Genomic DNA, 103,511 nt, shown 5'->3' on the forward strand with positions numbered 1-103,511 from the left:
TTGGTGAGCTTGGATCATCTTTCGCAGCTGGGTTTACAACGTCATTTGCACCGATTACAAGTACAACGTCAGTTGCTGGGAAGTCAGAGTTGATTTCATCCATTTCTAAAATGTCTTCATACGCAACATCAGCTTCAGCTAGCAATACGTTCATGTGACCAGGCATACGACCAGCAACTGGGTGAATCGCAAAACGTACTTTTACACCTTGCTCTTTTAAGATTTCACACAGCTCTTTTACCGCATTTTGTGCACGGCCTTGCGCCATACCGTAACCTGGTACAATCACAACGCTGTCAGCATTTGACATCAAGAAGCCAGCATCATCCGCAGAACCTGAACGATAGTTACGTTGAACTTGCTCGCCTTTATCAGCAGCAACTGCAGCGCCACCCATCGCACCACCAAACAATACGTTGATGATCGAACGGTTCATTGCTTTACACATAATGTAAGACAGAATCGCACCAGAAGAACCTACAAGTGAACCCGCAACGATCAACATGTTGTTTTCAAGTGTGAAACCAATACCTGCTGCAGCCCAACCAGAGAATGAGTTCAAGAGTGATACCACAACTGGCATATCACCACCACCTACTGGTGCAATCCACATCCAACCAAATGCAAGTGCAAATAGTGTCATTACGTAGAACGCAGTTAAGCTATCAGTCGCGAAGTAGATACCACCAAATACAAGCATTGCAATAAATAATGCAGCTTGAACAGGTTTTACCCATGCGCCAGAGATTGTTTTAGCCCATTTTTTCGCAGCCAATTTACCGTAAGCAAATACTGATGCAGTAAAGGTAATTGCACCAATGAAACAACCTACAAATAATTCAAAACGATAAGTACTACTAAAACCAACAAAAGCTGAGTGACCTTGTGCCACCATCGCCTCGTTCACCAATCCAAGTTGTTCTGCATCGTATTGACCGAAGTGTGCAGCTTTTAATACGGTTGCAATTGCAATCAATACTGCAGCCAAACCAACCAATGAGTGCATCAAGGCAACCATTTCTGGCATTTGCGTCATAGGAACTGCACGTGCTTTAGCGATACCAATTACCGCACCAGCAGCCATTGCAACACCAATCATCCAAACCACTGGACCTTCAGCAACGAAGAAAGTTGTCAATACGGCGATTGCCATCGCAACCATCCCGTAGCGACTACCTGCAATTGCAGTCTTAGGACCAGACAAACCACGTAAAGTTAGGATAAAGAGGACAGCACCTACTAGGTAGAACCAATCCGCATAATCTCGAATAAATTCCATCGCTTAGCCCTCTTTTTTCTTTTGCTTTGGTTTAAACATTTCCAGCATACGAGCTGTTACAGCGAAACCACCAAAAATGTTAATGCTTGCAAGGAATACAGCGATTGCACCTAAAATGCTAATCGGGTTAATGGTCTGAAAATCTACAGAACCTTCAACACCTAAGAAAGGCAAGCCAACTGTTTGAATCATTGCACCAACAACAATAATTGAAGACAAAGCATTCGTTACAGCCATAAGTGGTGTATGTAACGCAGGCGTTACTCCCCAAACAACGTAATAACCTACGAAGATGGCAAGGACGAAAATTGTAATCGTTTCAACCATGAGAAATCTCCTTAACCACGCTTGAGCAGTACTTGACCGCCATGTGTCACGAGTAACGCTTTTTGGATTTCATCTTCTTGATTGATCGCAAAGCCTTTTTCTTTTTCGAACAATGTTTCAAGGAAGTTGAATACGTTACGTGCATACAATGCAGATGCCTCTGTAGCAACTGTGCCTGGAATGTTTGGAATACCCAAAATTTTCACACCATTTGCAGTAACAACAGTTTCGCCTTCTTTAGAACCTTCAACGTTACCACCAGTTTCAACAGCCATATCTAAGATGACAGAACCTGGTTTCATTTTGGCAACAGTTTCAGCTTTGATCAGACGCGGCGCATTACGACCTGGAATCAATGCAGTCGTGATTACGATGTCAGCATTTGATACAGCTTTATCTACAATCGCAGCTTGATCTTTGATGTATTGCTCACCAGGCTGCCAACCATATCCGCTTTTCGCAGCTTCAGCAGCACGTTGTTTTTCTTCATCGGACATTGGTACGTCTAACCACTTACCGCCTAAAGATTCAACTTGCTCTTTTGCTGTTGGACGTAAGTCTGTTGCTTCTACAACAGCACCTAAACGTTTTGCAGTCGCAATTGCTTGAAGACCTGCAACACCAACACCCATGATTACAACACGTGCAGGTTTTACAGTCCCCGCAGCAGTCATTAACATTGGGAACATGCGCTGATATTCAGCCGCTGCCAACAATACAGATTTATAACCTGCCAAGTTTGCTTGAGAAGAAAGTACATCCATATTTTGTGCACGTGAAAGTGTACGTGGAAGTAATTCCAAAGCAAAAGCAGACACTTGCTGTGTAGCAAACTGATCTAATTCTGGATTGCGGTAAGGGTCAAACATTGCTACTACAGTGGTATTAGCCGCAAGTTTTTGAATTTCGTCACCTTTCGGAGCACGTACCTTCAAAATAATTTGGCTACCTGTATATGCATCGTCCGTAATGGTTGCGCCAACTTGTTCATAAGCACTGTCAATATAGGCTGCTTTAACACCAGCACCACGTTCAATGACAACACTATGACCTGCGTTAATCAACTTCTTAACTGTCTCTGGTGTAGCAGCTACACGACTTTCACCTGCGACAGTTTCGGTTGGGATTCCGATCTGCATGAGCGTTCCTCAAGCTAGTTTTTCTTAAGTAAACATCGCGACTCGCAATGTTTCCCCCAGGAGTATTCTTTGTAGAGATTTTGGATTTTAATGGAACTTTTTTAAAATTCCACCCAATATTTATTTAATAAATACCTATATTTTGAACTGATGATTCACATTCGAATTTAAAACTTGTATGCTCAGCACGTTTGACTTTTGATAAAGCAAATGCTGATTGAGATAAGTTTTTTATTCGAATCACTTGTCTTCAAGTCAATAAAGCGGGCTTACATTACGCATGTTTTAAAACATGATCACCTACCAAACTCTATAGTATTTATTCGCCTCTTTCCTTTTAAGCTCACCATCAGAGCACCAAATGCACATGATTGATATATCAATATGATGATTTACAAGCTTTACAAATTGAGGACTTGATTTGGCATCATAATCATGCAATTTCGTAGTGGGATTGGCTTATTTGAACTTTTATTGGTCTTTTCGGCGACTTGTTTTACTGATTTTTCACTGTACGTAAATTTATAACTATTGAAAACTCAATTATTTTCTCTGTATTTAGGTTTAATCTTTCCAACAGACCCTCAAAATGCAGCAAAAAGAAATGTAAAAAACCAATTCAGCATTTTTTCGAGTGATATTTATGACGGTTTTGCCAGACAATTTGATCTTATTGCACAATATTAGTGCGTTTATTCAACAGATCCTCTGTCTGCTCAGTCTTTTTGATTCAATAAAAATAAAATTTCCTGAAAATGAGCACCCATTGCTTGCTCTGCTAAGCAATCATCTGGATTTCGCAATGGACATTGTTCCAAAGACAAGCAACCACAACCAATACATTGATCTAACTGCTGGCGTAATTGCAATAACATCATAATTTGCTGATCAAGCTGTCCTTGCCATTGTTGTGACATGGTCTGCCAGTCCTTTTTACTTGCGATCTGTTGCTTAGGTAAGGTCGCAAACGTCTCTTTGATTTGTTTTAAGCTAATTCCAACTTGCTGCGCTGCTTTAATAATTGCAACCCGTCGTAACATTGCCCGTTGATAGCGACGCTGATTTCCAGTCGTTCTCAGCCCCCAAATCAATTCTTTTTCTTCATAAAAGCGAATCGTCGGGACACTCACACCACTCCGTTTCGCCAACTCCCCAATACTGAGCCAAGTTTGTAATTGTTGTGATTTCAAAATTTACTTGACCTCTAGTTAACTTGAGCTTTGATACTAGCATAACTTCGTTATCTTTCATGGAATCTCGTTATGAATCTTATCAATTCACCTGTCTTTAAAATGATCAATCCAAGCGAGCTATACGATCCAGTCAGCAATGGGTATAGCCATGTCACCGTTATTCAACCGAATATGCGTACCATCCATATTGCAGGACAAGGCGGTGAGAATAAAAATGGTGAACTTTCACAAGATTTTGACCAACAGGTACAACAAGTCTTTTATAATATTCAATACGCTTTAGCATCGGCACAAGCCCAACTTCAAGATATTGCTGTTTTGCGTGTCCTCGTTGTCAATCATGATGAGGAAAAACTTCAAAGCTTTACACAAATCATGCAACGCTTATGGAAAGATCAGCCATATCCTGTTTGCACCCTTATCCCTGTGCCATGTTTAGCATTGAAAGATATGCTGATCGAAGTCGAAGCAACAGCATATACGGTATAACCAGATAGAGAGAGTCATGTCTGCACCTCAAGATATTAGTCAAAATAAGGTCCTGCTATGGTTTATGGCGACTGCATGTGGTTTATGTGCCGGTGCTAACTATTATAGTCAACCTCTCATTCATTCCATTCAACAATATTTTGCAGTGACGGAGGGGCAGGCTGCCCTTACCGTTACCTTTGCGCAAGTGTCTTATGCTTTAGGTCTGCTTTTTATTGTGCCTATGGGCGATGTCGTCAATAAAACCAAATTTATTCCCCTGTTAATGTGTTTATGTGCGCTCGGTTTATTCGTAAGTGCCTTTTCGGTCAATTTACCGATGCTGTGGGTCGGCACCATTATGGCAGGCATGTTCTCAGTTGCGGCACAAATCCTGATTCCACTGGCGACCATGACAGTCAACCCTGAAAAAACAGGAGAAGTGGTCGGATTTTTAATGAGCGGGTTATTGGTTGGGATTTTACTATCGACCAGTTTGGCAGGTTTATTTTCCAATTTATTCCACTGGAAAATGATTTACGTTGTCAGTGGGATATTAATGCTTATCCTTGCGTATGCGTTAAAAAGCCGCTTGCCTTATGTCATGCGTATGCAGATGAACTATGGCCAAATTTTTACCTCAATGGCCCAGCTACTCAAGCAAGAAAAACGATTGGTATTTCGTGCCCTGTCTGGTGGTTTTGCTTTTGCCTCAGTCAGTATTCTATTTTCAACCATTGCTTTATTGCTTACGGCTGCACATCAGCTTCCAGACCTTATGATTGGTATGGTCGGTTTGGTCGGCATTTTTGGAGCATTATCCACACAATATATTGGTAAATATGCAGATCAAGGCTATACCAAACAATTGACATGGATGGGTTGTGCTTTATTTATCATTAGCTGGATCTGTTTCTATTTCGGACAGATTTATTTATTAAGCTATATCCTCGGTTTTGCGTTGATTCAATTGGCCTTAGCTCTTGTACATACGAGTAACCAGAGCATTATTTTCCGTTTACGTCCTGATGCCAAGTCTCGGATTAATGCCATCTATATGACTGCCTATTTTACTGGGGGCGCATGTGGTTCAGCTTTGGGGATTTTTTCGTGGAAGCACGGCGGATGGAGCATGACATGTTTGGTTGGAATTTGTTTAGTCTTTGCCTGTATGTTATTTAGTTTTTTGGATAATCGTGTTTCCTCTCAAAGCATTAAGACATAAAGTAGTAAGCCAAGAAGAATCATTATTCTTCTTGGCTGAATATTTTAGAGGATTAAGTTTTTCGGTTTTATTGGCGCAATATCTTCGCGTGCTGCAATAAACTCAGGGCGAGGTTGAATACCTCCGAGGGGTTGTTGCAGTTGATTGTCGATACTATTGTAGACAAAGAAGATATTACTTCGTGAAAACGGCGTAATATTACTGTTTGAACCATGCATCAAATTACAATCAAAAAACACCACACTACCTGCACGCCCCGTACAAGAATGTATGCCACCCATATCTGCTAAATAACGCAACAAGCTTCCATCTGGAACGCCGTATTCTTGCTTTTTCAGCGATTTTTTATAATGCTCATCAGGCGTTTCACCTTGACAAGAAATATAATGTTGATGGGATCCTGGAATCACTAACAAAGGCCCATTATGCTCATTGTTGTCTGTTAACAAAATCGAGCAACTGAGCGCACGCATTCTCGGCATACCATCTTCACTATGCCAAGTTTCAAAATCAGAATGCCAAAAGAATTCTTTGCCATGTAATCCTGGTTTATAGTTAATGCGCGATTGGTGTATATACACTTCACTGCCCAATAATGATCGTGCAATATTTAAAACACGCTCATCTGAAACCAAATTTTTAAATACTTCATTGAGTCGGTGGACGTTAAAAATCGAACGGACTTCCTGACTTTCACGCTCAATAATTGCCTCTGGTCGTTGCTGCATCGCATATGCATGACGCATTTGATGCAGCTCATCCAGCAAATATTTGACCTCATCTGCACCAAACAGATCATCTATTTGCAAAAAACCATTGGTAGCATAATCTTGCTTTTGTTGTGCTGTCGCCCCTTCGACCAGAATCGAATCATAAACAACGGGATCTGCACGAGAAATAATGGCTGCAGCATCACTTCTCCGTGTCAGATAAGGATTGCTCATTTGCATAGTTAAGCCTCCGCCTCCGTCTGCTTCAGCATTTGTGCAGGTGTTGCATAAACGCCATCTTTGTCGTGTACCTCATTTCCCACCAATGCGGGGTTAAAGGTGCACACTAAAACTAAATCAGTTTTAGCACGCAGATAATGATTGTCATTTTTATCAAGAGCATAGAGTGTTCCAGGTGTAATTTTATACACCTCACCTGATGGAATCAGTTCAACCTCACCTTCACCTTTGACGCAATACACAGCTTCTAAATGGTTTTTATACCAAATATGCGTTTCCGTACCTGCAAAAATGGTCGTTTCATGCATCGAGAAGCCCATACCATCATCTTGCAATAATAAGCGGCGACTTGCCCAAGTTTCTGTTTGCACATCACGCTCAGTATTTAAGATATCTTGTAGTTGACGGACGATCATGAAACAACTCCCTGTACTTTTGCATTGGGTTGGGTTTTATTTTGAGATAAATGGGTAGACGAATAGACTCGAACAACATGTTCAATTGCTTGTTCAAGCAGATCTATTCCTTGTTCTAAAGTTTGATTTTCAATGGTTAATGGCGGGAGTAATTTCACCACCTCTCCCCGACTGCCAGAAGTTTCAATCACAAGCCCCAGTTGGAATGCATGTGTGGTGACTTCATCTGCCCAATCAGGATTTTTAAAGGCAAGTCCCTGCATCAGCCCACGACCACGATGAGTCAATTCTGCAGCAGGAAACTTTTGCACCATCGCTTGTAAACGGCGGCTGACTAAAGCTGATTTTTCTGCGAGTTCAGTCTGGAATTTTTGATCAGCCCAGAAGTGTTGGATTGCCTTGGTCGCCGTCACAAATGCGAGATTATGTCCACGGAACGTACCATTGTGTTGTCCCGGTCGCCAAATATCCAATTCTGGCTTAAACAACACCAAAGACATCGGTAAACCAAAACCAGATAAAGACTTTGATAGAGTCACGATATCGGGATTAATCTCGGCAGTTTCAAAACTAAAGAAATGCCCCGAACGACCACAACCTGCCTGAATGTCATCTACAATTAATAAAATTTTATGTTGCTTACACAGTGCAGAAAGACGCTTTAACCAATCAATACTTGCTGTGTTTAAGCCACCTTCGCCTTGTACACACTCCACAATAATAGCGGCAGGTAAATCAACCCCACTACTTCGATCCGTCAACAATTGATTGAGCATATCAATTGTATCTACATCTGGACCAAAATAGCCTGCATAGGCAGCATGGTGAACATTTCCTAGAGCAACGCCAGCCGCTTCACGGAATTTTTGATTACCTGTGAGTGCAAGCGCCCCCAAACTCACCCCATGAAAACCATTGGTAAACGCAATAATATTATGACGTTTAGTCACATTCCGCGCTAACTTAATTGCCGCTTCCACGGCATTGGTTCCAGTGGGACCAGTAAATTGCAACTTATAATTCAGACGTCTTGGTTTCAAAATATATTGTTCAAAGGTTTCAATAAATGCCTTCTTTGCAGAAGTTGCCATATCCAAACCATGAACAATCCCGTCTTGCACTAGATAATCAATTGCAGCCTGCTTCAACACAGGATGATTATGCCCATAGTTTAATGTGCCTGCCCCTGCAAGAAAGTCGATATAAGCTTGATCCTTTTCATCCACTAACACTGCATTTTTCGCAGTTTTAAATACGGTTGGAAAAGAATGGATATAGCCGCGGACTTCAGACTCCAATCGACTGAAAATATTCATGAATAACTCCAAGTAGTTAAAAATTTAAAAGACTTAAAAAGTCGCTCAATCCCATTTCCAAAAACCAATGGTATACAGATCTTCTGGCTCGTGTTGGATATCAAAAGGTTCAGGCTGAATTGGTTGTAGTGCTTGTTTTGATAAGAAAGGGCTGACTTTGCAATCAACTTCAAAACGTTCAGCGAAACTGCGGAAAAGATTTTGAGAGGCTTTATTACTTGGAGAAATTGTTGTTTTTAAAAATTCTAATTGTCTGGATGCTAAACATTGTTCTTTGACTTGATCAAGGAGTAAGGAGCCTATTCCTTTTCCTTGCTCACTGGGCGATACCGCGATCTGCCACAAGAAATACGTATTAGGATCTTCTGGACAAACATAGCCTGTCACTGCACCACAGATTTGATCTTTATGATCATAGGCAACAAAACAGGTATCGGTATGATGCTCGGCAAGTAATGCGTATGCATACAATGAATTGAGATCCAAAGATGGACAGGACTGAATCAACGCATGTACTTCACGTACATCTTGGGGTTGAAAGTTACGAACTCGACACTGATTCAGTTGATGAATAATTGATGATTTGGTCAAACGAATTGACTGTCTTGATAAAGCTTCCACGCTATCTCCTTTTGTATTTCCATACTCGGCATACTCAAGTTAGTAGTGGCATCAGAATCATGAGACATTAGTCATTGAATCACAATCAAATTTATAATCTTTAATTACCTTTAAAAAATTTTGAACTGACTTTAATTGGGTACTTTTGCCTCAAGCAACTGGGCAAACTGCTCTAATGAAATCACAAGACGTTGCCGCTCATCATCCGTTAAAGCTTGTAAAGCCAGTGAAAAACCTTCAGGTAACGCAGATGGTGATTGATCTAAGAGTTGTTCGCCTTTTGAAGTTAAGCTCACATGTACATGGCGACGGTCTTGTGTATCTCGCATTCGCAATACCAAGCCCTTTTCTTCTAGACGATCAACAATTCCAACAACTGTACTTGGACTCACAAAAATGGCTTTACCGATCGTAGACATACTACATGGACCCATTTTTGCGATGGTCATAAGGGCAACTAATTGCGGCGTTGTAATCTGGTGAAGTTGTGACAACCGTTTGGAGTATAACTCCACACATTGTTCAATCCGCCGAACACTTTGTAAAACACGAACAGCATCATCCATCTTAATCACGCACAAAAAAAGCTAAACACACTATTGTAGTACGTTGTACATGATGTTGTCTGTATTTTCAGAAAAACATTCGTGTTCTATCAATTACACTTAATCATTACTCCAAATACATTTGATCTCTGATACCTTGAGTAGAAATCATTATAGGTAGTGAATATTTCTTCTTCAAATCAATTGATATCAAATAGTTTCAATAAGAACTATTTTATTAAGAATTGACTCATAAAATACCTATTAATCAAACAATTAAAAATCGTGTAATTTTATGTAAAACTTATAAAATAGTAATGGCCGATATTTATGAACAAATATCGACCATTCTTAGCTTTATCACCCCATTGTGATTTACTCGCTTATCGACAAACAACATCAATTTTTTAATCTAAAGCGCACCTGATCAAATACGATTTAATCCTCTTAAAATTTTAAAGCAGCATACATAAAAAGTGATTTTTCATACATTTTTTAGCTTATTTAAATACCTCAATGAACACTTCAAATTGAGCGTTGATTAACTCGCTTAGACAACTCTTCCGCCGTCTCTTTCCGCTCAGAATAACGATCTGTGAAATACTTACTTTGTCCACGTGTGAGCAAGGTGAATTTAAACAACTCTTCCATCACATCGACGATACGATCATAGTAAGACGAAGCTTTCATGCGACCATCCTCATCAAACTCTAAAAATGCTTTAGGAATCGAAGACTGATTTGGAATGGTGATCATCCGCATCCAACGCCCCAAAATACGCATTTGATTAACGCTATTAAAGGACTGCGAACCACCACTTACTTGCATCAATGCCAAGGTTTTACCTTGAGTCGCACGAATCGCCCCACCCGCAAGCGGAATCCAATCAATTTGTGATTTAAAAATTGAACTCATCGAACCATGACGTTCAGGCGAACACCACACCATCCCCTCAGACCATGCCAGTAACTCATGCAACTCTTTGACCTTTGGATGCTCCATATCGGCATCTTCAGGCAAAGGTAAACCTTTAGGATGGAAAATTTTTACCTCAGCACCCAAATATTGCAAAATACGACCCGCTTCCATCACTGCCAAACGGCTATAAGAGCGCTCACGATTTGAACCATATAACAATAAAATACGTGGTGGATGATCCAGCTCTACTGCCTGAATCTGTTTAAATTCAGGCTTAGCTAACAATTCAATTTCGATATTTGGGACATCAACATCAAATTCGTTCATTGGGAAAATACTTCTTTTTTAGCCATAGTGAAACACTGACCAGTGCAATTAATACAGGCACCTCAACCAATGGACCAATCACTGTCGTAAACGCCACAGGAGATGCTAAACCAAACGTTGCAATCGCCACAGCCAATGCCAACTCAAAATTATTACCCGCCGCTGTAAATGAGATTGCAGTAGTCCGAGGATAATTATTCCCCATCGCTTTACTCATAAAGAAACTGATAAAGAACATCACGACAAAATAAATCGTCAATGGAATTGCAATGCGAATCACATCTAAAGGTAAGCTCACCACATCACTACCTTTGAGACTAAACATCGCCACAATGGTGAACAATAATGCAAGCAAACTTAAAGGGCTGATCTTGGGCAAGAAAGTATTTTGATACCAATCTAACCCTCTCGATTTAACCAGAATCAATCGTGTCAAAAAGCCAAGTAAAAATGGAATGCCAAGATAAACCAACACGGCATGGGTAATCGTCCAGAAGTCAACATCAATGACCTGCCCTGCAATCCCAAAATAAGGTGGTAAAACAGTTAAAAATAACCATGCATAAGTACTGAAAAATAAGATCTGGAAAATACTATTGAACGCGACCAAAGCCGCAACATATTGATTATCACCGCAAGCAAGTCCATTCCAAACCAATACCATTGCAATACAGCGTGCTAGTCCAATCAGGATCAAACCAGTCATATACTCTGGGTAGCTATGCAAAAAAATGATCGCCAGTAAAAACATGAGGATCGGTGCAATCAACCAATTCTGTACCAAAGATAAAACCAAGGTTTTTTTATCTTTAAATACTTCTGGCAAGGTTGCATAATCTACTTTAGCCAAGGGCGGATACATCATCAAAATCAATCCAATCGCAATTGGGATATTGACGGAATCCACACTCATTTGGTTCAAACCGACAGAAACTTGTGGAAAAAATACACCGATCGCTACCCCAAGCCCCATCGCTAGAAAAATCCACAGGGTAAGGTTACGATCTAAAAAGGACAATCCTGATTTAGCCATGTTCGATCCAGTTAGTCGATGTGTGAGATTTGATTAATCGCAGCAATTTTTTCTGGGCGTGTCATATGGGTAAAATCATGTGCAAATAGCGCATCAAGACGGCGATTAATATGATTAACCGTCTCTTGGAAAGCTTTGAGCTTTTCATCTTTAGGCAGTTCTAAATGCGAAGGATCCGCCAAGCCCCAATGTGCCTTGATTGCACCGCCTAGATAAAGCGGACATGCTTCTTGTGCCGCCGAATCACAAACCGTAATCACCACGTCAGGTTGATATTGCTCACAATCATCGATGGTCTTACTCCAAAGTCCATCCGTTTCAAGCCCTAAACTTTGTAAGGTTTCAATGGTCAGTGGATGCACTTGTCCTGAAGGTTTACTGCCCGCACTATAAGCTTTCCACCCCACTGGCGCACGATGATTGAAAAGCACTTCTGACAAAATGCTACGGCAGCTGTTCCCTGTACATAAAAAAAGAAATTTCATAATGTTTTACTCACAATAACTTTGTGTTGATAGTGTCGCTAATGTTGAAAGGCTGTTCATTTGCGTAGTACTTAATATTTTTAGAATGTCATGGCACCAATCAGGCAATTGCGGATTAATACTGTAATACACCCATTGGCTCTGTCGTCTGTCTTGCAATAACCCAGAAGAACGTAATAAAGCTAAATGTCTAGAAATTTTGGGTTGGCTCAGTTGTAATTTTTCAGTGAGATCACAAACACACAGTTCTTTATTTTCGACGACTAAAGTGACGATATTGAGACGAGTTTCGTCCGATAAACATTTAAAAAAATTGACTTGATCCATATCTACCTCCAACTCTATATTTGAATATGCAGATAATCACATATAAAGACTAAATATTTAATTCACTCTTTGCCCATTTTCATCAATAACTTGCTCACCATCTTCTTTGGTAAAAGCGCCTTTTTGTGACAACGGTAAAATATCTAAAACCACTTCAGATGGGCGGCTTAAGCGCGTACCCAATGCCGTCACAACAAAAGGACGATTAATCAAAATCGGATGTTCAAGCATAAAATTAATGAGCTCATTATCGCTCCAATCCTCACGTTCAAGTGCCAAATCACGATATGGATCGACATTTTTACGAATTGCGTCCCTTACAGATAAACCAGCATCAGCGATAAGCTGAATCAACTTATCTCGTGTAGGTGGTGTTACCAGATATTCAATTACCGTTGGTTCAATCCCTGTATTGCGGATCAAAGCCAAAGTATTTCTAGACGTCCCACAAGCAGGGTTATGGTAAATCGTTACATCTAAAGAAGCCGTCATTTGGATTCATCCAAGGTTTACATTCTCATATATTTATATACGAATTAGCATATATATACAATATGTACGACTTTTATTTTTATGTTAATATTGCGCGCAATTGACCCATTGATCATTCAGCAAGATCAAGCATTTTCGACCTCTTCACCCAACCCAATGTATTGTATTCAGCCCATACAGATATGAGCAATGTATTCCTTTCCTTAATACAATCCGATTGGCTATTTAATATTGAAACACAGGTATGATTTTTAATGACGCTTAAGCAAACCGTTGAAACCATTGAAGGCCCTCGAATCAGCGTAGCACCAATGATGGATTGGACAACAAAATAAAATTTAACAAAAACTATCAATAACTTAAGAAATAAAAAAAACTCCTAGGTGTAAATAAGGTGTAAAAAATGATAATTAACATCTTATAAGAAATTCTTATAGCGCTCCCTTATTATTTACATCTAATGTTAAGATACAATCATACTATTCCATCATTATCATCTTTTAATGGGCAAATTTAGCTCCTCTCAAATGTTCGACTGTAGTAGATGAAATATATGAACGCTGATTTCCAACAACAAAATGAAATTTTACCTCGTGGTGCTATTTACACACGTTCAGAAGTTGTAAGTTTCATATTAGATTTAGTTGGCTACACAGATGATCGTGCTTTATACCAAATGAGCGTATTAGAACCATCTTTTGGCGATGGAGACTTTCTTAAAATTGTAGTAAAGCGACTTGTTAAATCTTGGAAAAAATCAAAAAAAAATAATAAGTTAGATTTCAATGAACTTATTAATTCAATTCGTGCAATAGAAATTGATAAGAATACTTTCGAATCCACTCGTTTTAAGTTAATAGAGCAACTAAAGAGTGAAAGTTTTACGGCTAACCAAGCGATTCAATTAGTTGATAGTTGGCTAATAAATGAAGATTTTCTTTTAACACCAATAAATCAATCATTCGACTTTGTTGTTGGAAATCCTCCTTATGTTCGTCAAGAATTGATTAAAAATGATTTATTAGCTAAATATCGCTCTATATACAAAACAATATATGATCGTGCTGATATTTATGTTCCTTTTATAGAACGTTCACTATCTCTTCTTTCTAATTCAGGAGAACTGGGCTTTATCTGTGCAGATCGCTGGATGAAAAATAAATATGGATCTCAACTTAGAAAGTTCATATCTGATAATTATCATTTAAAAATTTACATAGATATGATGGATACAGATGCCTTCCATACAGAAGTGATAGCCTATCCAGCAATCACTATTATTAAGAAAGGTTCTGGAAAATTTACACGTATAGCTCATCAACCAGAGATTTCAGAAAAAGTATTAGCAGAACTATCTCACTTACTATTATCTGAAAATCTTTTACGAGATTGTACGTTCGTCAAAGAGTTAGCCGGTATTGTAAATGGGCATGAACCATGGCTATTAGAATCAAAAGATCAAACAGCTCTTATACGCCGTATTGAAAATGAATTTCCACTATTAGAGGATGCTGAGTGTAAGGTAGGCATTGGAGTAGCTACTGGTGCTGATAAAATCTTTATTAGTAAGGATGACGAGATAGATATAGAATCAGATAGAAAAATTCCTTTAGCTACCACAAAGGACATTATTTCTGGTGAAATGCGTTGGCAGAAACAGGTCGTAATCAATCCATTTGAAGAATCTGGAGAGTTAGTCGATCTTGATAAATATCCTAAACTAAAAAAATATTTAGAATCTAATAAAGAAATCATTAGTGCTCGCCATTGCGCTAAGAAGAACCCATTAAATTGGTATCGTACAATTGATCGTATAACCCCCTCATTATTATCAAAGAAAAAATTATTAATTCCTGATATAAAAGGACAAGCTCACATAGTTTATGAAGATGGAAATTTTTATCCACATCATAATCTATACTTTGTGACCTCTCAGAACTGGGATTTACATGCATTACAAGCCGTACTAATGTCCTCGGTTACACGATTATTTATCGGTATGTATTCAACAAAAATGAAAGGTGGTTTCCTTAGATTTCAAGCTCAATACCTGAGAAGAATACGTTTACCACTTTGGGAAAATGTATGTGAAACCTTACGCACTGAACTCATTCACGCTGCGAAAAATAGGGATCTTTCCGCATGCAATCAAGCGACTTTTAAACTTTATAAATTGAGCACTGAAGAACGCTCTATATTAGGGGAGGATGAGAATTAAATGACTCTAAATTTAGTAAATTATGAAAAAAAAGCTGAGGATGCTGTCAAATTATTTTGGGGAAACCGTGCAGCCGCAAAGCTAAAACAAATTAATACTGGTAAAGCTGATCAAGGAGAACGTGCTGGTGTTACAGCAGGAAAAAATATGGATGGATTCTTAGAACTAATCCTTGAGGTAATTCAACAAAATGGCCTAGGACATGCTGAAATCTATCAAAATAAGGCAATGCTAACGTTACCTGGATATTTTCGCCCTACGAAATTATGGGATCTATTAGTTCTTTATAAAGGAGAACTAATTGCTGCTATTGAATTAAAAAGCCAAGTTGGTCCATCCTTTGGTAATAATTTTAATAATCGTACTGAAGAAGCACTAGGTACAGCACACGATTTATGGACAGCTTATAGAGAGGGTGCATTTGGAAAACAATCTAGACCATTCGTTGGATGGTTAATGATGGTAGAAGATGCTCCAGAATCGCGCAGACCAGTTAAAGATAGATCTCCCCATTTCCCCATTTTTGAGGAATTTAAAAATGCCTCTTACCTCCAACGTTACGATGTTCTATGCCAACGTTTAGTACAAGAACAACTTTATACAAATGCCACAATTTTAGCTTCAGAAAGATCTGCAGATGTTGATGGAAAATATTCTGAATTATCAAGTTTGACAGGCTTAAAAACATTTATAACTTCATTAGCTGGTCATATCGCAACTGCTGCTGCACGATTAAATTGAGAAAAAAATGAATTTACTTAATATTAAGAATTCTGAATACCATATAGGATCTGAATGGAGAAGATGGGATCTTCATATTCATACACCTGAAAGCCAACTAGGTTCTTCATTTATTGGAACCACATGGGAACAATATCTAGATGCTTTAGAAACTAAGACTAAAGAGTTCGATATAGCAGTCATTGGAATAACTGACTATATGACAATTGATGGCTACAAAAAAATCTATGAAGCTCTTAACGATACAACCGCCCCTAGATTAAGTTCAGTAAAATTTGTTTTACCAAATATTGAGTTTCGTGCACAGCCATCAACAAGTGATGGGAAAGCGTTAAACATCCACTTACTGATAAATCCAGGAGATTCAGACCACATTAATAAAATAGAACGTGCTCTTAGAAATTTAAAAGTTACCTATAACTCGACACAATATGGTTGCTATAAAGACGACTTAATCTCTTTCGCAAAAGCTCAAAATCCTAGTATTCAGGAACAATTAGCTTATAAGTTTGGGATAGAACAATTCAAGCCCTCTTATACTGACATTCTGAATTGGATTGATAATGATGCATGGCTTAAAAAAAATTCCTTAATAGGTATTGCAAATGGAAAAGATGGAATCAGTGGTTTACCAGCGGATGGGTTCTCTTCTGTTAGAGATGAATTAATAAGACAATCTCATTTCATATTTTCTGGGAATCCTAATGATAGAAAATATTATTTAGGTCAAAAAAATGGTACTAATTCTCAAGAAATTATAAGAATGTATAAAAGCTTAAAACCATGTTTACATGGTTCTGATGCACACACAAAAGATGATCTATTTAGACCTGATCATGATAGATTCTGTTGGATTAAAGCAGACCCCACTTTTGAAGGACTCAAACAAGTACTATGGGAGCCTGATTCAAGAGTAAAAATAAGTAATATACGACCTCAACCCTCTAATTTAAGTAAAATAATTACCAAAATTAAAATTGATAATCACAACGGTTGGTTCTCTCAAGAAATATTAAACCTCAATTCTGGTCTCATTTCTGTGATAGGCGAAAAAGGAGCTGGAAAAACAGCAATTGCTGATCTTATTGCGTTTGCTGGCGGTGTTCCATTAGATACTAAATCGCAAGCTTCGTTTATTAATAAAGGTAAACGTCATTTATCTGATGTAAAAATCGAGCTTACTTGGGGGAATGGTGAAGTATCGACTGGTATACTTCCCAATAATGCACCATCACTTCCTAAACCTTTAGTCCGTTATTTATCTCAAGATTTTGTAGAAAGACTTTGTTCTAATGATCATCAAGGGAATGAATTACAAAAAGCAATTGAAGAGGTAGTTTTCAACCATCTAGATGAAGATCTAAAAGAAGATTACTCCTCATTCGAAGAGCTTCGCTCTGCAAGAGAAGCAGCATCACAATCTAGACAGAATGAATTCCGTGGTCGAATTGTTGCATTAAATAGAGAAATTGAACGATTACATTTTACTGTTATCCAAAAAACTGAAAAGCAGTTAACGTTAGAATCAATTAAAAAGCAAATTATCGATTTCAAATCTCAATTACCAGCATTAACTCAAACTGCAGATGAGGCAATATTAAAGTTATTAGAAAAGGAACAACTCAATTTAAAAGAGCAAGAATTATGTTTATCTAAACTGAATCGCTCAAAACGATATATTGATGAACTTTTAAAAACCTATAAAAACTTAAAAGAAAAGACAGATCATCAAATTGACCAATTAATAGCAGGTGCACAAGAACATGAAATTATCCGAAATCTAGACTTCAAGAATCTAAAGCCTTTCTGGAATCCAAATATTGAATTTATTCTAGAACAAAACTCTATAAGAATTAATGAAGAAATTCAGAAAATTAAAGGCAATGAAATTAGCCATAACCCCACTGGAAGTACCCTCTTTGACATTCAAAAACGTATCATAGATTACCAACAAAAGTTGAGTAACGATGAAATAAATCGTAGAAGATTACTAGATCTTCAAAAACAAATTAATGATATCGAGCAAACTGAGAAAAGGTTAGAAAAAGAGATACAAGACATAGATCAGAAAATTTTACCTTCAATAACTGAGCACACTGTTGAAAGACAGCGTATTTATTTGAAATATTTTGAAGCTTTGGCTGAAGATCTCAATGGCTTAAAAGAGCTATATGCGCCTATGCAAAAACAATTAGCATCGTTTGGCACAGATATGACATTCGAACTTTCAGCTGGCTATAAAATCAATCGTCAAGAATGGGTTGATAAAATAGTTAAATTTTTCGATGGTAGAAAGCCCTATGCCTTAGTAAAAAAAGAAGAAATTGAATCTTTCATTGTTGAAAAAATTATTCCAGCCTGGGAAAGCAATGATAAAAATCAAATATCTCAAGTCCTTTCTGATTTTAATCAGAAAGTTTCACCTTTTGATTTCATGCAGAATTGTGCAGCTCCTAGCCTAAAGTTAAGTGAACTATTTGATTGGATGTTCTCTACTGATCATATTAGTACAACATATCGAATTAAGTATGCTGGATCATATCTTGAACACCTTTCTCCAGGTACAAGAGGAATAGCATTATTAGTCTTATACTTATTAATGGACGAAGATGATAGACGCCCTTTGATTATTGACCAGCCAGAAGGAAATTTAGATAACTCATCTGTATATTCTCAATTAGTTCCATATATTAGAAAGGCAAAAGAAAATCGACAGATTATTATTGTTACTCATAATCCAAACTTAGTAGTAGGCACAGATGCAGAACAAATTATTATTGCATCATCCTCCCGATCACCTAGTCAGGTTTATCCTCGTATCTCATACTATTCTGGATCTCTTGAACATAATGAATCTGATGAGACTAGCAAAGGTATTAGACAAACAGTATGTATTCTACTCGAAGGTGGAGATAAAGCGTTTAAGGATAGAGAAGGTAGATATTCCATTCTTCAGCCCATATAAGTTGAGTTACAATTAATATAAGTGAGCTATTCATTATAGCTCACTTATATTTTATAATTTAAAAACTAGATCTATTTATAAAATATTTATTAAATTAGCTTCTTAAAACTTTCTAGATTAAAGTTATCTTATACTTCAGCACACAGCAATAGAGAATTCAGATTTATGGAACTACAAGTTCATGATGTTTGTATCCACATGGATGACAAATGGGATAATATTAAGATTTACTATATAATAAAAAAAACACAAAGTGAAATTATCCTCTGTACAAATTTACTTACAGAAGAAAACCAGAGAACAATACCACTTGATGACTTTGATAAACTAAGAATATTTCCATTCTCATTTTTAAGTAATAGTAGACATACTAACTTAAGTATATATATGCAACGAGTTGGTAATTTAATTTGTGCTTTTTTAAATAAGTCTAAATCCTTAACGCTAAAAAAATTAACTGATCTACTTAATAAGTCTAAATTTTCCCTAAATGTATTAAAGAGCGAATGGATAATTCGCTGTCTGACGGCAGCAAAAATGATTATTGCCACTCCTAATAATGAAATAGTTTCTTTTAAAATTTCATCAGCATTTATTGCTATTGAAAATCAAAGAAATTTCTCTGCTTCTATTGCAACAGAATTAGAAACACTTAGTCAGAGAATTAGGTTCATTAATCAACATGGCCCTACTGTAGGAACCTATCGAGAAACTCTTCTTAAAAACACTCTTAAAAAGCATTTACCTGAACGTTATCATGTTGCAACAGGTTTTATTCATGGCGTAGAAAAACAAATAGATATATTAATTTATGATAGAATAGATTATGCACCCATTTTTCGTGAAGCAGATCTAGTAATTATCCCCCCGGAATCAGTTCGCGCAGTCATCGAGGTTAAAACAAAAATCACACTTAACAACCTTCGGTCAGCCCTAGAATTATTGAGCCTAGCTTCTTATGTAGATGATAAAAAACCTCCATTTTTCAAAGGAATATTTGCTTTTGAAAGTTCATTACGAGAAGAATCATTATATCATAAGGTTGCTGATTTTTATTCAGATCTTAATACTATGTCACAAGGTGGGCCAGGAAAACTTATTTGTTTCCCGTTCGAGCATTTAAGTTGTATTTGCGTTCATAATCAAGCTTTTGCTTATATTAGATATGATAGAAATCGAGATAATAGATTAGTTCCTTTCCTATACTCTAAGCGTAGCGCAACTGGACTTTCCAGCCAAACTAGTTTTTTTATACAAAATCTTTTAGCTCATTTAAAATTTGGCGGAGTAAAGAAAAGAAAAATCAACTACTTAAACAAGATGCTTGGTGAGGATTCAATTGATACAAGAATAAAAGATCTGCGTGAAGAGGATGATAGCTGGGGAGCATACTTTACATTTGATAATGGATATCAAGAAGAGGGTGACGATGTAATCGAAGAAATGGAAAAATTAATTCTTTCTTCTCAAGAATGGATAGATCAAGAAGAGAACTTCTAGATTAAATAACTTCAGTCTCTAATAAATAGACTTTCATTAAAAAAATAAGATTTACCTGATATTTATTAGAAGACTGATAGTGATAAAAACTAAATACCACCTAAAATTAATGTAAAATTTATAATCATTTATGAATCTCAAATTATTAAAAAACATTTTTAATTTTAGGGCAATATGAATATCCAACCAAGTTTACTCAGCTTCATTTTTGCAGGTTCCAGCAAATGGCGACTCAACTATACATTTCCTGAGCTGGTACTTGAACTGGATACCAGAACCATAAAGCTCAATACTGAACAGGTACTGGAAACGCATATCCAGAAAGGCTGGATATGGTCATCATTGACACTCAAAACCGTTGATCAAAACTTTCAGTTCAAGGGCATGTTTAACACACAGGCTGAACAGTTTCAAACTGAAATCCGCAATGATGCAGAATTCCTGAGAAATAAAAGAAACGCTGAAAAGATCAAGGAAACCTTAAAACCGTTCTTACGGGAATATCACAATTTTATCCAGCAAAATATTTACCTATCCCATCACCTCAGCAAGCTGTTTAGGTCAGATTTATCACAAAGGTCAAAAGCCCCTGTTGAACAGTTTAACAGCCTTATTCAAAGGGATATCTCTTTTGCATTTGAGCCGCCCCTACAAAACCTGTTTGAGCGATTGCAACAGTTTATTGAATTGCCAGTTGAGGCAAACTATGCCATCGATGCAAAGAATAAGCGTTTTGTTGAAAGTGAGTTAAAGGTATTTAAGCAGTTCTTTGATCAGGTGGAAAGTACGCCCCTCACCGATGAACAGCGCATTTCCTCCATCATCTTCGAGGACCGTAACCTGTTGGTTGCTGCAGCTGGTTCAGGGAAAACCTCCACAATTGTTGGAAAGGTAGGCTATGCCCTGTTAACTGGACTCTACAAACCTGAAGAGATTCTGGTTCTCGCATTCAATAAAAATGCAGGCGAGGAACTCAGTGAACGTATTAACTTTCGATTAAAAGACATTCTCGCCCAGTTTAATACCCGTGTTGAGGCACTTAATTTCCACAAGTTCGGCGTTAAGGTGATTGGTAAGGCAACTGGAAAAAGTCCATCAGTTTCCAATGATGCAGGAAAACCCCAATCCCTCCTGAATCGGATTATTCAACAACTGATTGAAACAGATCCAGACTTTCAGGCAAAATATCTTTTATTTAAAACGGCCTACCTAAGACCACCCTTGTCTCCCTTTGCATTTAAAACTCAAAGTGAATGGGAAAAGGCACACAGACGATCATTTGACAGGTTCAAGGATGGCTTTGAAACCTATCAGGGCGAAATCGTTAAGTCACATGGTGAAAAAGCCATAGCAAACTGGTTGTACAGTCAGGGGGTTCCCTACCAGTACGAAAGAAACTACGAGCATGACACAGCGAATGAACATCACCGCCAATACAGGCCTGACTTTTACCTGCCTGAAATAAACCTGTATCTGGAACACTACGCTGTAGACCAGCACGGCAAGCCACCTGCACACTTTGGACAAAAGTATCTGGATGACATGAAGTGGAAATTAGGAATCCATCAACAATATAAAACTGATTTAATCACTACCACCTTTCATGAATTTATTACAGGTTCCATTTTTAGGAAACTGGAACAGGAGCTTAAATCAAGGGGACAAGTATTCAGGCCACGTACTCTTGCCGAGATCAACTCCAAGGCACAGTCTATCTATGAATATGATGCCAATGAACTTTATGTCAGTTTTTTAAGTCACTACAAATCCAATCAGGCCAACATTGCGAGCCTATTGGCCAGACCCTCACTCAACCTGCGGGAGAGTCTTTTTTTACAGTTATTTTCCAAGGTTTACCAACAGTACGACCAGTTATTGAAAAACAGCAAGGAACATGACTTTGATGACCTGCTAATCGAGTCTGCCCAGTTAATCAATGAAAATAGATATAAGAGCCCATTCAAGCTCATTATCGTGGATGAGTTTCAGGACACTTCACAGGCCAGAGCCAGACTCATCCTTTCCCTACTGAATCAGGTGCCCGAAACAAAACTTTTTTGTGTTGGGGACGACTGGCAAGCCATATACCGATTTGCAGGTTCAGACATCAGTATTTTTACCCAATTTGAAAAGGTCTTTGGCTATACCAAACAGACACAGCTTACCCAGACATTCCGCTCCAATCAGGGTATTGCCAATGTCGCCAGTGGCTTCATCCAAAAAAATAAGTCCCAGCTTCAAAAAGTGATCAATGCCGTTGATAAAACCAGCAGCAAAGTAGTTGAGATAAACTTTCTAACAAAGACTCAGGAAATTTATGAATATCTGTTTAAAACCATTATGGAAATCAATAATGCCAATACGAGTTTAGGTAAAAAGAAATCAATTTATATTTTGGGTCGCTACAAACATCACAAACCAAATCTGGACAGCATTTTGCCCTTTCTTAGAAATTGCAGCATTGAGTTCAAAACCATCCACTCATCCAAAGGCCTACAAGCAGACTATGTGATTATTTTAGGCTTAAATACTGGCAGTAGTGCATTCCCTTCTGAAAAAGAAGATGACCCTCTTATCAACTTAGTCTTGCCACAACCAGAAACACATGCCTATGCTGAAGAACGCCGTCTGTTCTATGTTGCATTGACTCGTGCAAAAGAGAAAGTTTTTCTTATTGGTGAACGTAATTCAGTATTCCTAGAGGAAATTATCAAAGACTCAAGCATCAAGGAATTTATTCATATACCTAAAGATGAAAATACGTCCATTAACCATGATATTCCAGAAAAATGGCGATGTCCGAGATGTAATCAGGGACGTATGTGGAAAAGAACAGGACCATACGGTGACTTTATGGCTTGTAGCCGTTATTCAGAATGCGGATATACTAAAAGCTTAAAGAAGTAGTTTTGATAAAAGACTCCTCATTTAAACGAAAGAGTCTTTTTTAAATTTATGCTGCTGACAGAAACATTCCATTGGCCGCGCTTGCACCTGAAATCAAAAGCTTGCCAGCAAACATTCCACCACCTCCAGCAGACATAGCACCACCACCAACTGCGGCAAGGGAGGCATTTGTCAAGGCTGCACCATGTAATGAGCTAATTGCAATACCTGTACTCGCTTTACCTAGAAATCCCCATGCACCAAGTACGGAGGCAAAGGCAGGTGCAAGAATGTATCCAGTCACAGAACAAACTACTGTTGTAGCGACAACCTTGATAGACTTCCGATATTTGGTATAAACGGATTGACAGAAAAGTTTAAAACGATTGAAAAGATTTTTAAAAAAGTTCATATTTTGTTCCTAGTTACTCATTAATAATTAAAAGCTTACTGTTATTATTGGTTAGCTTTTCTTTAGGCAATGAAAATTATGCCTAATACATCACTATTTAAGGTTTTCATTTTTCTTTTTCAAGCCTAAAACTATAATTTTTGAGAATCTTCCTCTACATAAGGGTTTTTATAAATGAAAAAAATAAGACCAACCTAATAAAAAACTCTCTATCTTTAAGAGACAGAGAGTAATTATTCAATTCAAAGCCTGAACCGACTGCTGTAACCCTTTCTGAATGTCCTCAACATGGCTCAAGTCATGGGTTTGTTGAGACTGTTCTGATCTTGATTCATCAATGTAAAACTCCTCAACAATATCCAAGCCCTCTTCATCTCCAACTTCAAAACTGGCATTCCCATAACCCTGCCTCGCGACATGATCTAAAGCCTCCTGATAAAACCCTGATGTTTTACTTTGCTCATCGATTTGCTTAGCTGAAGTAATCGCTTCTCGCAAATTAATACCATCACGTAAAGTTAAATCCACGTAATAGATTGGAGTACGGTAGCTTTGTGTCGTGCTTTTCCCACGTAAGGTCAGTTGCAATGGCAGACATGACAGTAAATCACCAGAAGCGGCATGGTAGTAACGAAGCCGTGCTGCCAAAGTCCGGATGCTATTAAAACCTGTAGTTCTAAAGATGAATGTACCCAACTCATCTGACTCATCCAGATTCACGTAAAGTCTGCCGTAAGGCTTACACTGTCCGCCTTGAGCCAAAGGGCATAAATCAGGTGATGGGCATGGATGTTGTTCAACCCCGTTTTGTCCAAGTCGCTGACAGGTTTCACCATTACCAGTACAGATGGGTCGGCCAGTTTGTCGATCAAACAAGGTGTACTCCGCTCGTAGATTCAGTTCAGGATCATTAAAAATCATACGGACTGGAATAGTTCTGAGTTTCTGGTTTTGTGCCTTAGCACGTAACTGCTCATCTAATGGATGTTTTACCCAGCCATCTTTATTTTGAATTTGACTGGTAATCGTAAATTGGTCATCTTTTTCAGGTATACGTTTGCCATTTTTCTCGACGATCTTACCGATACTGATACGACCTAATACAGGTGGTGTGATTGCTAAACCTTTAATCATTTTATTTTCCTCTACGGTAATTTTTAACGATTGCCCCTTTGATATGTGTAAGAAGCAAATATTTTTTAAATGCATAAATTCAGCGCAGAACAGTCCATTTAGTCGTCAGTAAGTACTTCACGGTACTTGCTGGCGACGGGGGCTGTTTTGCGCTTTTTTGATGAAATGGGATTTGGAGAAGTGACGTGGAATTTCTGTAGGATTTGCTTAGGCTAATTAACTTGGCCTAATCATCATTGGTGTAAATCTGGAATCTACGTGTGCCCTGCTTGTTTTGCGGGAACTGTTCTAGAAACTCAGGATGCTGTTGTAATAAGGCTTTACTGTCTAAGCTGATCGAATCTTTCGACTTCTTCCAAGTGACTGAACCGGCCTTAAATATGGCCCGTTCTGCATCCTGCATCTTGATCTGGATCTGATGCTTCAACTGATCAAAATTGCTTTGGTATTGCTCCAGCAAATGACGTTGTTGCAATAACTGCTCAAAGCACTGATTAGCTGTGACATCCTCGGATAGATTAGAAGTACTGAGTGGAATATGAGCTGGATATAAAAGTTGTAGTGCTTTGGCTGCCGATTCAGATGCATCAACATCAGGTGGTATATCCTTCTCTACACATTCCCAGAAGTAACGCTCTGCATCCACAATGTATTTGATTACCGTCTCACTGCGCGTCACCTTAAAGATTCGGGTTTCATGGCCACAGATCAAGGCACAGATATGCGCTGCCTGTTTGCCTGTGACTGCCAGTTGATGTTGTACCTGGCATAAAACATAAAGCGGCACACCATCTCGCCATAGTTTTGCACCATACTCACCGACAGTTTTACATTCTAAGATCTGAACTTCTTCATGACCCACCACGGCATAGTCCAAATTAGCCAACATAAAGTGTTTGTCTTCGTCAGGATGCTGTAGCACTGCATTGACCCGACGGACTCTGTGATTGGTATGCATGCTGTAGTATTGCGCCACCAAAGGTTCAAGCTGCTTGCCCCAATATAAAGGTGCATAGCCTGCACTTTCGTCTTCAATGTTTTGCTGTATCCGTCCGGTCTTAATCATCCATAATTCCAGCATCGACATATAGGGATTTAGGCCACATGCGGTTGCTGCATCACTGCTACCAATGCCCTGCTTTCGGACTTCCAACCATTGTTGGTAATTCAGCTTTTTAGTGTTGGCAAGATGTTTGGCTGCGGGTAGTTGACTGGTTTTCTTTGGTGTTTTCTTGGTTCGTGTGCCCACCTCAACCTTATGCTCAGTTTCAATCTTGATGGGATAAGGCTGTAAAGGTGGATGATTTAGGGTGTTCTGAATATGAGTATGACTATGCATAGAGAATATTCCTGTATCGGTAAAATCGTAAAAGCTGAATTTTGGGCATAAAAAAAGCCACATCTGAGGATGTGGCGAAAAGGGTATTGCTTTGCTTGCTACGGTTATTACCGTAGTTTTAGATTAGGACGTTAAACTTAATTCAAACTGAATAGATGCCTTGATTTAAGCCACCATTCTTAAAGCCTGTTCAAGACCTCGTTGTTTAATAGCTGCTCCCATACCGAACCATGCAGAGTCCAGACGATGATCTGTACTCATAGCACGACGTTCATGGTCACAGAATTCGGTGATTGAGCAGAGTAATCCATACGCCGTATCTTTGGCTGAACTCAGTTCTGCCCCACGCCCATGTCCGTTAAACATAGTCATGACTTTTGACATGGCACGTCCATTCGGTTCAGTTTTATTGTCTGATCGAGATGAGTTCGCTTGATTTGACATAGCAGCATTTCGATAGAACTGAATAATACTTTCATCCTGTTCAGCGATACTTAGATTGCTATTGTTAAAGACTGCATCAAAGTAAGCGGCAGCTTCTTGCTGAGTCACCTTGCGCTGACTCAGTTGTTTCATTTCATACATGTGTTCATCCCATGCACGGACTGAAATACCGAGTTGCTGTTTCACTTTATCTGCATCAAATCGGGTGCTATGCGGAACCTTGACCACACCCGTATTCCCTTGCTGTCCACGTAAAGCGATCGCCAAAGTGTTGTTACACACTACTCTAATACTGGTGAATTGAGCCGTCGTCGCAAGCGTCCCATCACAAGCTGTAGCCAAGAGAATATAGCCATTGCTGACATCCTTGCCCTTAAGTGCTGCACTCTGTCCAGTCTTCGCCAGTGCCCAGAATTTCTTACCACCTTTGAGTACACCTGCGGTTTCCAGTTCAAAACCAGATTGTTCAGTGAGGTCTCGATAGAATTCCAGAATTTCCATCGGCTGTACTTCTTGAAAGCGTTGACTGACCACGGATAAAGGTGCATGCGTATCCGAACGGTAAAGTACACGCTGCTCCTCGAAAGGCATGATGATGCTTTGTCCCCGATGGTTCTGTGCCATGTAATTGACATCCGAAGATTCAATCCGCCAATCCATACCTGCCTGCTGTGCCCACACCTCTAAAGGTTGATTCGGTGTCAATTGATTACCCAAACCATGCCAAGGAGTTTGTCCAGTGAATGCCATTGTTTCAACTAAATGTGCCATAAGATATGTCCTTTAATTCTGCTAATAATTGTGTATTGCTCAGTATTTAGATGTGCTGATGTTTGACCGGGTTTGATCTGCTAGTACCAGAATTACTCCACCTAAGGCTGCACCTGCTACACCACCGAGCATCGCTGAAAAGCCCATCGACTTGGCAAGGTTCATGCCCAATATCGCCAAAGTTGTGGGTGCACTAGCCAGGCTGAGTTGCGGTGGTTGTGGTTCTCGAAAGCGAGGACTATACGGTTCTTCTTCTGTTTCCAAATACGACATGGTTTTTCTCCAATGTTTGAAATGACTGTTTAAAATGCTGTTGCAGACCAGATTAGGACGCTGCTTGGCATTACTTCATTTCAGTAATATGTATTTGAAATAATTTGGAATCGTATGGCTGGTTATTTTTTACTGGGTTATACAGAACATCAGGACAAATCGAATTGACCTATGAAATCGTTATGATTATGATGGGCTTGCTGACCCACATGGTCAGTCGGTTTTAGCAGACCGTTTACCCAAAGCACACTAAAAAGTCTATCTTTTTGGTGGGCGACCCTGCGTCTCCCCCTCTGCGGCGGAACGGGAGGGGGACACCTTCGGGTGTGCTGATCTTTTTGGGTATCAGTCTGCTAACCCCTTTTCGTTTCGCCACCATTATTTAGCAGTGATGTGGTGAAACTTCTTTATACCCAAAGGAGTCAATCATGACTGTTTTTTATATTTCTAAATATTCTTCGCCCTTTCCTTCTTATCATGGCCCATCGCCACATAAGACGGGTCATTTGACAAACTAAAGCGATCTGCATCACAGCACCTTTGTCGCTGATCAGGCATTTACTTTTCTAATTTTTCAATGAGATTCAAATCATTGATGTACTGCTAAGCCTGAAATGCAGCATTGCTGCCTGTCTGCACGTCCTAAAAATCAATAAACAACAATAATCAGGATTTAATTTTAATGAACAACCGAATCAAAGCATTTTTACAGTACAGTGCTGTCACAGCCTGCTTATCCATCACCTCACTTTGTCATGCTGATATGAATAAAGTCATCGCCCTCATTAATGAACCTTCCTCAGCACCCACAGTTAAACGCTGCGAAGGCAATGTAAATTGCAATGCTTTTGTGGCAATTAGCAGAGAATGGCAAATTATTCCTAAAGATGATCGATTACGTTATTACATCTATAGCGGTGATCTGAATGCCCTTATTCGAGAAGGTAAGGATTTAAAAGAACAGAAGTTAATTGATATTGATGACTTTGCTTATCAGGTCTTTGATTATCATGCCGAGAATATCAATGACAGATGGTTGTACATCAAAGGTATAGCTGTTCTGAAGTACGTCCAACGTACCCAGTTTGGTTCTCAGTAACCAAGCAATCTTTGTGTCATCCATTCTCGAATTAAAGGAAACTCTGTCATGAAACAGATCTTCATTACGGCTGCCATTTTAACGACTCTAACAGCCTGTCATAAAATACCAGAGCCTTCCTCGCCAGATATTACAAACGAATCAACCAATACTCCTACCCAAGATGATTCCAAGCAGCAATTGAAAGAGCAGGAAGCCGAAGCTGCTGCCATTGCCCATGATCGTTATGATCCAGACAGTATTTATGCAGGTGCTGATAATACTGATATCCCCCCACCTCAACTTAAGCGCGAGCTGCTACCAAGTGAAGCTGTAGAAGTTAAGTTCCGCCCTATTGGTTCTCCTCCGAACTTTATTGTGGTCACACAAACCATTTATGACACCACTCGTTTGAAAGTGGTCTCTGAAGTGAACGATGTCATTGATAAAGTCGAAATGGACAATCCACACTGTAAAGTCATTGGTCTAGAACCATTTACAGCTAAATTTCCAAATGTGTCTTATTACGGAGATGTATTTAAACTTGTTTTAAAAGGCTGTACTGCTGAAGAAATCAAAGAAGTTTATCTGTATACCACACATGGCAAGCTTACTTATCAAGCCCTTGCCGAAGAATGATTGCTTTATAACAAACACAAGCCATTCAAACCCTATCCTCTGTTTATGCTCATCCCATTATTGAATCAGCGCAAAATATTCAAGGTCCTAAATGGGTAAGAACAGAGGAGCATTTCTAGGAGTCAGGAGTCAAGTATGTCTAGCACTAAACTCATGCTCCCTTTTATGTTTTCGATCAATATGCTTACTGCCTGTAGTCACGCTGTTAGGTTGGGCGCATCTGCGAAGTTAGTATCACATTGGCTAATGATACATATGCTGATCCACTATTTGAACGTACAACTTCTTGACCTCACATAAAGCAGTGGAACTGTGATGAGCGACTTAGACACAGTTTCAATATTACGGTTGCCTTTGCGATATTGCTAATCACCAAGGCAGCCATAATCCAACTCTTTACGAAAAAACTTCACCACTCAACCTTGTGTGACGTTCACGCTAGCCAACATTACTCACTATCTAGCTCTCGTAAATCTGCGCAGAGATTGGTCAAAACTTCAAAAGCTTCGATGGAGGTTTCACAGCTATTTCGATACGTCAAACCCCACTCCTCCTCATAAAGTTCAAATTGATGCTTATCTAGAATACCAATCAATTCTTCCGTACACGCCTTAAAGTTAGGAGTGTTAAAATCCAATAAATACTTATTGTCATACGCAACAGTTACCACATATTCTTTTTCCTTATAAGTCCAAGATTCAAGACATGCACATGAGTAATGTGAAGTACTTTTAACGTCATAGTATTCAAAGGATTTAAATGGTGAAAACTGTTCATCACTCTGCTTATACTTTAAATAAAAAACTCTAGAATTCAGTTCACTATGGTAGTGATTTCGATATAACTCCCCAAGTAAAAGGATAGTATTTCCATCTTCATAAATAAACCCTTGCCGACAATACTCAAATAACGCCTTATATTTAATAAAGTGTGTTTTCCAAACAGCCAATTCAGGATTCTTCAAAGCTTCACTGCATATAGACTGTAATGAGTCAACAATATCATTAGCATCAAAATTTGGATCATCAAAAACAGCTTTTACATAACTTTGCCTTTTTTCCCACTGGTCATTAGCTGTCATTGATATTCGTAGCAACCGCTTCCAGCTATGATCACGATCAACGTTATTTCTAGTACCTCGTGTACTCAGCAAATTTTTCCACCTAGAATCACTGCCACTGGTAAAATACACGCCTTTGCTTAAAACAGCCCTCTCCCAAAGATAGTCATAATCGGCAGAACTCACAGCAATTAAATTAAATAGTTTGCACCCTTTTTCGGTATAGTTTTGGAATTCTGAAAAATACACTGCATCTTCTGCGAATGTCCAATCACAGTTTTTATTCTTCCGATAAAAATCCAATATGCCTGAGAAGTTAAGCGCAAAACCAATTTGACCTTTAAAAAAAGAATGCTTTTCCATAGCCCAAATCAGTCTTTTCCATTCATCTGACTTCGCCATCAAGTGAGCTTTGATTCGCTCTTCAAGAACTTGTGCAGGCTGAAATCCTGCAACATCATTATTTTTTTTAAGAATTTCTAATATAGATTCATCGTGCTGACTCAATGCATGAATTGAAATAAGTGCTCTCAGATAGATATCAGCGCTATTAATGATCGTATTTTCGGTGAGGTTGTAGATGACACGTGACCAATCCACCAACCCTGCTAAATCTTTACCACTAGCCAAATAACTGTAAAAAGCAAAAAAACGCAATTTCTCTGGATAGCTAGTATTATCAGCTATGACTTTCTTAAAAGTATCTTCTTCATCGTAATAATCAGAATCATCTAGATAAATTTTTATTCTTTCACCCGCTAGATCCTTATTGTAGAGAAGATCCATCATATTTATCAGATAATCCACTAATTCGGCACTAAAACAATTTAAATCCTCATACTTAAAAAAAGACAAAGCCTTAAGCTTACCGCCCGAACCTAACAACCCACCCAACCGTTTTGTTAGAGTCTCTGAATTTTGTTTTTCAATAAGACAATAATTTGCAATGATCAAACGTATAAAGTTCATCAACTTATCATCAAATGAAATTTCGCTTAACGCTTCATTATGATATCCCCAAAACATATCCGCCCAATCTGTATCTATCTTGTGCACAAAATACTGATAGGCATCTACAGGCTGATGGACTTTCCCCCCAAAACTCAATGTATAAACTGATACATCACTTTGAAATGACTTAATATATTGCTCAAATTTTGCCTTAAAATTTTCAAAATCTGTTAGAGGTTTTCCGCGTGCATTCATCTTGATATATAAATCATCAGATAAATTAAACTCTTTTAGATCCAAAAATAAAAAGGTAATGATAGGTTTTTCTTCATCAATCAATCGTTCAAATAAATCAGGACGACCAGCAAACTTGGCATGTATGGAATCCAGCATATTAAGCATCGACTGAATGGTAGGATCATTTAACCATGACAAATGAAACCATCCACGATTCTGAATCGTCTTTGACAACGATTTTTCACTTTCTATATCAAGCAAGCACTGCATATCAAAATAATTACCAATCAGTGCATCACAGAAATCACTTGAACTAGCACGTGTTTCATATCTGAAGAGTGACTTGCCATTTTTATAAAGAGCTTTTCTCAAAAACTCAGCTTGATCAGCAATGTGTGCCAAATACCAATGCAGTAAAAATAATGTTGTTAAGCGTTGCTGTCCATCTAAAGGTACAAATCGAAATGAATCACCTACTTGAATCAGACTACCGTAGACAAAGTCCAAATCTCTATTGGGATTACCTTGAACCAAGTACTGCTTTAAAGCGTCTAAAAAGGATGCTCTAACAGCATATTTAGATGCTCTACCTTGTGCATAATCACGCTGAATAATTGGAATTTCTACAGTATATTTTTTTTCACTAAATAGTTTAAAAAAGCTTAAGCGCTCACCGGAGTTTGGCAATATATTTATATTATTCATGCTTTTCTCTCCTGATCGGTATCTGACAAATATTCTTTTAATAACTGTTTGAGTGCTTCCAAATAATCCTCTGCATCAGACTTCTGCCAATACCTGACTTCTCCTAGTTTCTTACTATAAAACTTAAGAAAAACATTTTTAGTGCAAATAGGTATAAAAATACCATTTTTGTCATTATGGATGATTCGTTTCCGCTTAATCGGAAACATTGCATTTTTATAACTTCGGTTCGTTGTTGCATCTAACAATGCCAAGTTGCCTATTCCATTTGTCCAATCCTCTCCTCGCTCCCCTTGAGACTCTTTAAATTTTTCCGCTACTTTGTTATACAACTCGTCAAAAAACACACTATCTATATTTTCAGATGCAAGGACTTGGCAGAGGTCAGCAATGATGCTGCGCTCATCTTCTGGATACTCCTCCAAGCAAACATTTTGATGATTTCTCGTATTGGTAAAATATTCCAGAATATCCTCCGACCAATCTAACCTAGACTTTCCTTCTATTTTTTTATCTGTTTGAGAGCGTATGTGTTCAATATCCCAATTTTCCGTTTTATAGCGATCAAAAGGAAAACGTATATCAGTGTCTTTTGTTGAGAGTAGAGTCTCAATATTTGAAAGCAGTAATACCTTGCGTATAATCGCATCCCCATACGTAAGTTCTTCTAGGCTCTTCACGACTTTTCCTTTTGCTTCCTTTTTTTCTTCTTTGATCTCTTTTTTTATTTCTTCTTTCAAGTATTTTTTGAATTCTATTTTCGTTAGGTTGTTTTGTTCAGACTGAGTTTTAAATTTACTGACTCGCGGTTCACTTTTATTAGACTCACGTCTTGATGGTTCGCAGGCAATCAAGAAACCAATTAAGTGATATAACTCACGATCTCGATACCACTCATCAAACGTGAGAAAATAATCCTTCACTGATTTCCATAGTCTATCAATTACCAACACGCGATCTTCGTCATTACTGGCTTTAAATACCTCATTAAATTGATGGAATGTAAAAAAATCTTCTGCCCCTAAAGGTTTTTTTTGCATGAGGTCAAATATATATTCTATCCGTGTATCGTACTTTGCCCCAATGTCCTCGTTATAAATAAAAGACCAAAATGAAGACTCTTGCAAACATTGCTCAATCTGGTCCCATTCTGTAGCAATTTGAATTTGCTTTAAGCTGGCTTTTTCCTGCTCAAAATTACTACTTTGTAAAAACAAGGCTTTTACCAGTTCCGAATTGGTTAGTGGGATTTTTCCAATATTGATCCGAGAAAATACATCAATTGCATAATCATTGTCTTTGCATTCATCACTTAAGTCATACCAAATAACCTGTACTGAATGTTGTTCATTTGGCTTTGCCAATAACGTGGCTAAAAATTTATTATGATCAGTATAATCTAGCTCTTTAAACCAGTGCTGCACTGCTTCATGTGCCTCTGCGATATGATGGAAGTCTTTATTTTTCCTTCCTTCGTATTCATCAATATTTTCCAGAAAATCTTTACTACTCTTCCGTGTCTCATACTCAAGTGAAAAGATCGATTTTTTATAAGCCTCTTTTAACTCACGACGCAAATGTTTTTTTTCTAAATAGTGCAAAATAATATAGAGGGTTGTCAGGCGTTGCTGACCATCCACAACCTCCCACTGATCATCATCTTTTTTTAATACGACGATAGGCTGTAAACAGTAGAATGATGGTTTGCCACCATTTTTTTGACTAAACTCCCAAATATCATCTAAGAGTTCTTTGACTTGAAGTTTAGTCCAACGATATCCACGTTGATACGCTGGTATATAAAATTTCTCACCTAACAGCTCATGAATTGTTTTTAAGACCAATTTGTTGGTATTACTTTCCATTTTTTCAGCACCCATACATTCCCCAATTTTATATACCATGTCATCAATTACTGCATCATGCTTTATTTTATCAATGTTTTATCCTATTCACACTGCAAGAATCATTTAAAATGATTTGAGATTATCGATTAAGAATTACCAATTTCAGATTTCATGCTGCACTACTGCAAATAGCTAAGCTAATGATTTAAGTTTAAGCTTTTTTAATCATTTATTTAAAATCTCTTACCCTCCATAAGATGCGTAATACTGTAATACATTACACATCTTATGTTTCCACCTAATATCTCTTTAAGCGCCATAACTTAGCTTTTAAAAGCCCTCCTACGCTTATTAATCTTATACTGCCCTCTGCCAAAGCTACGCATATCCTTAATTCTTGCGCGAAGATGTTGGTTATCTTTTTCTGGATTCACTAAATACATTGCAGCCTCAATCGCATTCTGTATTTGTTCAGGTCTACTCCTATAAATCATACCAATACCCAACTTGCCCTTCCGTAGAAGTTGCTCCTTGTACTCAGGGGAGTTAGAGATAAAGTAATAACCTTGGTTAGCCGTAATCTCACTCCAACATTGCCCAACCTGTATAGCCATACCAAAATCTTTTTGGTGTTTATGGCCATCGTAGATAAGTAAGACATGACAGTGATAACCCTTAGTTGCTCCTTGTTCTAAAGCCCATGCATAACCTTGTAGACCTTTAAAACAAGTATCTTGGTTTTGCACTCGATTTATAAAAGTGCGTAGATAGACATTAAATTGCTCAATATCTACAGTATGCTGATGTTTTAGCTCAACACTCAAATCTATACGAATAAATAAAAGTTTGGAGTAATGTTGAGTTAGTTGTTGTAGATACTCGCGAAGACTACGCTGATTACGTTTTTCTTGAGCCTTTAATTGGATGATCTCAAGTGCAATATTTAACTTCCCGTAATGTAGTAACTCTAATAAACGAGACATTTGCATAGGAGTAAGATGCCTTACAACAGAGATATCTTCACCATTCAACATTTCATCAATAGCTTTCGTCAAAGAATGAAAGGTTTCAACACTTTGAGCATATCGTAAGTGGGATTTATAGATTGCCTTAAATCGAGGAATAAGCTGCATTAAACCATCTTTAAAATCTTGCTCACTGTATCTCTCATATGACACAGAGATAATAAAGCTTTCTATATCAACCAATATTTTAGACTCATTAAGAGTAGGATTAGATGCATCCATATGTGTTTCCTAGTTTATATTGAAGACATATAACTAGGAAGTTATTCAAGTTTTACAGAACGTACTTATGTTATGTAATAAGTTGAGTAGATACAATTAATTATGAATGGATATAGATTGAGTAATAATTATTAATATAATAAGGATATATTCATTATATTAATAACCCACTTATCCTTATAAATAAAAACACCTATTTACTAATATTTAAATTACTAAATCGCCCTTAATACCATTGAAACTTAAGATAGCTATGAAAGCTAAACTTGCGTTAGTTTTTTTAATCAGTGATAACAAGTATTACCATTACCCCATGCTTCAACTCTTCAACTCTTCAACTCTTCAACTCTTCAACTCTTCAATTCTTCAACTCTTCAACTCTTCAACTCTTCAACTCTTCAACTCTTCAACTCTTCAACTCTTCAACTCTTCAACTCTTCAACTCTTCAACTCTTCAACTCTTCAACTCTTCAACTCTCAAAATAAACCATTGATATTAATTAAATTAATAAAAATATAACCACATGTATTTCGCTAATTATTCTTCAATATAGAAAATATTCCACACTAGTATTTCATATATTTATCCAATATAATTCTACCAGTCGTTCTACATGTAGATATAAATAATGAGCAGATTACAAGGCAAAGATGCCCAAAACATAGTCAAAGACAAACGTGGTTTTACAGATCGTGAGATAAATTGGTTTTGGTACCATAATCAACATTTCAGACATAACCCATATGTTCAATACAGTTCAATGCTAGAAAAAAGACAAATCGTTCATGCATATTTTGATCTTGAAAAAGATGGTGAGTATTTTTTAAAAAGTTCATTAATAAATAAAGATAAATTTCTAGTTAATGAAAGTTACTTTAGTTGGATCGACAAACACGATGACAGATTATTAATATTCACCATAAACACAATAATAAAAATGAATTTAACAACACCCCCTATTGTCAAAACAATAAACAACTATGAATATTTTTTAAATTTAATTGACAATTTAAATATAAATAAAGATCTAAAAATATCACAACTAATTGAAGCAAGATCAACTTGGTCAAGTCATAAAAGCAAATCAAAAGATACAGAATGGATTAAATATAACGACAGCAAACAAATTGAATGGGCCTGGGAGTATATTAAAAAAGGAGGTTATCAACCTTTCTTTCCAACACCTCCAATTAGTGAGCACCAAAAATACCTGTATACACTTTCCACCATCGATTTAATTGGACATATAAACAATACTGAAGCTAAAGAATTATTCTTAATTAAAATGAAAAAAACATGGTCACAAAAGAAATATAGAGATGAAGGAAAAATCAAAAAACCTTATCATATTCCTTTAACCAAAGTTCGACATGAGGAGTTAAAAAAAATGTCTGAATTATTTGAAAAATCTATACCTGATGTTTTAGATTTCATAATTGATAAAACATATAATGAATGTATGAGGGATAATGAAGATAAGTTGAAAGAATATTAATGATTCAACTTATTAATTTCTTTCATCTCGAAATTTAAAAGTATCTCAGTTAATAAGTCAGGTCTCTTTCTTAATAAATTTTTTATCACTTCAGGCTGATAGGCTGTATTAAATGGAAGTTTCTTCTTCAGCAAAATTGACGGGTCATCCATCAGCAAGGCATTTTGAAGCTCTCGGCATGTAACTCTTAGTTGTCTAATTTTATTGATATAGGTCTGCTTTCGAGTTGCAGTTATTATTAAGCCTGAACCTAGTTTATAACTTGGTGGATTTACTTTAAATTGTTTGAACTCTTGTTGAAGCTCTTCTAGAGTTCTCATTTTTTCTTCTAATTGGGTTGTTATCCACTCCTTATCAAATTGCTTAAGTACAGAGTCTAATTCAGGCAAGATACTCTCTACAGCAGCATTCAAATTATTCCACTTTCCTTGGGTTTGAGCTTTATTCAGCATAAAATCAAAAATCACTTGATGCTTTTTATATAAATTCTTTTGATACCGTTTATTTGCTCCACGCGCTCCTCTTATTCTAATATTAATTTTATTACTAAAGAGAACATCTACATCCATCTCAGCATACAGATTAATTATTTCTTTGTACGCTTTTTTTATTTCTTTATCTGAGAGCTCATCAAATTGTTCTATCAGCTCGAAGATGAGACTTAAAACCTCTAAAAAGTCATGGCTTGAATAAGTTTTATTATATCTTTTAACAATAATAGACTGCTCCATGAGCTCAACAATTTGTTGTAACTCCTCCTCCTTAAAACTCCTCTGAATCTCTTGCAAATAAGCTAGATTTAAATCATCCCTATCGGGTGCTTCGACATCGTGCTCATATCCAGCTTTCGTACAGTAGTTAAGAAATCCTTGGCACACTTCAAACAAAAAAGTATATAACTCATCTATATCAACATAGGCCATACTACCACCAAATGTATATTTTGTTATTTATCAACATCTAATCATATCACTATAGTTAAGTTATTAATTACTTAACTTAAATTATATAACTCTTAAATTAAAATTATTACGATAAAAATATCAATAATTAGCAAATGTAGGAAAACTTATTTATGGGAGCTTTAAAGCTTAGTACATCAGATTACTTATTTATTAGATATCGATCTATGACGATTGAACTAATGACAATTGTCTCAGACTACTACCCACATCTGAGTAAGGCAGAAGCCTTGAGAAAAGCAAACAACTGTGAGTTTCCTTTCTCAGTGTTTAAAATAGATAAAAGCAAGCGTGCGCCTTTTCTGGTGCACGTCAAAGATCTTGCGGATGTTTTAGATAAACAATATTCAGACGCCTCAAAAGACTTTGCTACGTTTCATCAATGAGGCGTAGCACCTCTTCCAACTGCATAACGTTTCTTCTAGCTTTTACGGAAACATAACGCTGCAAACTGCTCCAAGAATCATGCAAGCTTACTTTTTGAATTTCAGGAATTGTAAAGCTTTGTTCTGCAAGTCTAGTACACCCTTCATGTCTTAAATCATGAAAACGCAAATCCTCAATTCCAAGCATCTTGCATGCCTCTCGAAATTCTTTACCTAAACTCTTCGCATTCAGAGGTAAGAGTAGATTCTCATTATGACCTAATTTAAGCATTCTGCTACGGACTTCATCATTCATTAAGCGTTCGATAATCATTTTGCACGGTTCTAAAACATCAAAGGTTTTATGATTTCCCTTCGAACCATTAGGATTTTTCAGGTCATGAACTTTCCAGGACGAATGATGTTGGTCGTAATCATCTAAGCTTAAACGGGTTAATTCTGCTTCACGTCTACAAGAAAAGATCGCAAACCAGATCACTAAATGCATCGGGTACTTCGTCCCATATCTATTAAGCTTCCAACGTTCTAAAAAATACTTTGTTAAAGCAATCAACTCTGCATTCGTTGGTAATCTATCTCGTTTCTTACTCGGAGAGATTTGACGTGTTTTTCTCAGTTGGGCTGTAGCCTTATCAAAACTATTTAAATCAATATCTATGTCCCACATTACAGCAGCATGAGCCAAGACACCACGAATATGAAGAAGTTCATGTTGCTGAGTACTTGTTGCAATTGGATCTAAATCTAGGTGAGGAATCCCAGCTTTTCTTAATGCAACATGATCGGCCAAATGTACTGATTTTATTTTTGTGATAATATTGCGCGCTATCGGAAACTTCTTAATTAAGTTTAGAGAATAGCGTTTCGTCCTTCCGTACTCGCTCCCAACTTCTTCCAAATATTTATCAATGGCATCAGCCAAGGTTAGGTCTATTAGTTTTTCTTTGCCTAACAAAATATCTGGATTTTCTTGAATCTCAACTTCTCTTTTCTTAAGCCAGTTTTCCGCCACTTTCTTTGAATGGAAAGTTTTGCTTTCAGAAAAGGCTGGATATCCCTTTCGATTGATTCGGATCGCTGCACGGTAACTCACACTGCCATCTGCACCTTTTCTAGCTGTAACTGAACCCATAATTTACACCACAAACTATTTTTCGCATTATGGTGTAAAATTTGGTGTAAATGCAAACAGCAAAACTCATATTCACAGGTGTTACCATGCGTTTACGCAGATTCAAATACTAGACATAAAGGTATGATTTTAAATGAGTATTAACAAAAACCTTGAAACAACTGGTAATCCAAGAATCAGTGTAGCACCGATGATGGATTGGACAACGAAAGATTATCGTTTCTTTGCGCGTTTGTTTAATCCGAATATTGTCTTATATACCGAAATGGTCACCACTGGTGCAATCATTTATGGTGGTGCAAATCGTCATTTAGACTTCAATAAAGAAGAACATCCAATTGTATTACAGCTCGGGGGTTCCAATCCGCAAGAGCTCGCAACTTGTACCAAAATGGCTGAAGACTGGGGCTATGATGAGGTCAATTTAAATGTCGGCTGCCCAAGTGATCGCGTACAAAATAATAAAATCGGCGCATGTTTAATGGCGGAGCCTAATCTTGTTGCTGAATGTATTCATAGCATGCAAAAAGCTGTGTCAATTCCTGTGACAGTCAAACATCGTATCGGGATTGATGACATGCAATCCTATGAAGAAATGTTGCATTTTGTCGATACAGTCGCTGCAACAGGTTGTACCCACTTTATCGTGCATGCACGTATCGCGATTTTGCAAGGACTATCACCAAAAGAAAATCGAGAAGTGCCACCGCTACGCTATGAAGATGTCTATCGTTTAAAACAAGAGCGCCCACATCTTACTATTGAAATTAATGGTGGTATTAAAACCTTTGATGAAACCCAACAACATCTACAACATGTGGATGGTGTCATGATTGGACGTGAGGCGTATCATAATCCTTATCTGCTCGCAGAAATGGGACAACTTTGGAATCTAGAAGCCCCTGATCGTTTTGAAATTATGCAACAAATGATGCCATATATTCATCAACGTGTTGCTGAAGGTGCACCATTATCGATTATCACACGCCATATTCTGGGTTTGTTTCAAAACTTGCCAGGTGCGCGTAAATGGCGTCAAGCGTTAAGTGGTGGGAATGCAAAAACCATCAATGATATTGAAAATGCAATCCAAAATATCCAAGCGGCCATGCAACGCACGGAAGATTATATTCAGGCACAAAAGTGTGATTAAAATCACACTTTACCCTTTTATTCAATAAAAATGAAATATTATTTTACAAATCATTTTATTTAAACTAAACAAACCTCAAAGGCATGAAAAAAAAAAGAATTATTCATGCCTCTATTTTTATAAGTTATCCACAACACCTACCAAATGATACATTATTACATTACAAGTGACTTTTCAGATGATTTTTCGCTTACCATGTCTTCCGCCAAGAGTCTGGCATTAAGTCTGGTTATTTAGAAATGCGATAGAGTTTGAAGATGATTTATGATGCGCCCTCAGTTGATCACAGCATGGTACACACCCCACCTCATCAATTGATTGTGACCACCCCAAAACAACCTGATATAGATGTCATGGCATTTGCACAAAAGTTAACACGCAGAGCGTCTTATCGTAGCTCGTCTCAATGTGCTAAATTTGTCAGAATTGCTTTGCAATCAGCGGGTGCTAAAATCGTTAATCATCCTGTTGCCGCCTCAGACTGGGGTAGAACTCTACAAGAAATTGGTTATAAAAAAATTACACCTGCTTTTGATAACCCTCAAAAGGGTGATATTTATATTATTCATCGCACAAAAAAACATCGTTACGGTCATATTGCCGGCTTCTCAGGCACTCAATGGATCTCTGATTTTAAACAACGTAGTCATGAAATTTATAAAGATAAAAATGTGACATATAGTTATTACCGTTTAGGTTCAAATTACATCTAATTTAAGCAAGGGCTGAGATCATCAGCCCTTCTTTGCATCTAGCTTTCTCAAAACCTCTGCAACTGCCACCATCGCAAAACTTGACGTCACCACCACGGCTGAACCATAGCCACCACAACGTAGACCAGCACTTGGACACACCTCTGCGCTCGAAAATGGATTATCGATCGAATATACGCAAGTGATGCCAAATTTCTCTTTGGGCTTTTTGCAAATCCCCATAGAACGAAGTTGTGTACGCAACTTTGCCAACATCGGATCTTGCTCGGTCTTCGACAAATCTGCCACACGAATTTTCAGTGGATCTAGCTTACCGCCTGCACCGCCCGAAACAATCAAGGGAATCTTGTTAAAGCGACAATGCAACATCAAGGCAAGCTTGGCTTTGACGTCATCTATACAATCTAAAATAATGGTGGGAACTGGATCTAATATTTCTTTGACATTTTCAGGTGTGAGGTAGTCATCAATCACATTCACTTTCATGCGTGGATTAATCTGACGGCAACGCTCAGCCATCACTTCAATTTTCTCTTGTCCCAGTGTCGAACTCATTGCAGGCAATTGACGGTTAATATTCGATGCCGCAACGACATCCATATCCACCAAAGTGAGCTCACCAATCCCTGTACGTGCCAGTGCTTCGACTGCCCAACTTCCTACACCACCAACACCGATCACCATCACATGACTGTTTTCATAATGATTAAATGAACTTTCTCCATAAATCTTTGCCACCCCAGCAAAACGGCGCTCATATTCATCATTTACAGGTACATCAGTCATAACAGTGGTGATCTATACATTTCAGCAAAGCGCTATTTTAACGTGTTTCACATGGTTTGGGTTAGGAAGATGAGACTTTGCCCGCGAATTGGTGCCGTCTGCTTAAAATCAGTAATACCACAAAAATAGCAGCACTCAACAATAGAGCCAGCAGATTGGCATTCACCCAGCCCAACTGAGTCAAAATCGGTGCAGGGAGGAAAGCACCGAGTGTGGCGAATAAGGCAATCATGGTTTCATTCATGCCTTGTACACGATGCTTTTGCTGTTCGTTTAATCCAGCCAATAAGGTAGAGGCACCTGAATATGCAAAGTTCCAGCCTACACCCAGCACAATCAGGGCAGCATTAATATAAAGCCCCTCTTGTCCAAGCATTGGAATCAAAGAGGACAGCATCAGTAACATAAAACCTGCATAGATCGTGCGATGCGTTCCCCAGCGTTGAATCAGCTTAGACACAAAGAAAGAAGGAATAAACATGGCTAAGACATGGAGCTGGATAGAAATCGAAGCATAATGAAATGAATGATGCTCCTTTAAATGCAAGGAGGACATAATCATCATGACATTCATCACATAGTAGGCAAATGCCCCACTGATCACAGCCGCGACAATCAGATTAATCGGTAATTGAGCGCACTGTATGGTATTAGTCACAACTTGCTGTGCCTGCTGTAACTTGAATTTCTGATTCCATAAATACAAAATTGGCGACAACAACAATGCCAATACACTAAAAATTAGATAGATCGCAGTGAAATCAGGTAAACCTTGTACCTGTTGAAATTGGATCGCCAAAACAGGTGCAATAATCGCAGCGATAACGCCACCTGAAATAACCATCGCTGTGGCTTTGGGGATTAAATCAGAATCGAGCCGATCCGAGGCAGCAAAACGATAAAAGTTAGCCGTAGAAATGAATAAGCCGAGCGAAAAATGACTAAGACACAATAAATAAAACTGTTCACTTTGTAAGGCGAGATAGCCAAACACACCTGCTAAAAAAAGACAAATGCATCCAAACTGAAATACTAAATGTCGCCCCAACTTTTTCATTAAAAATGAAAAGATAAACGTCGTCAGTAACATGGCCAAGAATTGCAAACCATAAGGTACTGTCGCCAAAGTCTGAGTAGGTGCGAGCTTTAAGCCAACAATCGCTGAAACCGTGACCGACAATACCGCTGCAATTAAATTAAATGCTTGAGCAACCAATAAATAATAAACATATCGCGGCAGCTGATTCAAAACCATGATTCCTAGAGATTAATCGTTATCACATTAACGCTGAAAAGCTAAAATTCAAATAAAAAAGATGAAAGACTAGCTTTCATCTTTTAAAAAACAACTCTTTTAGCTTTATGCTGCGATTAGATTGCGCAATACGTAATGCAAAATACCACCAGCTTTGAAATATTCCACTTCATTTAAAGTATCGATACGACATAAGACCTTAAATTGATCTTGCTGACCATCTTCTCGAAGCACACTCACATCCAGCGTTTGATGCGGTTGAATATCATCTGATAAACCGTGGATAGAGAGAATTTCTCGCCCTGTTAAATTTAAAGACTGACGCGACTGCCCACCGATAAATTGCAAAGGTAAAACCCCCATCCCGACGAGATTCGAGCGATGAATTCGCTCAAAACTTTCAGCGATGACCGCTTTTACACCGAGCAAGTTGGTTCCTTTAGCAGCCCAGTCACGCGAAGAACCTGTACCATATTCTTTACCTGCAATAATAATTAGCGGTGTTTGCTCCTGTTGATAACGCATCGATGCATCGTAAATCGAAAGTTTGTCACCACTCGGAATATGAATGGTATTGCCGCCTTCTTCACCGCCTAACATCTCATTCTTAATACGAATATTGGCAAATGTGCCACGCATCATCACTTCATGATTACCACGTCGAGAACCATATGAGTTGAAATCTTTTGGATCTACACCTTGTCCCTGTAAATAATGCCCTGCTGGACTATCCTTTTTAATATTTCCCGCTGGAGAAATATGGTCAGTCGTCACAGAATCCCCTAGCACGGCTAAAATACGTGCCTGTTCAATATTGTCAATTGATCTTGGTGGTTGATCAATCTCATCAAAGAACGGCGGATGACGAATGTAGGTTGAATCATCTTGCCATATATAAGTTTGGCTTTGCGGGATTTCGATGGCTTGCCATGTTTCATCACCATCAAATACAGCCGCATATTCCTTATGGAACATTTCTGTATTTACTTTTTGCAGCATCTGATCAATCTCAGCCTGCGTCGGCCAAATATCTTTCAGATAAATATCCTGCCCCTCTTTACCCTGCCCGATTGGTTGAGAGGTTAAATCTGTACGAATATTTCCAGCTAAACCATAGGCAACAACTAATGGTGGGGATGCCAACCAATTGGTTTTAACGAGGGGATGAACACGTCCTTCAAAATTACGATTGCCTGACAGCACAGAAGCAACATTTAAGTCATGACATTGAATTGCTTCTTCTACAGGATCTGGTAAAGGTCCAGAGTTGCCGATACAAGTGGTACAGCCATAGCCGACAAGGTTATAGCCCAATTGATCTAAATAGGGAGTCAAACCAGCCGCGGCAAGATAATCTGTCACAACTTTTGAGCCGGGTGCGAGTGAGCTTTTCACCCAAGGTTTACGTTGTAAGCCTTTTTCAATCGCTTTTTTGGCCAATAAGCCTGCAGCTAACATGACACTCGGATTCGAAGTATTGGTACATGAAGTAATGGCTGAAATCACCACATCCCCATGATTCAAAGGATAGATTTGACCATCAATCGTGCAAGCCGGACTTTCATGAGGTAAGTTTGCTTGTTTAGCAGCCACAGCAGTACCGCCGCCGCCTTCATTTTCCAAGCGCTGTTTCACTTCTTCAGCAGGTTTTAGTGCCAGTTCCATCAATGCGTTAAAGGTCTTTGGTACTTCCGCCAGTAGCACACGATCTTGCGGACGCTTTGGACCAGCTAAACTTGCCTGAACCGTACTCATATCCAAACTCAATGTGTCGGTAAATACAGGCTCATCACCAGTATTTCTCCATAAGCCTTGAGCTTTACTATATGCCTCGACCAAATCGATTCGCTGTTGTTGACGACCCGTCAATGCCAAATAAGACAGGGTGATATCATCGATCGGAAAGAAACCACAGGTTGCACCATACTCAGGTGCCATATTGGCAATCGTCGCGCGATCGGCCAAAGGTAGATCGGCTAAACCATCACCATAAAACTCGACAAACTTACCGACTACACCCTTTTGGCGAAGCATCTGTGTAATGGTTAAAACCAGATCTGTCGCAGTAATCCCTTCATTTAGTTTGCCAGTTAACTTGAAGCCAATCACTTCAGGAATCAACATCGACACAGGCTGCCCCAGCATTGCAGCCTCGGCTTCAATCCCACCTACCCCCCAACCCAAAACGCCTAAACCATTAATCATCGTGGTATGTGAATCTGTACCCACTAAGGTATCTGGAAATGCAAAAGTCTGGCCTTCATCCTCACCTAACCAAACTGCTTGAGCGAGATATTCTAAATTGACTTGGTGACAAATCCCTGTTCCAGGTGGCACTACACTAAAGTTATTAAAAGCAGACTGACCCCAACGTAAAAATTGATAACGCTCCCCATTACGCTCCATCTCAATTCTCACATTCACATCAAATGCATTTTGATTGGCAAAGTGATCCACCATTACCGAGTGGTCAATCACTAAATCAACTGGTGACAATGGATTGATTCGATTGGGATCTCCACCTGCTTTTGCCATTGCAGCACGCATTGCAGCCAAATCCACAACAGCGGGTACACCTGTAAAATCTTGCATCAGCACACGTGCGGGACGGTATTGGATTTCTTGATCAGATCGTTTTTCTCTTTGCCAATCCACTAATGCTTGAATATGCTCAACTTTTACACTTTTTTGATCCTCAAAGCGCAATAAATTTTCCAATAATACTTTTAAAGATTTGGGTAACCTATCGATATTGCCGAGTTGCTCGGCTGCTCGAGTTAAGCTATAGATTTGATAGGATGTAGAACCGACAGTTAGAGTTTGTAATGCATTGAAACTATTGATTTTGCTATATCTGGCCATAAGGTTACCCTCCCAGTATTGGCGCTTTGTTTATTATGAATATGCTTTACCTAATGTACCCTTGTTTGGGAAAGAATGTGTTCCCTTTTAGTATCTTATTAAGGCTGGGATTACGTCCTTATTATTCTAAAATTTTAAATTTAAAGCACTCAAAGAGTTTTGCCAGATTTGTTGAGCAAGAGCTTGTTGTGATTGCCCCAGCATTTCAGCCAAATACTCGAGAACATACGGCAAATTGACAGGTGTATTACGCGTGCGGTGTTCAGTCGATGTTTGGCAGCACAATGGCGTCATGTCAGGACAATCCGTTTCAATGACCAAATGTTCAGTTCCAATCGCTTGAACTACTTGATGTAATTTCTTGGCATTAGGATTGGTGATTTGTCCTGTAACCCCGATTTTAAATCCCAATTTTACCAATGCTTTGGCTTCTTCGATCCCGCCACTAAAAGCATGTGCAATTCCCCCTAATTTAAATTTCTGTGCTTTTAATATCGCAATACTTTCAGCATGTGCTTTGCGAATATGCAATAACACTGGTTTGTTATATTGGCTGGCCAGTTCAAGCTGGGCATTAAAATAATATTGTTGTTTGGCAAATAATTCAGGCTGCTTATGTTGTTTTAAAAAGGTATCTAAACCAATCTCTCCCACCGCAACACAGTCATGTTGCTGCAATATCAGCTCAAGCTGTTGTAAATGAACTTCATGATGCTGCTCAACATAAAAAGGATGTAAACCAGGCGCGAGATAAGATTTGGGAACATTCTCCCAACCTTGTAATTGTTGATGGGTCTGAAGCAATGCCTCAAAGCGGGACTCAATAAAGCCAATTAAAATCAGTGCTTCTACACTGACCTGTTTTGCCTGCACAGCCAGTTGTTGCCGATCATGATCAAAATCGGCAACATCAAAATGGGTATGGGTATCAAATAGCTGCATATCGAGTCCTTGTCCCCTTCCATTTCCTAACTATATACCTTCAAATCCCGCACAAGGATTTAAGTTGACGCTACAGGAGTAGAAGCTGCGGTATCGACTTTAGGTAAATATTCAGGTTTTATTACACCTTGTAATTGATCATATGGGATAACCAAACGCGGCAAACCGACTGCATAAGGTCCAATTTCATATTCACCATATTGTAAAATTAAGCCTTGCTCTCCGAACATAAAGTTCTCTGTCATTTGAAATGGCCATGCTTGTTCATATTCTTCAGGATTATTAGCTAGTTTTGTATCCACAATCCAAGTTTTAAATGCATCATGGGTCAGCTTTTTCAACACAGCTTGCTGTTTAGGTAACAATAAATCTTTTAACTGCACCTGCTTTTGTTGTACTAAATCAAAATTATAATATTGTTGTGCAGTAGAACCATGCGCTCCTCCCATATAACTACTGCTATTGAGAACAACTGTTGCCAAATCACCTTCGGTTTGCAAGATTTTAGGCCTTACCATCAAACTAATTTGATGACTAACACTCAATGCTTTTAATTCCTCATCCACTTTGATAAAGGCATTGGCATATTGTTGGACTTGAGGTGTTATATTTTGCTGTTGTCCAGTCGTTTGTGCTGTAGATACTGCAGTATCCGAATCAACCACATCCAATATTTTGCTTAATTGATCTAAAATTTGCTGATCCAAGAACTGATCAATAAATGGAAAATTACTCTGCAAGCGTTCTACAACAAACTCTGGACAAGTATTTCCCTTACATTCTGGTAAAGTCAGCTCAACTTTTACGGTTTCCCCCCGTAAAGTCGTTTCTGTTTGCTGCTGTACAACTGGATCTTTAGTTTGATCCTGTGGGTCTTTCGGTTCTGATTTCGGTTGGCAAGCAGCAAGTAAAATTGCACAAGTAAGCACACTATATTTATAAAATTTTTTCATCTGGAACCTATAAGCATTGTTATCACACAAGATTTTTAAAATGCTATCGAACTTCATTTGAAACTACTAGGCATACATGCAATTTCTATACGTAGCCGCCCAAAATTTAAAACATTTTTTGGTAGATTTCAGGTTGTAGCATTTGTTTTGTTTGTTCAGTCGTGAAATAAATATCCAGTTGTGGTGCATCTTTACTTATCTCATTGGCACGATAATGCACACCAATCCCTTCTCCATCAAAAAACCAATCTGCCTGCCCCCAATATAAAGTTTTCGGAAGTTGCTTATTGACCTCAGCAGATTGTTGTTTACGCCATGTTTGATAATGTGCTTGAATCAAATCATGCATCGCTGTTTGTTGATTCTTTTGAATCACATCTAATACTGTTAAAGATTTCTGTAACTTCCGATCAGCAACAAAAAAGTAGTAACGATCCTTGACCGAAACATCTTCTTGTTTGCTGTCTACCCCGATCTGTAACAATACATATTGGTTACGTTGTGAGGCAATTCGAGTATTCATCTGCAATTCATAGGCTTTATTTTGTGAATATTTATCCTGCCACTCATCAGACTTTTTAACATAAGCATTAATCGCTTGTTGCAAACTCATATTTTGTTTTAGTTCGATTTGTTGTTGAATCACACTCGCCTGTTGCTGCTCAATCCATGAATTTAACCAATTGTCTTGGGTATTGACCGTTTGAATCGCAATATCAATACAATTTTTCTTCTCACAAAAAGGCAAAGCATACTTTGCTTTCGCTTCTTGGATATTTAAATAAGGCAATACTTCGGCTTTTTCTACTTTAGGTGTCTGTTGTGTTGTGGAATCCGATTCATTTTTATTAGGACGATCACATGCGGTTAAAGCCATTATTCCCATCAATAAACTGATCGTAGCAAGTGGTTTTATAGTATTCATGATCGTTCATTCCTTGGTTCTCTAATCCCTCCCCACCTCCCTTGTAAAAGGGAGGCGTGTCACAAATCTCGAAGACTCGTGACAAAATCCCTCTTTTCTAAAGCGGGATTTAGGGAGATTTCTTAGTGTTCTCGTGTATTACGGAACTCGATATCTGGCCAACGTTCTTGCATTAACTGTAAATTAACACGGCTTGGTGCAAGATAAGTTAAATGACCACCCCCATCAACTGACAATTGATCATGGGCTTTTTTCTTGAATTCATTCAATGTTTTCTCATCATCACAATGAACCCAGCGTACTGTATGAACATTTACTGGTTCGTAAATACAGTCCACTTTATATTCTTCTTTTAAGCGATAAGCGACCACATCAAACTGTAACACACCGACAGCGCCCACAATCAGATCATTATTGATTTGCGGCATAAACACCTGAGTCGCACCTTCTTCAGATAACTCTTTTAAACCTTTTTGCAATTGCTTAGATTTCAAAGGATCTTTTAAACGAACACGGCGAAACATTTCTGGTGCGAAGTGTGGAATCCCAGTGAAATGTAATTTTTCACCACTGGTAAAGGTATCCCCGATCTGAATCGTACCGTGGTTATGTAAACCGATGATATCACCTGGCCAAGCTTCTTCAAGATGCTCACGTTCCCCAGCAAGGAAGGTCAATGCATCACTGATACGTACATCTTTACCGATACGCACGTGATTCATTTTCAAGCCTTTTTCATATTTACCAGAGCAAATACGCATAAAGGCAATACGGTCACGGTGTTTCGGATCCATGTTCGCTTGAATCTTAAAGACAAAGCCTGAGAATCCTTCCTCATTCGCATCGACTGTACGTTCTTGGGTGGGATGTGCTTTAGGTTCTGGTGCCCAATTGATAAAGCTATCTAATACATGATCAACTGCAAAGTTACCTAGTGCTGTACCGAACAGAACTGGTGTTTGTTTACCTTGTAAGAACAACTCACGATCAAGTGGCTCGTTTGCCATTTGAACTAACTCAAGTGATTCTTCAAAAGATGCCCAAGCCAACTCGCCGACTTTTTCACGTATGTCCGCATGATCATAACCATCACGTACTTCGATATCCGTAATGGTTGAACCAAAACCTGCTTTGTATACATAAAATTTATTTTCAATCAGGTTGTATACGCCCGCAAAGTCACGTCCCATACCTAAAGGCCATGTGATCGGGACACAACGAATATTGAGAACGTTTTCGATTTCATCAAGCAATTCTAATGGTTCGCGAATTTCACGGTCCATCTTGTTTACAAATGAAATAATCGGTGTGTCACGCATACGACACACCTCCATCAATTTAATGGTTCGTTCTTCGACACCTTTTGCCCCATCGATCACCATTAAGGCAGAGTCAACCGCAGTCAAGGTACGGTAAGTATCTTCCGAGAAGTCTTCATGTCCCGGTGTATCCAATAGGTTGATGGTGTGCTTTTTATAAGGGAATTGCATGACCGACGTGGTAATAGAGATTCCACGTTCTTTTTCCATTTCCATCCAATCTGAGGTTGCTGCACGATCAGATTTACGGCTTTTTACCATACCCGCAACCTGAATTGCTTTCCCCCATAACAACAGTTTTTCTGTCATCGTTGTCTTACCCGCATCGGGGTGGGAAATGATCGCAAATGTGCGTCGTTGGGCAACCTGTGCTGCCAATTCGTCTTTAAAACTCATGAGAAAAATCTTCAATATATACGCAGTTCAATCCATATCATTTTCTAATATGAACTAACTGAAAAAGTGAGAATTCAAAATTGGCGCAATTGTAGCAGATTTAGAGAAGATATTTGAGGGTAGTTGATAAACGTTAGCATTGCACATCTTGGTCTAAATACACCCTTTCGTACCACATCGACTGTGATACATATTGCACTCCCCTTAATAAATTTTTAGACTCAAAAAACTTTACAATTTCTACCCAATAATTATGAATTTCATGAAAACCTTAGATTATCTATGAAAACTAAAAACTCGTAATCTAAAATAAAAAATCAACTCAACTAAAAATTGCTTTTAGTTGAGTTAATTGAATACCACTTTAAATACCAACTATAATTCAAGGTGTTACAATATTAAACCAGTATTCAAAATCATCTAACATTCCAAAAAAATTAGAAACTATCGTGATATCGCCTTCATATTGAATTTTTCCTTTAGCTATTAATGATTGAAAGTTCTCTTTTTTTAACAATATAAGATCTAAATCTTTACGATCCACTTTCAATAATAGATCTGCATCATTAAGCTGAGTATCAGCCATTACATTTAAATGAGAATTTTTTAGTTCAAGTGCAATCTGCTCATTGCGGTCAGGTAATTGAAGATTGATTTTAAATTTTTTACCATTTGCTTTCTCTGAGTTTAAACGTACCCCCATGTAATCAAACACTAATTCAGTTCCCATCGCTTGGATAAGATCGGGACCTATTTTTGTTCCTTTCATACTTTTGGGAACCCCATTACGCAGTTCATAAGCAGCTGTTAAATAAGAGTTTCTCCATCCCGCATTTTCAGCTTGATAACCAAGTTGTTCTAAAGCATCTGCTTGTAAGGCTTTCCCCTTAATATTGTTAGGCTCTGCAAAAACCAAATGGTTAACCAACTCTACCACCCAACGATATTCACCTTTGTCAAAAGCTTCTTGTGCTTTCTTCAGTAAAGTTTCACTACCACCAACTAATGCCACATATTTTTTACCAGCAACATCTGGACTAAGTTTATTTAAATTTGCTGGGTTTGCATCGTAATATCCTAGGTATTTATTTAATACTCCACGAACATTATGGCTTACTGAACCATGATAACCACGGTTATACCATTCTTGATCTAGCTCACTTGGCATTTTGAATTGGTTATGAATTTCATTAATAGTGACACCTTTATTAGCCAAACGTAAACTTTGATCATGTAAATAACCATACATATCACGCTGTTTTTCCATATAGTTTACGATTGTTTTATTACCCCAGCGTGGCCAATGATGTGAAGCCATTAAAACTTCTGCTTTGACTCCAAAAGTTTGTAAAGCTAAATTAATATTCTTGCTCCACATTGCGGCATCCCGTGTTTCAGCTCCGCGTAGTGTATAAAGATTATGCATACCTGCAACAGTATTTTCTGCCATCCATAAAGTTTTAAATTGAGGAAACCATGTATTCATTTCAGAGGGAGATTCAGTATTCGGCGTATTTTGAAAGACCATTTCAATACCATCAATAGTTAATGTTTCTTGATCTTTCTCAACTATATATGTAGGTGCAAGTAAGCCAATAAAGCCAATTGGGAGAGCTTTTCCTAATGCAACATCAACTGTGCCATATATATTTTTAGCAAGATAATTACCATATTGATAAGCACTACGTCTCTGCATAGCATTTCCAGCTAGAACATTTTCTTTAACTACATGCTCCATAAAATCTCTAGGGGCAATAATTTGTACCTCACCCTTATCTACTTGCTCTTGACTGATGATTCCTTTCACCCCTCCAAAATGATCAACATGAGCATGACTGTAAATAACAGCTTTAATAGGATGATGTCCTAAAGTATCGGTTACCAAGGAATAGGCTGCTTTCGCTGTTTCTGGAACAGTTAAAGGATCCAAAACAATCCAGCCAGAATTTCCCTTAATAAATGTAATATTGGTCATATCAAAGCCTCGAACTTGATAAATTCGATCTGTCACCTTAAACAAACCATAATTCATGTTCAGTTGAGCTTGACGTTGCAAACTAGGATTAATAGATGGATTAAATTTGGTATTCTCTAAAAAATCAAATTGAGAAAGATCCCAGATTATTTCACCATTATCATTTTTGATCTGTTTTGATTTTGGTTTCGCAATTAATCCTTTTTTAGCAAACTCAAAATCTTGACGATCTATAAATGGCAATTCAGATAATAACGCCATATTCTTTTGTTCAGTATATTGAGTAGCGGGCTTACTTTCTAATTGTTCATTTGCTTGAACGCTGCCTATGCATAATACACTCGCAATCATACTTGCCAAAATGTTCTTCATCATGGTTAAAAGTCCTTTTAAACTTTACTTAATGTACTTGCCAAATCACCTGTACCTGTCATTTTAGATACTTGTCCAGGTAAAGGCTCACTGAATTCAATATGCTTAATCTTCGCTGCTCGTTCTTCAGAAAACACAGGAATCTGACTCATTGCGAACTCGGAAAGAGCGGTAATGGTAAGGGATGGATTTACTCCTAAATTCCCAGGCACAATTGAGCCATCAAGCACACGTAAATTTTGATACCCAAATACTTGACCTGTAAAATCTACCACGCCATTCGTTTTATCATTACCCATAGCCACACCACTCATGATATGAGCTGTAGCAGGTGTTCCCAATAAAATTTCAGTGAGTGCTGAACCAGGTTCGCCATCTAACTTTTTGGCGAATAGTTTGGTCGCTTCTTCAGCCGAAGGAAATGAAACTGTCAGTGGCGTATCATCCGCCTTTTGTACAGCAGTAATATTATTTTTGAATAATCTGTACCATTTACGACGCCACTCAAGATGAATAAATGCTTCAGATTTTTGCATCACCAAGAGAAGTAATGAGCTTCTAGCCTTCCCTTTATAATTTAAAACCTTAAATGTCTTAATTGGATGTAGCAGTGTATTAAACAAGAATTTTAAAATACGAAACATGCCTTTTCCTGTGACCATCGGCACATAAGGCATATATATCCAAGTTCCATCCGATCCTTCAGGAAAACGTGTGACTTCAATATTGGTATCTTTATCAACAGAAATAAATGAACTGATCGCTACGCCATCATCTACCTTTTCACGCGTGTTATTCACCGTGGTTAAAGTTTCTGAGTTAGTACGAATCTCTTGTCCCAATAATGATGAAATATTGGGTAGCGTTTTGTGCTGATCACGCATTTTAAGTAATAATGGCACTGTCCCCATCACACCTGCAGAAAGTACAACACCACGACTACGTAATTTATATTGGCGTACTTTTTTATCTAGTGTTTCTTTTACCGTAATCTCATAGCCCATACTTCCATCTGGACTCAGTGGCACAATTTTCACTACTTCAGAACTTGGACGAATTTCAACGCCATTTCGTTCGGCAAAGTATAAATAGTTTTTCATCAATGTATTCTTAGAGTTATTTCTACACCCCACCATACATCCACCGCAAAATATACAAGGTTTACGGTCTGGTCCATCTCCATTAAAATAAGGGTCTTTGACTAACTTATTTTGTGGAACATCTTTTTGAGGGAAAAAAACGCCTGTATTTACAGTCTTAAATGAGCTTTCATATCCCATTTCTTTAGCTACTGCTTTTAAAGTATCATCTGCTACATTCGTATAAGTATTATTCGCCGTACCCAACATACGCTGTGCCAAACCGTAGTAAGGCATTAAAGTGTCTTTCCAATCTTTTCTAATTTTGCTCCAGGCTGCGGATTCAAACACTTCATCTGGCGGAATTAAATGTACATTGGCATAGATTTGCGAACCACCACCGACACCGACTCCATGAATGACTGTAGTTTTGCTGGTGAAGGTAAATTGTAATGTACCTGTTAAACCTAATTTTGGTAGCCACAAGTAGTTTTTCATATCTAAATTAGTAGATGCGAAGTCCTTATCTTCACGGCGCAATCCTTTTTCTAGGATCAAGACAGAATAACCTTTTTCACTTAAGCGTAATGCGCTGACTGACCCACCAAATCCTGAACCAATTACAATTTGATCAAAATCAAAATCTTGTTTACTCATCCTATTAACTCCCTTAATAGTGTTTTATATTCATTTTAAAAGCATTTATTTCCCACATTTTTACCAAAAAAATCACGTAAAATTATTCTGATAAAATGCGTAATCGTCACTTTAAGATTTCATCTTCACTAAAAAGTTAAAAACCCAAGTGGCAAACTTTCCATACGGGGGGGCTAGAAACTTCATACTCGAAAAGCTCGCCTGATAAAATACAGGACGTAGTTTCGAGAAAGTCAAAAATCCTTCATAACCATGATAATGACCCATACCACTCGCACCTACACCGCCAAATGGTAAATCATGCTGTCCTACATGAAACAGGGCATCATTAACTGATACACCACCAGACATAATATTATTAATATAAAATTCCACTAGATCTTTATTATAGCTAAATGGATAAAAGGCTAAAGGTCGATCTCTTTTGATAATATAATCCACCACCTGTTTAGGTTCCTGATAAGTTTTAATCATCAAAATAGGACCAAATATCTCTCTAAAATCAATTTCCATTTTATCGTTACTATTTAAAACAAGAGTTAATGGAATTTTTCTTGTTAATGGATTAGCTTCTTGACGATTTAGATTTATTATTTTTGCTCCTTTAGACTCAGCATCTAAAAGACAACTCATCAATCGCTCATATGATTTTTTATCAATTATAGAGGTATAATCCTTACTATTAATATCAGGAATATGTTTATCTACCCAATTAGTTGAAGCTTGAATAAATTCATTTAATTTAGATTCATGTATAAATAAGTAATCAACATTGGTACAAATCTGGCCTGCATTGAATTGCTTTACAAACATTATTCTTTCAACTGCTTTTTCAATAGGATAGTCAGGATCAATGACAGCTGGTGATTTCCCACCAAGCTCTAAAGTTACAGGAGTTAAGTTTTTGGCTGCTGCCTCCATAACTTTACGCCCTGTGGCTCCCGACCCTGTAAACATCAAATGATCAAAAGGGAGTTTAGAAAACTCAATACCAACGTCACCTGTTTCCTCAAAGATTTGTAATTTCTCTCGAGTAAAATATTTTGGAACTAATTTAATGAATAACTGAGAGAGAAATTTTGAATTTTCAGACATTTTAACCATTGCATTATTTCCCGCAGCAAAAGCGGCTGATAATTGCGAAATCATTAAATTAATAGGAAAATTCCAAGGAACGATAATACCTATAACACCTAAAGGTTGTGGAATTACTCTATTTTTTGCACCAAAGTACATAGAGTGATTAACCTTGCGTTTTTGTACCCTAGTCCATTTCTTCAAATTTTTAATATTATTATTAATATCATCTGTTGCTGTAATAATTTCTGCTAATAATGTTTCATGACGAGAACGGTTTCCATAATCTTGATTAATAGCCTCAATAATTTCGTCACAATGGTTAGTAACTAGCAACTTTAAATTTAATAAATGTTGTTTTCTTTCAGTATTTGTCTCAATTCCATGCATATGAAAGCTTTCACGCTGTAATTGAAAGCAGTCTTTTAAGCTTTTTTCTATGATAGATTGCTCTATACGAGATCGAACTGTAACTTCCATATAAGTTCCTCATAAAGACGAAATAAATCGTTCTATAAATTTAAGATATTTTTACAATAAAAATTTCTTAAATTACTTTACCAAATCACTTGAAATTGGCTTGACTTTTTAGGACACTGGTTTGATCTTTTACGACAAAATGGAAGATTGTTATGGCGAGTTACATTCGTGCAGCTAGTCTAGGAGGATTTGAAGAGCTTGTACGTAATTATGGTATTAATCCTATTACTATTTTAAAGCAAGTAGGGATCATGCCTGCTTTATTGCGAGATCCAGACACTTTTATTAATTATGATCATTATTTAAGTTTACTAGAAATAGCATCTCAACAATGTCGAGAAGAGTGTTTTGGATTAAAACTTGGTGCATTACAAAATATTAGCACAATCGGTTTAATCGGCGTATATATGTCTCGACAAGAAACTATTTTAGATGCTTTAAGAGTTGCACAAAAATATGTCTATCTACATGCTGAGGGAATAGTATTTCATGTTTCTCAAGTAAGTTCTCAGTTATGTAAATTAACTTTTGTTCGTTTATCTGACTATAACATTGAAGTCCCTCAAAAATCCCAGTTAGCTATATGTGTGATTACTAATATTCTAAAAGATTTAATTGGTCCCATTTGGTATGCAGAAAAAGTATGTTTAAAACAGCATGCCCCTATACAATCTAAAATATTTTCAGAGCATTTCGCTTGTGACGTTAAATTCGCCACGGATGAGGATGCTCTATACTTCCCTGCTAGTTTTTTAGTAAATAAGCCTTATGCTTTTAATGAGGGTCTAGTTAATCAGTTGATTTTAAATCAATTAGAATCCCTCAGCAGTACCAGAATAGATGATAATACAACACTTATAGAAAGTTCTGTTCGTATGTTATTAGCTACTGGAGATTGTAATATAGAAAATATTGCATTATGTGTCGGAATGCATCCCAAAAAAATTCAGCGTTTCTTGAAAACAAGAGGAACTACTTTTCGAGATATTTTAGAAAATGTTAGAAAAAAAGAAGCTATCCGTATGCTTGAAGAAGGTGATACTAAATTAACCGATATTGCTCTACAACTCGGTTATTCAGAGCTAGCTATATTTAGTAGAAATTTCAAACAATGGTTTGGGTTCTCAGCAACTGTATTTAAAGAAAAATTAAGAGAAAATTCGGTATAACCTTTTAAAAGTCAACCTAAATATTTATCTTGATATCTTGATACAGAAGCAGTTTAAAATGAGTTGAATTAGACAAAATTACTGGGGCGGGAAATGATCGCAAATGTGCGTCGTTGGGCAACCTGTGCTGCCAATTCGTCTTTAAAACTCATGAGAAAAATCTTCAATATATACGTAGTTCAGTACATATCATTTTCTAATATGAACTAACTGAAAAGGTGAGAATTCAAAATTGGCGCAATTGTAGCAGATTTATAGAGTATGTTTTATGCATTGTTGATAAGCTCTTGAGTTATTCACCTTGATGAGCTTGAACACATCTAAATGCAACGTTCCAGATAAGATGCTTTAGCTTCTTTCATGATTTAGCTACTATAAATTCAATAACTGTCCCATCTGAGCAAGAGTAAAAATATGTCACAACAAGATTATGAAAATGGTTTAAAAGTTCGTACTGAAGTTATGGGTGAATCCTTTGTCAAACGTGCCCAAGACAATACGGTGCCTTTCACTCAACCGTTACAAGATTGGATCAATGAACATGCTTGGGGATCAACATGGCAACGTGAAGGAGTTTTACCACGTAAATATCGCTCTTTGGTAACGATTGCTTTTTTAACAGCCCTAAAAAGCCCAACGGAACTTAAAGGTCATATTCGTGGTGCATTGAATAACGGTGCAAGTGTTGAAGAAATTCAGGAAGTATTACTACACAGCCTTCCTTATTGCGGTGCACCAGCCACACAAGAAGCATTCCGTGCTGCACTTGAAGTGATCAATGAATATCAACCAGAATCATAAACTGGATCTGCTCATAGATAGACTTAAACGCTAACTAAATTCCCTCCAATATCAATCAAATAAAAAATTCAGCCGATTAATAAACATTTTGCCATCTTCTTTACTTAATTGAGTGACTAAGATGGCATAGATGATGAATGAGATCTTTTGAATTAAGTTTGAAGATAATGGAGTATTCAGTTGAGTAAAAAAATACAATCCAATCGTGATGGCATACAATTTCCGATACCGCCAGGAAGCAAAGTACCCAGCACAACTCAAACCGCAAAACAAATCCTTAAATCAGCGCTACAAAGTGTGGATTCGCCTTACGCCTCTAAACTCGTTACCGAAAAAAACTGGAGAAAAAACTATCCGGTTTATTTTCAGGAGTTGGTCAAAGCAGGCATCGAATCAGTCGATCACCCTATAAGAATTGCCCGAAGTGGATTGGAAACGGCCAAAGCCTCATTTAATTTTAGCCGTGCAGAACAAAATGATGCTTTAAGTCATGCCATGGCAAATATTAAAGACCAACCATTTGAACGTTTTATTTTAAAAGGAACAGGTCGTCCAACCATTGAACCGTGGTTTATTCCTTATCATGGCAGAAAATTACAGGGCGATGCACTTCTAAAACAAATCGATCTGTGGGAACAACAACAGATCATCGAACCAAGTCACGCTAAGGCTTTGCGTTTACTCAATCAACATCCTGAATGGTTTGACTTATCGAAAAGAACCATGGTGCTATTTGGTGCAGGCTCCGAAGCAGGTCCTTTAAGCTGGTTAGCTAAATGGCGTGCCAATATTGTTGCTATTGATTTACCAAACCCAGCGATTTGGGAAAAAATCACCAAAGTCGTTGAAAAAGGTAATGCCACTTTAATTGCACCTCAAATCTCTACAGCGAAGGATAAACCGCAGCTTGGCGCCAATTTACTTACTCAAACTCCAGAAATTGCTAACTGGTTAAATACTTTTACAGAAACGTTAGATTTAGCTGGAATTGCTTATTTAGATGGGGAAAAACATGTCCGTGTTTCGATTGCAATGATCAGCATCATGGAACAAGTGAGTCAGCAAAAGCCTGATAGCAGCATCATGTTTATGCTTACGCCAACCGATATTTATGCAATCCCTAAATCAGTCGTGCAATCGGTTCAAGATAAGATTAAACAACGCCCGATGGTGGAAAAGCTCCTGACCAAATCCATTCACAGCATTTCACTGAGCAACTTTTTTAAACCCAACTCGAAACAACTGATTAAATCGGACAATGGACAACAATATGGTATTTCTGACTGTATGGTGATCGAACAAGGTCCAAACTATGCACTCGCAAAACGATTGCAACAATGGTTTGCGATCTCAGCACGCGCACGTGGTCAAAAAACCGTAATCAATATCGCTCCGTCAACCACAACTCATTCTGTTGTGAAAAATCCAATATTGAAAGCAGCTTTCTCAGGTGCAGATTTATTTCAGGTAGAAACCTTTAGTCCTGAAACAACCAATGCAATTATGGCGGCGCTTTGGGTGCATGATTTAAACAATCCTGAAAGCGCAACCAACCCGGAAAAAGTATTGGATCATCCGCTTGAGCTGATTATGGAAAATGCCAATCACGGCGGTTTATGGCATGTACCCTATTTGGCGAGAACAGCGTTGCCCTTTGCCGCCGCCTATGGCTGGGTCAGAGAGAAGTTTTAAGGTCGATAAACATGTGCTTTAACCGCCATGAAAAATTCACTTGTAAATTTGCGTCATCGATTGCTAAAATCCGCGCAATTCATTTTAAGGGGCCTCATTGTGAGTACTTGTTCTAGCAACAGTTGTAGTCGGTTTATTCTCGTCTAGTATCCACAAAAGCTCTTTTCTCAAGACCTTTCCTTGTGGATACAAGGCAAGGTCATCTGTATCTTTCTCACGTCTGTTTTATTTATCTACGATCTAATCGGATAACAAGCACTCACATTCGCCCTTCAGCACCAGGAGTGATGTGTATGTTCAAATTCAAAAATCAATTATCAAAACTCGTTCTCAGTGTCACTGCACTGTCGATCAGTATGCAACTTTTTGCAGGGCGACCAATGCATGTAGATGATGCATCAGTGGTCGATGCAAAAAGCTGCCAACTCGAGATGTGGATGGAAAAACATGCTTCTGATCAAGAGTTCTGGAGCGTTCCAGCTTGTAATCTAGGTTCTAATTTCGAACTCGCCTTGGGTATGGGACGCACGGATACATATCAAGCAGACCCGAAAAATTATGCAGTTCTACAAGCCAAGACATTACTAAAAGCATTAGAAACAAATAGTTGGGGAATAGGCTTGGTCACTGGTAGTCAGTTCAATGTAAATGATTCGACTGATCAGATTTGGTACATCTCTGTTCCAGTCAGCCTATCCACTATGGATGATGCTTTTATTGTGCATGCTAATCTTGGCTGGTCACATGAAAAACAAGATCATCGGAACTTTTTCACTTGGGGAGTGGGCAGTGAAATGCAGGTTGCTCCGCGCCTCGCACTCACGACCGAGTTATATGGCAATGATCGCAAAGAATCATTCGTACAAACAGGTTTTCGTTATATGTTGCGCAAGGATGGTATTCAACTTGATACAAGCTATGGAAAACAATTACAAAGAAGCAAGCAAAGTGATTTCTTCTCACTTGGGCTTGTTTTATATAGTTCAGCCTTGCTTCCATAATTTATAAAATCGCCTTAGGAGTATTTTTCGCTTATTAACAGCAAAAACATAAGACAATGAAATATGCTTCTAAAAATATCATTTCATGATCAATAAGACACATTTTCATTGCAAAATGTCTTAAATTGATCATTTTGGAATATAAGTTAAGCAAATGAGTCACTGAGCTATGTTCTTTTTTCTTCTAATATGCGGCTATTCCATCGCAACCTTAGAGTTTTAGGTTCCAATGACTCAATTGCCAAAAGTTAAACGTAATTTGCTTAGTTTCCAAGCTGCACAGAAAATACTGCATAGTCGCACAAGTCAACGTACGCAACATGTATTTACTAATGCCGCAGATCGTATTTTAAGAGGACATCAACTGGTTTTATCAGGAAAAACACCTTTTAATGTCGTTTACCAACGTGAAATCATAAGCTTACGTCACTACACTGCACATTCAGATCAACCACCTAAACATCGTATTCCTTTAGTGATCGTGCCTCCATTGGCTGCGAATATGTTGATTTATGATCTATTCCCTCATCGAAGTCTGGTTCGTCATTTCCTAGCTCAAGGATTTGATGTTTATCTGATTGATTGGGGTAATCCGAGCATACGTCAAGCTAAATATAACCTTGGCACCTATGTAAAGACGTTCATGCCTGATTTTATTAAAAAAATCCGAGAACATAGTGGCCAACAACAACTTTCTCTTTACGGATGGAGTTTAGGGGGTGCCCTCTCTCTATGCTATACCGCCCTTTTTAAAGACAAAAATATCCAAAACCTAATGATCTTAGCGTCTCCGATTAACACACATAAATCGGGTTATATGGGCAAGTTCTATCAACGTCTTACTATCCCAGCAAAATGGATTCGCAATAATACCAACTTTCGTATCCGACAGATTCCAAGTCGTGTCTTTCATATCCATGGCTGGCAAAATACGCTAGGTTTTAAGCTCACCGATCCTATCGGAAATGTAAAAAACTATTGGGAACTTTTAAGAAATCTGAATGATCGTCAATTCGTGATCAATCATGCAACCTCGAGTTCCTTCGTTGATAATATGTTGGCTTATCCTGGTGGTGTCATGCGCGATATCATTATACGCTTCTGGATAGACAATGAATTATCGACAGGACGGGTTCAATTTGGTGATCAAGTTGCAGACCTGAAAGATATTGATTGTTCAGTCCTCGCAATTGGTGGAGATACCGACATTATTGTTACAGCCGAAGCCGTACGCCCGTTAATGGATCTGATTAGCAGTAAAGATAAACAGTTCAAAATCGTAGCGGGTGGGCATATGGGATTGGTATCAGGCAATCAAGCTCCACAAGCAGTTTGGCCAGTGATCGACCAATGGTTAGCTGAACGCTCTGATTAATAGTTCGCTTAACTTTAGGTTGTTGCTTTCATAAAAGTAACAACCTTATCTCACATACAACTTAAGCAAAGTGTTGTTTTCGATGTAAAACTAAACCATCAACATTGACAGGAAGACCCAACAGATAACCTTGTAATTGATGACAACCTAATTTGGTTAAAATATCTGCTTGTTGCTGAGTTTCTACACCTTCTGCCGTCACAGTTAAACCTAGTTTTGTGGCGAGATGAATAATACTTTCTAAAATCGCTTCTTCTTTGGAATTTGGCTGTAAGTCCGTAATAAAACCCCGATCAATTTTAAGTTCATCCACAGGCAAATCTTTTAAATAGAGAAAACTCGAATACCCCGTTCCAAAATCATCAATTGCAATACGAATACCTAGTTGACGTAAGCGCTCCAAGGTTCGAACACTCGAATCAATATGATGCATAGCAGTTGATTCTGTAATTTCTAAGATTAAATTGTGAGGGTTAATCTGGTATTTTGCGATCAACTGCTCAAGTACACTAAATAACTTTTTGTTTTCAAACTGTAGGGCGGATAAATTTACCGCGATCGGATAAAATAGACTGTTACTTTGTTCCCACTTCTGAATTTGCTGACAAGCTTGCTCTAACGCCCAATAACCCATTGGAATGATCAGTCCGGTTTTTTCGGCACCATCAATAAACATCTGCGGTGTTAATAGTCCTAAGCTTGGATGTTTCCATCGAATCAAAGCCTCGACACCACAGACTTCATAATTTGCTGTAAATTTAGGTTGATAAAAAAGTACAAATTGCTGCTCATCCACAGCCTTATATAAATCATTGATTAGTTTTGATTGGCTACGGACATCTTGTTGATCAGACATCGCATGGAACATCGTATATGTATTCCGCCCCTGATCTTTGGACGTTAGCATGGCGATATCTGCATTAATCAGGAGATCTTGTATATTGCGACCATGCTCAGGGTAGATCGCGATCCCCAAGCTGGCTGAGATATTAATATCTTTACCTGCAATCAGATAGGTTTCTTGAATATGATGCAAAATCTCATCTGCAAATTTCATAGCCTCCGTACTATCGGTATTTTCTGAGATGAGAACAAATTCATCCCCCCCAATACGAAACAGCCGCTGATTTGCATTCAGCTTCGTTTTCAAACGATGCGCCATTTGAATCAAGAGTTGATCACCCATATGATGCCCAAATGCATCATTCACCGATTTGAAACGATCTAAATCGATATAGAAAAAAGCGACTTTTTGGTTATGTAAATGGTGAAGCGGGAAAATGACTTCTGCATAGTCAGTTAAAAACAGACGATTGGGTAATTTAGTTAACGAGTCATGCAATGATTGTGTCGCAAGCTCTTTATTAATCAGCATAAGCTGTTGATTACGTTGCTCCAAACGGGCTTCTAATACCGCCACAGCAAACCCTGCAACAAAGACCAAACTTGCAATAAAAATAATCGTAAATAATAAAATACTTTGTTCGGTTTGTGCTGGTGTACCAATATCAAAGAGGCTTTCGTTAAAATAAGTGGCAGCCATACCCGTATAATGCATACCGACGATACTGAACGCCATGAGCAGAGCAACAAAGGCCTTTAAAGCAGCACGGTGACTGACTGCTACCTTATACTTAAAGACAAAGAAGAAACTTAAACCAGAACCACTAATCGCAATTAAAATCGAGCAAATGACCATCAATGGATCATAATACATTTCATGATAATCAACCGTAAGAGCCGTCATACCAGTATAGTGCATGCCTGATATGCCTAAGCCCATAAAGACTGCACCCAAGATTAAACGAGCAGTCGGCAAGGTAGGTCGAGTGGTTAACCAAACCGCAAAAATAGATGCAACAGCGCCTATCAGATATGACAATACAGTCAAACCAATATCAAAGTGATATCCCTGTGGCAAATGGCTTGCCAGCATTCCCACGAAATGCATTGACCATATCGCTAATCCTAAGATTAGACCACTCGCGATTAAAATGCTCTTCTCAAACTTTTTATAAGCAGCTTTAAAAACGAGTTCTTCCATCGAAACTGCAGCATAACATGTTACCACTGCAACCAGAATGGAAACGAGGACCAATGTGTTATCGTAATCAACGTGTACCATAAAGGACTTCCATGATTATTCAGTACTTTTTTTTATTTACGGAGCAATATGCTCAAAAACCAGAACGATCCTTCACACCCCAAAAAGCCATGAAATACAATTCATAAACTTTTTGTAACAATAACATCATCTAGCATAAGGTCAAGCCTTTTTCACTTTATAAATCAATAGAATATAAACATAGAATTATTTCACCCCAATGAAAACTCAGTTCTAATCCATTCTATTTCTTTATAAACAGACTCATCTATACTAAATTTTAATCGCTCTCTTCCTTTTACAATCTATTTAAATTGCACAATTCGCTGGAACTATGCAAGCTTTTTTGTCTTAATCATTGATTTTGTTTACTCGCATGCAAGGTATGAACGAAGAATAACAAAGTATGAGAAGCATCGCTTCGTAAGGTCCGTGCACAAGTGTGAAGCCAGACTTCACTAAAGCACGTAATAACCATTATTTTTCCCATAAAAAAACCCACTCAAATAGAGTGGGTCTTTGCATTCAAATCAATTGATCCGAGAAATTAGTTCTTCTCTTTATCAACGATTTTATTCGCTTGAATCCAAGGCATCATCGCACGTAATTTAGCACCAGTTACTTCGATACCGTGTGCTGCATTTTGACGACGACGAGCAGTCATTGATGGATAGTTCAATGCACCTTCTTGGATGAACATTTTCGCATATTCACCAGATTGAATGCGTTTCAATGCATTACGCATTGCTTCACGAGACTGTTCGTTGATTACTTCAACGCCAGTTACGTATTCACCGTATTCAGCATTGTTTGATACTGAATAGTTCATGTCAGCGATACCGCCTTCGAACATCAAGTCAACGATGAGTTTAAGCTCATGTAAGCATTCGAAGTAAGCCATTTCTGGTGAATAACCTGCTTCAACCAAAGTTTCGAAGCCCATTTTCACCAATTCAACAGCACCACCACAAAGAACTGCTTGCTCACCGAATAAATCAGTTTCAGTTTCTTCACGGAATGAAGTTTCGATGATACCTGTACGGCCACCACCTACGCCAGAAGCGTAAGAAAGTGCAACGTTACGTGCATTACCAGAAGCATCTTGGTGAATTGCGATTAAGTCAGGTACACCTGAACCACGTTGGAATTCTGAACGTACAGTATGACCTGGTGCTTTTGGAGCAACCATGATCACGTCTAAGTCTTTACGTGGAACAACTTGGTTATAAAGAACAGAGAAACCATGTGCAAATGCTAAAGTTGCGCCTTCTTTGATGTTTGGTTCAATCACATCACGATAAAGTTGAGATTGGAACTCATCTGGAGTCAAAATCATAACTAAGTCAGCTTGAGCAACTGCTGCTGGAACTTCAGATACTTTAAGACCTGAGTTTTCAGCTTTCTTCCAAGATGCTGAACCAGCACGTAAACCAACTGTTACGTCAACGCCAGAATCTTTCAAGTTAAGTGCGTGAGCATGACCTTGTGAACCATAACCAATAATCGCAACTTTTTTGCCTTGGATGATTGATAAGTCACAGTCTTTATCGTAAAAAATTTGCATCTGTTTTCTCCGCTAAAATTTTTGTCATTTCCCTTGTTGTTTTACAAGGACAGATTTGGTCGCCCCCAATTTTGGCATTGCTTCAACCAAAATTGGGAGAAATATATACTAAATTGTTAGAACTTTTTCGCCACGCGCGATGCCTGAAACACCTGAACGTACAACTTCTAAGATGGTATTTTCAGCCAATGCGTCTATGAAACCATCAATCTTGTCTGTTGTACCCGCGATTTGAATCGTATAAGTGGTTGGCGTTACATCAACGATTTGAGCACGGAAGATATCGGCAGTACGCTTAATTTCAGCACGTGCTGCACCTAAAGCTTTCACTTTAATCAACATCAGTTCACGTTCAATATGTGCGCCTTCTGACAAATCTACCACTTTTACCACTTCAACTAATTTGTTGAGTTGTTTAGTGATTTGCTCAATTTTATGATCATCACCATAAGTGGTTAACGTTAGACGAGATAAAGTTTCATCTTCAGTAGGTGCCACGTTTAACGTTTCAATGTTATAGCCACGTTGACTAAACAAACCTACAAGACGAGAAAGCGCACCAGCCTCGTTTTCAACGAGTACAGAAATAATATGTCTCATTATGTACGCTCCCCTTTACCTAACCACATATCCTTCATCGATTGACCCGCAACTAACATTGGGTAAACATGCTCTGTACGATCAACCATGACATTAATGAATACACATTTGTCATTGATCGCCATCGCTTCACCAAGCTTAGATTCCAACTCATCTGCATGGTTAATCTGGATACCTACATGACCATAAGCTTCCATGAGCTTGGCAAAGTCAGGTAATGAATCCACATAAGAACTTGAATGACGTCCTTCATAGTTCATATCTTGCCACTGCTTAACCATTCCCAAGGCTTGGTTGTTTAAGCATAGAATTTTCACATTTAAGCCGTATTGCTTACATGTCGATAATTCTTGGATACACATCTGAATCGATGCTTCACCAGTGATACAAACGACTTGTTGGTCAGGGAATGCAAGCTTTGCAGCCATGGCATAAGGTAAGCCCACGCCCATCGTTCCAAGACCACCAGAGTTAATCCATTGACGAGGACGCTTATATTTATAGTAGTTGGCACCAAACATTTGGTGTTGACCCACGTCAGAAGTAATGATTGCTTCACCATTGGTCACACGATCTAATGCCTCAACCACTTGCTGAGGTTTCATTACACCATTTTGACCTTCTTCATAACGCAAGCCATGAACTTTACGCCACTCATTAATTTGAGACCACCATGCCGCAATCGCTTCAGGGTTTGGCTTAGATACGTTCATTTGCTTCAATTGAACCAGCATTTCTTGGAGTACTGGCTCTACAGCACCCACGATTGGGATGTGCGCCATAATCGTCTTAGAAATCGTCGCTGGATCCACATCGATATGGATGACTTTAGCATTCAAACAGAATTTTGCAGGATTATTGGTTACACGGTCATCGAAACGCGCACCGATTGCTAAAATCACATCAGCATTGTGCATCGCCATGTTGGCTTCATATGTACCATGCATCCCTAACATACCCACAAATTGTGGATCGTTACCCGGGAATGCACCTAATCCCATCAAGGTATTGGTTACAGGATAACCTAAGAGGTGTGCAAGCTCAGTCAATAGACCAGAAGCATTTCCTTGTACAACGCCACCACCCGTATAGATGATTGGGCGTTTAGCAGAAATCAATTCATCGATTGCTTTACGAATTTGACCTGAATGACCGCGTGAAGGTGGCTGGTAAGAGCGCATTTTCACTTTTTCTGGGTATTCATAAGCAAATTTTTCTGCTGGATTTGTCGCATCTTTTGGAATATCAACCACAACTGGACCAGGACGGCCAGAAGACGCGATATAGAATGCTTTCTTAATAATTGCAGGAATTTCGCTAGCGTGACGCACTTGGAAACTGTGTTTTACGATTGGGCGTGAAATACCCACCATATCAGTTTCTTGGAATGCATCTTCACCAATTAAATGACTTGCAACCTGACCAGACAAAATCACCATTGGGATTGAGTCCATATAGGCAGTAGCAATTGGTGTGACTGTGTTGGTTGCACCTGGACCAGAAGTCACCAGTACAACACCTGTCTTGCCTGTTACGCGCGAGTAAGCATCGGCCATATGACCTGCTGCTTGTTCATGACGTACGAGGTAATGATTGATTTTGTCTTGTTGAAATAGCGCGTCATAAATATGTAAAACTGCGCCGCCTGGATAACCAAAAACATGCTCTACGCCTTCGTCCGCAAGGGCGCGAACGAGCATTTCACCACCAGATAAAAGTTCCAACGTGATTCACCCTAGTGTTTGCACAATTTATGGAATACATAAATTGTGTATCATTCATTAATTTATGCACTTTTTATAAGTGTGCATATTCTACTCGTTTTTGCTGCAATAGGAAAAATTTTCTGACTCATCAGCCGTATAAGCTGTTATTACATCTCGAATCAAAATATGTTGGGATAAACATATTTCAAAAAATCATTCTCTCGGCTAGAAAGAATGTCCATTGCAAGCCATGTTATTTATTCGAAGGGTGATCAAATAAACACATATAAAACTAAAGCAAGCATTTTTGTTGCTTTCCTGCACAAAGTCAAGATTAAAGGAACAGATTTTATATAATATTTTTTAGCTGTTGTTTTTTTAAGCATTGCCTTAATAAAAATATCCGCATATTCAAATGAGTTTTATTTCAATTATTGTGCTTTTGGTATTTATAAATTCCAGTTAAAGTATTTATTTTAAAGATTTAACAACTGTTCGAATCAAATCATCTTGGGGAAAATGACAATGCAACCATCTCATTTAAAAACAATTACATCCATAGCCTTAACCAGCTTATTGGTTTTATGTTCTGGTCAAATATATGCTCAACAATATTATAAATGGGTTGATGCAAAGGGTTCGACCCATTACACCACTACTCTACCACCTAAAGGGGCAAAACGCTTAGATAAAGTTTCGACTTATGGATCAAATAACAATCAGAACAATCCCAATTCTTCCACACAAAATCAACAAACACCCCCTCAGCACACCACGACATCGAATACAAATCATCCTCAACAAGAAAGTACGCCTATAGATGAAACGTACCAACCACAAAATATACAAATAGCAGAAGCAACAGTAGAAAGATAATTTAAAAGTTTATGGGGAGTGTCCGAGACATTCTCCTCACTTATATCGAATAAAAACACCGCTAAAAACTGACATCTCCCCCTATTTTGCGCTATGCTGTGCGGCAATCTTAACTTTACTTTTTTGTTGTATCGCATATCCCTATGACGACTTCTCACATTGACTCCGAATATCAAGCAAGTGCCATTGAGCCTCAAGTTCAACAAGACTGGGACAATCGCAAAGTTTTTAAAGTTGCAGACACTGTAGAGGGCAAACATCGCTATATCCTATCGATGTTCCCCTACCCAAGTGGCAAGCTGCATATGGGGCATGTGCGTAACTACACCATTGGTGACGTGATTAGCCGTTTTTATCGTTTAAAAGGCGAGACGGTATTACAACCGATGGGTTGGGATGCATTTGGTTTACCTGCTGAAAATGCAGCGATCGCACACCAGGTTGCCCCAGCAAAATGGACCTTTGAAAATATCGCATATATGCGTGACCAATTAAAAAAATTAGGCTTATCTGTCGATTGGGATCGTGAGTTTGCGACGTGTACACCAGAGTACTATCACTGGGAACAATGGTTATTTGTTCAGCTTTATAAGAAAGGCTTGATCTACCGTAAGCTTTCAACCGTAAACTGGGATCCTGTTGACCAAACCGTTTTAGCCAATGAACAAGTTGAAAATGGTCGTGGTTGGCGTTCTGGTGCATTGGTAGAAAAACGTGATATTCCAATGTATTACTTCCGCATCACCGACTATGCACAAGAGTTATTAGACGATTTAGATACATTAAAAGATGGTTGGCCCCAACAAGTATTGACCATGCAACGTAACTGGATCGGCCGTTCTACGGGGATGGAAATCACTTTCCCTTCTGCAAATACAGAAATTTATGCTGACGGTTTAACGGTTTATACCACTCGCGCTGATACCTTAATGGGTGCGACCTATGTTGCTGTTGCGGCTGAACATCCAATGGCGCTGAAAGCTGCTGAAAATAATCCTGAATTGGCTGCATTCATTGAAGAATGTCGCATGGGATCGGTTGCCGAAGCTGATTTAGCCACTGCTGAAAAGAAAGGCATGGCAACAGGCTTGTTTGTAAAACACCCTGTAACTGGTGAAGATCTTCCTGTCTGGATCGCAAACTACGTATTGATGTCGTATGGTTCAGGTGCTGTGATGGCCGTTCCAGCACATGACGAACGTGACTTTGAGTTCGCCAATAAGTTTAATTTAGCAATTAAGCAAGTGATTGATGCCAAGAGCGCTGACGATGCAGATTACTCTGCAACTGAATGGCAAGAATGGTATGGCTCTAAAGAAGGTAAACTCGTGAACTCAGGGGAGTTCGACGGTTTAGATTTCCAAGCTGCGTTTGATGCTTTCCTTGCAAAATTAGAACCACAAAATTTAGCAAATGCTAAGGTTCAATTCCGTTTACGTGACTGGGGTGTATCTCGTCAACGTTACTGGGGTTGTCCAATTCCAATGATCAACTGCAACACTTGTGGTCAAGTCCCAGTGCCAGAAGATCAATTGCCAGTGGTATTACCAACTGATGTGGTGCCAGATGGTTCTGGTAACCCATTAAATAAAATGCCTGAATTCTACGAAACAAAATGTCCAAACTGTGGCGGCGATGCACGTCGTGAAACAGATACATTGGATACTTTCGTAGAATCATCTTGGTACTATGCACGTTATGCTTCTCCTGATTTCACAGGCGGTATGGTTAAACCAGAAGCTGCCCAAAACTGGCTTCCTGTAAACCAATACATCGGTGGTGTAGAGCATGCAATTCTACATTTACTTTATGCACGCTTCTTTCATAAGTTAATGCGTGATGAAGGTGTAGTTCAAGGCAATGAACCATTTACCAACTTGCTCACTCAAGGCATGGTGTTGGCAGATACCTTCTATCGTGAAGCTGAGAATGGCAAAAAGACTTGGTTTAATCCTTCGGATATCGAATTAGAACGCGATGAAAAAGGTCGTATCCTTTCTGCGAAATACTCAGGTGATGGTCAAGAAGTTGTGATCGGTGGACAAGAAAAAATGTCCAAGTCGAAAAACAACGGGATCGACCCACAAGCCATTATTGACCAGTACGGCGCAGATACAGCGCGTGTATTCATGATGTTTGCTGCACCACCTGATCAATCATTAGAATGGTCTGATGCGGGTGTGGAAGGTGCGAACCGCTTCTTGAAACGTGTATGGCGTTTGGCTGCTGGCTTCTTGGAAACAGGCAATCAAACCACAGCTATTGATACTGCAAACTTGTCGAAAGATGCGCAAGACTTACGTCGTAAAACCCATGAAACCATCCAAAAAGTGGGTGATGACATCGAACGTCGTCATGCATTCAATACGGCAATTGCAGCGTTGATGGAGTTGCTGAATGCAACTAACAAGTTTGAAGCGAAAGATGATAACGATGCTGCTGTTGCACGTGAAGCAATTACCACGTTATTGATTTTACTTGCGCCATTTGCACCACACTTGAGCCAAACATTGTTGACTAAGTTTGGAATGGATTTAACTACGGTTGAATTCCCGCAAGTGGATGAGTCTGCATTAACACGTAACACGCAAACGATTGTTGTACAAGTGAATGGTAAACTCCGTGGTAAATTAGATGTCGCTGTCGATATTTCAAAAGATGATTTATTGGCTTTGGCAAAAGCTTTACCAGAAGTTCAACAATTCTTGACAGGTCCAACCAAGAAAGAGATTGTTGTACCGAATAAATTGGTTAATTTGGTGGTTTAAAAGCTTATCAGCCTCCCTTTAAAGAGGGATTGCTATTCAGGAGAGGGATTTTATAGAAAAAATCCCCCCTAGCTCCTCTTTAAACAGAGGGGAATTAAAAGTAATAAACAAAACCTCATCAAAGCCCGCTGTCATTCAACGGGCTTTGATTCTAAAATGTGGGCAATTTATCAAGATTAAATTTTCCAAATTTGATGGAATCTCATAAGGACAAAGCATGCATTTAGTTCAACGTTTCGCTGCGATTGTTTTAACTTTAGGTCTAAGTGCAGGCTTAGTCGGCTGCGGTTTTCATTTAAAAGGCAACAATCCAGCTGCAACACCATTGGTGTATAACAAGCTAACTTTAGTCTTGCCTGACAATACCGATGAACTTGAAAACCGTTTAAGTATTTATTTAACGGCTACAGGTGTACAGCTCAGCAACTCTAATGATGCTTATGTGCTGCGGGTATTGGAGTATACCCCTCGCCGCCAACTTCTCAACGGTAAATTAACGGAGGTCTTGCTTCGTTTAACGGTGACTTTCCAGATTGAAGATCGTCAAGGGAACAAAATTACTGAGCCTCGTACTTTAACTGCATCACGCACCTACCAATACGATGTAGCAACAGTAAACACTGATAACCAGCAAGAAGCATATCTTAATCGTATTGTGATTGATGATGTCGCTCAGCAAGTGACTCGTCAAATTGCAGCGAACCGTCTTCCTAAAGCTCATTCTTAATTCTGATTTATGAAACTCGATTATGTTCAAGCTTTAAAACGTGTTGCAGAAGCTCGCGGTGCATGGATTATGCATGGTCAAGAGCCTTTGCTTGAACAGAATCTACTGGACGCGTTTCGCAAAAGCTGGCAGCAACAAGAAGTTGAGCGACAACGCTATGACATTAGTAGTGCCAACGATTGGAAAAATGTTTTTAATGCGCTGAATAGTTTATCTTTATTCTCGCAACAACTTGCCATCGAAGTACATGGCAATGTTAAACCTGACGCCAATGGCATAAAGCAGCTCAAGAGTTATATCCAACATAATGAACATAACTTGTTGTTGATTGTTTTACCGAAACAGGACAGTAGCAGTTTAAAATCAGCTTTTTTCCAAGTGGTAGAAGCAAATGGTGTGGTTGTTCCACTCACTGCAAATTATCCTCAAGACCGTCAACGCATCTTAACGATTGAAGCAGAAAAGCTTGGCATTCAACTCAATAATGATGCATGGCAATGGTTGATGCAGCATCATGAACATAACCTGCTCGCAGCAAAAAATAGCTTGATGCGTGTCGCTGATACCTTTCCTGATATTCAACAGATTCAGATCGAACAGCTCTATGCATGTTTGCAAGATCAATCGCGCTACACCACGTATGATTTAAGTGATGCGCTATTGGCAGGAAATCTGGCTCAGTCGGTCAAAATCTATCAATATCTGATCGCCGCTGGTGAACCCGATAGCCTCATTCTTTGGACACTAAGTAAAGAAATGCGTTTGTTGATGCAGTTATTTGAACAACCGCATAATGCATTACAACTCGGTATTTGGAAAACCAAAGTCTCACAGTATCAACAAGCATTGCGTCGATTAAATCCAAGACAGTTTTTAACGTGGTCAGATTTATTATTGCGTATTGATGCTGCAATTAAAGGAATGTCTCAAGAGAACTCAGAGCATTTAATGTTGCAAGCCATTAGTGAACTGTGTGGACGCACATTATTTACCCCATCCATCTAAGCCACGATTAAAATAGAGAATAATTCTCATTTTAGATTAAAAATATTCACGCTTTATCCTTATTTCACTTTTATACTAAATAAAATTTTTAACTTTGCGCTCTTCCCATGCCAAAAATGATTTCTAAAAAGATGAAACCTGTAAAAACAATCATCATTGTGGTCTGTATTATTGTGATTGCTTTATTAAGCTGGCTCATGTTAAAGCCTAAAACAGAAACGCCACAATACATCACTGCAGAAGTAGGACGCGGTGATATTGAAAATTCGGTTTTAGCAACAGGGATTTTAGAAGCCACCAAAATGGTCAGCGTGGGTGCGCAGGTTTCTGGTCAGGTCAAAAAAATGTATGTGCAACTTGGCGATCAGGTCAAGCAAGGGCAACTCATTGCTCAAATTGACTCGGTACGCCAAGAAAATGAGCTAAAAACAGCGGAAGCTAATATTAAAAATCAACAAGCTCAACTGGCAGTTCAACAAGCCAATCTTGCCAAGGTCGAAGCCGAATATAAACGTCAACAGACCATGTTTAGCCAAGATGCCACCTCCCGTGCTGAGCTAGAATCAGCATTGGCAAGTTATAAAACAGCACAAGCTCAAATCGCAGCAATCAATGCCCAAATTGAACAATCTCGTCTAACCCTTGCAACAACTAAAGAGGATTTAGGCTATACCCGCATTGTTGCACCGATGGATGGAACGATCGTAGCGATTGTGACTGAAGAAGGTCAAACAGTGAATGCGAACCAAACTGCACCGACTATTGTCAAACTTGCAACCCTCGATAACATGACGGTTAAAGCGCAAATTTCTGAAGCAGACGTGATGAAAGTGGAGAAAGGCCAAACTGTTTATTTCACGACGCTTGGTAACAGTGAAAAGAAACACTATGCAAAGTTGCGTCAAGTTGAGCCTGCGCCAAATTCAATTAACACTGAAACTTCAAACACTAGCTCTTCATCCTCATCGAACTCTGCCGTCTATTACAATGCGCTGTTTGATGTACCAAATGAGGATGGCAAATTACGTATCGACATGACTGCACAGGTTTACATCGTTTTGGCAGAAGCTAAAAATGTACTGACGATTCCTGCGGCAGCGGTACAAAGTAGCAAACGCCCTGCTCGTAAAGATCGTGCTGCGCCTGCATCAAATAATGAAACAGAACAGCGTCCGAATAACCGACTTGAGCTAAGTCCAGAACAACGCCAATTGGTCGCTGAAGGAAAAGCCAGTATCGCAAGTGTACGTGTCATCCAAACAGATGGTTCTGCCAAAGCACAACCGATCTTGGTGGGCTTAAACAACCGAGTCACAGTTGAAGTGATCAAGGGGCTTAAACAAGGTGACCAAGTGATCATCGCTGATGGTTCGGATAACTCAAATGATGCGGCCAAACGTAGCAGTCAACGTGCGTTGAGAATGTAATATGACGCAAAATCAAATTCATTCAACACAACCACTGCTCGAAGTCAGCAATCTGACCCGTGAATTTCCCGCTGGGGAAACCACGGTCCAAATTCTTAAGGGCATCAATCTAAAGATTTATGCAGGTGAGTTGGTTGCGATCGTTGGTCAATCAGGATCAGGTAAATCAACTTTAATGAATATCCTCGGTTGTTTAGATAAACCGACTGAGGGAAGTTATTTGGTCAATGGTCGTGAAACACGCCAGCTTGAACCAGATGAACTTGCGCAATTACGCCGTGAATACTTTGGATTTATTTTCCAGCGTTATCATTTATTGGGTGATCTGAGTGCATCGGGTAATGTCGAAGTTCCTGCAATTTATGCAGGTGTAGATAGCGATTTACGCCAAGAACGTTCCGCAGAGCTGTTGTCTGAACTTGGACTAGGAGAACGTTTACATCATCGGCCAAGCCAGCTTTCAGGCGGTCAACAGCAACGTGTATCGATTGCACGTGCTTTGATGAATGGTGGTGACGTTATTTTGGCAGATGAGCCGACAGGTGCATTGGACAAAAATAGTGGTATTGAAGTCATGCGAATTTTGCGTGAACTCAATGCCAAAGGTCATACTATTATCTTGGTGACCCATGATCTGAATGTTGCCAAAAATGCAACGCGTATTATCGAAATCAGTGACGGTAATATTATTTCGGATCGTGCCAATACGCCTGAAAATGCTGATCCAGACCTTGAACATCAACCGTTACAACGGGAGCCACAAAAGAAAACTTCTGTTTGGCGTTCTTTCTTTGATCGTCTCGGCGAAGCGTTCCGTATGGCGCTCTTGGCAATGAATGCTCATCGCATGCGAACCTTTTTAACCATGCTTGGGATTATCATCGGGATTGCATCTGTCGTCTCCGTAGTCGCGCTCGGGAATGGTTCGCAGAAACAAATTCTAGAAAATATCAGCAGTCTCGGAACCAACACCATCACGGTCTATCAAGGTCGTGGGTTTGGTGATACATCAAGGGCCTCCCAAGTCAAAACCTTGGTTCCTGCGGATGCTGATGCATTAGCTGAACAGCCTTATGTCGACGGGGTCAGTCCATCTGCAAACACCAGTGTAACGTTACGTTTTAAAGATACCGAAGCTTCCGCAACCGTAAATGGTGTGAGTGAAGACTTTTTCTATGTGCGAGGCATGACCTTCAAATCGGGACAGCCTTTTGACAAAGCAGGCGTCACTCAACGTGCACAGGATGTGGTGATTGATGCCAATACTGAGAAAACTTTTTTTGCTGACGGTACCAATCCTGTAGGTCAAGTCATTCTATTGGGAAGTGTTCCAAGCCGAATTATTGGTGTCATTGAGGCTGAAAAAGGCTTTATGGGAAATTCCGACAGTTTGAATGTCTATCTTCCCTACTCCACTGTGATGAGCCGTATGTTGGGGCAATCCAATGTTCGTAGCATCATCGTGCGTATTAAAGATGAATATCCAAGTACAGCGGCTGAAAATGCCATTCTGACTTTGCTTGAACAACGTCACGGCGCGCAAGATGTCTTTACTCAAAACTCAGACAGTATTCGTGAAACCATTCAACAAACCACAGCCACGATGACTTTACTGATCTCAGCGATTGCCGTCATTTCTCTGGTCGTAGGTGGGATTGGCGTGATGAATATTATGCTGGTTTCGGTGACTGAACGAACCCAAGAAATTGGGGTACGTATGGCGGTCGGCGCAAGACAAAGCGATATTTTGCAGCAGTTTTTGATCGAAGCGATCTTGGTCTGTCTGTTAGGTGGCGTTCTTGGTGTCCTGCTCTCTTTAGGCATTGGTCAAGTCATCGGGCATTTTGCCAAAGGCGTGATTGAAATGAGTTACTCAACCACTTCAATTGTTGCTGCCTTTGTATGCTCAAGTTTAATTGGTATCGTTTTTGGTTTCTTACCAGCACGAAATGCAGCACAACTCGATCCGGTTGCTGCTTTAGCAAGAGAATAATAGCGAAAAAATCTATCCCAGAAATATGATACACGTGAACGTCATCCGCAACCTGCGTGGTATCAACAAAATATTATTTCTGCGATAGATTAAGATAATTGAAAAAATATGACAGGTTTTGCGGATGACAATGGTTTTGCCTACTTTTCCCGAAAGAAAAGTAGGTCGAGCCGAAGGCTTAACCTGAAAAGGGATGAGAATTCGATAAGACTCCGTCTCGATAATCATGCTCTTTCAAATTATTAAAGGAATGACAAACAATGTTATTCAAACCACATAAAATCGCTCTTGCACTTTGTCTCAGCACTTCCTTAGCTGGCTGTTCTGCTGTGGTGAAAACACCCTATAACGCACCAACAGTCCAAGTACCACAACAGTTTCAGCACGATGTACAAAAAAGACAAAATATAAAACTGACTGATCAATGGTGGACATTATTTAATGATGCTCAACTCAATCAATTAGTTGAACAGGTTTTAGCAAAAAATACAGATCTTGCTGTTGCAGGTATCGCCTTGAAACAAGCTCGTTTACAAGCAGGCTTGGCTGAAAATCAACAAGGTATTCGAACCAGCTCTAGCGTTTCTACGGGTCACAACTATGATCTCCGTTCAGGAAATGGTAGTGATCGCGGTTTATCAACCAGTGTTGGCGTGAGTTATGAGTTAGATTTATTTGGAAAACTTGCCAATCAAACTGAGGCAAGTCGTTGGGAGGCATTGGCAAGTGAACAAGACCTCCAAGCAACAGCACAAAGTTTGGTGGCCACCACGGCCAAACTCTACTGGCAACTGGGTTATTTAAACGAGCGTTATAACACCATCCAACAAAATTTGGCTTCTACGCAAAAAATATATGAATTGGTTCAATCTCAATACCGAGCAGGCGCAGTTTCGGGTTTAGACCTTACTCAAGCAGAGCAATCGGTACAAAGCCAAAAAGCCAGTTTGAGCCAAATCGAACAACAACGTGTTGAGGCACGCACTGCCATTGCGGTATTGCTTCATCAACCTATTCAACAACTGAATATTCAAGAGCCAGCGCAATTACCTCAAAGTGCATTGCCTAATATTGCCGTTGGATTGCCCGCCGAGATTTTATCTCGTCGCCCTGATTTACAAGCATCTGAACTGCGTTTACGCAAAACCCTTGCCAATAAAGATGCCACCAAAGCCAGTTATTACCCTTCGATTAATTTGACAGGTAATTTAGGTGCATCGAGTACCTCTTTAACGCAACTCTTGCAAAATCCGGCCTTAACTTTGGGCGCAAGTTTAAGTCTTCCCTTTCTACAATATAACGACATGAAGAAAGATCTTGCGATCAGCGATCTGGAATATGAAAAAGCAATTATTCAATATCGCCAGACGCTATATCAGGCTTTTGCAGATGTAGAGAATGCTTTATCCAATCGAACTCAGCTTGATCAACAAGTGCAATTGCAACAACGTAATCTAGAGCTAGCGGATAAAACAGAGCGATTAACGGAGGTTCGTTATCGTAATGGTGCGATCGCTTTGAAGAATTTACTGGATGCTCAAGCGACTACCCGTAACGCACGACTCAGTTTGGTTGAAACCAAACAGAATCAGTACAATGCCTATGTAACCTTGATGCAGGCATTGGGTGGAAGTCCGATCAAACAATAGTCTGTTTAGACTATTGTTTTAATTCTGCTTGGTCGTCCGCATTTGTATTGGTATGAATCAACTGAGAGGATTTCACTTTATCTTGTGCATCAAATACAACTTCATATGAAAGCTGTTGACCGCTAAAGTAGATCTCAGTTGGTGAACCAATAATTTCCCATAGACCAATCGTGGCGATATCAGCAGTGGTATGCCACAGTGTGCGACTGATTCTTGCAGCCTTTGAATAGCCCTGTTGGAAGGTATAAATTTCTTTTCGCTCACCATCAATGGTTTCTGAAGTAATCGGTGCACCAAATTCAGCAATCACTGCATTACGTGGTTTACCAATATCTATAACTGTTAAATTTTTTTTACTTGGCAAATTGCTTGCCATAATTGCAGCGCAACCCTGTAGCGTAAGTAGCATCGCTAAACCAAATATAATTACAATTTTTTTCACGTTATGATGCCCTTCCCCGAAGCGTTAAAATAATATGTTTATCGACACTCAATTTAAAAATTTTCGATTAAACAAAAAACCAGCATTAATTATCATATAAAGTAGGAGATGACAAACGATTATTATACTTGTTGATATATTTTCAATAGATCGCTCATTGTCGAATTAAATATAAGATCAAAGTTTAATAAAGTGATGTTGTCCAGAGCTTTTGTGTTGACCTAAATATTGCTGTTTTATATGCTGAGTAAAATAAGATAAAAAATCCAAGTAGTTATATGGCAGAAGAGTCGTATAACTTTTATTAAGTGCTTTGAGAGACATATGACACTATCGGATACGTTAATAATCCTTGCAACAGCGCTGAGTCCTCTCATTGCAGTGCAAGTAACCCAATTCCTAGCAACTAAAAGAGAGATCCGAGATCGCAAGCTTTGGATATTCAAAACGCTTATGGCGACACGCGCGCAATCGCTATCCTCACTGCATGTTGAAGCACTAAATAGGATTGACCTCGAATTTTCACCTAAAATCAAGAAGGAGAAAGCTGTACTTGATGTTTGGTCATATTACCTAGACCATATGAGTAGTAGCATGGTGTCATTAGAAGCATGGGAGAATCGTCGTGTCGACTTGCTGATCGATCTCTTGTATGCGATGGGGATAGCAGTCGGATACAATTTCAATAAAACACAGATAAAAAATGCAATTTACAACCCCGTTGCGCATGAACGCATGGATAGGGAAAATGAACAAATAAGACAGCGATTGTTAGAGGTCTTAGGAGGAGACAGATCGCTACCAATGCACATCACCTCATTCTCTCCTCCCCAAAAAAATGACAATTCGTCAAGCACCTGACTTTGGTTTTAGACTCTTTAGAATTACTATCCTCTAAAAAATAAAGCCGCTATCAAAGCGGCTTTATCAAATAAATTAGATTAATCTAATTATTCATCATCCATCATCGACTGGCTCATACCTACAGTATTAAAACCGCCATCAACATACAAAATTTCACCCGTAATACCTGAAGCCCACGGTGAGCAAAGGAACAATGCAGCATTACCCACTTCTTCAATCGTTACATTACGTTGTAATGGAGCGATCTTTTCATTGGCATCTAACATTTTACGGAATGACTTAATTCCTGAAGCAGCCAAAGTACGGATTGGACCCGCAGAGATCGCATTCACACGAATCCCCTCTTTACCCAAGCTCAATGCTAAATAACGAACACCCGCTTCCAAAGATGCTTTTGCCATACCCATTACGTTATAGTTTGGCATCACACGCTCCGAACCTTGATAAGTCAAGGTCAATAAACAACCTTGACGCGCTTGTAATAAAGGCTTCGCTGCACGAGCCATCGCAACAAAACTATAAGCACTGATGTCATGCGCGATTTTAAAACCGTCACGGTCTGTCACGTCTGTAAAATCACCATCAAGTGTATGTGCTGGTGCGAAACCAATTGAATGCACCACACCATCTAAACCATCCCAATGTTTTGCAAGTTCGACAAAGGCATTATCAATTTCTTCATCTACTGCCACATCACAAGGAAAAACCAAGTTTGAGCCAAATTGTGCTGCAAAATCATCAACACGTTTCTTTAACTTTTCATTTGGATAAGTAAACGCTAACTCCGCACCTTCACGATGTAAAGCTGCAGCAATACCGTAAGCAATTGATAATTTGCTAGCAATCCCAGCAATTAAAAAACGTTTACCAGTTAAAAGTCCTTGTGACATCTTATTCTCACTCGAAAAATTTTCACCCATGATGCCAATATTCCGTGTTTTTCGGAATTGCATAATGCATCTTTTTTCTCAATCCTACAAAAAAAACACGCTGAAATCGTTTGCATCTACCTCAGTTTAAACATGAAGTCAGATGCATAAAACGATTCAGCGTGTTTAGTTGAAGTCGATAAAACAGCTCGAATCTATGATTATTTCTGAATTAAGCTCAATAAGCGCATGAACGAATAATACATCCAAACCAAAGTTGCCAATAACGCGATACTACATACCCACTCAAAGTTTTTAGGTGCATTTTGAGCAGCAGCATTTTCTATTAAATCAAAATCTAAAATAAGATTTAAAGATGCAATTACCGCAACAAAAGCAGCAAAACCGATCCCTAACCAATTGCTTTCAAAGATATAAGGAATAGTCGAACCAAGTGCGAAACTTAAAAAAATCTGTGCGACGAACACCAATGCAATCGCAATCGAAGCTGAAATCACAACTGCCTTAAACTTCTCTGTGGCACGAATCACTTGGAATTTATACAAAGCAAATAGAACCAAAGTAGTCACAAACGTTGCCAGTAAAGCTTGTAATGGCACACCAGGAAATTTCACTTGGAAAATGAAAGACACACCACCTAAAAATGCACCCTCAAATAAAGCAAAAGGAATTGCCAGAGCTGGGGCTGTATTTGGTTTAAACGTAGTAATTAAACCCAGTGCAAGACTACCAATAATACCGACAATGGTCGCTGCATAAGCAATTGAAAAATTAGCAGTTATCGCACAGTATAAAAATAATGCAATGCCTAATGCCGCTGCAATCACGGTTAATAGCACAGACTTCTGAATGGCCCCTTGGATGGTCATGGGCTCGGCTACATTACTATAGGTTTCAACACGGGTTAAAATAGGATTATCGCTTTGCATGTCTGCTCTCTTTTTATAGTTAACGAAATGAAAATGTGAGTGTAAGCGATTTTGCAGTTTAGCCCAATATTTTTTTACACTCGATAAAAAAGGAGCCTAACTAAGCTCCTTTCCTCAATAATAATGATCTGTTCTTTTTTAAGAAGATCATGAACACCGTGATTACTTATTACTATTCATAATAAAGAAATATTCACGGTAATATTTTAACTCTGCAATTGAATCGCGGATGTCATCCATCGCCAAATGTGACGCATTTTTCTTTAAGCCACTCATAATTTCAGGTCTCCAGCGTTTAGCTAACTCTTTCACTGAAGATACATCTAAGTTTCGATAATGGAAAAATTGCTCTAACTCAGGCATTAAACGATGCAAGAAGCGACGGTCTTGGCAGATCGAGTTTCCACACATTGGCGATGATTTTGGATTGACCCATTTCTTTAAGAATTCTAATGTCTGCTGTTCCGCATCTTGTGCAGTCAATTTACTGCGACGCACACGCTCAATCAAACCAGACTGGCCATGCTGTTTGGTATTCCATTCGTCCATTGCATTTAAAATCAAATCAGACTGGTGTACGGCTAAAACAGGACCCTCAGCTAAGATATTAAGATTGTCATCTGTAATAATTGTCGCAATTTCAATAATCTTGTCGTTATCGGTATCAAGACCTGTCATTTCAAGGTCGATCCAAATCAATCGTGTATCAGGGGTGCTGCTCATGGATGGCGATTCTAATGTGCTTAAAAACATCAATAGTAGCAAATTAATTACATCTTGGCTGTAATTCTATAGCGGCTTCGTGCTATTTTTGCGGTCTTGAAAGTGTGGATTTTTTGGGACATGAATGGCTTTAATTCGTAAGCGTCGATTAACTGAACAGCAGCAACGTCGTATTGAGAAACAACATAAGTCTCGTCAAGATGACATTGATACATCGCAAGATTTAGATGGACTGGTGGTTCAGCATTATGGTCGTCAACTCGAAGTACAAGCTTTGTCTGTACCCGCACAACATCCCGAAAAACCTCATGTTGCAGACGGTGAACCAGAACCGTTTTGGAAACCGATTGAATTAGACAGTATTTGGCGGTGCCATACCCGTACCAACTTGGAGTTGTTGGTGACGGGTGACCGTGTCAAATGGCAAGCAGATCCAAATACAGGGCTTGGTATTATCACCGCGATTTACCCTCGGCAATCATTACTCACGCGTCCAGATCGTTATCATAAGGTCAAACCCGTAGCTGCCAATATCAGTCTGATCGTGATTGTATTTGCACCCCTACCTGAACCTGCACCGACGTTAATTGATCGCTATTTGGTCGCGTGTGCAGATGCCAATATTCCAGCTTTATTGGTGCTGAATAAATCTGATCTGCTCACAGAGAATGATCCGATTTTAACTTTACTCAGCGAATATGAAGCTTTGGGCTATGAAAGTTTGATTTGCCAATCACAAGGTGATTTGTCTGCCCTGGCTGCACGACTGGATAATGAAACGGTGGCTTTTGTAGGTCAATCAGGCGTAGGTAAAAGCTCATTGATTAATACCATTGTTCCTGACGCTGCACAGAAAACCAATGTCATCTCTGAAAACTCGGCATTGGGACAACATACCACCACCTCAACCCGTTTGATTAAATTTGGAACAAACGGTGCATTGATCGATTCTCCGGGAATCCGTGAGTTTGGACTATGGCATCTGAGTTTGGAAAAAGTGCGTACAGGTTTTCCAGAAATTGAGGCGCATTTAGGACTGTGTCAATTTCGCAATTGTACCCATACCCACGAGAAGAATTGTGCGTTGAAACAAGCGGTTGAAGCGGGTGAAATTTTGCCTCGTCGTTTAGAGAGTTATTTACGACTGAACGATGAAATCCAAGAAGCCCAACAAAAAAATTAATATTAATTAGAACTTGCCCTTGAACTAAGGTTTTTGATCACCATTGAGATAAGTTATACTCAGTGGCAATTTTTGATTTCTAACTTTAGGTGACTTGTGGAACGTTGGTTTGAGTTTATGGGGAATCACCCCTTCTTGTTTGGCACACTTGGGGTGTTAATCATCTTGTTCTTTGTTTTAGAAGGACAACGCAATGGTCGTAAAATTTCACCACAATCTTTAGGTATTTTGGTCAAAGCAAAAAATGCCATGCTGATTGATCTTCGTGATGCTAAAGATTTCCGTGAAGGCCACATTAGTGGTAGCCGTAACATTTCTTATAGCCAAATCACCAGTCACATAGATGAATTAAAAGCCAGTGACCGTCCATTGGTCTTTATTTGTAACTTAGGGCAAGTTGCAGGCACCGCTTTACAAAAAGTGGGTCATGCAGACAGTTACCGCTTAGACGGCGGAATCAGCAACTGGAAAGCACAAGGCTTGCCATTAGTGAAAGGTAAAACCAAAACTTAAGGAGAGAAAAAATGACAACTCCAAACGTCACGATTTATTCAACACTTTCTTGTCCATATTGTGTCCGCGCAAAACAATTGCTGGAACGTAAAGGTGTTGCTTATAAAGAAATTAATCTTTCCAATGAAGCACCCGAAGTTCGTATTGAATTAATGCAACGTACTAACCATCGTACCGTGCCACAAATTTTTATCAAAGACCAATTTATCGGTGGTTTTGATCAACTTTATGCTTTAGAGCGTGAAGGTAAACTCGACCAATTATTAGCTTAACAACACATCCGAGATTTAAGGAAAAACAATGAGCGAAGAACAAGTTCAACCACAACTCGCGTTAGAACGTATCTACACTAAAGATATTTCTTTTGAAGTTCCAGGTGCGCAAGTATTTACTAAACAATGGCAGCCTGAACTCAACATCAATTTATCTTCTGCTGCAGAAAAAATTGATCCAACACATTATGAAGTGTCTTTGAAAGTTGTGGTTCAAGCGAACAACGAAAATGAAACTGCATTCATCGTTGATGTAACTCAATCAGGTATTTTCTTAATTGACGGTGTAGAAGAAGAACGTCTTCCGTACATTCTAGGTGCTTACTGCCCTAACATTCTGTTTCCATTCTTACGTGAAGCAGTAAATGATTTAGTGACAAAAGGCAGCTTCCCACAATTGCTCCTTACACCGATTAACTTCGATGCTGAATTTGAAGCAAACATGCAACGCCTACAAGCAAATGCTGATGCAGAAGGTCAAGCTTAATCAAATTTAGGCTTAACTTAACAAAGGGACTGATTTTTCAGTCCCTTTTTATATTCACGCAACAATCGTTCTAAAGGTTAAGTTAATTCGTGCAGTACTGACTTTTTTAGTGGGTGGTAAACGATGTAACCAATGCGTCTGCGTCATATCTTTCATGACCAATAAGCTGCCATGCTCTAAATACAACTCCACCTTTTCTTTACTGCGTTTATGTTTAAACGCGAATTTTCGTTCTGCACCAAAGCTTACAGATGCAATTGCACCATCTCTTTTTAAATCCGTTTCAGCATCGCTATGCCATGCCATCCCTTCATCACCACTATGATAAAGATTGAGCAAACACGAGTTAAATGTTTCACCCGTTAGCTGTTCAGCCAATTGTTTTAATTCAACTAATTCCTTTGTCCACGGCAATGCATATTTATTCATGTTGGAATAGGTATATTCAAAACGACGATCACCATACCAAGCCACTTTACGTTTAGTAGTTAACAGTTTGCCAAAGATTAGTGCTTGATCATTTTCCCATGCAATGGTTTGCATCAGTTGATCAAAATAATGATCTGCCGCTGCTGTGTGCATTACTTTGCCATAATATTGTACCGTGCCATCATAAGGTAAATAGTTCTGCTCTGGATCCGCTTCAATATCAAATAATTGCATTTTTCCACTTCTTATAGGCTTGCTGCATACAATGTCCACAAGGTCGATAGCCCTGCTTTAAAGCTTCATCCTCATTCACAAAAAAGACTCGATTTTTTTTCATCATGCGCTTCCCAGAATGACAAGTCAAAGTGCCATAGATTTTTAGCTGAGCATTGCCTGCGAACTGAATCTCTTGCTGCTTCAGTTTCTGATGCAACTCAGTCTGAGTTAATTCATCATGTCGCCACATGAGATGAACTTACCGCATCATGGAAAATAATGCCCAAGCTATAACGTTTACCTTGCTGAATAGGACTGACACCGTGCTTGATATTAGCCCGATAATAACCGTGACTACCTTTTTCAGGCTTAAATTGCGTGGTGAAAATAACTAAGTCGCCTTGCTGAGGTTGTATGACTATAGCCTTGGACTGTGCCCTTGGATTTTGTTGGGTTAAAACAAATTCCCCCCCAGTAAAATCAACATTCGGCTGACTCAGTACAATGACAAGTTGCAGAGGAAAATAGACTTCTCCATATAAGTCCTGATGCAAGGTATTAAATCCCCCTTGCTCATATTTCAAAATCAGGGGTGTTGCCAGCATTTGTCCATGTTGCTGACATTGCTGTAAAAATTCAGGGTGTGTAGATGGAAACATGCGTTCCATCCTAAGTACCTGAAACCATGCATTGGCAATGGGTGCCAAATAAGGATAGACCTCATGTCGTATCCGCTCAATTAAACTCGGCAGTGGATAAGTAAAGTATTTATACTCACCCAAGCCGAAACGATAACGCTGCATCTCAACAGTTTTACGATAGAGATCAGGTTGCGGATAGAGTTGTTGTAATTGTTCACACTGTTGCGCAGAAAGTACTTGCCTGATCAGGGCAAAACCATGCTGATGGATCTGCTCAGTGATTTCCTCCCAATCGGCGGTCTGGATTTTATCGACCGCCATTTGGATACGTGCTTGTTCAATTTGTTGCATGTGTTTGCACACCTTCCCAGCCGATGATCGCGGTTTTACGGACACTCCCCCATTCATAGCCACCCAATAGGCCACTTGACTGAATCACCCGATGGCATGGAATCAGAAATGCCACGGGATTACTGCCAATTGCACTACCCACGGCGCGTGCCGCTTTGGGATGTTGAATAGTTCTGGCAAGCTCACCATAAGTCGCGAGTTGTCCCATCGGAATTTTGAGCAGACTTTGCCAAACCTTGAGCTGAAACTCTGTGCCCTTCAAATGCAGTTTAATCTCAGCTAATTGCTGTTGACCTTTTTGAAATAAAGCCAAAGCACTTTGTTGAAACATATCTGCTTGCTCAATAAACAATGCTTGAGGAAATTGTGCTGTTAACTGTGCTAAAGCATCAACTCGATGATCAACAAAACTTAATGCACAAATTCCTTTATGCGTGGATGCAATTAATACCTCTCCAAATATGGTGTCTGCAAATTGGTAATGAATTGTCAGACTCTGCCCACCATTCTTATATTCAGCAGGTGTCATGCCTTCAATCTGAATAAATAAATCATGCAAGCGACTGGTACTGGACAATCCCGTTGCAAAAGTGGCATCAAAAATACTACCTTGCTCTTGTTTCAGAATCTGTTTGGCATATTCGACACTAATATACTGTAAAAATTTTTTAGGACTGGTGCCGACCCAATCGGTAAATAAACGCTGAAAATGGGCAGGACTTAAATGAATATGCGCTGCTACTTCATCCAGCTGAGGCTGTTGTTGAAAATTCTGCTGAATATAAGTAATTGCCTGTGCAATCCGGTCATAATTACGTTGCTGTGAGGACATATCATCACCTCTCATCATTCATAATTTTACTTTAGCAACTTTAGTGTGGTGTAGAAATCTGAATCATGCTCAACTGCCCATGTTGTTTTAGCATAAATAAAAAATGCAACGATTTCGTTGCATTTTAATAAAGCGATAAATTCAATATTCTTTATTTTTGCAATAAAGCATCATGGATGGCTTCAACCAATTGTTGTGAGATTTCTTGCTTAGATGCTTTCTCTAACTCACGTTTCTCTAGATGATAGGACTGCGCAAAGAATACGGTCATGGCATTTTCATCAGAAGCAAAACCAATATCAGGACGAGAAACATCGTTACATGCAATCATATCAAGCTTTTTAGCAACTAACTTCCCTGCTGCATATTCTTCAACATTGCGTGTTTCAGCAGCAAAGCCCACCATGAATGGACGTTGTTGTTGCTGTGCAATCGTCGCAACAATATCAGGATTTTTCACCAACGAGACTGCCAGTTCATCACCCGCTTTTTTGATTTTATGCTCAGCTACTTCAGCCACGCGATAATCCGCAACTGCCGCAGTCGCAATAAAGATATCACAGCCTTCTTCAAGCTGATTCATACTGGCATCTAACATTTGCATTGCGGATTTAACGTTAATTCGTTCTACACCATTGGGAGTATCCAAACTGACTGGACCCGCCACCAACGTTACTTTTGCACCCGCCGCATAGCATGCAGCTGCCAAAGCAAAGCCCATTTTACCCGTGCTATGGTTTGAAATATAACGGACAGGGTCAATCGCTTCACGCGTTGGACCAGCAGTAATGGTGACGCGTTTTCCAGCCAACAGACCAAACTTTTCTGCAATCGCACGTTGTGCTTTATGAAAATAAGCAGCGACTTGTCTAGCTAAATCCTCTGGCTCCGGCATACGTCCTAAACCAACATCACCACATGCTTGCTCACCTGCATCGGGCATGATGACATGCACGCCATCTTCAACCAAAGTTTGTAGGTTACGCTGAGTCGCTTTCGCTGCCCACATCTGTTGATTCATTGCAGGTGCAACCCAAACTGGCGCTTTGGTTGCTAAATATAACGTGCTGAGCAAATCATCAGCTAAACCATTTGCAAATTTTGCGATCGTGTCACAACTTGCAGGTGCAACCAATACCAAATCTGCCCAACGAGCCAATTCAATATGCCCCATACCTGCCTCAGCTTCTGTGTCAAGTAGCTCTGTATGTACAGGATTACCTGAAAGTGCCTGAAAGGTTAATGGCGTAATAAAAGCTTGGGCGCCATGTGTCATGACCACACGTACATCAAAACCAAAGTCTTTTAAACGGCGAACCAGAATGGCACTTTTATAGGCAGCAATGCCGCCAGTAACCGCCAATATAATGTTTTTATGAGGAATAACACTAAGATCGAAGCTCACAAACAGATACCTTGCTGTTGCAGTGGCGCTCACAATAGCATTAAATACGATCAGACCCAAGTGATGGGTTTTTAAAAAAGTTATAAACACAATAAAATCAAAGTGAATTTAACAATGAATCAATCCATAAAACATTCCATCAAAGCATGGCCTGAACAAGAACGACCAAGAGAACGTTTATTACTTCAAGGGGCTCAGAGTTTATCCGATGCAGAACTTCTTGCGATTTTTTTACGCTCAGGCTCTAAACAACATTCCGCAGTTGAATTAGCACGTATCCTCATTCAACATTTTGGTGGACTTAATCCTATTTTTGATGCATCGCTGGAGGACTTATCCCAATTCAATGGCATCGCCTCCACTAAATATGCACAGCTCATGGCGGTAAAAGAACTCGGACGGCGTTATTTAAACAATCATTTCCAACAACAACGACTTTGTCTGGATTCCTCTAGTCTTGTACTCGACTATTTACGCTATGAACTGATGGGAGAAAAACAAGAAGTCTTTGCTGTACTGTGTTTGGATGCAGAGTTAAGAAAGTTACATTTCAAGAAATTATTTTTTGGCTCACATCATTCATGTAGTGTCTCATTGAATCAAACGCTACGTTATGTATTACAACAACAAGCCTGCCAAATCGTGGTTGCCCATAATCATCCCTATGGAATCGCTCGCCCCTCAACTGAAGATTTATACCTCACACAACAACTCAAACAAGCGTGCAAATTACTTGAAATCCACCTGATTGATCACTTTATTATTTCCCCAGAAGGCTATTTTTCTTTTTCTGAGCAACAACTACTCAACCCTACTAAAATCAAGCAATCCGAACTTGACAAAGGTTAAAGCAAACGAGAATATCAACAGATAAAATTAATGATCCAAATAACATGATTGTTCGTGACCAGCCAAGCATTTTTAGAGTTTTATTCTCATGGCGTGGGACGATTTTACCCAAAATTTTACCGTCACTTGGCTTTGTCATGCTGGTCTCAGCCATCATCGGCGGTATTGAGTATGTCAATTTATACCGCTTCCCTGAAATTCCCTTAGTTGGCTTTACCCTGATCGGCGTTGTACTCTCGATTTTCCTGGGTTTCAAGAACAGCGCTTGTTATGAACGTTGGTGGGAAGCCCGTAAACTCTGGGGTGTATTAATCGCTACAGCTCGCCATTTCGATCGTGATTGTCGTGTTCTAACCCAAGCACGTCGTGAACGTGTGATTCAAAATGTGATTGTGTTTGCCAACGTTTTACGTGACCGTTTACGTCATCAAACTGCCAATCCAACAGAATTGACTGAAACAAGTGGTTTAAGTCAGCAAGCGCTTACTCAACTCTATCAACAACAAAATGCGCCTCAGTACACCCTCAGCTTGATCCAATGGGAACTTTTACAAGCGCTCAAAGAAGGCGAAATCACAGATATTATTTATACCCAAATGAACCAGCATGTTGCAGCATTGAGTGAAATGCAAACAGGCTGTGATCGTATTGCGAATACCCCGATTCCATTTGCTTATTCTGTTTTGCTGAATCGGACGGTGTATTTTTTCTGTGTCATGTTACCGTTTAGTTTAGGTTCATTATTAGGCTTAGTCACACCTCTTTTAGTGGGAATCTTGGCCTATACTTTTCTCGGTTTGGATGCATTAAGTACAGAAATCGAGGAACCCTTCGGTACACAAAGCAATGACTTACCTTTAGATGCAATGGTACGTAATATTGAAATCGAGTTACTCGGTACGCTAGGTCGCCCAACCCCGCCGCCAATTCAGGCGCATGATCACAATTTGCTTTAATTGCCATTTCCCTCATCAAACTTAATGAGGGAAATGAATTCCCATTAAATAAATTGTGATGTCACCAGCGATTTAAAGCGTTCAGTAAATTGCCCATTCCAATAAGGATAATAAGGGTAAGGTGGATAAATCGCGCTGGCCTGATTCAATTGTGCGATATGCTGATCCGACAACTGAATATCTTTTGCTTTCAGATTTTCTTGCAGTTGAGTTTGATTACGGGCGCCAATCAAAACACTTGAAACAGTCGGACGTTGTAACAACCAATTCAAAGCAATTTGAGGGATAGAATAACCCGTTTCTGTAGCAATCTGTTTGAGTGTATCAATGACCTGATAAAGATGTGCCTCGTTTACAGGAGGTGCAAACTGTGCCGTATCATGCAACCGGCTTTCTGCTGGAATCGGATTTTCCCGATCAAATTTACCTGTTAATCGCCCCCAACCCAATGGACTCCACACCACCGCACCGATCTGCTGATCATCATTCAAAGGCATCAATTCCCACTCATAATCACGTCCAATTAAAGAATAATAGACCTGATTGACCACAAACTTTTCATAGCCGTATTGATCCGCAATAGCTTGTGCTTTCATCAATTGCCAGCCAGAAAAATTGGATACTCCGATATAGCGAACTTTGCCACTTCGCACCAGTTCATCTAGCGTTTTCATCAACTGATGCAATGCGGTAAAGCTATCAAATTGGTGCAATTGCAATACATCAATATAATCTGTTCCCAATCGTGCCAGTGATTGTTCTACTGCTGACAGTAAATAGTCCCGACTAAATCCAGCAGCATTCAGACGATCCGAACTACGAATGCCAACCTTAGTTGAAATGATAGCCTGCTGTCTTTTCCCTGCTAAAGCTTTACCGAGCATTCGTTCGGACTCTCCTTCCGAGTAGACATCCGCGGTATCAAAGTAATTGATACCCGCGTCCAGACCAGCTTGAATCATTTGATTTGCTTCAGCTTGGCTGGCTTGTCCCCAAGCGGCAAAAAACTGCCCCTGCCCGCCTAAAGTACCAGCACCAAATCCTAATTCTGAGACTTTTAAGCCCGAGTTTCCTAGAAAATGATATTTCATGAGTTTGTCTCCAACATGTGATTACTTAGAAACAAAATACCGCTAGGGCTTTATTTAAAAAACCACGATAATCAGGAAATACTTTTCTGGTTTAATTGATAATGAATACAGAAGATTTTCAATTTTTTATACGCGTTGCAGACTTAGGCTCAATTAGCAAAGCTGCGCAAGATGCAAATATTTCAGTTTCAGTCGCCAGTCAGAAACTACAACGCTTAGAACAACATCTTCAACTGCGATTATTTCACCGTACCACCCGCAAACTGACATTGACGGAAGAAGGCCGCACGTTACTTGCCTATGGGCGCAATTGGATGACTGATTTCCTCAATTTACATGAGTCATTAAAAGTCAAAGATCATGCACTGGCAGGTACATTGCGAATATCCGCTTCCGCAACTTTTGGTACCAAGGTTTTAATGCCCATAATTGCCGAATTCTCGCATTTACATCCTGAGCTGCATATCTATCTTGACCTCAATGATCAAAACATCGATTTAATTCAACAGGGTATGGATCTGGCGATTCGTATTGGACAGTTGAAAAGCTCAAGTTTGATTGCCAAACAATTAAGCCCAAATCCACGTTTGTTGTGTGCCTCACCCGCCTATCTGCAACAATATGGGATGCCACAGACTTTATCTGATCTCAAATTACATCGTTGTATTTTACAACAGCATGCCAATGGTTTAACCGACCAGTGGAGCTTTCTAAATAAAGCAGGGGAAACTGAGCAGATCAGAGTGGAGGGTTACTTTAGTACTAATTCGGGTGAAGCCATTCGACAGGCAGCTTTGCATGGTTTAGGCATTTCCAATCATTCGTTTTGGCATGTTGTAGAAGATTTAAAAACAGGAAAACTGATACAGGTTTTGCCAGATTGTCCAGTTGAGGCAACTGCAATTTATGCGGTCTTTCCGCATCGAGAATTATTACCGCCTAAAGTGCAATATTTTTTAGATTATTTAACACATTACTTCCAGCATCACACTCACTGGCAAATTGAAACTTAAGTTTATTTAAAGCACCGCTAAATCAAACAACATCCATTAAATGCCTTATAAAGCGATGCAGAAAAAAGACGAATTAAGCCTTCTAACTTTTTGATTGGCAAACTTATCGAAAACGCTCCCAAACACCTCGTTGCCCTTCTTTAACTCGTGGTGTTTGTCCTAATTTAATCCAAGGCATATTATCGCCATGAAAATCACTACCAATGGATACTGCTAAATCACATTGCTGAATCATTCGATCCACCATTTGCCGAGTCGAAGCGGGTTCTATACTTGGCGGTAACTCAACGGCATCCCCACCACTCTCTGCAAATAGCTCAATCAGATAGCGGATATTGGTCGCAGAAAGATCATAACGAGTTGGGTGCGCTAAAACAGCAAATCCCTGACTGGCATGAATTACATCAATTGTTTCTTTAAGCCCCACACCATCAAATTTTACAAATGCTTTTTTCCCTTCTTTGAGAAAGCGATCGAATGCTTGTTGAGGACGGCTCACGATATTCTTTTCGACTAAGGTTTTGGCAATATGTGTCCGTGTTACACGATCCGCATGCCCATCTACTTTGGCAATCACTTCAGGATAAATATCAAAACCAATACATTTTTCCAATAAATCACAAATGGCTTTTGCACGTTCGGCACGGATTTTCTTCTGCTGTTCCAACAGTTCACGGATCGGAGTCTCATCCTGCATATTTAGAGCCACAATATGCACTCCATAACTCTTTTTGGTATTGGGTCTAGACCATTGGCTTGATACCTCTACACCTGAAATAAGCCGAATATCATGATCTTGAGCATGCTCATCAAGATAACGCTGCGCCCGCGTTAAACCATCCATCGTGTCATGGTCTGTCACTGCCAAGGTATGAATTTTTAAATCCACAGCGGCCTGTACCAACTGCTCAGGAGAGTAGGTTCCATCGGAAATGAGCGTATGTGTATGTAAATCGACACCGAACATGGTTTGTATTATGCTATCTGACCTATTTCATCACTGTACTGTAACATGAAAGCGTTGCTCGACTATCTTCCTCTGATTATCTTCTTCTATTTTTACAAAACCACTGACCCTAAAGATAGTCAGCATCCTTTGTTGGAATTGGTGGGCAGTACTGGAAATACGGATCAAAACCATATTCTTGTCGCGACCTGTGCACTACTCATTTCCACCCTGGTAGTATATGGGTGCTTATTTTTATTCCAAAAATTTAAATTGGAAAAAATGCAGTGGTTTATTGTGGTCATGTCCGTCATTTTTGGTGGTATTACCTTAGCATTCAGTGATGTAACCTATATCAAATTAAAAGCGGTCATTATTAATGTCGGAATAGGCATCGGTTTTTTGATTACCCCATTATTCAACAAAGAAGGCATGCCAATTATTCAGAAAATGCTAGGTTCAGTATTAGAGCTCAGTAAAAAAGGCTGGATAAATCTTAACTGGGCATGGTGTGGTCAATTCTTCTTACTCGCAAGTTTGCATTATTTCTTTGGCTTTTTATTTTTAGATGGAAAATACTGGGGCGAATTCACTGCTTTTGGCGATATTATCGTTTCTCTCACTTACCTTGCTGTTATACTATTTTGCTTACGAAAGCATTTTAAAACCACCACCTAATTTCCGTTATTGAGCCAATGCTATGCCCTATTTCGTACTCAGCTGTACTGATCGTGAAGGTACTTTAGAAAAACGTTTAGCAACACGCCCACAACATATAGAACGCCTACAAAAACTAGATGATGAAGGACGTTTGATTGCTGCTGGTGCTCACCCAATCGACCCAAATAATCCACAGGCTGGTTTTCTGGGCAGCACGATTATTGTTGAATTTGATAGCCGTGAAGCATTGGATGTGTGGATTGAAGAAGAACCATTTTTAAAAGAAGGAATTTACGCAAGTATTGACGTAAAACCTTTTAATAAAGCTTTTCCAAAAGGGTAAATCATGCGTATTGCACTACCAAGCTTATTCGCTCTAGGTTTACTCTTTAATACTACAGTTTGGGCTGTAGAAGCCACACCACCAGCTACAACCGCTGCTGTCACTACACCAAGTACTGCGAAACCACTCACAGCAGAACAGATTGCCAAAGCGAAACAACAGCAAGAAGCAAAGGTAAAAGCACTGGTTCAAGATCAAGCCAATCGCTTAAAACAACTTGAACATGCCAATCTTGAAGCGCTTGCGCAAAATCAGGAATTGCAGTTAAAAAATGATAATTTAACGGTGCAAGTCCAAGTGCTACAAAGCGAACGTAGTGCTCAGATGTTTCTGTATGGGGCTATGACGATTGCGGTAGGTGTCATTCTCGGTTTCTTTATTGCTAGCTATGTTTACACTAAACGTCGCCGTCAATGGTAAACATCATACTGTAATTTATGTCTCACTCATCAAAAATACAAACCGCTGAATTGGATTGGGAAATGGTCGATGGTATTGACCTTCCCATTTCTAAACAGTTTGGCGATGTCTACTTTTCCAAAGATAATGGTTTACTCGAAACTCGCTATGTATTTTTAAATGGCAATGATTTAAACGAGCGCCTATCACAACTCAACGACTATCAATATTTCTGTGTGGGTGAAACGGGTTTTGGTACAGGTTTAAATATTTTAACCTTGTGGCAACTCTGGCAACAGATTCGTCCAAATAACCACAGTCATTTGCATGTCATTAGTGTAGAAAAATTTCCGCTTCGCCGAACTGATTTGATCCGAGCCCTAAATGCTTGGCCAGAGTTAGCGCCTCTGGCACAAAAACTCATTGCACAATATCCCCTACCTATTGCGGGATGTCATCGTCTTAGTTTTCCAGAGGAAAGATTTAGCATCGATTTGTGGTTAGGTGATGCACAAGATATTTTTCCAAATATTCCTAAAACGCAAACCGTACATGCTTGGTTTCTAGATGGTTTTGCGCCTTCTTGTAATCCAGACATGTGGCAAGAAAATGTACTGAATAATATCGTACGTCTATCAGATTTTGGAACAACGTTTGCTTCCTTTAGTGTGGCGGGGGTACTCAAACGTGGGTTGAAGCAACATGGTATTCAGATTAGTCGTCCACGTGGTTTTGGTCATAAAAGAGAAATGCTCAAAGCGATTTGGCTCGATCAAGCATCCACGGAGATGCATTCTACTGACCCGATAAAAGCAGACACGAGTACTCTAAATGCTCCCCAAACATCCCAACTCACAAAACAACAGAAAATCGCAATTATTGGCGCAGGAATTGCGGGTTTAAGCACTGCATGGGCATTTGCTCAGCGTGGCCATCAAATCACGATTTACGAGCAAAATGAGCCGCTTTCAGGCGCATCAGGTAATCCTCTTGCCTTGCTCAATCCAAAATTATGTCCAATTGAGCAGGCACATGAGCATTTGATGACCTTAAGCTGGCAACATGCATTGAATTTTTATGCACGCTTTCAAGCTTTTAGAGCCATTCAAGTTGAGCAAATTGCCTTAAAGAATCCAGATGAATTGTTGCGTCTAGCCGAACAATATCCAGATCAAGTATTAACGACCCATACATCGGAAAAGATTAGTCCTCAAACAGAATTTCCGAGTTTGAAACTACAACAAGCAGGTGTCGTGGCACCTCATCAACTTCGTGACGAAATCTTACAGCACCCAAACATCCGTGTAAAAAAAGCCAAGGTTTCACGTTTAAATGCGATAGGAGCACAGACAGAGCTATGGCAAGATCAACAACATCTTGCCACTGCCGATCAGGTCATTGTCTGTTGCGCAAAACAAAGTGCAGCGTTGTTTGAACATTATCCCGTTTTAAAACCAATTCGTGGACAAGTGAGCTGGGTTGAAAATATCCAACAACCATTATCTCTTGAGCAAGCCTATAGCTATGGTGGTTATTGCATGCAATTGGATGCATCACAATTGATCTTAGGTGCATCCTTTTATCCGAATCGTGATGACACTGAAGTTTTGATTGAAGATCATGTGCATAACTACGAACTTATCCACAGTATCTTTCCAAGATATGCAAAACACCTCTCCCCCATCGATACTTGGCAAGGTCGAGCATCAGTTCGTGCACAAACTTTGGATTACTTTCCGTTGGTGGGCAAAATCCACAACAATCAACCCATTTATACTTTTGCGGGTTTAGGTTCTAAAGGTTTTTTATTTGCACCATTATGCAGTGAAATCTTAGTGGCATTGGTATTAGGTGAACTTTGCCCTGTACCACAAAGCTTATTGAGTAAACTCGATCCTCAACGCTTTCAAAAGAAAGCTAAAGTAAAAAAACCGTATTATTCAGGTTAAATTGTTATTATTCATTTACAACGATGACTTAAATCATTTTTTAAATTTGCCAAAATACATGACGTATCTTGGCAAATTCTAGGGGTCTTTTAAGCACCTTGTTCCAAAGGCAAGCCGGCGTCACGTGCTGCACGCGTTCCGCCCATGAGAACTACATATTCACGAGAACTATCAATCCCTTCTAATAACTCTGCCGCACGCGGTGCTTTACTGCCACCACCACATAGAATATAAATCGGCTGATCCGCTGCAACTTGAGTCAAACTATCCGCATTTAACTCAGCAATTGGACGATTCATCGCCCCTTTCACATGAGCCTCAGCATACGCTTTGGTATCTCGGACATCCCAAATGACAGCGTCTTCTGGGAACTCAAATGTTGTAATTTCTTGTTTACGGATCATTGTGCACTCCTTTGATGTAAACAACACTTGGCAAATGAAGAAAACCCCCTTAGCATCTCAGATATTCTTTCCCTTTGTAAAGGTCTAACCATGCCTTCTTTTGATATTGTTTCTGAATTAGAGTTATTTGAAGTCAATCATGCTGTGCAAAACACGCAAAAAGAGATTGGTACACGTTTTGACTTTCGTGGACAAGACGTTTCGATTGAGTTAAATGAGAAAAATAAAGAAATCAAAATCTCAACTGAAAGTGACTTCCAATGTGAGCAAGTTTACACCATGCTCGAAAATCACTTCTACAAGCGTAAAGTAGATGTACAAGCTTTAGATCCTCAAAAAGCGACAGCTTCAGGTAAACATGTTGTTCAAGTGATCAAGCTTAAAGATGGACTTGACTCAGATACTGCAAAAAAAATTAATAAAGCCATTAAAGAAAGTGGCATCAAAGCGCAATCTTCTATCCAAGGAGACAAAATCCGTGTCACGGACAAAAAGCGCGATACTTTACAGCAAGTGATGAACTTTTTACGTGAACAACAATTTGGTCTACCACTGCAATTTAATAATTTCAAAGACTAAGCAATAGGTTCACTATGGCAAAAGATAACCGTCTTTATACGCTGGTTAAAACCACTTCTAAATTTCCGAAAAGCATCCGTAGCACGCTATGGAGTAAAGCTTTTGGTCGTGTTGTTCCAATGGTCGGGACTGCAAATATCCGCTATTTAGAAGTGGATAAAGACCATGTCACTGTTCACATCGAAAACCAACGTAATATGCAAAACCATATTAAAGGTGTTCATGCAGCTGCAATGGCATTATTGGCTGAAACAGCGACAGGTTTTTTAACAGGGTTGCATGTACCCGATAATCGTATTTTATTGATCAAATCACTCCATGTCGATTATTTAAAAGTGGCTCAAGGTGGCTTAACCGCTACAGCAAGCTTATCTGCTGATCAACAGAAGTTTATCGCGGACAATGAGAAAGGCGAGTTATTGATTCCTGTGACCGTAATTGATGATTCTGGCAATGAACCCATCCAATGCCAAATGCTTTGGGCTTGGTTGCCAAAACGTAAAAAATAAGATCTCAAATTAAAACAAAGCCCATTTCAAATGGGCTTTGTTTTTTATAAGGGTTAAATAAATGTCTCAATAATGCCAATCAATTGCTTCAAATACTCCGCATCAATCTCATCAAATTGATCGAGCTTTTCACTATCAATATCGAGGACAGCAACACACTCACCATTTTTGATGACGGGTAACACAATTTCCGATCTTGAAGCAGAACTACATGCAATGTGTCCTGGAAACTGATCTACATCAGGCACAATCATCACTTGCTGCTGTTGCCAAGCCGTACCACACACGCCACGCCCTTTGGCAATACGGGTACAGGCAATAGGTCCTTGAAATGGTCCTAACACCAATTCATTGTCTTTCACCAGATAAAAACCAATCCATAGCCAATCAAATTGTTGCTTTAACGCTGCACAAATATTCGCAAGATTGGCGATCACATCAGACTCTCCCTCAACAATTGCCTGAATCTGCGGAATAATACTTTGATATTGCTCGGCCTTGTGACCTTGCTGTAAAACGAGTTCTTCAGCCATTCTCTTTATTCCAAATAAAATAATATTTTTAGCGCATTCCTAATCACAAAACCTTAGCTTTATCGACTGCTGCAAAAGCCTGTTTAATCTCTTCGGCGATCACACGCTTATTACCATTTACATCAACTGCCACGAAAGTAAATACGCCTTCCGTAATACGAACAGGTTCACGAGAATCATCATGGCTATTCCACACTTCAATTTGGACTTGTACCGAGGTGTTACCCACTTTCAATATTTTGGTGTAACAACTAATCACATTCCCCACCTTTACAGGCACTAGGAAACTCATCTGATTAATTGCAATAGTTGCACAACGCCCTTTACTAAAGCGCTCCACGTGTATAGCACCCGCCAAATCCATCTGTGAAACAATCCACCCCCCAAATACATCCCCACTCCAGTTAGTATCTGCGGGCATTGCAATCGTCTGTAACGACAAAATTCCTTCTGGCTGGTTTGGGCGTTCCATCATTTTAATGTCCTTGATGTTGCTGTAATTGTTGATCTAACCACTGTTGTAACTCTGGTGTCCGTAAAGCACCGCTAATTCTTGCCAACTCTGTCGTTTTATTCATTAAAACAAGTGTGGGAATACTCCGAACATGAAATGCAGCACTCAAACGCGGATTGGCTTCAGTATCAATTTTTGCAAAAATCACATAGGGGTTTTGCTTAGCAACTTGAGCAAAATGTGGTGCCATCATTTTACAAGGACCACACCATTCAGCCCACAGATCAATCAAAACAGGTAAATCATTATTGCTGATAAAGTGACTAAAATTTTGTTCATTTAACTCAATTGGTTGTAAGGGCAATAAAGCTTGATGGCACTGACCACAATTTGGATGCACAGCTAGCTTTTCTTCAGGTACACGATTTTTTGCACCACAGGATGAACAGACAATAATCATCACTTCACTCCAATATGTTGATGTAAAAATTCTAATTGGGTTGTGACTGCTTTTTCAAACCAAGAACCATGATAAATATCAAAATGCTTCATTTCCCACTCATGGTAGCTTACAAAAGGAGCAATATTAGTTGCAGCTTCACGACTAGATGCGATAGGGATTAAACTATCTTGTTTTGCTGCGATAAATAAAACGGGAATATTAATCTTACGTACAAATTGAATTGGACGATAACGCATTAAATTAAAAAAAACACGAGCAGGAACCTCACCACTCCAATAATAATCAGGGTTCACAATCGAATGATAACCATAATAGCTATCAGAGGTTGGTAGGAAGCACAATTTATATTGATCCACAACGGGTAATGTCTTTGGCACCAAGCCCATTTTTGACCCCATATAGTCCTGACTGGAACGCTTTAATGCTTCTGGATAACGCTGGAGTGGATAAAGTTTAGCGGTTTCAGCACCATCAACATACGGTACTTGTACCATTACGGCTTGAATATTCTTGAGGTCAGTTGCCAAACTCAGAGCATACCCCCCACTTAATGAAGTTCCCCAAAGAATAATTCGCCGGCTATCAATCAACTTACAATTTGATGCGAACTGAACAATGGTTTTCCAGTCATCTAGCTGTGACGTTAAAGACACCAACTCTCTAGGCTTTCCCGTACTCCCCCCCCAATAACGATAATCAAATAAAATGACTGCATATCCTGCTTTTGCAAACCGCTGAGCATATTGAACTAATTTAAATTGACGCAACCCAGCAAACCCATGAGCCATGATAATAACCGCAGGTTTAATGTTAGTTTTGGGAAGATAAAAATCTGCTGCGATTGTTTCATCACCACTCGGAACATACAACGGCTCAACTGTATAGGTGTGCATGCGCGCTCCATTTCATTATCTTTTTACTGAACATCACTTATTTGTTATAGACATTTAAACTCAAGATCAAGCTTAATGCTATGATAGAGCATAAAATGTTTTGTTTGTTTTTGGAGTGACAAGATGTCAGAGAATATAGGTTTTGCAGGTCAAATCGGCCCAGAACATGTAGCACAAGTTGTTGAAAAAGGCTTTAAATCTATTATTAACAACCGTCCTGATATGGAAGGTGGCCCAGAGCAACCGACAAGCGCCCAGATCGAAGAGTCAGCTCGCAATGCAGGCCTAGATTATGTTTATCAACCTGTCGTTGCTGGGCAGATCACCGAACTTGATGTCCGTGCATTCGCAAACCATTATAATGAACTCCCAAAACCAATTTTAATGTTCTGCCGTACAGGTAATCGCTCTAATAATTTATATCAACTCGCCAAACAAATGGATTTGTTGGATGATTAAAACATTGTAAAAAAACGGCCCTAAGGCCGTTTTTTCATTAACTTATAAATCATCTAAACAATTCGTAGACAATCCATAAGGACTATTAATATTAGGTGCTACGCCATTAGCGACATCAACATCACTTATCAAATAACTTAAACCAAAGCTTGTTGACCCGCTAATACTCTTTCCACTAACAATCGAGTCTGCAATTACTTGGATATTAAGATAACCAGCATAAATTTTAGGATACTGTATTTTTAAATCAAATCTACCATTTGCATCTGTCGTATATTTATTATCAGTCGCAGGTGTTCCTTCAGAGTTTATAAAAGAAACAACTTGAACAGTTTGTCCTTCTTTAACAGGTTTCAACTGATCAATTTCTTTACCATTACTATTTACTTTAATGACTGGAGTGACACATTGCGTAATAACTGCTGGTAAATACTTATCTGCTGTATCATCTGGTGGAATACTTGTATCAAAAAAAGCATAAAAACCTTTATTATAGGTTAGAGCATTCACTCCCATTATGACATCTTGATTAGGTATAGGCTTACCATCTACATCAGTAACTTGTACTGAAACATTTTTATAATAATAAACTCCATTTGTGGAGGATTCAATTTTTGTTGGATTATAAGCAACAGAAATAGCTCCTACAGGTCGAGGAACAGTAGAGTTAACGATATCCAACTTATAAGTATAAACTTTAGTTGATTGGCCAAAATTTGCTTCTAAAACTAAGTCATCTGTTACAAAAGAATCTGCACTATATGAAGCAGCTCTTTGAGTCTCATTAAAAGATAACGTATATGTAATTCTTCCATTTATATCGGTTTGAGAGGCATTTGGAGTGAACTTAACTCCATTTAAAGCAGAATTTTTAACTTTTAAAGAAATAGCTTGGTTAGGTAACGTTGCACCATTAGCATCAACAGCAGTTAAAGTAACAGTTGTTTGGTCACCTCTAACATTTAATGATGTTTTAGTAGCGTCAAATAAGACAATGCTAGTTGTATCAGCCCCATTACTGTTATCAGCACCAGTAACAGTAATTAATTGCTCTTGACTTAACTTTCCGTCATTCGCATTAACTATAATTTTAAAACCATTTTTAATTAATTCTGCTAAAGTTGGTGAGGTGGATGGTGTAGTTAAAACAAATACCGCATTACCAGAGTCATTTGTTGTTTGTTTGGATAATCCAGCATTATTAACATTATTTGTAGGATCAATAATTGATAAAGTTACAGGTATTTCAGCTACTCCACCTTTATTCATATCTAAAGCACGAACAGTCACAGTGAGTTGACCATTTGTAGCTGCAATTGATAATTTGTCTAATTCAATTTTTAAACTAGCAGCTGTAGGAGTTATTCCTCCTCCAGGAGTTTCTACACCAGGATTGCCATTCCCAGAACCATTATTAGAGTTATCATTTGAGCCATAATAACCTCCGCCCCCTCCACAACTAGCCAATAAAATTGATATAGCAATTACAGACAACTTTGAAGTAAGTTGCTTTTTATTCATGATCATTCCTTTTTTGTCCCCATCAAATTCTAAAATCGAAGCTGATTTGTCATTATAAAAAATATTCCTAATGTAACCATAATATAGATTTTATGTAAATATAGTTTATCTTCAGGTAACAAGTATTAAAGTGATACTAATCAAACTATCATGAAAAAAAGAGAAATTTGTGATGTATTTTAACAAATATTTATTTTTTAAGTATCTTTTTTATTCAAAGGTATAGAGATAAGTTTATATTAAAGTTGAGTTTAATTCATTAATTATGTTTTGATTAGTAATAAAAAAGAAATATCCTTTTAGCAATAAAAAACACCCCCTCAGCGTTAGCGGAGGGGGTGTTTAGATTTAAAAGCTGGCGATGACTTACTCTCACATGGCAAGTGCCACACTACCATCAGCGCGAAGAGGTTTCACTTCTGAGTTCG

General features: G+C 39.0%; 95 protein-coding genes and 1 pseudogene (1 of these 96 only partly in view). 40 read left to right on the forward strand and 56 right to left on the reverse strand.

The window, feature by feature from the left end; genetic code table 11:
- The 4 genes from DK207_RS06340 to soxR all read right to left on the reverse strand — a co-directional run.
- On the reverse strand, positions 1–1,279 hold the 5' portion of the coding sequence (locus DK207_RS06340; protein ID WP_109440446.1) for an NAD(P)(+) transhydrogenase (Re/Si-specific) subunit beta. The gene continues 188 nt to the left of window position 1, outside the view; 1,279 of the gene's 1,467 nt are visible here — the first part of the coding sequence; the start codon lies at positions 1,277–1,279; the stop codon falls past the left edge of the window.
- 3 nt (positions 1,280–1,282) lie between these two features.
- Positions 1,283–1,606 (reverse strand): proton-translocating transhydrogenase family protein, encoded by a 324-nt coding sequence (locus DK207_RS06345; protein ID WP_109440447.1) that lies wholly within the window; start codon positions 1,604–1,606, stop codon positions 1,283–1,285.
- 11 nt (positions 1,607–1,617) lie between these two features.
- A complete protein-coding gene (locus tag DK207_RS06350) occupies positions 1,618–2,745 on the reverse strand; it encodes a Re/Si-specific NAD(P)(+) transhydrogenase subunit alpha (protein ID WP_109440448.1) in 1,128 nt (375 codons plus the stop codon).
- Between the two features lie 716 nt (positions 2,746–3,461).
- Entirely contained in the window at positions 3,462–3,935 is a 474-nt protein-coding gene (gene soxR, locus DK207_RS06355; protein ID WP_109440449.1) for a redox-sensitive transcriptional activator SoxR, read from the reverse strand.
- Positions 3,936–4,007: 72 nt separating this feature from the next.
- Between soxR and DK207_RS06360 the strand changes: the two genes are divergently transcribed.
- Positions 4,008–4,427: a RidA family protein gene (locus DK207_RS06360; protein ID WP_109440450.1), complete on the forward strand. Its 420-nt coding sequence runs from the start codon at positions 4,008–4,010 to the stop codon at positions 4,425–4,427.
- Positions 4,428–4,443: 16 nt separating this feature from the next.
- The gene (locus DK207_RS06365; protein WP_109440451.1) at positions 4,444–5,631 is read left to right on the forward strand and encodes an MFS transporter; all 1,188 of its coding nucleotides are present in this window, start codon (positions 4,444–4,446) and stop codon (positions 5,629–5,631) included.
- Between the two features lie 44 nt (positions 5,632–5,675).
- Here DK207_RS06365 and thpD read toward each other — a convergent pair whose 3' ends face one another.
- The 10 genes from thpD to arsC form a co-directional block, all read right to left on the reverse strand.
- Positions 5,676–6,581, reverse strand: a complete 906-nt coding sequence (gene thpD / locus DK207_RS06370) for an ectoine hydroxylase (RefSeq protein ID WP_109440452.1) — start codon at positions 6,579–6,581, stop codon at positions 5,676–5,678.
- A 2-nt stretch (positions 6,582–6,583) separates the two neighbouring features.
- Positions 6,584–6,997 carry an ectoine synthase gene (locus tag DK207_RS06375; protein ID WP_109440453.1) on the reverse strand — a complete coding sequence of 138 codons (414 nt, stop codon included), beginning with the start codon at positions 6,995–6,997 and terminating at the stop codon, positions 6,584–6,586.
- Positions 6,994–8,313 (reverse strand): diaminobutyrate--2-oxoglutarate transaminase, encoded by a 1,320-nt coding sequence (ectB, locus tag DK207_RS06380; RefSeq protein WP_109440454.1) that lies wholly within the window; start codon positions 8,311–8,313, stop codon positions 6,994–6,996. The genes DK207_RS06375 and ectB overlap by 4 nt, the downstream gene beginning before the upstream one ends.
- A 45-nt stretch (positions 8,314–8,358) precedes the next feature.
- Complete coding sequence (ectA, locus tag DK207_RS06385; protein ID WP_109440455.1) at positions 8,359–8,934, reverse strand: diaminobutyrate acetyltransferase; 576 nt, start codon at positions 8,932–8,934, stop codon at positions 8,359–8,361.
- 131 nt (positions 8,935–9,065) lie between these two features.
- On the reverse strand, positions 9,066–9,500 hold the full coding sequence (locus DK207_RS06390) for a MarR family winged helix-turn-helix transcriptional regulator (protein WP_004637923.1): 435 nt from the start codon (positions 9,498–9,500) through the stop codon (positions 9,066–9,068).
- Positions 9,501–10,004: 504 nt separating this feature from the next.
- Positions 10,005–10,724, reverse strand: a complete 720-nt coding sequence (arsH, locus tag DK207_RS06395) for an arsenical resistance protein ArsH (protein ID WP_109440456.1) — start codon at positions 10,722–10,724, stop codon at positions 10,005–10,007.
- Positions 10,711–11,757 carry an ACR3 family arsenite efflux transporter gene (arsB, locus tag DK207_RS06400; RefSeq protein ID WP_109440457.1) on the reverse strand — a complete coding sequence of 349 codons (1,047 nt, stop codon included), beginning with the start codon at positions 11,755–11,757 and terminating at the stop codon, positions 10,711–10,713. Before arsB ends, arsH begins: the two co-directional genes overlap by 14 nt.
- An 11-nt stretch (positions 11,758–11,768) precedes the next feature.
- On the reverse strand, positions 11,769–12,242 hold the full coding sequence (locus DK207_RS06405; RefSeq protein ID WP_109440458.1) for an arsenate reductase ArsC: 474 nt from the start codon (positions 12,240–12,242) through the stop codon (positions 11,769–11,771).
- Between the two features lie 6 nt (positions 12,243–12,248).
- Entirely contained in the window at positions 12,249–12,569 is a 321-nt protein-coding gene (locus DK207_RS06410; RefSeq protein WP_109440459.1) for a metalloregulator ArsR/SmtB family transcription factor, read from the reverse strand.
- Positions 12,570–12,626: 57 nt separating this feature from the next.
- Positions 12,627–13,061: an arsenate reductase (glutaredoxin) gene (gene arsC / locus DK207_RS06415; protein WP_109440460.1), complete on the reverse strand. Its 435-nt coding sequence runs from the start codon at positions 13,059–13,061 to the stop codon at positions 12,627–12,629.
- A gap of 553 nt (positions 13,062–13,614) precedes the next feature.
- Here arsC and DK207_RS06420 point away from each other — a divergent pair.
- The 5 genes from DK207_RS06420 to DK207_RS06440 all read left to right on the forward strand — a co-directional run bounded on the left by DK207_RS06420 (position 13,615) and on the right by DK207_RS06440 (position 23,392).
- Positions 13,615–15,279 (forward strand): Eco57I restriction-modification methylase domain-containing protein, encoded by a 1,665-nt coding sequence (locus DK207_RS06420; protein WP_109440461.1) that lies wholly within the window; start codon positions 13,615–13,617, stop codon positions 15,277–15,279.
- Positions 15,280–16,020, forward strand: a complete 741-nt coding sequence (locus tag DK207_RS06425; RefSeq protein ID WP_007479473.1) for a PaeR7I family type II restriction endonuclease — start codon at positions 15,280–15,282, stop codon at positions 16,018–16,020.
- Positions 16,021–16,027: 7 nt separating this feature from the next.
- The gene (locus DK207_RS06430; RefSeq protein ID WP_171293639.1) at positions 16,028–18,985 is read left to right on the forward strand and encodes a TrlF family AAA-like ATPase; all 2,958 of its coding nucleotides are present in this window, start codon (positions 16,028–16,030) and stop codon (positions 18,983–18,985) included.
- A gap of 165 nt (positions 18,986–19,150) precedes the next feature.
- Positions 19,151–20,485 (forward strand): DUF6602 domain-containing protein, encoded by a 1,335-nt coding sequence (locus DK207_RS06435; protein WP_109440462.1) that lies wholly within the window; start codon positions 19,151–19,153, stop codon positions 20,483–20,485.
- Between the two features lie 174 nt (positions 20,486–20,659).
- On the forward strand, positions 20,660–23,392 hold the full coding sequence (locus DK207_RS06440) for a UvrD-helicase domain-containing protein (RefSeq protein ID WP_109440463.1): 2,733 nt from the start codon (positions 20,660–20,662) through the stop codon (positions 23,390–23,392).
- Positions 23,393–23,438: 46 nt separating this feature from the next.
- Here DK207_RS06440 and DK207_RS06445 read toward each other — a convergent pair whose 3' ends face one another.
- The 5 genes from DK207_RS06445 to DK207_RS06465 all read right to left on the reverse strand — a co-directional run bounded on the left by DK207_RS06445 (position 23,439) and on the right by DK207_RS06465 (position 27,744).
- Positions 23,439–23,675, reverse strand: a complete 237-nt coding sequence (locus DK207_RS06445) for a hypothetical protein (RefSeq protein WP_227509639.1) — start codon at positions 23,673–23,675, stop codon at positions 23,439–23,441.
- Between the two features lie 345 nt (positions 23,676–24,020).
- The gene (locus DK207_RS06450) at positions 24,021–24,917 is read right to left on the reverse strand and encodes a hydrolase or metal-binding protein (RefSeq protein WP_109440464.1); all 897 of its coding nucleotides are present in this window, start codon (positions 24,915–24,917) and stop codon (positions 24,021–24,023) included.
- Positions 24,918–25,143: 226 nt separating this feature from the next.
- On the reverse strand, positions 25,144–26,256 hold the full coding sequence (locus DK207_RS06455; protein WP_109440465.1) for a YqaJ viral recombinase family protein: 1,113 nt from the start codon (positions 26,254–26,256) through the stop codon (positions 25,144–25,146).
- Positions 26,257–26,421: 165 nt separating this feature from the next.
- The gene (locus DK207_RS06460) at positions 26,422–27,471 is read right to left on the reverse strand and encodes a DUF932 domain-containing protein (protein WP_109440466.1); all 1,050 of its coding nucleotides are present in this window, start codon (positions 27,469–27,471) and stop codon (positions 26,422–26,424) included.
- A 39-nt stretch (positions 27,472–27,510) separates the two neighbouring features.
- A complete protein-coding gene (locus DK207_RS06465) occupies positions 27,511–27,744 on the reverse strand; it encodes a hypothetical protein (protein WP_109440467.1) in 234 nt (77 codons plus the stop codon).
- Positions 27,745–28,426: 682 nt separating this feature from the next.
- On the opposite strand from DK207_RS06465, the gene DK207_RS06475 reads away from it, so the two are divergent.
- Both DK207_RS06475 and DK207_RS06480 read left to right on the forward strand, forming a co-directional pair.
- Positions 28,427–28,843, forward strand: coding sequence for a hypothetical protein (locus DK207_RS06475; protein WP_109440468.1), 417 nt, complete (start codon positions 28,427–28,429; stop codon positions 28,841–28,843).
- Between the two features lie 48 nt (positions 28,844–28,891).
- Positions 28,892–29,461 (forward strand): hypothetical protein, encoded by a 570-nt coding sequence (locus DK207_RS06480; protein WP_109440469.1) that lies wholly within the window; start codon positions 28,892–28,894, stop codon positions 29,459–29,461.
- A 448-nt stretch (positions 29,462–29,909) separates the two neighbouring features.
- Here the strand turns inward: DK207_RS06480 and DK207_RS06485 are convergent, their stop codons facing one another.
- From DK207_RS06485 to DK207_RS06495, 3 genes are all read right to left on the reverse strand, one after another.
- The gene (locus DK207_RS06485; protein ID WP_109440470.1) at positions 29,910–32,414 is read right to left on the reverse strand and encodes a DUF262 domain-containing protein; all 2,505 of its coding nucleotides are present in this window, start codon (positions 32,412–32,414) and stop codon (positions 29,910–29,912) included.
- Complete coding sequence (locus tag DK207_RS06490; RefSeq protein ID WP_171293640.1) at positions 32,411–34,294, reverse strand: DUF262 domain-containing protein; 1,884 nt, start codon at positions 34,292–34,294, stop codon at positions 32,411–32,413. The genes DK207_RS06485 and DK207_RS06490 overlap by 4 nt, the downstream gene beginning before the upstream one ends.
- A 290-nt stretch (positions 34,295–34,584) precedes the next feature.
- Positions 34,585–35,508: a YagK/YfjJ domain-containing protein gene (locus DK207_RS06495; RefSeq protein ID WP_109440472.1), complete on the reverse strand. Its 924-nt coding sequence runs from the start codon at positions 35,506–35,508 to the stop codon at positions 34,585–34,587.
- Between the two features lie 629 nt (positions 35,509–36,137).
- Between DK207_RS06495 and DK207_RS06500 the strand changes: the two genes are divergently transcribed.
- A complete protein-coding gene (locus DK207_RS06500) occupies positions 36,138–37,004 on the forward strand; it encodes a hypothetical protein (RefSeq protein WP_109440473.1) in 867 nt (288 codons plus the stop codon).
- Here the strand turns inward: DK207_RS06500 and DK207_RS06505 are convergent.
- Entirely contained in the window at positions 37,001–37,927 is a 927-nt protein-coding gene (locus DK207_RS06505) for a hypothetical protein (RefSeq protein WP_005051550.1), read from the reverse strand. The genes DK207_RS06500 and DK207_RS06505 overlap by 4 nt on opposite strands.
- A gap of 152 nt (positions 37,928–38,079) precedes the next feature.
- On the opposite strand from DK207_RS06505, the gene DK207_RS06510 reads away from it, so the two are divergent.
- Positions 38,080–38,352 carry a pyocin activator PrtN family protein gene (locus DK207_RS06510; RefSeq protein ID WP_005051547.1) on the forward strand — a complete coding sequence of 91 codons (273 nt, stop codon included), beginning with the start codon at positions 38,080–38,082 and terminating at the stop codon, positions 38,350–38,352.
- Here DK207_RS06510 and DK207_RS06515 read toward each other — a convergent pair.
- On the reverse strand, positions 38,336–39,484 hold the full coding sequence (locus DK207_RS06515; protein WP_109440474.1) for a tyrosine-type recombinase/integrase: 1,149 nt from the start codon (positions 39,482–39,484) through the stop codon (positions 38,336–38,338). The genes DK207_RS06510 and DK207_RS06515 overlap by 17 nt on opposite strands.
- Before the next feature lie 133 nt (positions 39,485–39,617).
- Between DK207_RS06515 and dusA the strand changes: the two genes are divergently transcribed.
- Together dusA and DK207_RS06525 are read left to right on the forward strand one after the other, a co-directional pair.
- Complete coding sequence (gene dusA, locus DK207_RS06520) at positions 39,618–40,637, forward strand: tRNA dihydrouridine(20/20a) synthase DusA (RefSeq protein WP_109440475.1); 1,020 nt, start codon at positions 39,618–39,620, stop codon at positions 40,635–40,637.
- A 257-nt stretch (positions 40,638–40,894) separates the two neighbouring features.
- Positions 40,895–41,350: a CHAP domain-containing protein gene (locus DK207_RS06525; protein WP_109440476.1), complete on the forward strand. Its 456-nt coding sequence runs from the start codon at positions 40,895–40,897 to the stop codon at positions 41,348–41,350.
- Positions 41,351–41,371: 21 nt separating this feature from the next.
- Here DK207_RS06525 and DK207_RS06530 read toward each other — a convergent pair whose 3' ends face one another.
- From DK207_RS06530 to DK207_RS06575, 10 genes are all read right to left on the reverse strand, one after another.
- Positions 41,372–42,136 (reverse strand): ThiF family adenylyltransferase, encoded by a 765-nt coding sequence (locus DK207_RS06530; RefSeq protein WP_109440477.1) that lies wholly within the window; start codon positions 42,134–42,136, stop codon positions 41,372–41,374.
- A gap of 61 nt (positions 42,137–42,197) precedes the next feature.
- Entirely contained in the window at positions 42,198–43,391 is a 1,194-nt protein-coding gene (locus DK207_RS06535; RefSeq protein WP_109440478.1) for an MFS transporter, read from the reverse strand.
- A gap of 105 nt (positions 43,392–43,496) precedes the next feature.
- Complete coding sequence (acnA, locus tag DK207_RS06540; protein ID WP_109440479.1) at positions 43,497–46,253, reverse strand: aconitate hydratase AcnA; 2,757 nt, start codon at positions 46,251–46,253, stop codon at positions 43,497–43,499.
- Positions 46,254–46,379: 126 nt separating this feature from the next.
- Positions 46,380–47,195, reverse strand: a complete 816-nt coding sequence (locus DK207_RS06545) for a TatD family hydrolase (RefSeq protein WP_109440480.1) — start codon at positions 47,193–47,195, stop codon at positions 46,380–46,382.
- A gap of 59 nt (positions 47,196–47,254) precedes the next feature.
- A complete protein-coding gene (locus DK207_RS06550) occupies positions 47,255–48,148 on the reverse strand; it encodes an RsiV family protein (protein WP_109440481.1) in 894 nt (297 codons plus the stop codon).
- A gap of 106 nt (positions 48,149–48,254) precedes the next feature.
- Positions 48,255–49,073, reverse strand: a complete 819-nt coding sequence (locus DK207_RS06555; protein ID WP_109440482.1) for a hypothetical protein — start codon at positions 49,071–49,073, stop codon at positions 48,255–48,257.
- A gap of 122 nt (positions 49,074–49,195) precedes the next feature.
- Positions 49,196–50,788, reverse strand: a complete 1,593-nt coding sequence (locus DK207_RS06560) for a peptide chain release factor 3 (RefSeq protein ID WP_109440483.1) — start codon at positions 50,786–50,788, stop codon at positions 49,196–49,198.
- Between the two features lie 382 nt (positions 50,789–51,170).
- A complete protein-coding gene (locus DK207_RS06565) occupies positions 51,171–53,138 on the reverse strand; it encodes an alkyl/aryl-sulfatase (protein WP_228247933.1) in 1,968 nt (655 codons plus the stop codon).
- A gap of 14 nt (positions 53,139–53,152) precedes the next feature.
- Positions 53,153–54,871: a GMC family oxidoreductase gene (locus DK207_RS06570; protein WP_109440484.1), complete on the reverse strand. Its 1,719-nt coding sequence runs from the start codon at positions 54,869–54,871 to the stop codon at positions 53,153–53,155.
- A gap of 111 nt (positions 54,872–54,982) precedes the next feature.
- Entirely contained in the window at positions 54,983–56,428 is a 1,446-nt protein-coding gene (locus DK207_RS06575) for a coniferyl aldehyde dehydrogenase (RefSeq protein ID WP_109440485.1), read from the reverse strand.
- 152 nt (positions 56,429–56,580) lie between these two features.
- Here DK207_RS06575 and DK207_RS06580 point away from each other — a divergent pair, with 152 nt between their 5' ends.
- Positions 56,581–57,597: an AraC family transcriptional regulator gene (locus tag DK207_RS06580; protein WP_109440486.1), complete on the forward strand. Its 1,017-nt coding sequence runs from the start codon at positions 56,581–56,583 to the stop codon at positions 57,595–57,597.
- An 83-nt stretch (positions 57,598–57,680) separates the two neighbouring features.
- Here the strand turns inward: DK207_RS06580 and DK207_RS16080 are convergent.
- Positions 57,681–57,749, reverse strand: a pseudogene (locus DK207_RS16080) (hypothetical protein); the annotation flags it as partial.
- A 262-nt stretch (positions 57,750–58,011) separates the two neighbouring features.
- Here DK207_RS16080 and DK207_RS06585 point away from each other — a divergent pair.
- The 4 genes from DK207_RS06585 (at position 58,012) to DK207_RS06600 (ending at position 62,466) form a co-directional block, all read left to right on the forward strand.
- Positions 58,012–58,398: a carboxymuconolactone decarboxylase family protein gene (locus tag DK207_RS06585; RefSeq protein WP_109440487.1), complete on the forward strand. Its 387-nt coding sequence runs from the start codon at positions 58,012–58,014 to the stop codon at positions 58,396–58,398.
- Positions 58,399–58,578: 180 nt separating this feature from the next.
- Positions 58,579–60,090, forward strand: a complete 1,512-nt coding sequence (locus DK207_RS06590) for a hypothetical protein (RefSeq protein ID WP_109440488.1) — start codon at positions 58,579–58,581, stop codon at positions 60,088–60,090.
- Positions 60,091–60,383: 293 nt separating this feature from the next.
- Positions 60,384–61,091, forward strand: a complete 708-nt coding sequence (locus tag DK207_RS06595) for a hypothetical protein (RefSeq protein WP_109440489.1) — start codon at positions 60,384–60,386, stop codon at positions 61,089–61,091.
- A gap of 229 nt (positions 61,092–61,320) precedes the next feature.
- Positions 61,321–62,466 (forward strand): alpha/beta fold hydrolase, encoded by a 1,146-nt coding sequence (locus tag DK207_RS06600; protein WP_109440490.1) that lies wholly within the window; start codon positions 61,321–61,323, stop codon positions 62,464–62,466.
- A 61-nt stretch (positions 62,467–62,527) separates the two neighbouring features.
- Here the strand turns inward: DK207_RS06600 and DK207_RS06605 are convergent, their stop codons facing one another.
- The 4 genes from DK207_RS06605 to DK207_RS06620 form a co-directional block, all read right to left on the reverse strand.
- Complete coding sequence (locus DK207_RS06605) at positions 62,528–64,591, reverse strand: putative bifunctional diguanylate cyclase/phosphodiesterase (protein WP_109440491.1); 2,064 nt, start codon at positions 64,589–64,591, stop codon at positions 62,528–62,530.
- Positions 64,592–65,117: 526 nt separating this feature from the next.
- The gene (gene ilvC, locus DK207_RS06610; protein ID WP_004637893.1) at positions 65,118–66,134 is read right to left on the reverse strand and encodes a ketol-acid reductoisomerase; all 1,017 of its coding nucleotides are present in this window, start codon (positions 66,132–66,134) and stop codon (positions 65,118–65,120) included.
- Between the two features lie 108 nt (positions 66,135–66,242).
- Entirely contained in the window at positions 66,243–66,734 is a 492-nt protein-coding gene (gene ilvN, locus DK207_RS06615; protein ID WP_004637892.1) for an acetolactate synthase small subunit, read from the reverse strand.
- Positions 66,734–68,458 carry an acetolactate synthase 3 large subunit gene (locus tag DK207_RS06620; protein ID WP_109440492.1) on the reverse strand — a complete coding sequence of 575 codons (1,725 nt, stop codon included), beginning with the start codon at positions 68,456–68,458 and terminating at the stop codon, positions 66,734–66,736. The genes ilvN and DK207_RS06620 overlap by 1 nt, the downstream gene beginning before the upstream one ends.
- A 507-nt stretch (positions 68,459–68,965) precedes the next feature.
- On the opposite strand from DK207_RS06620, the gene DK207_RS06625 reads away from it, so the two are divergent.
- From DK207_RS06625 to DK207_RS06655, 7 genes are all read left to right on the forward strand, one after another.
- Entirely contained in the window at positions 68,966–69,316 is a 351-nt protein-coding gene (locus DK207_RS06625; RefSeq protein WP_109440493.1) for a DUF4124 domain-containing protein, read from the forward strand.
- A gap of 143 nt (positions 69,317–69,459) precedes the next feature.
- The gene (leuS, locus tag DK207_RS06630; RefSeq protein ID WP_109440494.1) at positions 69,460–72,084 is read left to right on the forward strand and encodes a leucine--tRNA ligase; all 2,625 of its coding nucleotides are present in this window, start codon (positions 69,460–69,462) and stop codon (positions 72,082–72,084) included.
- Positions 72,085–72,301: 217 nt separating this feature from the next.
- On the forward strand, positions 72,302–72,811 hold the full coding sequence (lptE, locus tag DK207_RS06635; RefSeq protein ID WP_109440495.1) for an LPS assembly lipoprotein LptE: 510 nt from the start codon (positions 72,302–72,304) through the stop codon (positions 72,809–72,811).
- A 9-nt stretch (positions 72,812–72,820) separates the two neighbouring features.
- A complete protein-coding gene (holA, locus tag DK207_RS06640) occupies positions 72,821–73,816 on the forward strand; it encodes a DNA polymerase III subunit delta (RefSeq protein WP_109440496.1) in 996 nt (331 codons plus the stop codon).
- 107 nt (positions 73,817–73,923) lie between these two features.
- Entirely contained in the window at positions 73,924–75,243 is a 1,320-nt protein-coding gene (locus DK207_RS06645) for a MacA family efflux pump subunit (RefSeq protein ID WP_109440497.1), read from the forward strand.
- A gap of 1 nt (position 75,244) precedes the next feature.
- The gene (locus DK207_RS06650) at positions 75,245–77,236 is read left to right on the forward strand and encodes a MacB family efflux pump subunit (RefSeq protein ID WP_109440498.1); all 1,992 of its coding nucleotides are present in this window, start codon (positions 75,245–75,247) and stop codon (positions 77,234–77,236) included.
- A gap of 260 nt (positions 77,237–77,496) precedes the next feature.
- The gene (locus DK207_RS06655; protein WP_109440499.1) at positions 77,497–78,885 is read left to right on the forward strand and encodes an efflux transporter outer membrane subunit; all 1,389 of its coding nucleotides are present in this window, start codon (positions 77,497–77,499) and stop codon (positions 78,883–78,885) included.
- Between the two features lie 10 nt (positions 78,886–78,895).
- Here DK207_RS06655 and DK207_RS06660 read toward each other — a convergent pair whose 3' ends face one another.
- Positions 78,896–79,327, reverse strand: coding sequence for a hypothetical protein (locus DK207_RS06660; RefSeq protein ID WP_109440500.1), 432 nt, complete (start codon positions 79,325–79,327; stop codon positions 78,896–78,898).
- A gap of 324 nt (positions 79,328–79,651) precedes the next feature.
- Between DK207_RS06660 and DK207_RS06665 the strand changes: the two genes are divergently transcribed.
- Complete coding sequence (locus DK207_RS06665; protein WP_109440501.1) at positions 79,652–80,188, forward strand: DUF6680 family protein; 537 nt, start codon at positions 79,652–79,654, stop codon at positions 80,186–80,188.
- Between the two features lie 89 nt (positions 80,189–80,277).
- Here DK207_RS06665 and DK207_RS06670 read toward each other — a convergent pair whose 3' ends face one another.
- From DK207_RS06670 to orn, 3 genes are all read right to left on the reverse strand, one after another.
- Positions 80,278–81,081 (reverse strand): enoyl-ACP reductase FabI, encoded by an 804-nt coding sequence (locus tag DK207_RS06670; RefSeq protein WP_109440528.1) that lies wholly within the window; start codon positions 81,079–81,081, stop codon positions 80,278–80,280.
- 200 nt (positions 81,082–81,281) lie between these two features.
- The gene (locus DK207_RS06675; RefSeq protein WP_109440502.1) at positions 81,282–82,010 is read right to left on the reverse strand and encodes a Bax inhibitor-1/YccA family membrane protein; all 729 of its coding nucleotides are present in this window, start codon (positions 82,008–82,010) and stop codon (positions 81,282–81,284) included.
- A gap of 162 nt (positions 82,011–82,172) precedes the next feature.
- Positions 82,173–82,733 carry an oligoribonuclease gene (gene orn, locus DK207_RS06680; protein ID WP_162540208.1) on the reverse strand — a complete coding sequence of 187 codons (561 nt, stop codon included), beginning with the start codon at positions 82,731–82,733 and terminating at the stop codon, positions 82,173–82,175.
- A 124-nt stretch (positions 82,734–82,857) separates the two neighbouring features.
- Here orn and rsgA point away from each other — a divergent pair, with 124 nt between their 5' ends.
- The 4 genes from rsgA to secB all read left to right on the forward strand — a co-directional run bounded on the left by rsgA (position 82,858) and on the right by secB (position 85,188).
- Positions 82,858–83,916, forward strand: coding sequence for a ribosome small subunit-dependent GTPase A (rsgA, locus tag DK207_RS06685; RefSeq protein ID WP_109440504.1), 1,059 nt, complete (start codon positions 82,858–82,860; stop codon positions 83,914–83,916).
- 96 nt (positions 83,917–84,012) lie between these two features.
- Positions 84,013–84,429 (forward strand): rhodanese-like domain-containing protein, encoded by a 417-nt coding sequence (locus DK207_RS06690; protein ID WP_109440505.1) that lies wholly within the window; start codon positions 84,013–84,015, stop codon positions 84,427–84,429.
- Between the two features lie 11 nt (positions 84,430–84,440).
- Positions 84,441–84,701 carry a glutaredoxin 3 gene (gene grxC / locus DK207_RS06695; RefSeq protein ID WP_087545584.1) on the forward strand — a complete coding sequence of 87 codons (261 nt, stop codon included), beginning with the start codon at positions 84,441–84,443 and terminating at the stop codon, positions 84,699–84,701.
- Between the two features lie 28 nt (positions 84,702–84,729).
- The gene (gene secB, locus DK207_RS06700) at positions 84,730–85,188 is read left to right on the forward strand and encodes a protein-export chaperone SecB (RefSeq protein WP_004637874.1); all 459 of its coding nucleotides are present in this window, start codon (positions 84,730–84,732) and stop codon (positions 85,186–85,188) included.
- Between the two features lie 54 nt (positions 85,189–85,242).
- On the opposite strand, the gene DK207_RS06705 is transcribed toward secB, so the two are convergent.
- The 5 genes from DK207_RS06705 to coaBC form a co-directional block, all read right to left on the reverse strand.
- The gene (locus DK207_RS06705; protein WP_109440506.1) at positions 85,243–85,851 is read right to left on the reverse strand and encodes an alpha-ketoglutarate-dependent dioxygenase AlkB family protein; all 609 of its coding nucleotides are present in this window, start codon (positions 85,849–85,851) and stop codon (positions 85,243–85,245) included.
- Entirely contained in the window at positions 85,838–86,083 is a 246-nt protein-coding gene (locus DK207_RS06710) for an Ada metal-binding domain-containing protein (RefSeq protein WP_109440507.1), read from the reverse strand. The genes DK207_RS06705 and DK207_RS06710 overlap by 14 nt, the downstream gene beginning before the upstream one ends.
- The gene (locus tag DK207_RS06715) at positions 86,070–86,825 is read right to left on the reverse strand and encodes a 2OG-Fe(II) oxygenase (protein ID WP_109440508.1); all 756 of its coding nucleotides are present in this window, start codon (positions 86,823–86,825) and stop codon (positions 86,070–86,072) included. Before DK207_RS06715 ends, DK207_RS06710 begins: the two co-directional genes overlap by 14 nt.
- Complete coding sequence (locus DK207_RS06720) at positions 86,812–87,657, reverse strand: methylated-DNA--[protein]-cysteine S-methyltransferase (protein WP_109440509.1); 846 nt, start codon at positions 87,655–87,657, stop codon at positions 86,812–86,814. The genes DK207_RS06715 and DK207_RS06720 overlap by 14 nt, the downstream gene beginning before the upstream one ends.
- Before the next feature lie 151 nt (positions 87,658–87,808).
- Positions 87,809–89,062 carry a bifunctional phosphopantothenoylcysteine decarboxylase/phosphopantothenate--cysteine ligase CoaBC gene (gene coaBC, locus DK207_RS06725; protein WP_109440529.1) on the reverse strand — a complete coding sequence of 418 codons (1,254 nt, stop codon included), beginning with the start codon at positions 89,060–89,062 and terminating at the stop codon, positions 87,809–87,811.
- Positions 89,063–89,176: 114 nt separating this feature from the next.
- Between coaBC and radC the strand changes: the two genes are divergently transcribed.
- Both radC and DK207_RS06735 read left to right on the forward strand, forming a co-directional pair.
- Positions 89,177–89,911, forward strand: a complete 735-nt coding sequence (gene radC / locus DK207_RS06730) for a RadC family protein (protein ID WP_109440510.1) — start codon at positions 89,177–89,179, stop codon at positions 89,909–89,911.
- A gap of 44 nt (positions 89,912–89,955) precedes the next feature.
- Positions 89,956–90,867, forward strand: a complete 912-nt coding sequence (locus tag DK207_RS06735; RefSeq protein ID WP_109440511.1) for a bestrophin family protein — start codon at positions 89,956–89,958, stop codon at positions 90,865–90,867.
- 44 nt (positions 90,868–90,911) lie between these two features.
- Here the strand turns inward: DK207_RS06735 and DK207_RS06740 are convergent, their stop codons facing one another.
- Positions 90,912–91,958 (reverse strand): aldo/keto reductase, encoded by a 1,047-nt coding sequence (locus DK207_RS06740; protein ID WP_109440512.1) that lies wholly within the window; start codon positions 91,956–91,958, stop codon positions 90,912–90,914.
- A gap of 101 nt (positions 91,959–92,059) precedes the next feature.
- Between DK207_RS06740 and DK207_RS06745 the strand changes: the two genes are divergently transcribed.
- Positions 92,060–92,971, forward strand: a complete 912-nt coding sequence (locus DK207_RS06745) for a LysR family transcriptional regulator (protein WP_109440513.1) — start codon at positions 92,060–92,062, stop codon at positions 92,969–92,971.
- Positions 92,972–93,074: 103 nt separating this feature from the next.
- Here DK207_RS06745 and DK207_RS06750 read toward each other — a convergent pair whose 3' ends face one another.
- Complete coding sequence (locus DK207_RS06750; protein ID WP_109440514.1) at positions 93,075–93,938, reverse strand: PHP domain-containing protein; 864 nt, start codon at positions 93,936–93,938, stop codon at positions 93,075–93,077.
- A gap of 45 nt (positions 93,939–93,983) precedes the next feature.
- On the opposite strand from DK207_RS06750, the gene DK207_RS06755 reads away from it, so the two are divergent.
- The 4 genes from DK207_RS06755 to mnmC are packed head-to-tail and all read left to right on the forward strand — an operon-like array spanning position 93,984 to position 97,268.
- Entirely contained in the window at positions 93,984–94,595 is a 612-nt protein-coding gene (locus DK207_RS06755; RefSeq protein ID WP_109440515.1) for an inner membrane-spanning protein YciB, read from the forward strand.
- Positions 94,596–94,617: 22 nt separating this feature from the next.
- Complete coding sequence (locus DK207_RS06760; protein ID WP_004637863.1) at positions 94,618–94,920, forward strand: YciI family protein; 303 nt, start codon at positions 94,618–94,620, stop codon at positions 94,918–94,920.
- Between the two features lie 3 nt (positions 94,921–94,923).
- Positions 94,924–95,340: a hypothetical protein gene (locus DK207_RS06765; protein WP_109440516.1), complete on the forward strand. Its 417-nt coding sequence runs from the start codon at positions 94,924–94,926 to the stop codon at positions 95,338–95,340.
- A gap of 17 nt (positions 95,341–95,357) precedes the next feature.
- Positions 95,358–97,268, forward strand: a complete 1,911-nt coding sequence (gene mnmC, locus DK207_RS06770) for an FAD-dependent 5-carboxymethylaminomethyl-2-thiouridine(34) oxidoreductase MnmC (RefSeq protein WP_109440517.1) — start codon at positions 95,358–95,360, stop codon at positions 97,266–97,268.
- 89 nt (positions 97,269–97,357) lie between these two features.
- Here mnmC and DK207_RS06775 read toward each other — a convergent pair whose 3' ends face one another.
- Complete coding sequence (locus tag DK207_RS06775; RefSeq protein ID WP_109440518.1) at positions 97,358–97,672, reverse strand: rhodanese-like domain-containing protein; 315 nt, start codon at positions 97,670–97,672, stop codon at positions 97,358–97,360.
- Positions 97,673–97,762: 90 nt separating this feature from the next.
- Here DK207_RS06775 and DK207_RS06780 point away from each other — a divergent pair, with 90 nt between their 5' ends.
- The gene (locus DK207_RS06780) at positions 97,763–98,251 is read left to right on the forward strand and encodes a YajQ family cyclic di-GMP-binding protein (RefSeq protein WP_004637859.1); all 489 of its coding nucleotides are present in this window, start codon (positions 97,763–97,765) and stop codon (positions 98,249–98,251) included.
- Positions 98,252–98,265: 14 nt separating this feature from the next.
- A complete protein-coding gene (locus DK207_RS06785) occupies positions 98,266–98,760 on the forward strand; it encodes a DUF4442 domain-containing protein (protein WP_109440519.1) in 495 nt (164 codons plus the stop codon).
- Positions 98,761–98,813: 53 nt separating this feature from the next.
- Here the strand turns inward: DK207_RS06785 and DK207_RS06790 are convergent, their stop codons facing one another.
- The 4 genes from DK207_RS06790 to DK207_RS06805 are packed head-to-tail and all read right to left on the reverse strand — an operon-like array spanning position 98,814 to position 101,103.
- On the reverse strand, positions 98,814–99,293 hold the full coding sequence (locus DK207_RS06790) for a GAF domain-containing protein (protein WP_109440520.1): 480 nt from the start codon (positions 99,291–99,293) through the stop codon (positions 98,814–98,816).
- 43 nt (positions 99,294–99,336) lie between these two features.
- Entirely contained in the window at positions 99,337–99,768 is a 432-nt protein-coding gene (locus DK207_RS06795; protein WP_109440521.1) for an acyl-CoA thioesterase, read from the reverse strand.
- A 1-nt stretch (position 99,769) separates the two neighbouring features.
- Positions 99,770–100,207, reverse strand: a complete 438-nt coding sequence (gene trxC / locus DK207_RS06800) for a thioredoxin TrxC (protein WP_109440522.1) — start codon at positions 100,205–100,207, stop codon at positions 99,770–99,772.
- Positions 100,207–101,103 (reverse strand): alpha/beta hydrolase, encoded by an 897-nt coding sequence (locus DK207_RS06805; protein WP_109440523.1) that lies wholly within the window; start codon positions 101,101–101,103, stop codon positions 100,207–100,209. The genes trxC and DK207_RS06805 overlap by 1 nt, the downstream gene beginning before the upstream one ends.
- A gap of 123 nt (positions 101,104–101,226) precedes the next feature.
- On the opposite strand from DK207_RS06805, the gene DK207_RS06810 reads away from it, so the two are divergent.
- On the forward strand, positions 101,227–101,562 hold the full coding sequence (locus tag DK207_RS06810) for a TIGR01244 family sulfur transferase (protein WP_109440524.1): 336 nt from the start codon (positions 101,227–101,229) through the stop codon (positions 101,560–101,562).
- Between the two features lie 42 nt (positions 101,563–101,604).
- Here the strand turns inward: DK207_RS06810 and DK207_RS06815 are convergent, their stop codons facing one another.
- Complete coding sequence (locus tag DK207_RS06815; protein WP_228247934.1) at positions 101,605–103,083, reverse strand: Ig-like domain-containing protein; 1,479 nt, start codon at positions 103,081–103,083, stop codon at positions 101,605–101,607.
- Positions 103,084–103,511 lie beyond the last annotated feature (428 nt).

Source organism: Acinetobacter haemolyticus (assembly GCF_900406815.1).
In the GTDB taxonomy this organism is placed as follows: domain Bacteria; phylum Pseudomonadota; class Gammaproteobacteria; order Pseudomonadales; family Moraxellaceae; genus Acinetobacter; species Acinetobacter haemolyticus_A.

Excerpts from the sequence above, each read along its gene's own strand:
- DK207_RS06345 (WP_109440447.1), bottom strand. The coding sequence starts at position 1,606 with ATGGTTGAAACGATTACAATTTTCGTCCTTGCCATCTTCGTAGGTTAT.
- DK207_RS06350 (WP_109440448.1), bottom strand. The coding sequence starts at position 2,745 with ATGCAGATCGGAATCCCAACCGAAACTGTCGCAGGTGAAAGTCGTGTA.
- DK207_RS06360 (WP_109440450.1), top strand. The coding sequence starts at position 4,008 with ATGAATCTTATCAATTCACCTGTCTTTAAAATGATCAATCCAAGCGAG.
- DK207_RS06365 (WP_109440451.1), top strand. The coding sequence starts at position 4,444 with ATGTCTGCACCTCAAGATATTAGTCAAAATAAGGTCCTGCTATGGTTT.
- thpD (WP_109440452.1), bottom strand. The coding sequence starts at position 6,581 with ATGCAAATGAGCAATCCTTATCTGACACGGAGAAGTGATGCTGCAGCC.
- DK207_RS06375 (WP_109440453.1), bottom strand. The coding sequence starts at position 6,997 with ATGATCGTCCGTCAACTACAAGATATCTTAAATACTGAGCGTGATGTG.
- ectB (WP_109440454.1), bottom strand. The coding sequence starts at position 8,313 with ATGAATATTTTCAGTCGATTGGAGTCTGAAGTCCGCGGCTATATCCAT.
- DK207_RS06390 (WP_004637923.1), bottom strand. The coding sequence starts at position 9,500 with ATGGATGATGCTGTTCGTGTTTTACAAAGTGTTCGGCGGATTGAACAA.
- arsH (WP_109440456.1), bottom strand. The coding sequence starts at position 10,724 with ATGAACGAATTTGATGTTGATGTCCCAAATATCGAAATTGAATTGTTA.
- arsB (WP_109440457.1), bottom strand. The coding sequence starts at position 11,757 with ATGGCTAAATCAGGATTGTCCTTTTTAGATCGTAACCTTACCCTGTGG.
- DK207_RS06405 (WP_109440458.1), bottom strand. The coding sequence starts at position 12,242 with ATGAAATTTCTTTTTTTATGTACAGGGAACAGCTGCCGTAGCATTTTG.
- DK207_RS06410 (WP_109440459.1), bottom strand. The coding sequence starts at position 12,569 with ATGGATCAAGTCAATTTTTTTAAATGTTTATCGGACGAAACTCGTCTC.
- arsC (WP_109440460.1), bottom strand. The coding sequence starts at position 13,061 with ATGACGGCTTCTTTAGATGTAACGATTTACCATAACCCTGCTTGTGGG.
- DK207_RS06420 (WP_109440461.1), top strand. The coding sequence starts at position 13,615 with ATGAACGCTGATTTCCAACAACAAAATGAAATTTTACCTCGTGGTGCT.
- DK207_RS06425 (WP_007479473.1), top strand. The coding sequence starts at position 15,280 with ATGACTCTAAATTTAGTAAATTATGAAAAAAAAGCTGAGGATGCTGTC.
- DK207_RS06430 (WP_171293639.1), top strand. The coding sequence starts at position 16,028 with ATGAATTTACTTAATATTAAGAATTCTGAATACCATATAGGATCTGAA.
- DK207_RS06435 (WP_109440462.1), top strand. The coding sequence starts at position 19,151 with ATGGAACTACAAGTTCATGATGTTTGTATCCACATGGATGACAAATGG.
- DK207_RS06440 (WP_109440463.1), top strand. The coding sequence starts at position 20,660 with ATGAATATCCAACCAAGTTTACTCAGCTTCATTTTTGCAGGTTCCAGC.
- DK207_RS06450 (WP_109440464.1), bottom strand. The coding sequence starts at position 24,917 with ATGATTAAAGGTTTAGCAATCACACCACCTGTATTAGGTCGTATCAGT.
- DK207_RS06455 (WP_109440465.1), bottom strand. The coding sequence starts at position 26,256 with ATGCATAGTCATACTCATATTCAGAACACCCTAAATCATCCACCTTTA.
- DK207_RS06460 (WP_109440466.1), bottom strand. The coding sequence starts at position 27,471 with ATGGCACATTTAGTTGAAACAATGGCATTCACTGGACAAACTCCTTGG.
- DK207_RS06465 (WP_109440467.1), bottom strand. The coding sequence starts at position 27,744 with ATGTCGTATTTGGAAACAGAAGAAGAACCGTATAGTCCTCGCTTTCGA.
- DK207_RS06475 (WP_109440468.1), top strand. The coding sequence starts at position 28,427 with ATGAACAACCGAATCAAAGCATTTTTACAGTACAGTGCTGTCACAGCC.
- DK207_RS06480 (WP_109440469.1), top strand. The coding sequence starts at position 28,892 with ATGAAACAGATCTTCATTACGGCTGCCATTTTAACGACTCTAACAGCC.
- DK207_RS06485 (WP_109440470.1), bottom strand. The coding sequence starts at position 32,414 with ATGAATAATATAAATATATTGCCAAACTCCGGTGAGCGCTTAAGCTTT.
- DK207_RS06490 (WP_171293640.1), bottom strand. The coding sequence starts at position 34,294 with ATGGGTGCTGAAAAAATGGAAAGTAATACCAACAAATTGGTCTTAAAA.
- DK207_RS06495 (WP_109440472.1), bottom strand. The coding sequence starts at position 35,508 with ATGGATGCATCTAATCCTACTCTTAATGAGTCTAAAATATTGGTTGAT.
- DK207_RS06500 (WP_109440473.1), top strand. The coding sequence starts at position 36,138 with ATGAGCAGATTACAAGGCAAAGATGCCCAAAACATAGTCAAAGACAAA.
- DK207_RS06505 (WP_005051550.1), bottom strand. The coding sequence starts at position 37,927 with ATGGCCTATGTTGATATAGATGAGTTATATACTTTTTTGTTTGAAGTG.
- DK207_RS06510 (WP_005051547.1), top strand. The coding sequence starts at position 38,080 with ATGGGAGCTTTAAAGCTTAGTACATCAGATTACTTATTTATTAGATAT.
- DK207_RS06515 (WP_109440474.1), bottom strand. The coding sequence starts at position 39,484 with ATGGGTTCAGTTACAGCTAGAAAAGGTGCAGATGGCAGTGTGAGTTAC.
- dusA (WP_109440475.1), top strand. The coding sequence starts at position 39,618 with ATGAGTATTAACAAAAACCTTGAAACAACTGGTAATCCAAGAATCAGT.
- DK207_RS06525 (WP_109440476.1), top strand. The coding sequence starts at position 40,895 with ATGATTTATGATGCGCCCTCAGTTGATCACAGCATGGTACACACCCCA.
- DK207_RS06530 (WP_109440477.1), bottom strand. The coding sequence starts at position 42,136 with ATGACTGATGTACCTGTAAATGATGAATATGAGCGCCGTTTTGCTGGG.
- DK207_RS06535 (WP_109440478.1), bottom strand. The coding sequence starts at position 43,391 with ATGGTTTTGAATCAGCTGCCGCGATATGTTTATTATTTATTGGTTGCT.
- acnA (WP_109440479.1), bottom strand. The coding sequence starts at position 46,253 with ATGGCCAGATATAGCAAAATCAATAGTTTCAATGCATTACAAACTCTA.
- DK207_RS06545 (WP_109440480.1), bottom strand. The coding sequence starts at position 47,195 with ATGCAGCTATTTGATACCCATACCCATTTTGATGTTGCCGATTTTGAT.
- DK207_RS06550 (WP_109440481.1), bottom strand. The coding sequence starts at position 48,148 with ATGAAAAAATTTTATAAATATAGTGTGCTTACTTGTGCAATTTTACTT.
- DK207_RS06555 (WP_109440482.1), bottom strand. The coding sequence starts at position 49,073 with ATGAATACTATAAAACCACTTGCTACGATCAGTTTATTGATGGGAATA.
- DK207_RS06560 (WP_109440483.1), bottom strand. The coding sequence starts at position 50,788 with ATGAGTTTTAAAGACGAATTGGCAGCACAGGTTGCCCAACGACGCACA.
- DK207_RS06565 (WP_228247933.1), bottom strand. The coding sequence starts at position 53,138 with ATGATGAAGAACATTTTGGCAAGTATGATTGCGAGTGTATTATGCATA.
- DK207_RS06570 (WP_109440484.1), bottom strand. The coding sequence starts at position 54,871 with ATGAGTAAACAAGATTTTGATTTTGATCAAATTGTAATTGGTTCAGGA.
- DK207_RS06575 (WP_109440485.1), bottom strand. The coding sequence starts at position 56,428 with ATGGAAGTTACAGTTCGATCTCGTATAGAGCAATCTATCATAGAAAAA.
- DK207_RS06580 (WP_109440486.1), top strand. The coding sequence starts at position 56,581 with ATGGCGAGTTACATTCGTGCAGCTAGTCTAGGAGGATTTGAAGAGCTT.
- DK207_RS06585 (WP_109440487.1), top strand. The coding sequence starts at position 58,012 with ATGTCACAACAAGATTATGAAAATGGTTTAAAAGTTCGTACTGAAGTT.
- DK207_RS06595 (WP_109440489.1), top strand. The coding sequence starts at position 60,384 with ATGTTCAAATTCAAAAATCAATTATCAAAACTCGTTCTCAGTGTCACT.
- DK207_RS06600 (WP_109440490.1), top strand. The coding sequence starts at position 61,321 with ATGACTCAATTGCCAAAAGTTAAACGTAATTTGCTTAGTTTCCAAGCT.
- DK207_RS06605 (WP_109440491.1), bottom strand. The coding sequence starts at position 64,591 with ATGGTACACGTTGATTACGATAACACATTGGTCCTCGTTTCCATTCTG.
- ilvC (WP_004637893.1), bottom strand. The coding sequence starts at position 66,134 with ATGCAAATTTTTTACGATAAAGACTGTGACTTATCAATCATCCAAGGC.
- ilvN (WP_004637892.1), bottom strand. The coding sequence starts at position 66,734 with ATGAGACATATTATTTCTGTACTCGTTGAAAACGAGGCTGGTGCGCTT.
- DK207_RS06625 (WP_109440493.1), top strand. The coding sequence starts at position 68,966 with ATGCAACCATCTCATTTAAAAACAATTACATCCATAGCCTTAACCAGC.
- leuS (WP_109440494.1), top strand. The coding sequence starts at position 69,460 with ATGACGACTTCTCACATTGACTCCGAATATCAAGCAAGTGCCATTGAG.
- lptE (WP_109440495.1), top strand. The coding sequence starts at position 72,302 with ATGCATTTAGTTCAACGTTTCGCTGCGATTGTTTTAACTTTAGGTCTA.
- holA (WP_109440496.1), top strand. The coding sequence starts at position 72,821 with ATGAAACTCGATTATGTTCAAGCTTTAAAACGTGTTGCAGAAGCTCGC.
- DK207_RS06645 (WP_109440497.1), top strand. The coding sequence starts at position 73,924 with ATGCCAAAAATGATTTCTAAAAAGATGAAACCTGTAAAAACAATCATC.
- DK207_RS06650 (WP_109440498.1), top strand. The coding sequence starts at position 75,245 with ATGACGCAAAATCAAATTCATTCAACACAACCACTGCTCGAAGTCAGC.
- DK207_RS06655 (WP_109440499.1), top strand. The coding sequence starts at position 77,497 with ATGTTATTCAAACCACATAAAATCGCTCTTGCACTTTGTCTCAGCACT.
- DK207_RS06665 (WP_109440501.1), top strand. The coding sequence starts at position 79,652 with ATGACACTATCGGATACGTTAATAATCCTTGCAACAGCGCTGAGTCCT.
- DK207_RS06670 (WP_109440528.1), bottom strand. The coding sequence starts at position 81,081 with ATGTCACAAGGACTTTTAACTGGTAAACGTTTTTTAATTGCTGGGATT.
- DK207_RS06675 (WP_109440502.1), bottom strand. The coding sequence starts at position 82,010 with ATGCAAAGCGATAATCCTATTTTAACCCGTGTTGAAACCTATAGTAAT.
- orn (WP_162540208.1), bottom strand. The coding sequence starts at position 82,733 with ATGAGCAGCACCCCTGATACACGATTGATTTGGATCGACCTTGAAATG.
- rsgA (WP_109440504.1), top strand. The coding sequence starts at position 82,858 with ATGGCTTTAATTCGTAAGCGTCGATTAACTGAACAGCAGCAACGTCGT.
- grxC (WP_087545584.1), top strand. The coding sequence starts at position 84,441 with ATGACAACTCCAAACGTCACGATTTATTCAACACTTTCTTGTCCATAT.
- secB (WP_004637874.1), top strand. The coding sequence starts at position 84,730 with ATGAGCGAAGAACAAGTTCAACCACAACTCGCGTTAGAACGTATCTAC.
- DK207_RS06705 (WP_109440506.1), bottom strand. The coding sequence starts at position 85,851 with ATGCAATTATTTGATATTGAAGCGGATCCAGAGCAGAACTATTTACCT.
- DK207_RS06710 (WP_109440507.1), bottom strand. The coding sequence starts at position 86,083 with ATGTGGCGACATGATGAATTAACTCAGACTGAGTTGCATCAGAAACTG.
- DK207_RS06715 (WP_109440508.1), bottom strand. The coding sequence starts at position 86,825 with ATGCAACAAATTGAACAAGCACGTATCCAAATGGCGGTCGATAAAATC.
- DK207_RS06720 (WP_109440509.1), bottom strand. The coding sequence starts at position 87,657 with ATGTCCTCACAGCAACGTAATTATGACCGGATTGCACAGGCAATTACT.
- radC (WP_109440510.1), top strand. The coding sequence starts at position 89,177 with ATGAATCAATCCATAAAACATTCCATCAAAGCATGGCCTGAACAAGAA.
- DK207_RS06735 (WP_109440511.1), top strand. The coding sequence starts at position 89,956 with ATGATTGTTCGTGACCAGCCAAGCATTTTTAGAGTTTTATTCTCATGG.
- DK207_RS06740 (WP_109440512.1), bottom strand. The coding sequence starts at position 91,958 with ATGAAATATCATTTTCTAGGAAACTCGGGCTTAAAAGTCTCAGAATTA.
- DK207_RS06745 (WP_109440513.1), top strand. The coding sequence starts at position 92,060 with ATGAATACAGAAGATTTTCAATTTTTTATACGCGTTGCAGACTTAGGC.
- DK207_RS06750 (WP_109440514.1), bottom strand. The coding sequence starts at position 93,938 with ATGTTCGGTGTCGATTTACATACACATACGCTCATTTCCGATGGAACC.
- DK207_RS06755 (WP_109440515.1), top strand. The coding sequence starts at position 93,984 with ATGAAAGCGTTGCTCGACTATCTTCCTCTGATTATCTTCTTCTATTTT.
- DK207_RS06760 (WP_004637863.1), top strand. The coding sequence starts at position 94,618 with ATGCCCTATTTCGTACTCAGCTGTACTGATCGTGAAGGTACTTTAGAA.
- DK207_RS06765 (WP_109440516.1), top strand. The coding sequence starts at position 94,924 with ATGCGTATTGCACTACCAAGCTTATTCGCTCTAGGTTTACTCTTTAAT.
- mnmC (WP_109440517.1), top strand. The coding sequence starts at position 95,358 with ATGTCTCACTCATCAAAAATACAAACCGCTGAATTGGATTGGGAAATG.
- DK207_RS06775 (WP_109440518.1), bottom strand. The coding sequence starts at position 97,672 with ATGATCCGTAAACAAGAAATTACAACATTTGAGTTCCCAGAAGACGCT.
- DK207_RS06780 (WP_004637859.1), top strand. The coding sequence starts at position 97,763 with ATGCCTTCTTTTGATATTGTTTCTGAATTAGAGTTATTTGAAGTCAAT.
- DK207_RS06785 (WP_109440519.1), top strand. The coding sequence starts at position 98,266 with ATGGCAAAAGATAACCGTCTTTATACGCTGGTTAAAACCACTTCTAAA.
- DK207_RS06790 (WP_109440520.1), bottom strand. The coding sequence starts at position 99,293 with ATGGCTGAAGAACTCGTTTTACAGCAAGGTCACAAGGCCGAGCAATAT.
- DK207_RS06795 (WP_109440521.1), bottom strand. The coding sequence starts at position 99,768 with ATGATGGAACGCCCAAACCAGCCAGAAGGAATTTTGTCGTTACAGACG.
- trxC (WP_109440522.1), bottom strand. The coding sequence starts at position 100,207 with ATGATTATTGTCTGTTCATCCTGTGGTGCAAAAAATCGTGTACCTGAA.
- DK207_RS06805 (WP_109440523.1), bottom strand. The coding sequence starts at position 101,103 with ATGCACACCTATACAGTTGAGCCGTTGTATGTTCCGAGTGGTGATGAA.
- DK207_RS06810 (WP_109440524.1), top strand. The coding sequence starts at position 101,227 with ATGTCAGAGAATATAGGTTTTGCAGGTCAAATCGGCCCAGAACATGTA.
- DK207_RS06815 (WP_228247934.1), bottom strand. The coding sequence starts at position 103,083 with ATGAATAAAAAGCAACTTACTTCAAAGTTGTCTGTAATTGCTATATCA.